Origin of the sequence: Sphingomonas melonis, assembly GCF_013409985.1 — a bacterium.
GTDB classification, from domain to species: Bacteria; Pseudomonadota; Alphaproteobacteria; order Sphingomonadales; family Sphingomonadaceae; genus Sphingomonas; species Sphingomonas melonis_A.
Genome location: NZ_JACCBY010000001.1, coordinates 840,765 through 956,107 on the forward strand (window position 1 = coordinate 840,765; position 115,343 = coordinate 956,107).

Consider the following 115,343-nt stretch of genomic DNA (forward strand, 5'->3'; position numbering starts at 1 on the left):
CCATCTCCGGTGGGCATTCGTGTTTCAGCGGCCCCAGCACCTGATGACGCGCTTCGCCGCGACGCATGACGTGCTGTTTTGGGAGGAGCCGGAGTACCGTCCTGGAGCCTCCACGCTAAGCCGACATATATGCCCCAACAGCGGCGTGGTCGTGCTCACGCCGCAGCTCGATGACAGCCTGCGCGGGCGTGAGGATGCGGCGCTCACGGCGCTCCTCGATGCCGAGCTCAGCTACGACCGTAGCGACATCATTCGGTGGTACTACACTCCGATGATGTTGCCGTTTTCGGACCACGTAGAATCTGCCTGCATCGTGTACGATTGCATGGACGAGCTGTCCGCTTTCAAGGGCGCACCGCCAGAGCTTCTGTCGCGTGAGCAGTTGCTGATCGAACGCGCCGACCTTGTCTTTACGGGTGGGACCAGCCTGTACGAATCGAAACGAGGGCGGCATGGCAACGTGCACGCTTTCCCCTCCAGCATCGACTTCATGCACTTCGCCCGGGCTAGGGCATCGGGCATGGCTGAGCCGGAAGACCAATCGTTCCTACCCTCACCGCGACTCGGTTTTGCGGGCGTCGTTGATGAGCGAATGAATATGGACCTGCTTGCAGCACTTGCGGATGCGCATCCGGAGTGGGCACTGGTCGTGATCGGGCCGGTAGTGAAGATCGACGAGGCAGATCTGCCGCGCCGCAACAACATCCATTATCTCGGCGGCCGACCGTACACGGCGTTGCCCGACTATATGGCGGGTTGGGACGTTGCCCTGATGCCGTTTGCGATCAACGAGGCAACCCGCTTCATCAGTCCGACCAAGACGCCCGAATACCTTGCGGCCGGATGCCCGGTCGTATCTACGCCGATAGTCGACGTCGTACGCCATTACGGCAGCCTCACTGGTGTCAGCATCGCCGATACGTCAAAGGAGTTCGTCGCTGCCTGCGAAACGGCTATGAAGATCCGCTCGGCGGGCAACGCGTGGCGCGATGAGGCCGATGCGCAACTTGCACGGGGATCCTGGCGCAGCACGGCGTTAGAGATGACGGCGTTGATCGATGCCGAAATTGCCAGCCGTAACCGGCACGAACCCGTAGTTTCGCCGGTGACATGGCCGGCGGATCGCAAACACTATGATGTCATGATCGTTGGAGCGGGCTTTGCCGGCGCAGTGATGGCCGAACGGCTCGCAGCAGACGGCGACAAGCGCGTGCTGGTGGTGGATCGCCGCCCCCACATCGCTGGCAATGCCTATGATCATCACGATGCCGCCGGCATACTGATCCACCAGTACGGCCCACATATCTTCCACACTAACTCAACCGAGATCTTTGACTATCTCTCCCGCTTCACTGAGTGGCGCCCCTATGAGCATCGTGTCCTCGCAGACGTCGATGGTCAGCGCGTGCCGATGCCGATCAACCGCACAACACTGAACTTGCTCTATGACCTGAACCTGTCGAGCGACGAGGAGGTTGAGGCTTTTCTGGCGGCGCGCGCTGAGCCGGTCGATCCGATCCTCACCTCGGCCGACGTCGTTGTGTCGAAGGTCGGACGAAAGCTTTATGAGACCTTCTTCCGTGGCTACACCCGCAAGCAATGGGGCATGGACCCGTCGGAGCTGGACAAGTCGGTCACGGCGCGGGTTCCAACCCGCACTAACACCGATGATCGCTATTTCGGTGATGCGCATCAGGCAATGCCGCGCGAGGGCTTTACCAAGATGTTCGAAGCGATGCTCGATCATCCAAATATCGACGTCCTGCTCGGCGTCGATTACGCGGACGTACGAGAGGCGTATCCGCACGACCACCTTGTCTTCACCGGGCCGATCGACGAATACTTCGGTCATCGCTATGGCCCGCTGCCTTACCGGTCCTTGCGCTTTGAACACCGGACGCTCGAAGAAGAGCAGCATCAACCGGTTGCGGTCGTTAATTACCCAAACGAGAACGTGGCCCATACTCGTGTGACCGAGTACAAGCACCTGACTGGACAGGTCTCGGATCGAACCAGCGTTACCTACGAGTATCCAAACGCGACGGGCGACCCCTATTACCCGATTCCGCGAGAGGAAAATCAAGCCTTGTTCAAGCGGTACGAGGCACTGGCTCTTGCAGAGCCTGACGTCAGCTTCGTCGGACGGCTCGCCACCTATCGCTACTACAACATGGACCAGGTTGTTGGTCAGGCGCTCGCGACCTATCGGCGGCTGAAGGTAAAGCTAAGCGCACGGATGCCATCAGGAGGGTCTGTCGTTCCCGCAGATGCGCCGGCAGAGTGAGCAGCGATGAACACGCAGCAAGTGGCCGGGTCATCCTGGTAGCCAAGCAGGCGTCTTTCGAAGCGGGGTACGTCTCTGCCGTCTTGCAGGACCGCGGGATCGAGGTGCTGGCACCGGCCCCTGAGGTACAAGGCGTCGTTCAAGCCATAATGGCTGGCGAGAGATGCGCGGTAATCGTGTGCCATCCTCTCAGTGCACCGGATCGAGCTGACCTATTGAAAGCGCTGACGGATCACGGCCTACCCTGTTTGACCTTGATCGGTGCCACAGTGACACGATCTGCCAACGACGAGCCCGTTTTGGTGAAACCGTTTGCTGCCTACCAGGTCGCCGATTGGGTCGCGCAGCAGCAGGTGCAACCATAAGTCATGGGTAGCATCCAGCCAGCGTGATCCGCATAGGTGCTTCGAAAACACCTGCGCAAGCAGGAGCTGTCCAACCACGCGGGGGCACTATTCGAACGCAAAATCAAGCACTTACCGACCGAATTGCATGCGTTGTTCATCTCCTGTTCCAGATCGGCAAGCTATTAAAATCTTGTCGCCGCGTCTTGCCGCGACGGAGATCCCCAATGACTTTGTCCTTCGGCCGTACAGCCGTGGTCGCAGCTCTTGCTGCATCAACTTTGATGGTCGCTGGGTGTGCGACCGAAACGCGCTATCGACCGGCGACTGGGCAGGGTTTCAATCGCACCGGCTATAGCGAGCGACAGATTGAACCTAATCGTTTTCTGGTGAACTTCGCGGGCAATAGCGACACCTCCCGTGATACCGTGGAGCGTTACCTCCTCTTCCATGCAGCCGAGCTGACCCTGCAGCATGGCTATGACTACTTCATTGCGGTTGATCGCAATACAGACCGCCAATCGCGAACCTATACGACTGGTAGTTTTGGCGGGCCTGGTTTTGGCTATGCCGGCTTCAGGAACACGTGGGGACCCTCATGGCGCTATTACGGCCGGTTTGGCGGCCGCAGCCTAGGCTGGGGACCCTGGGGCGCATGGGGAGGGGGTTTCAACACTCCGAATGTGCGCACGATTGACCGTTATGAGGCAACGGCTGAAATTGCGATGATCAAAGGCCCACCAAGCACTGAGAATGTGCAGGCCTTCGACGCACGTAAGGTGATCGACACCATTGGTCCGAGTGTTCAACTACCAAAGCAGCCAACTTGATCGTCAGCACCCAGCGGCAGCGTAGAGCGCCATGCTTCAGGTTGCAAGCTGGGCGCAAGGCGTATCTTCGGGTAATTCGGGCTGCTGTATGTCCATCGGAACAGCAATGTGTCACATCCTCATCATCGAAGACGAGCCCTTTGTAGCAATGAATATACAGCTGTTGTTTGAAGATGAAGGTGTCACCTCATTTGAGATTGCCTCGACGGAGGCGGAAGCTGTAGCCGCAGCCATGGATCGACGTCCGGATCTCATCACCTCGGACGTGCGCTTGCTGGAGGGTACGGGGCCGCGGGCAGTGGCAGAGATCTTTGCCCGACTTGGTCATGTCCCTGTAATCTTCATAACCGGTACACCGAGCGAGTGCGTGCCTGCTCCTGCGTCGGCGCTGATACTAAGCAAACCGCTGCAGCGCGGTGCTCTCGAGGCTGCGTTCCGCCAGCTCAGGTAAACTGGAGAGATCAGGCTTGGGCATCAGCCTTGGTAACAGACCTGATTAGTTATCAAGCTGATTTCGTACCCTCATATCCGGACGCAGAACCACGACAAAGTTGACCAAAAAACCCGTGCGATGCTGCTCTAGATCAACATCGTTTTCAGTAACTTAGATCGATGCAGTTCGTTGGGTGAGCTGTCGCGGATAAGCTGCGACGGGAGATCCGCATGTATTATCACGACGCCCGCCTTCAGTACCCCGTCACCGTCGAAAAGCCCGATCCGGCTTTTGCGACGATGCTCCAGCAGGCCATTGGCGGTGTGGAAGGCGAAATCCGCGTGTGCATGCAATACTTCTTCCAAGCGTGGGGCAACCGCGCGCCAACCACCAAATATCGCGATATGCTGCTGCACACAGCAACCGAGGAAATCGGGCATATTGAAATGCTGGCAACTGCTGTCGCGCTCAACCTCGACAAGGCTCCGACGTCACTGCAGGAAGAGGGTGCGGCCGACGGGATTGTCGGTGCAGTCATGGGCGGCGGCAACGGTCGCCATGCCATTGAGGGTATGATCCATAAGAACCTTCTGTCGGCGGGGCTTGCAGCCATGCCAGTCGATTCCGACGGCGTACCCTTTAACATGAGCCACATCTATGCGAGCGGCAACGTCGCGGCTGACATGTATTGCAACGTCGCGGCGGAGAGCACAGGGCGCGTTCTGGCGGTACGCCTGTTCAACGCTGCTCATGACGAGGGCATGAAGAAGATGCTCCACTACATGATTGCGCGCGACACGATGCATCAGCAGCAGTGGCTTGCCGTGATCGAGGAGCTGGGTGCAGAAGCCAATCTGCCGATCCCCAACAGCTTCCCACAGGACATGGAAGACCAGCAGAACAACTATAACTTCTACGCTACCTCTGTCGACGGTAGCTATCCCGAAGGCCGCTGGACGCAGGGTCCCTCCATCGACGGGAAAGGCGAATTCACCGTCTTCAAAAATGAACCGCTCGGACAGGAACCGGTGCTCGGTGCCGCACGCCCCGATAGCGGCGCACAGACCGATCAGATCGGCTGATACGAAAAAGAGCCAGCGTTGCATGTGCCTAGCTGGCTCTACTTTTTCAGGGCTGACTGGTCCGCTTTGACGGCCAATTAAGTTCAGTCAGCATCATCCTGAGCCAACAGCTGATCGACAGCTTCGCCGGTCAGTGTTCTTTGTAAAGCATTCCTTGGCATAATGACAAAGGGGATCGGGCTTGCGTGATCCCCGGTCCTAGCCTTACGTCAAGTCCACGCTCGTTGTAAAGTAAACGGGCTAATGCTTGCCAGAAACTAGACTGGCATTTTTATGTAATCAGCTTCAGCCATATTCCGTGCCGCATCAGATAGTATCGAAATCCTTCACGATCTTCTGCATGATCGTCACAGAGGCAGCAGTGTAGGTGTTGCAAACTTTGATGAAGTAGGTTTACTCCTTACTGTCACCAAGATGGCCTTAGCCGCTGCCTTAGCGCTGCTGGCCTTCGGCACTTTAGGCTTTCCTTCTCCCTTAGCCGCATTGGTCTGCCCCGGCTTACGACCTAATCCGATCGTCTTGGCCATCGCACTACGACTTTCCGAGTATGCGGGAGCGACCATCGGGTAGTCAGCCTTGAGCCCATAGCGGCTGCGATATTCATCCGGGGTCATGCCGTTAGTCGCAAGGTGGCGGCGCAGGGTCTTATAAGGCTTGCCATCGATCATAGAAATAATGTGGTCGCGCGATGCCAGCGACTTACGGGCTGTCGTGGCGGGCGTGTATTCTTGCGCTGGCTCGACTTCACCGCTCGTGACAGCACCCGCCGCCAACGCATTGACCGTCTCATGCATCTTGGTCAAAAAAGCCGGAACGTCATCGGCACTGACCCGGTTATTTGAGTTGCTGAGCCACGCAACGGTCAGTTCCGTTGCAAATTCTACGGGGCTAATACCTAACTCGACCTGATCCTGATCAGCCAATTTCTTGCTCCTTAGGTTTGCTGGTAATGCATCATTACTGCATCTACACCATAGGACAAGAGGCTCGCGTCGCTACTGCTTCCGCCTTCAATTAAGCACAAATGATTGGCCATCGCTGTGGCACGCTCGCGATCATGTCGGCTGCACACTATTACACGTGCTTCGTTCCAGCTAGAGCTACCGCTGCACGCCGGCGGGGCTCGTGAAGAACGAATGGCGAAAGTCGGGAACAAGAAAAGCGACGTCAAATGCCCACTTTTGGTCTTCGTTGCGCCAGAGTAGATACCCACTCCCCTGGACGACCTTTCATACTCCCTATTGCGTGAGGTTCGTCATTCGTGAGCTTTGTCTCTCCGCGAGGATCTCCGCTTCTTGACTGGCATCTCCGCCGCCAGCCGTATCCATGTCGGCGCATGATCGCTGGTCTTCTCCCAGCCGCGCACCTGCCGGTCCACCTGCGCGTCCTCAAGCCTACCGGCGAGCGACGGGCTGAGCAAAAGATGATCGATGCGGAGACCGGCGTTCCGACCGTAGGCGTCCCGGAAGTAGTCCCAGAAGGTGTAGATTGTCTCGTCCGGGTGAAGACTGCGGAGCGAGTCCGTCCAGCCCTGGTCGATGAGCCGCGCGTAGAGCGCCCGAACCTCTGGTGCAAAAAGTGCATCTTTGGTCCAGCGTTCTGGTTTGTAGACGTCGGCTTCCGTCGGCATGACGTTGAAGTCGCCGGCAAGCACCACCGGTAGGCCGCTTTCCAGGAGCGTCGCCGCGTGGGCGATGAGCTTCTCGAACCAGGCGAGCTTGTAGTCGAACTTGGGACCGGGCCGGGGGTTGCCGTTCGGCAGGTAGAGCCCGCCGATGATTATGCCGTTCACCGCGGCCTCGATGTAGCGGCTCTGCGTCGGATCGGGATCGTCCGGCAGCCGGCGCCGCGTCTCGTGGATCTCTCCGACACGGCTGAGGATGGCGACGCCGTTCCAGCTCTTCTGGCCGTGCCAGATCGCGTCGTAGCCGAGATCGCGGATCGCGGTCGCCGGGAACTTCTCCTGCGGCGCCTTCAGCTCCTGCAGGCAGACGACGTCCGGCTGCTCCTTCTCCAGCCAGCGCAGCAGCACGGGCAGGCGACCGTTGACGCCGTTCACGTTGTAGGTGGCAATCTTCATGGGCGATCGGAGATCCGGCAGGACCTGGTCGGCGCGCAGACCAAGATAGCTCGGGTGGCGCAGCGTGCCGTCGTTCGTCATCTCGGTGTAGGCGATCTCGGCCACCAACGTGGGCTTGATCCAGTGGGCACCTTTCACCGCCGCGCGCGGCGCCTTAACGGGGACCTCTTCGCTGGCGAGCGGTTGCATCAACTCGCCGAGCCTCAGGATCTCGTCGGCGTTGAAGCCGGTGCCGACCTTCCCTGCATAGCGGAGCTTGCCGTCCTCGTGAACGCCAAGCAGCAGCGAGCGGGAGCCACGGCCCTTGTCCGACGATGTCCAGCCGACGATCACGAATTCCTGCCGCTTGATGCACTTGGTCTTGAGCCAGGTGCCCGCTCGCGATCCGACGTAGGGCGCATCAACACGCTTGGAGATAACGCACTCCAGGCTGGGCGCGAACCTTGGTCACTTGCCCTTCTTGAGCTTTGCGGCAGCCTCTTCGAGATTATCGCGATCGTTACCCACCTCCTTGATGAGGTCTTGCGCCTGCTGTCTGGTGATGTCGTGCTTTTGGGCGAAGTAGCTCACTTCGTAGCCTTCTCCTCCGGCAACCCGGGCGCGGTCGCCCGCGCCGCGCTTGCTCTTGTCGTCAGCCATGGATCTTCTCCTTGACGGTAAAAGGAACGGCCGTTCGAACTGGTTCCGCAACGACGCGTTCAGCGCAGGAAGAAATCCCGATGATGGAACGGTTTAGGTCGTGCGGGGTAGGTGGCCCATGTCGTCGCTGATCGGAACTGCTGGCTGGGCGATCCCGGCAAATGACAGGCCCTCGTTTCCAGCGGAAGGAACGGCACTGGAGCGTTACGCGGCGGTGATGCCCTGCCTTGAGGTCAACTCCTCGTTCCACAGGTCGCATAGACGGGGCACCTGGGAGCGCTGGGCGGCGTCGGTGCCTGACGGCTTCCGCTTCTCAGCCAAGATCCCAAAGGAGATCAGCCATGTCCGGCGGCTGGTGGATGCGACCGACGCTCTCGATAGGTTTCTTAGCGAGGCTGGCGGTCTCGGTGGCAAGCTCTTGGTCATCCTCCTGCAGTTGCCCCCGAGCTTCGCCTTCGATGTCTCCCTGATCTCCTCTTTCCTTAGGGCGGCTTCGTTGCGCACCGATGCCCGGATCGTCTGCGAGCCCCGCCATGCGAGCTGGTTCACGCAGGAGGCCGATACGCTGCTCGTCGACCATGAGGTCGCACGTGCCGCGGCGGATCCAGCCAAGGTGCCCGAAGCCGCGCAATCTGGCGGGTGGCGTGGCATCTCCTACCACAGACTGCATGGCTCACCTGTCATGTATCGATCGGCCTATGGGGAGGAGAGACTGCGTTCCTACGCGAGCGAGATCGCAGCGGATCTTGCCGCCGGACGGCAGACCTGGTGCATATTCGACAACACCGCCTCGTCGGCCGCGCTCGGCGATGCGCTGATCCTGATGCGGCTGCTCGGTTGCGCTTCATCGGCAACTCACCCCGTTCGAAGAGCGTCGACGCGCACTGAACGGGCGCAAGGGTCGGGTGTTCACAGACATGATCCGTAGAGCAGCCGGATGGAGAACAGCATGGTAGCGACCGATCTCCTTCCGATGGAGGCGAAGCTGGTACCCGACCTCCCGGAGGATGAAGGCTGGCAGTTCGAGCCCAAGTGGGATGGCTTCCGTGCCCTGATCTTCCGGCAGGGTGACGAAGTCGAGATCATGTCGAAGTCGGGAAAGCCTCTCAGCCGCTACTTTCCCGAGGTGGTCGAGGTGTTCCGGGAAGTCGACTGCAGCGCGTTCGTGCTGGACGGCGAGCTCATTCTGCCGCTCGGTGACGTGTTGTCGTTCGACGCGCTGCAGGCCCGTCTGCACCCGGCGGCCAGCCGCATCGAGCGTCTTTCGCGAGAGACGCCTGCTCAGGTCATGCTGTTCGACTGCCTGATGGTCGATGGACGGGATCTCCTCGGCCGAACTCTTTCCGAGCGCCGCTCGCATCTGGAAGGCTTCCACAGCTCCCATGGTGGGCCATCCATGCTGCTGTCGGACCGAACCTCCGACCTGTCCGTCGCGCAGTCGTGGCTCGCTCAAGGCGGAGGCGCTTTGGACGGCGTGGTCGCGAAGCGGATCGACGAGCCGTACCGTTCCGGCGAGCGCGCCATGCTGAAGGTGAAGCAGCATCGCACTGCCGATTGCGTCGTCGGCGGCTTTCGCCGCGTCAAGGATGGCGAGGGCGTCGCATCGCTGCTGCTGGGCCTCTACGATGACGCGGGTCTTCTCAACCATGTAGGCTTCACGTCCGGCATAGCTGCCGGCGAGCGCCTTGAGATGCTTGGCCGGTTGGAGGCGCTCATCGAGGCGCCGGGCTTTACGGGCAAGGCGCCCGGTGGACCGAGCCGGTGGAACAACGGCAAGGAAAGCGAGTGGGAGCCGCTCAGGAGCGAATTGGTCGTCGAGGTGGTGTATGATCAGGTCACCGGCGATCGGTTCAGGCACGGCACCAAGCTGCTGAGATGGAGGCCCGACAAGGCTCCGGACCAGTGCCTCATGGAACAGATGGTTTACGAGGTTCGTCCCGCGGAGCTCGCGACGATGAACCATGCGCCTGGTTCAGAACGGAAGTGAGGGGTACGTACGCTGACGGCCGTCTCACGATAGGAACGCCTGGCGCGAACGGCGGCTTCCACGTTGGGTTAGACGAGTGACAACCCGACTGCGTCGATCTTCAACGCTCCGTGATCCAATTTCTCGATCACGCCCATCCCTGCAGCGTAGCCAGCCGCCCAACGGCGCTCGACCGTCGGCCCGGAGAAGTCCAGTGCCTTGCCAGCGACCTCGTCATCCTGTTGCGTGTATTCGAGCCTGATCAGCGAAACGGCTCGGTCCTCCCGCGTCTCGTACTGCGTTGCCATCGCGCTACCGAACGCTTCGATTGAGCAGCGAAAATCAGGTCCTGCATCCGCCCTGCCGCTTCACCGAGCGTCGTGGGCAGCCGTCCATCGAGCGGCAGAAGGTCGACCGCGATGCAGAGCGTCGGACGCGATGGTGGATCGGACAGCACAGGGTCAAGAGGCAGGTTGGCCGAAAGGCCGCCATCGACGAACCAGCTCCCGTCGATCTCGACTGGAGGGAACAGGACCGGGAGGGGGCGGCGCTGGCACGTATGTGGTGAGCTCCGATTTTGTGAGTATCGGTATCGAAGATGGCGTCTTCACCCGTTTGCAGGTCGAGGGCCGTCGCCGTGAACCGGCAGGAGCCGTCGTTAAGCCTGGTGAAGTCGATGGCATCGTTGAGGGTGGCGGCAAGCTGCTCGGTCTCGAAGATGGAAGGACGGTCGATCGACCACGGCATCAGCGCCGATAGGAGCGGACCGAAGATGCCCGCTCGCCCGGCGATAGCCGTCCACGCCGCAGCCGCTGATCGACGGCTGGTCTCGAGGCCCGAAGAGAGCCACGGATGCGCCATGTCCATCGGTCCGATCACGTGCGGCCGCCAGAACGAGCGCAGCGCATCGATCCTGGCCTCGGGCCGCGAGCCTGCGATGAGCGCCCCGTTGATGGCGCCGATCGATGCGCCGACGATCCAGTCCGGCTCGAGGCCGTGGTTATGGAGCGCCTCGTAGACCCCGGCCTGGAAGGCACCCAGTGCGTTGCCGCCGCTGAGGACCAGCACGACCTCGAAGTCTCGGTCCGGATGCTCCGCACAGGCCATTCGAGTCACCTGCGCCTCGTCGACCATAGTCTGTGGGCCGCGGTCGCACCGGCCCCGAGGATCGCGAGCGCGAGCAGCGGCGAAGGTGCCTTCTGGATCTGCAAAGCGATGCTGGATCGTCGTGCACGGACCCTCTGGCTGCCGCGCAGCGCGTCGGTGCGGGGATGGTGCAGATTGTCCTGACGCGTCGCGTCGCCGGGATCATCAGGCTTCTGCTGCAGCGTGGTGCCCGTCATCTCCATAATGACATCAGTCAGCCGCGGCGCCATCTGCCCGAGCATCGACGAGAGCAGTCCGCCGCCACCTGCATACAAGGTGCGCCGGGGGTTGGCGCAGGCGAACAGGATCGCATCGGCGACCACGCTAGGCGCGTAGAGCGGCGGCGGCAGGCGCGCAGGTTCGTCCATGAAGTTGCGCGCATGTTCCGGGAAGGGCGTATCGATCGCGCCCGGCTTGATGAGCGTGACGGAGATGCCGGTCTTCTCCCGTTCGAGCTCCATCCGCAGCGTGTCCGTCAGCGCCTGCGCTGCATGCTTGGTCGCGCAGTACGGCCCCTGCTGCACGATCGAGCGATCGCCGAGGATGGAGCCGACGTTGACTATCGCGCCACCGCCGCGCGCGCGCAGATGGCGCGCGGCTGCAAGCGAGCCGTGAAGCATGCCGAAGTAGTTGACGTCGAAGACTCGTCGGTGGTCCTCCAGCGGCACCTGCTCGAGCGTACCGTAGGTGCCGACACCAGCATTGTTGACCCAGCTGTCAAAGCCCCCGAACGCCTCGATGGCGGTATCGACGACCCGGTCGATAGCAGAGGCATCGCTGACGTCGGCGACGCATGTCGCAACACGACCCCCGCTGCTCGCGAGACGGAGCCGCAGATCTTCCAGCGCGATCGCGTTGCGGGCGACGGCTACGACTGCCGCTCCCTGCGCGAATGCCTCCTCGACCGTCGCCAAGCCGTTGCCGCTTGTCGCACCCGTCACGACGATGACCTGCTCGCGCAGTGGTTTCAGTCTCATCGTCATCATCCATCCTATTGGCGCAGCCCGGACGGCCCGGTTGAGTTGACGCTCCAACGCACGCGGACGGTGATCGACGCCACGACGATGCTAATTGCGTACTGCTACTTCGCTATGCTCCTGACTTACTTATAAGCGTGGCTCAAGGCGTCGTACGTGGTTCCGGTAGCCCGACCACGATGAACGAGCGTCCGCTTTCGGAAAGGGGAAAGATGCTGCTGAATGACCGCAATTGGGTCTCAACAGCATCTGAGTGCGCCGTGCTCCTGAGGCAGGCTTAAGTGGACCTGCCAAGTCTGCTGTCGCTACAGAGCGTCCGATCGAATGGGCGGCCGCCGGTTCAACTTTCAGGTGCCCTGGCGTCGAACATCGCCTGTGCCGCAGCGATCCGTCCGAGATGCTCGAAGGCCCAATCCCCGAGTATCTTGACCGGCCCTGCAAGGGACTGGCCAATGTCCGTCAACTCATAATCGACCCGCGGCGGGATTGATGGTGTCACCGTGCGGGTCACCAAGCCGTCGCGTTCCATGTTCCGCAGTGTCAGGGTGAGCATCCGCTGCGAGATGCCGTCGATGCCCCGCTTGAGCTCGTTGAACCGGTAACCGCGCTCGCGAAGCAAGATGATGATCAAGACTGTCCACTTGTCACCAATACGACTGAGCACCTGAGTGATCTTCAGGCAGGAGCGCGTATCACGCCGCTCCGCAGGGATATGCGCGGCAGGTTCGGTCACATCCATGTGCCTCCGGTTACAAAATTGTGCGTTCTTGTGGGGCGGCTTGGGTGGGCACATACCATAACCGAGGCAATAATCGGAACTGGTCCCATGAAAATCCTTCACATCGACAGCAGCATCACCGGCGCACAGTCCGTATCGCGCCAACTCTCCGCGGCTGTCGTCGAACGGCTGGGCGGGGACGGCAAGCATGAGGTGACCTACCGCGACGTGGCTGCCGACGAACTGCCGCACTTCACCGCCGTGACTGCGCCCTCGGCTCACCCTTTGTCGCAGGCGGTGCCCGTGCTGGACGCCGCCCAGCAGGCACAACGAGCGACCAGTGACGCGATCCTTGTCGAGTTCCTGGATGCCGACGTCGTCGTCATCGGCGTCCCGATGTACAACTTCACCGTTCCGTCCGAGCTGAAGGCCTGGATCGACCGGGTGATCGTGCCCGGAACGACCTTCCGGAAAGGCGAGACCGGACCCGAAGGCCTCGCAGGCAATAAGCGGGTCATCCTCGCGGTCGCTCGTGGTGGCGTCTATGCGGCCGGGTCGCCCTTCGCACCCGCCGAACATGCCGAATCGCTCCTGCGTTCGCTGCTGGGCTTCATCGGGGTGACCGAGATTGAGACGGTTGTGGCCGAGGGGCTTAACTTTCCCGAAGCCCGGAACTCCGCGATTGCCTCCGCGCGCGACGCAGCCCGGCAGCTCGCTGCTTGATCCCCGGACGACACTCTCGCATCAGGCGGACAGCGGTGGCATCTCAGCGACTCCCAACCTATTTTCTATCGCACGGGGGCGGTCCTTGGCCCTGGATCAAGGACCTACGCCTGGGTGCGTACGATCAGCTCGAACAGTCTCTTCATGATGTTCGCGCGGAGCTTGGCGAGCTGCCCCGCGCGGTGCTGATGGTTTCTGGCCATTGGGAAGCCGACCGGTTCCTGCTGTCCTCAGCAGACCGGCCGCCGATGGTGTACGACTATTCCGGCTTTCCCGAGCACACCTACCGAATCCGCTACGATGCGCCGGGCGACCCTGCGCTGGCCGAGACTGTCCGCGCCATTCTCGACCGTGGCGGCGTGCCAGCCGGGCTCGATCCGCAGCGTGGTTACGATCATGGTACCTTCAGTCTGATGCACACGCTGTACCCCGAGGCTCAGCTGCCGGTGGTGCAACTCGCGCTCAAGGCCGACTTCGTTCCTGCTGAGCATCTGCGGGTGGGCGAGTTGCTGGCGCCGTTGCGCGACCAGGGCGTGCTGATCATCGGCAGCGGCTTCAGCTACCATGACGTGCGCGGGATCATGAGCGGCAGAGGCAAGCTCGCGTCAGCGACATTCGACGCCTGGCTGAAGGACACGCTGATCCACTCGGCGCCTGAAGACCGCACAAGAAGGCTGATGGATTGGTCAAGCGCTCCGGCTGCTCGTGCCGCGCATCCCCGTGAGGACCACCTCATTCCACTGATCGTCGCCGTTGGTGCTGCAGGCCGGGATGCGGGTGCACGTGTCTATTACGAGCAGGCCTTCATGGGCGCGATCACCGCATCAAGTTATCGATTCGGTGAACCGGTGGTGTCTGCGACAGCGCACGAACTGGTAGCGTGACCTGATCGTCCAGCGCCCCCATCGCTCCCGCGCGGCCCGCAGGTCGGCGCTGCGAGGACGTGTCCCACTTGGTGCCTGAATGTACGGCTGGTTCCGGGAACACGCAAATACCGCCCAAATGACCGCAATTGGGTCTATCGCAACCATAGGGCAGGGGCCGTCGCTGACGCCCAAGAGTGGACATTCCAACACTGATGCTGGGAGGCTCGTTAAAGCGTCAACGCGTGCTGGTGCCTCAAGGGGTAAGCGGTCGCGACCGACGGTTGCGTGCCAGAAAGAAGCCCGCGAACATCACCTCAATCCCTCCAACCGCAAATCCTGGAGACAAGGGCAGCGGGGCTCCAACGAAGATAACGAGCAAGCCAATTCCCGTCATCAAGCCTGCCAACAACCAAAACAGAGGGTCGCCGTAGATAGTCTTGAACACGGCGTAGCGGGTTCCAGCGGCGATTGCCGCAACCGGAAAGACGTATTCCGCGCGGAGGGGGATCAATAGCCAGGCGGCAACAAGACCGCCGATCATGGCAATGGTGCTCTCCAGCGCAGCGCCCACCAGCGGGTTGCCAGTGGCTTCCTTCGTACGACCGAACAAGGTGCGACACAGGACAGTGCTGACCGGATGGATAAGCATCCCGCCTATGAAAAGCACCGTGAAACCGCGCTCGACCCCTTGGCTCTGCGCTGTACTCGCCGCTGTCAACCACACCAGTCCTGAAACCAACAAACCTGGCCCCCCGTCGACGTAGGCGCGGCGGAAATCCTGCTGAGCGTCATTTATATGCATTCTACCCCCTGAGTAGCCGCAAGCATGGCGGAATCGATTTCAGCTATCCACACAGTACGAGACACTCAGCCCGTCAACATTGCTTTAAGTGATCCGCCATTGCGAGATGAACGAACGGCAGAAAACGGGAAGCGGCCTGACAGCCTCGAACGGCCGGTTCTGCGTCTTCGCAACAGCTGAGCGGCTGGCCGCCGTAGGGCCGATCTTGGCCGCTTACTGTGCGTGTCACGTCGTCGAAACGTGCTGTCTCGGGAAGCCCGCGGCTTTTCCGTTTCTCCGTCTCCACGTGTCCGTTCTCGGAAAGTGCATTCGGGACGGGTTTCGGAAAAGCGGACTTTAGGAACGACCGGCCACGCGATCAGCGAGCATGCCTTTCTCGTTCCGGGTTCCCTCTCGGGAAGGCTGGGTAGCGGATGGTCATGTAAACTGCTTGCCCGCGACAGGCTGGGTCGGTGGGGCGTGGCGCCGGTGAGCAGCGATACAGGTCAGGACGCTTGCTACGACCAGGACGAAGGCCGCAACCTCAAGCAGCACCGGCGGGCGTCGTTCCCACAAGAAGCCGTACAGCAAAGCGAACAGCGTCTCGAACAAGATCATCTGGCCAATCAGGGTCAACGGCAGCAGGCGGCTCATGCGATTCCACAACGCGTTGCCGAGGATCGAAGCTGCGACCGCGACGATGATCGACACGGCGCCGAATTGCATCCAGGCCCCGGCTGCGTGCCGGATCGGCTCAACGGCTGCACTGACCGGGAGCAGTGCCAGGGCCTGCGCGCCAGTGACAATGCCAGTCAGCAGGTTCCAATCGTGAACAGATACACGATCAAGGCGATTTAGCGCGCGGGTGTTTCCGACCGCATAGGCTGTCCAGGCGACAAGCGCTCCGATCGCGCAAGCGAAGCCGATCAACTCGCGGCCGGCATCACCAGTGGCGGGGCGGCCGAGCGCCTGCCACCCTATGCACACCGCACCGGCCGCGCAGAGCAGCAGCGAGGGCACAAGGCGGGTGAGCGGCCGGGCGTCGCGGTCGCGGCTGCCGATGATCGTCACGGCGACGGGAAGGAAGCCGATGACAAGCGAGGTCGGGGCGATGCCTGCGTTCTGCACCGCGGTCGATAATAGGATGTAGTAAAGCGTATTGCCGGCAAGCGACAGCCAAACGAGCGCCAGCCAGTCACGCCTTGCCAGCGTGCCGACGAGCGCGCGCCAGCGAGGCGCGATCAGCAAGGCCGAGATGATGCCGTAGGCAAGATAGCGACCAATCGCGAGCTGGAGCGGGGTGAAGTCACGGACCAGCTCCGGGGCGAGGAACACAAGGCCCCACAACGCGCCGGCCCCCATGCCGCAGGCGATCCCGAGAGTGGTTCGATTGGTGCCGGCGTGGCCGGGGGGCGATATGATCACGTCTAAACCTCGGTGCTGATGCAGGATCGTATCATCACCGTTGCGAGCGGTGCGCGCTTGCTTGGCCGCCCAAATGCAACAATTATGCACCCATGCCACGCACGCTGTCAGCCCGCCGTCCTTCCCTGGACGCCTTCGATCGCGCAATCCTGCGCATAGTCCAGCGCGACAACAAGACGCCGCAGAGGACGATTGCAGAGTCGGTGAACCTCTCCGCCGCAGCGGTCCAACGTCGGATCGCGGCTATGGAGGACGCAGGCGTTATCATGTGCAACGTCGCAATCGTTGATACGGTAGCCGTGGGGTTGGCAATTACCTCCATCGTTGAGGTTCATCTAATCGACGAGCGATCAGCCACTGTGGACGCTGCGAAAACGCTGTTTCGTAACGCGCCAGAGGTCCAGCAGTGCTACTACGTCACCGGCGGGATCAGTTTTGTGCTTGTGATCGTCACGTCCGACATGGCTGCCTACGAAGCAACCACCCGACGCTTGTTCGCGCAGAACGATGCGGTGGCAAGCTTTCGCAGCCTCATAGCACTCGATCGCATCAAGGCTGGCGGCGAACTCGTGATCCCGACTGATTGTAACCGGGCTTGAGCGAGCTTTCCCGTTATACCATGCCGATCGGGAACGCTCGGGCCGTCTTGATCACCGTTGGTTTGCAGGACCCCGGCGGATTAGTGCATCGTCGGGCTATCGAACCCCGTCTGCATCTCAAGCCTCCGCTCGCCAGCGCGGGTTTGTGCGCCCGCGTTGAATTGCTTGGCCATGAGCTGGCCGGTCACCGGCTTGAACACCAATCTCATCCCGCCTTGCTCTCGCGCTTGAAGCCGTCGGCAAGGTCGACGTGCGGCACTGCCAGCTTCGCGGCAGCGATCACACCGTCCGGGAAGCAGCGATTCGCGGCCAGCGTGGCGACGAACGCGTCCGGTTCGCCCGCCGGCAGGGTGCGGTTGATCCAGCCGTAGCCCGGCCATTCCGGCATCGAACAGTTCGGAGCCGAGGATCACCTCCAGGGTCGTGCGCGGGACATGCGCTGTTCGAGATACTGGGTCGCGCCTCCGCCAGGGATGATGCCCATCAGCGCTTCGCATTAGGCGAGGCCGGCCATGCCGTCCGCGGCGAAGGCCATGTGGATAGCGGTGATAGCCGTCGGCTTCCGTTGGCATGACGTTGAAGTCGCCGGCGAGCACTACCGGTAGGCCGCTCTTCAACAGCGTCGCCGCGTGTGCGATGAGCTTCTCGAACCAGGCGAGCTTGTAGTCGAACTTGGGACCGGGCCGGGGGTTGCCGTTCGGCAGGTAGAGCCCGCCGATGATTATGCCGTTCACCGCGGCCTCGATGTAGCGGCTCTGCGTCGGATCGGGATCGTCCGGCAGCCCGCGCCGCGTCTCGTGGATCTCTCCAGCCCGGCTGAGGATTGCGACGCCGTTCCAGCTCTTCTGGCCGTGCCAGATCGCGTCGTAGCCGAGGTCGCGGATCGCGGTCGCCGGAAACTTCTCCTGCGGCGCCTTCAGCTCCTGCAGGCAGACGATGTCCGGCTGCTCTTCCTCCAGCCAGCGCAGCAGCACAGGCAGGCGGCCGTTGACGCCGTTTACGTTGTAGGTGGCGATCTTCATGGGCTTGTCAGAGATCCGGCAGGACCTGGTCGGCGCGTCCCCAGCCGGCGAGCGCCTTCGAGCCTGCACGCTTCACCAGTTCGGCGGCATCGCCGACATGCCAGTGCGCCGGCTTGTCGATCGTCTCCATCTCCTCCCAGGTGACCGGCACGGCGACGGGGGCGCCGGCTCGGGCGCGAACGGCGTAGGGCATGACCGCCGTCGCACCACGCTGATTGCGGAGGTAGTCGACGAAGATGCGGCCCTTTCGCTGCGCCTTCGGCAATGCCGCCGTGAAGTTGTCCGGGTCGCTCTGCGCTACGGCCATTGCCAGGCGGTGGGCGAAGTCCTTCACTTCCGGCCACTCGGCTTGCGGGGTCAGCGGAGCGATCACGTGCACGCCCTTGCCGCCGGTGACCATCAGAAAGGTCTCCAGGCCGATCTGCTTCAGGATGTCACGAAACTGGAACGCGGCCCGTCGCACCGCCTCGAAGTCGAGCCCTTCGTCCGGGTCGAGGTCGAAAACGAGCCGGTCCGCCTTTTCGACATCCTCGATGCGGGCGCCCCAGCCATGGAATTCGATCGTCCCCATTTGCACGCAGGTGAGCAGGCCATCGGGCGTGTCGACGTAGAGGTACGGCTCCTCATGACCGTCCTTTTCCAGGATCGCGACATGATGCACGTTAGTGCCGAAGGTGCCGGCGTCGTGCTTCTGGAAGAAGCACTTCTTCGCCCGCCCTTGTGGGCAGCGGATGAGACTGATCGGTCTGCTGCCGACCCAAGGCAGCATGATCGGAGCGACGGCCGCATAATGGCCCGCGAGCTGACCTTTGGTGATGCCGCCCTCCGGATCGATGACGCGGTCGCGGTTGGTGATGACGACGCTGGATGCGACGTCGTCAGCTACGGCTGCGACCGGCAACTCCGTCTCGAGCACCACGGCTTCCGCCTTCTTGTCGGCGCGCAAGCCGAGATAGCTCGGGTGGCGCAGCGTGCCGCCGTTCGTCATCTCGGTGTAGGCGATCTCAGCCACCAGCGTCGGTCTAATCCAGTGCGCGCCCTTCACCGCCGCGCGCGGCGCCTTAACGGGGACCTCTTCGCTGGCGAGCGGTTGCATCAACTCGCCGAGCCTCAGGATCTCGTCGGCGTCGAAGCCGGTGCCGACCTTCCCTGCATAGCGGAGCTTGCCGTCCTCGTGGACGCCAAGCAGCAGCGAGCGGAAGCCACGGCCCTTGTCCGACGATGTCCAGCCGACGATCACGAATTCCTGCCGCTTGATGCACTTGGTCTTGAGCCAGGTGCCGGCTCGCGATCCGACGTAGGGCGCATCGGCACGCTTGGAGATGACGCCCTCCAGACCGGCTGCGCAGAACTTCTCGAACAGCGCCTCGCCCTTGCCGACGATGTGATCCGAATAGTGGATCGGGCCGGAGTTCCCTCCAAGGAGCTTCGCCAAACGTTCCTTGCGCTCGATCAGCGGCAGGCCGGTCATGTCCTCGCCGTCAAGACTGAGGAGATCGAAGGCGTAGAACTCGAGCCGGCTCGGCTCGGCCTTGATCGCGGATTGCAAAGCCTGAAAGTTCGTGCGGCCGTCGGTGCCGATGACGACGACCTCGCCGTCGATCAGTGCCGAGCTCGACGGGAGGCGTCCGGCCGACGTGACGATCGGCTTGAACTTGTCCGTCCAATCCAGCCCGGATCGCGTGAAGGCGTGGGATGAGCCGCCACCGACACTGAGTAGACAGCGGTAGCCGTCGTACTTCATCTCGTGAAGCCAGCGGTTTCCCTCAGGCACCTGGTCAACCAGTGCGGCGAGCTGCACGGGTTGGAACGGAGGCGCTGAAGCGCCAGCTCTTGAACCTCCCGAAGCGCCTGCCTCATCAGAGCTGCTGTGCCTTCGTGCCATGTGATTAGCGCCCCGGATGCACTACGAGCAGGGTGCGGCCGAACGGGCCGGGAGGTTCGGGACGAACCTTGGTCACTTGCCCTTCTTGAGCTTTGCGGCAGCCTCGTCGAGCTTATCGCGATCGTTACCCAGCTCCTTGATGAGGTCTTGCGCCTGCTGTCTGGTGATGTCGTGCTTTTGGGCGAAGTAGCTCACTTCGTAACCTTCTCCTCCGGCAACCCGGGCGCGGTCGCCCGCGCCGCGCTTGCTCTTGTCGTCAGCCATGGATCTTCTCCTTGACGGTAAAAGGAACGGCCGTTCGAACTGGTTCCGAAACGACGCGTTCAGCGCAGCAAGAAATCCCGATGATGGAACGGTTTAGGTCGTGCGGGGTAGGTGGCCCATGTCGTCGCTGATCGGAACCGCTGGCTGGGCGATCCCGGCAAATGACAGGCCCTCGTTTCCAGCGGAAGGAACGGCACTGGAGCGTTACGCGGCGGTGATGCCCTGCCTCGAGGTCAACTCCTCGTTCCACAGGCCGCATAGACGGGGCACCTGGGAGCGCTGGGCGGCGTCGGTGCCTGACGACTTCCGCTTCTCAGCCAAGATCCCAAAGGAGATCAGCCATGTCCGGCGGCTGGTGGATGCGACCGATCCGCTCGACCGCTTCCTCGACGAGGTAGGAGGTCTCGGTGGCAAGCTCTCGGTCATCCTCCTGCAGTTGCCCCCGAGCTTCGCCTTCGATGCCTCCCTGATCTCCTCTTTCCTTAGGGCGGCTTCGTTGCGCACCGATGCCCGGATCGTCTGCGAGCCCCGCCATGCGAGCTGGCTCACGCAGGAGGCCGATACGCTGCTCGTCGACCATGAGGTCGCACGTGTCGCAGCGGATCCAGCCAAGGTGCCCGAAGCCGCGCAACCTGGCGGGTGGCGCGGCATCTCCTACCGCAGACTGCATGGCTCACCTGTCATGTATCGATCGGCCTATGGGGAGGAGAGACTGCGTTCCTACGCGAGCGAGATCGCCGCGGATCTTGCCGCCGGACGGCAGACCTGGTGCATATTCGACAACACCGCCTCGTCGGCCGCGCTCGGCGATGCGCTGATCTTGATGCGGCTGTTCGATTGCGCTTCATCGGCAACTCACCCCGTTCAAAGAGAGTCGACGCTCACTGAACGGGCGCAAGGGTCGGGCGTTCACAGACATGATCCGTAGAGCAGCCGGATGGAGAACAGCATGGTGTCGACCGATCTCCTTCCGATGGAGGCGAAGCTGGTATCCGACCTTCCGGGTGAGCAAGGCTGGCAGTTCGAGCCCGAGTGGGACGGCTTCCGTGCCCTGATCTTCCGCCAGGGTGACGATGTCGAGATCATGTCGAAGTCCGGCAAGCCGCTCAGCCGCTACTTTCCCGAGGTGGTTGAGGTTTTCCGGGAAGTGGACTGCAGCGCGTTCGTACTGGACGGCGAGCTAATCCTGCCCGTCGGTGACGTGTTGTCGTTCGACGCGCTGCAGGCCCGTCTGCACCCGGCCGCCAGCCGCATCGAGCGCCTTTCGCGCGAGACGCCGGCCCAGATCATGCTGTTCGACTGCCTGATGGTCGGTGGACGGGAGTTGCTTGCGCTACCTCTTTCCGAGCGCCGCTCGCATTTGGAAGGCTTTCACCACTCCCATGGTGGGCCATCCATGCTGCTGTCGGATCGAACATCCGAATTGTCCGTCGCGCGGTCTTGGCTTGCCCAAGGCGGAGGTGCTTTGGACGGCGTCGTCGCGAAGCGTATTGACGAGCCGTACCGATCCGGCGAGCGGCTCATGCTGAAGGTGAAGCAGCATCGCACTGCCGACTGCGTCGTCGGCGGCTTCCGCCGCGTCAAAGATGGGGAGGGCGTCGCATCGCTCCTGCTGGGCCTCTACGATGACGCCGGTCTCCTGAACCATGTCGGCTTCACCTCCGGCATAGCCGCCGGCGAGCGCCTCGAGATGCTTGGCCGGCTGGAGCCTCTCATCGAGGCACCCGGCTTCACCGGCAAGGCGCCCGGTGGCCCCAGCAGGTGGAACAACGGCAAGGAGAAGGATTGGGAGCCGCTCAGGAGCGAGCTGGTCGTCGAGGTGCTCTACGATCAGGTAACCGGCGACCGGTTCAGACATGGTACCAAGCTGCTGAGATGGAGGCCCGACAAGGCTCCGGGTCAGTGCCTCATGGAACAGATGGTTCACGAGGTTCGGCCCGCGGAACTTACGACGATAAAGCGCTCTGAGGCATGACAGGCGAAGGCTAGCAGCTGGATGAGATCGCTTGTGGACAGCCGTTAGAGGCTGTCACCATTGGAAGCCGGAGTCAGTTGTCGATGTGTGTCTGAGTTACAGACTGCCGCGGCATCATCGCCCTCGATCAATTGAAGAAGGCCGTTCGCGCTGCGCCGGCAAGCGTCCGTTGCGGTTCAGGTCCCGCAGAAGGTTGCCGCTACACGTTCATGCGGCAAGGGAGGTTCGGCGAACGTTTTAGCGTCGAGCTGATCGTCGAACGGACGCGAGAGTATGTCCAGCAATCGGTGGAACGGCGAGAAGTCGTTTCGCTGAACCGCGGTTTCGATCATCGCTTCGACCTGATGGTTGCGCGGAATGAAGGCGGGATTGACCCGATCCATCGACGCACGACGACTTTCGGCATCCCGCGTTTCCCGGGATAGCCGCAGGCGCCATGCCGCAGCCCAGCCGTCGAAGGCCGTCGGATCGATGAACAGCGCGCGTACCGGTTCATCCTGCCCGATCGCCGCCGAGCCAAGATTGCGGAAGAAGAGGGTGAAGTCGACGGTGTTGTCCTTGAGACGGGTCAGGACGTCGTCGATGAGGTTGATGTCGCCGGGCTCGTCGGACGCCAGGCCGATCTTGCGACGTAGCCCGTCGAAGTAGGCCGTCTCGAACGCCGGGCCGAAGCCGGCCAAGGCATCCTGCGCGTCCTCGATCGCCGTATCCTGCTGGTCGGCAAGGAGCGGCAGTAGCGTCTCGGCGAAGCGCGTCAGGTTCCAATGCGCGATCCGCGGTTGATTGCCGTAGGCGTACCGCCCCGTCCGATCGATCGAGCTGAAGACGGTGGCGGGATCATAGGCATCCATGAACGCGCAGGGGCCAAAGTCGATCGTCTCGCCCGCAACCGACATGTTGTCGGTGTTCATCACGCCATGGATGAAGCCGACCAGTAGCCATCGAGCCACCAGATCGACTTGGGCGGCGATCACGGCGTCGAGAAGCGCACGATAGGGTGACGTGGTTGCTGCAGCCGCCGGATGGTGGCGCGCGATGACGTGGTCGGCGAGCAGCCGGAGCGCCTCCACGTCCTGGCGTGCCGCGAAGTACTGGAAGGTGCCGACACGGATATGGCTCGACGCGACACGCGTCAGCATCGCTCCCGGCAGACGGGTCTCGCGCTCCACCAAATCGCCGGTACTGACCGCAGCGAGGGCGCGCGTCGTCGGGATGTTCAAAGCCGCCATGGCCTCGCTGACAAGATACTCCCGAAGCACCGGACCGAGCGCCGCGCGCCCGTCGCCACCGCGGGAGAAACGGGTACGGCCGGCACCCTTCAGCTGGATGTCACGACGACGGCCTTGTCGATCCACCACTTCGCCAAGGAGGATGGCGCGTCCATCCCCAAGCTGTGGCACGAAGTTGCCGAACTGGTGTCCGGCATAGGCTTGCGCGATGGGCTCTGTTCCCTCCGGCAACACACGGCCCGAGAGCATATCGAGGCCGCCGGTGCTCTTCAGCCATGCCGGATCGATGCCAAGCTCAGCTGCGAGTTGATCGTTGATGCGGATCAGCTTGGGAGAGGGACTTTGCAGCGGCCGAGTGGCTGCGAAGAACCGCACCGGCAACTGGGCGTAGCTATTATCGAAGGCGATGTTCATCGTGCTGATAACATCCTGCAAATCTTGAAGTTTCCTGCCGCTGACCCATATCCGGTGTCCTGTTCAACAACGGAAAAGGAGGTGGTCGAATGTCTCATTGTCACATGCCGCTGAATGCGGATCGTCAGAGCTCGACCGGCCTCATGGTAGGTCGCAGCTTCTAGCGGATCTGGCCGTCAGCGGCCGGCAATGGAAGGGCCGTTCCAGCGAGGGAGCGGCCCTTCGTGCGTCTGAGCGCGGGGGAGGGACATCCGTTTTGCTGCCCGCGCAACGATGCAGGCCCGCCAAGAACGTGATCGTGGTCAACGTGATAGCGGCGCGTCGAATGAAATTCGCCAGAAGCAGGTCTCCGCTCCCTCTACGCCGAAGTCATTGTCGTTGACCAACAGCAATGAATCGGACCCAAGCATGACCATACCTTCGAGGTCTGCCGAGATCTGTGGGTGGTTGTCCGTACTCATGACCAACGACTTCGGTAATGTCGGCATCAGCCACTCGCTTGGAGCTGCGCTGAGCTGCTCCAGGGTGGGCCGGTGCGACACGTCGAGATGCTCGGCTGAAAGTTCGCATGCGGCATCGATCTGGCACCGGTAGATCTTGCTGGTCGCGGAACCACGTTCTAGCACGAAAAGACTGCCGTCTGTCAGCCAGAGGATCTCGCTGACCTTGATGTCGCCGCGCTCGAACGGCCCCGCCTGCACGTCCCGACGAAACGTTGAGGGGGCATCGAGCGGATAGGCATATTGCGCCACGACGCGGCCTTCCGGCAGCGCCAGCCGCCATATGCGGACGTGACGACCGTTGCGGTGCGCTTCCTCGTCGGGATGCGCCAGGGGGCTTTGGAACGCGAGCATCAGCCAGCGCTCGTCCGGAGATACGGCCAGCGCTTCGAAGCCACGATTGAGCTGCCGTCGGGTTGCGATCCGGGGAAGATCGGCCAATTCGACACCAGCATCGTCGAGCGCTGAACTGGCCGGCAGGAGGCGCCTGGTCATCCTGCCGCTGGCATCGAAGTGCACGAGGGCTGGGCCGAACTCGTCTCCGACCCAGAAGCTGCCGTCGGACAGGACCGCCAGTCCTTCGCTATCCATGCCGTAGGGATCCGGTGGCAGGGGCTCTCCCGAAAGGTCAAAGACGGGCTCGGACAGCAGGGCATCACTCCCCGGATGGGCGAGGCCGCTCAGCGGCGTGCCGTCGGATGTTGCGAGCCTCAACTCGCGAATAAGCCGGACTTCGTTTCCGACGATTTCGAATTGCGCAGTCGCCGGACCGATCGCGGGCTGCGGCATGATCTTCGCGCCAGGCAAGTCGCGGAGCGGCGCAAGCTGATGCAGTCCGTATCGCTCGACTGCCGCCTCGACTTTCAGGTTGGGGCCGCGATCGCCCGCCGCCCAGAAGACGGTGGGCGCATCGCCGCTCCGGCGGGCAAGTCCGGAGCCATAGCCTATCCGCAGGATCATCTGCCCCGCTGGGACATCGATCGTCTCTATGATGGGATCCGTCCAGATGAGGCGTTCCACGCTCGTGACGTTCATGAGGCAAAGTCCTTTGCAAGGCGCACGATCTTCACGCGCGTTCCGGCCTTCGGCGATTGCCCCGCAGCAAGTCCGTTCAGCATGAGGAAGAGATCGCGTGGTGCGGGATCCGCCATCAGACCGGCCACGCGTTCCGACGTATTCCCAGGCGGCACGGAGATCGTCTGAATAACACGCGGGCGCAGCCGCGCGACTTCATCGACCGACAGCAGTCGGAAGGAGCCGAACAGGCGGTCGAGGCCAGCTTCACCCTCGCTCCCCGCCGGCGCCAGTGCGATGAAATGGTAGGCCGCGCCACCTCCTGCATCGTACGCCGCGATGACGAGCGGCACCGCGCCATTCTGCGCCTGGATCGTGATGTGCACTATTGCAGCGGGCAGGCCGTTGATAACGTCCTGACCTGAGCGTACCACCGTGGCCGCCGCCTGACCGACGATGTGCGCTGCCAGAGCCTCTGCATAGGCTTCAACACCGGCCTCCGACAGGCGCCCACCGCCGAACTCGCCGACCACGCCGCCCGGACCCGACAGTCTGATGGCCTGCGGGCTGTTGGTGAGGGTGAAGCCGGGTGGTGCCTCGAAGCCGATGCGCATGACCGGATGCGCGAACTGCCGGCCGCTGACGAAGCCCTGCTCCGGATCGTCGCCAAAGAGCATGCCATCGACGGCGCCGAGATACGCTGCCTCGTTTTCCGGCAACGCGTTGTCGGCGAGTCCTGTTTCGACTGCGATCTGCTCTGCACGATCGATACGGTTGCGGGTCAGCGGATGGCTGAGCGTCCACTCTGGCAAACTGCGGGCATCGCTGCCGTCTTGAACCTTGGCCGTGTATGCCTCGTTCCGGCCAAGTGACTCCAGCATCTCGGCAGCGGCATGGACGTCATACCCTGCCTCCTGCAGATAGCCGACGCCGAGTGCATCCGCCTGATACTCCTGACCGCGCGAGTAGCGCTGCGTGAAATATTGTGCGGCTTGCCCCGCCAGCCGGGTGAGCCGTTCCGAACCGGTCAGCCCTGCGGCGAGCACCCCCAGACTGCGCCACAGCGAGCGTCGTTCTTGGCGTTGCGCATGGCGGGCGACGATATGGCCGACCTCGTGGCCGAGCACCGATGCCAGTTCCGCCTCGCTGTTCACGATCGCGAACAGCCCCCGCGTCACGTAGATGTAACAACCGGGTACCGCGAACGCGTTGGCCACGTCGCTGTTGACGAGGGTGAAGGTGCAGGCGCTCTCCAGTCCTGCGGCAGCAGCGACACGGGCGCCGACGGTCCGCACGTAAGTGGCCTCGTCATGCTCGTAGGCACCGCCAAATTCGGCAAGCAGCCGTGGATGTTGCTCGGCCCCGTAGGTGCGCTCTGCCTCGGTGACGCCAGGCGCCGTATCGTTTTGCGGTGCGCTGCAGGACGCCAGTAGCAGCGCGGCGGTCAGGATCATCTTCTTCATCAAATCAGAGCCAGCCGAGGAGGTAGAGCAGCAGCACTGTCAAGCTGGCTGAGATTAGCAGTGATCCGACGCAGCCGAGGCGCCGCGAGAAAAAGAAGAACATGATCTGGTCACTCCAGCTCGGCTTAACGGCCCGCCGACCGGGTGGTTCGATCACGGACGCAAACCATGCAACGATCGACGTCGCGATCTTGCGCATAAACACGGCGCTCGTTGATGCGTGCGATGTTCGCCTGTGGTGCAGGGGAGCGAGGTAGTGTCACCAGATCGGACGGGGGCGGTAGGCCAAAGGTTCGATCTCAGCTTGGCTCCTGATATAAATGGCGAAACGGCGTCACCTGAGGGCGCGGAATCACAGTGACATCGATGGTCGGTTCTTCCTCCGCTTTTTCCGGCGGAGCCAATGCGACTCTGCGAAGGTTTAAGGGCTTCCTATTGGGAGGCTGAGATGAACCTAAACGAGCTGCTGCCGAGCGGCGGGATCGAAGCACTAGCTAGCCAGCTAGGCATACCGCCCGAGCAGGCTCGCCGCGGAGCGGAAGCACTATTGCCCTCCGTTCTGGGCGGGATGGGTGACAACTCGGCGCAGCTGGACAATCATGTCAACGCGCTCGGCGGCCCTGACCTGGCCAAGAATGTCGTCGGTAGCGAGCCTACCCAGGTCGAGCGGGGCAATCAGTTTCTCGGCGGCATCTTTGGATCGAAAGAGGTCAGTCGCGAGGTGGCTGGACATGCAGCGCAAAACAGCGGCCTTGATCCAGCACTTCTGAAGCAGATGCTGCCAATCTTGGCGATGTTGGTTGCTGGACATCTCGCGGAACGTTCCGGCGGGCAGCAAGGTGGCTTAGGCGGGATCCTTGGATCTGTGCTTGGCGGACTTGCCGGCACGGGGGTTGGGAGTGGACAGCTTGGCGGAGGCGCTCTCGGAGGTGGCCTCGGGGGCATCCTCGGAACGATACTTGGCGGGCGTCGCTAACTCAAGGCAGGGCCTGCGCCCCGGAATTAACCAACAATCCAGGTTCTCAAATGAGACCCACCTACCATTGAGAATGTGGCACAGATCGCGTAGCCGCGTGCTCCTGAGCCGGCTGGTCCCACCTGGCCGGGTAATCGGGGCCACCTGATGTCGCTTTACGGCGGCGCTGCGCGGATCCATTAGATCCGCTGAGCTGAACGTCCACATGTGGGTCATCCGGAACAATGATAAATTGCTCCGGGTTCAGTCATTCTGATCGCCGTCGTACGGCGCTCCCTGGGCCGATCGTCGTTTCTGCCACGGCCAGCGCCCGTCTACCTCGACTTCGAGCGAGAAGCTTAGAAAGGTCCTGATCAGTACGATGCCAGCTAGGACGAGCAGGCTCTCGATCGTCGGCTCAACCGCCACCGTGTTTATGATGTCCGCCGCGACCAGGAACTCCAATCCGAGCAGGATCGATTGGCCAAGACCCGAGCGAAAGTCGGCGACCAACGTCGCCCGGCTTCTCGCGCCTTTGACCAACCCGATCAGGAAGGCCGCGAGCGTTCCGAATGCGCCCACAACAATGATCGCCGTGCCAACAATCTCAACGGAGCTTGTCGCCAGGTGAATCCAGCCGCTTTCGCTCGTGATCATGACGCTTCACGCCTCAATGGCAACGATCGCGAAAAATGCCGCGTGAGCTTAGTCATCGCAAGGGTCAACGAGGGTTCGAGATTGCCAGGGGGCGAGAGCTGCGATGTGACCGGGTCACGGCCCCTCGTCGCTGGCACGCGTCTCGACGCGTAGCGCCTTGCCGGCCTTGAAGCCTAGCGCCGCGCCGACGCGGTCGTCCCAGCCATAGGGATCGTTGCGCACGATCGGCTCGCCCGCGTCGTCGAACAGCACCGTTTGGTACAGCATCCTCACCGGGATCTGTCTCGGCAACTTGACGAACCTCTCCTTGCCGGTGCTGTGCGCCTGATGCCATTGATCGGTCACGCCCTCGTCGCGCGCCAGTATTTCGGCAAAGCCGAGCGCATCGTCGATGCGGACGCAACCGTGGCTGCGCTGCCGCTGGATCATCGCAAACAGCTGTTTGGCCGGCGTATCGTGTAGGTAGATCGCCTGATCGTTGAGCATGTCGAACTTGACGAGGCCGAGCGAATTCTTCGCTCCCGGCTGCTGCACCAGCCAGCCATCCTTGCGTGCGATGTTGTTGGCCCTGAGATAGGCAGCGCCCTTCGCCGCCGTCTCGCCCTCGATCGAGCGCGGGATCGTCCAGGTCGGGTTGGCAACCAGGCGGAAGATCGGAGAGCCGAGCTGCGGCGTCTCGCGGTCGGGTTCGCCCACCACGACCTTGCGGCTGTCGGCGATCTCGCCGTCGCGCCAGTAGGTCAATCGTGCCGCAGCGAGATTGACGTCGATCCGTGTCGCGGGCGGGGTCCGCTCGAGCCAGCGCAGCCGCTCCATCGCGATCGCAACCGCGCGCGCGCGATCGATATCGGACATGTTGAGGATCGCGAGTGCCGCGCTGCCGATAACGCCATCGGGCTTCATGCCATAATCGGCCTGCATCTCCTGCACCGCCTTAACTATAGCGGGCGTATAGCGACTGCCCTGTGCCACTCCCTGAACCAAATAGTCGAGGATCACGAGTTCACGCGCAACCGTCGCGATGCGCGGATCAGTGGCACCGGGCTTGATCGCCTCGCCGGTGAGGGGAATCGCAGGAGTCGGCGCGCCGGGCTGCTGACGTAGCGCAAGATAGGCCTTCGACAGACGATGGTAGTTCTGATCGGCAGGCGCGAGACTGGCGAGCCAATCCTTCACATTGTTTGCGCCCAAAGCGGTAGCCAGCCCGGCGCGCAGGTCTGGGTCAGGACGCGGTACGGTGTACACGTCGTACAACTTGGTCGGGTCGGTCGCGCCGTGCGCCAGGGCGGAAGCGTAGGCGAGCGCCTGCTTCGTAATGCCTGCCTCGTCACTTGCGTCGCTGAGAAATGGCATCTGGTCGAGCCCGTGCGCCGCCCGCGCATCGATCGCCTGGCGCAACTGCGCGCGGGTATCTTTGGTCCACTGCGCCGCTACGGCGGGTTCGCTCGCATTCGAACTTGTTGATTGATTGTCGGGCACCACACTGACGCTGCATCCCGCCAGGAGCAACGCAGCTGCCGATAGTTTGCCCCATTGTGCGTGCACGCTTGACCCCTGTCGTTACGATACCAGAGCGCGCGCGCTCGCCGTCTGCTTCCGCACAGAGCGCGCGGCCTCTGTCAACACCTGGCAGGTGTTATTGCAAGAATGTTAAGGAGTTCCCCATCTGTGAGCTCACAAGCTGGGAGGGACGGTTGATCCACCGCGGTCGAAGTTAAGGAACGGCAGAACGCGGCAAGCTGCAAGTGGGGAGGCCGCCTCGAATGTCGGCTCTTGGGTCGGTATAGATTCAATCCGCTTTAGGGCGTGTCTCGTGGCTCTAGGTGTGCTTGGAAATTCCGGCCGGAGTTCGCCGCTGACAGCGGCATGCCGGTCTTCAACGGGATGTATTACGCGCCTCGCTGTTTAAATTTAGAAGAGAAGAAGACCGCAACGCGCAAGCTAGTGTTGCCACCCATGAAACACAGCTAGGACGGGTCTAATTGATATTGCTATCAGTGCCCCCGAAGCGTGGGTCCAGCCGGCACGTATATGCTTGTCTTCACTGCTTGGGTCAGTACAGCGCGAAGATGATCAAGTACCTGATACGCTGCAAATGGCGTCACCAGCATTGCATGATTGCTGGATTGCGATTGAAAGACCCGACTGGATCGTGCCATCAAAAGCAGTGGAACGCGCAGATTTACAAGGATGTCGCCGGCTATGAAGCCAGCAGCTTCGAAGAGGTCAAGATCGATCACTGCCGCAGTAGGCGGCGTGCGCAGGCGTTTGACCACCTCATTGGCCTCATCGATCGAACGTGCGGGCCCAAGGATCTGCGCACCTGCCTGAACCAAAGCAGTCTCGATATATCCACTTCGGAAGGCGTCACCTTCAATGATGAGGATAAGGCGCCCTTGCAGTGGATCATGCATCTGGTTCATCCACCTGTATTAATTCGCCATTATCGTGACGCGACCAACCCACGTCAGTGATCCAGACTAAATCGAATAGCTTTAGATCAAGGCCGCTGCTGAGCGTCCCAGTCGGCTGGCGTGGGGTTGATCATCGATCGAAACCTAGGCTGCGTCGCTCTCGCTTGTCATGGCGCGTAAGCGGGATATCATTTCGTGGATAATGTACCGGACGGCGTCCACCTTATCCTCAGGGGGCTGGGGTGCCAGCTATACGATTTTGCCGGACGGGTCGCGGCGGATCACCGCAGTGCTGCTGCCCGGTAACTTCTGCGACCTGCACGTCACCACGCTTCAATCGATGGACCACAGCGTTACGGCACTGGCTGAATGCGAGGTCGCTTACATCGACAGCGGTCTCCTTGAAGAGGCGACGCGTTCCATTTCAATCCTGACGCGCGCCTTGTTGCGCTCGACGTTGGTGGATGAGGCAATTTTGCGACCGTGGCTGGTTAGTTGGGGACCTCGGGATGCCTTTGAAGGGCTTGGTCACCTGCAATGGGAGTTGCACTTGCGGGCGCAAGCGGTCGGGCTCGTGTCTGACAATCGTCTCAGCATACCCATGACGCAGGAGGGCCTTGGCGATGCCACCGGTCTTACCCTCGTTCACGCAACCGGGTCGTCCGGCGGTTGCGGCAAGAAGGTATGCTGACGATGAGTGGCGGTACGTTCGACGTCCTCGACATGGTAGCGCTGCAACGTGCCTGTGGTTTCGATCCTCGCTACCTGCACCTGCGTTCGGGGTTGCCCGAAGGATAAGGGCGTGTTCGCTGGGCGGTGCTTGGGTCAGGACTCATTGGTCATAGCCAGAAGGCGACGGTGGTCGCGAAAGCAATGGTGGAGAAGAAGAAGGCGTAGGTTCGAGAACTCATTGTGCAGTAATTAGGTTTCATGAACGTCTTGATGAGGAAGCGCGGATGAGCGCCAGAGGGGTAAAGCCCTATGTGGCGCGAAGATGAATTATCGTCTGAAGTTGGGGGCGAACAAGAGGCCGTGAATGTCCGCGGTTAGGTCGTTTCGGCGTGTCGGCTGCATGCAGCAACAATCTTTCAGTACCACGCAACACTTAGATTTAAAGCTCGGAATGATGGTCATCGCTAATGCGGTGCATTGATGCCGAGATCGAATGCAAGCACGTTGCTGAAAATAGGCGAATTTTCGATTCACGACAGGTTGTATTTAAATATAATTTCGGCGCTCGCGCCTGCTTTCAATGTGGTGCGGGTGGCCTTGATGGAGACTTGGCAGGTAAACGTTTGTTTTAGCATCGCCGCGCCATGCTCATCATCTACCTCGGCCCTGACCCTCGCGATGGCCCTTCTTACCCGCTTCCGCGCTTACCTATACGGAGCTCTCCGTCATGAGCCGTTTGCGTGACGGGCTAATCGTCCCCGGCACCTGTGACGCTCGGCGGTGTGATGTATGCCCAGCACTGAATAGGGCTAAGATGAACTCGGCTAGTCTTGTCAACCCAAGTGCCTTCCATAGCGTCCCAGTGCCCGACGAAGGGACTATGAATCCATAGGAGGAGTTCACGGTCGATTGGGAGAAGTTCCGACACCGGATGCCACATCAATGCATCGGGCGACACACCCTTAGAAAAGGGGGCGTCTACGGTCAGTCGATTGTCATTGACGCTGTCGGCCCACATCTGGCTACTGCGGACTAGTTGGGCCTTGCCGTCAACAACATGCATCTACTTTCAGCTGATGCTTCAAGGTCCTTGTCAGGGAGGTCCGTTCGCATACACGTCAGCCTTGGCCTGATCCCCGCGTTGATCAGCTTGCAAAGGCGAGCTCCGCCTCCAGATGAGTCCTTCGTTACGACGCGTCGCTAAATGCCACTACGTAGCAGCCCAGTCTGCGAAGCCGGTTGAAGGAGTTCGAATGACAGTGGTAAAGAAGTCGTTGTCTTCTAACGGCAGGGATGCCAGGTGGCGTCCCATGAGCCTTGCGCTTTGCAGGTGTTTAGTCCCGGCATATCGTGGAGCCGGTTGACGATGAACCGGTCGGGCTCTGACGTCCAGATCTTGGCGATGTATTCATGGGCAGTGAGTCCGCTGAGCGTTTTGAACCGGCCGGCAAAGTTATAGGCAGCCATGCTGTTGGAGAGGTGCGTCCTGAGCTGGTCATGGCTCTCGTGATGAACGCGGTTGACAGTTGCTTCCTTGATAACCCGGTTCACGCGCTCGACCTGGCCGATCGTCCAGTGCTGGTTCGACTTGGTGTGCGGTGCTCGATGCATTTGCTTCGCAGATCATGTTGGAAGGCATCTGACGCGACCAAGCTGTGTTGAGGTTGCGCGGCTGCTCGGCAAACTGGCTGCCACTGTTGATCAAAATCGTGTGGATGCGGCAAGGCACGGCTTTCAGCAGGGGTTTGGGGAACTTCACACCATGCGTCCGTCGGCTTTGTCGATCAGCTGGTAACAGCGAACTTGCTGGCGCGGTCGACACCGACGAACAGGTAGAGCTTGACTTCGGCGGTCTGCACCTCGGCAATTTGCATATGGAGGAAGCCAAGGGGAAAGCGTTTGAAGAGCCGACGCTTCGGCTTGTCACCTTCGATGTCGGGCGGGCGGGACGCCATGCCGCTGCAGGCATGGTGCAGCGCTGCCCGTATCAGGTGCGGGATCGATGGTTGCAGGGCGTAGAGGCGGTCGTCGAGCGGCAGCGGCGTGTGTCATCGGAACGCCACAACCATCCGCTCCTCCGCCTCAGTCAGGGTCGTTGAATGAGCGGCCTTGGGCAGGTCTTTAGATCCTCGACCGTCGCCCGTTTCCGCCACCTCGAGACTGTCTTCCGGTTGATCCCACCTCACGGCGCAGCGTCGCGAGCGAAGCTGGCGATCACTGTATTGTTGCTCAGACGGCATGCGCAGTCGTGGCGCACTCATGACGAACCCGTCCATAGGGTTTCCTTCCAATCTCAACCGAAGGATCCCACCATCAAACCATGGGATCCAACACCTAAGGTCGTCCGACATGATCGGCCGTGGCGTCGTGCTGACATGGTGTTTCAACCAATCTTATGACAGTATCGCTCTCGCGTTCGCTGGATGTCGGCCGTCAAGTGGCCGTCAGTCATAAGATACCCGGTGACCTGCTCCCCGTTTTCAGGCCGCTGATAAGTTAGCTTCGGTGTCGTCACGCCCTTGGCGAGGGCGGTTGATGAACTCGGCGGGTGCCATGCCGCCGAGGCTGCTGTGCGGATGCACCGTGTTGTAGTCCGTCCGCCATGCCTCGATGATCCGTCTCGCCGCAGCCAACGAGGGGAAGAGGTGCTCGTTCAGGCACTCATCGCGCAAGCGACCATTGAACGGTTCCACAAAGCCGTATTGCTGTGGTTTGCCAGGCGCGATGTAGTGCCACTCGACCCCGGTGTCCTGACGCCGGCGAGGACGGCATGACTGGTCAGCTCGGTGCCGTTGTCGCTGACCACCATGCACGGCAGCCCGCGACGCTCGGCGATGGCGCTCAGCTCGCGAACAACCCGCCAACCCGACAGCGAGGTGTCGACGATGCATCCCAGGCATTCCCGGCTGTAGTCGTCGATGACGTTGAGCAAGCGGAACCGCCGGCCGCAGGCCAATGCATCCGACACGAAGTCGAGCGACCAGCGTTGGTTGGGTTCCTGCGGGATCGCCATCGGTGCCCGCGTGCCCAGTGCGCGCTTGCGCCCGCCACGCTTGCGTACGGTCAGCCGCTCCTCGCGGTACAGCCGGTAGACCTTCTTCAGGTTCATGCCTTTCCCTTCACGCCTGAGCAGGATCGCCAACCGCCGGTAGCCGAACCGGCGTCGCTCGTTCGCGATCTCGCGCATCCGCTCGCGGACAGCATCGTCCTTTCCGCGAAGCGGCTCATATTGCCATGCCGAACGGTTGACCCCGATCAGCCTGCAGGCGCGACGCTCGGAGAAGCCGTGGTCGGCCATCAGCTTCTCCACCGCAGCATAGCGATCCACAGACCGGGTCAGTTTTTTCTCAGCAGATCCTTCAGCGCCGACACGTCGAGCATCGACTCGGCCAGCAGCTTCTTCAGCCGCCGGTTCTCGTCCTCCAGCGTCCGCAACAGCGCCGCTGCCGACACGGTCATCCCGACGTATTTCGCCTTCCAGTTGTAGAACGTCGCATCGCTGATGCCGTGCTTCCGGCACAGCTCGGCGGTCTTCACGCCAGCCTCGTGCTCTTGCAGCACGCCTATGGTCTGATCTTCGGTAAAACGGCCTCGCCGCATCGCTCGTCTCCATCTGACGAGCTAACTTACCAATGGCATGATTGCCGGGGAGCAGGTCGCCGGAGCTACAATCGGCGCGATCCGGCCAAGTGCCCTCCGTTTGTAGCATAATGGCGAAGATGGTTTATACCGGCCGAGCCGATCTAAGTACGGTCGCGCAAAAGAAAGGATGAGAGAACGGCATGACATCAGAAAGTGAAACGAACTTTGTCGAACTCGCGACGGAACTGACTGTTGCGTGGCTGAGCAACACGAATAATCGCGTCAACGCAGGCGACGTACCGGCATTTTTGCAGCGAATGCATGAGACCGTCAGCGGCTTGTCTGCAGGCGGCGCCGTCGATGGTGAAGCAGTGGAGCCAGCGCAGGAATATACTCCTGCGGTTTCGGTTCGGAAGTCGTTGGCTTCGCCTGATCACATTATCAGTATGATCGACGGCAAGCCGTACAAAACATTGCGTCGCCACTTGGCAACTAATGGGATGACGCCGGACCAATACCGCGAGCGTTATGGTTTGAAGAAAGACTATCCGATGGTGGCTCCGACCTACTCTGCTGCCCGCCAGGAGATGGCGAAGAAGATTGGCCTCGGTCGGAAGCCTGGGAAGATCAATGCCGTGAAGGCAGACGCCAAACCCTCGAAGGCGCGCGACGCGAAGGCCGCTGCTAAGGTGCACCTCGGCTCCGGGGACGAGTAAAGGCGTCGGACTAATGTTGGTAGCGTGGGTTGGTGGAAGGCACCAGCCCACGCTGCCTGGTGCGAGCGTTTAGACTACGCCGTCGTAATGGAATTAGCTCGTTCGCTACCTAGCTATGGCAGCTCTGGCCCAGGTCACGACAGTTCTTAAAGTCGGCCGGATGCGGGAGCCCGGAGACCGGTGATATCTGGGCTCTGAATGGACGTCCGAGGTCGGGGGTGCGCAGCGTGGGATGCGAATGTCTGTTGTGGGTCCATGCGGCAACAGGTAGGCGTCCGCTCTCGGCCAAATCTCGGACGTTCAGGCCGTTCGAGCCGCACTTGAGAGCGGTCGTTCGTTAACACGTCGAACGGACGACGGTGAACGCTCGGTATTCGTTCATTCAAGTAAGGGAATTCCGGAAGGGGCCGTTCGCTTGCCCGGTGGGTGAACGATAGCAATCGCCTACGGTCGCTATGGATCCGAGGACGCTTGCGTGGATCTGTCTCGGGTCTTTCTGCCATCCAGTAAGCATCCGGCGGGTGCCGCCTTGCTGTGTTGGGGCCGGGGATAGAGGACGTCCTTACAGCCGCACGTAAGGACGTCCGTACCGACCATGGCGCAGATGACGATATTGACGGGGCCGGAGCGTCGGCGTCGCTGGAGTGACGAGCAGCGCGAGCGCATCCTGGCGGAAGCGTTTCGTTCGGGTACCAGGGTCTGCGATGTTGCCCGGCGGCATGACGTGGCTCGCAGCCTGATCTACCAGTGGCGCCGTGCTGCGGTTCGTCAGGCGGAGCCGATGTTTGTGCCGGCGGTGGTCGTGGACGATGCGCCTCGGCCAGTGTCCGAGCCGGTTGTGGCAGCCGTGCTCGATCTGCCCGACGGCGGCTGCTTGAGGATATTCGCCTCGGCGTCACCGGCGCTGGCGGCTGCGGCGTTGAAGGCGCTGCGGTGATCCCACCGGGCGCCAGAGTGTGGATCGCGATGGGTCACACCGACATGAGGAAGGGCATGCAGGGCCTGGCGCTCATGGTGCAGCAGCAGCTCCACCGCGATCCGCACGGCGGCGACTTGTTCGTGTTCCGCGGTCGGATCGGCTCGCTGGTGAAGATCATCTGGCACGACGGCCTGGGCATGTCGCTGTACGCGAAGCGGTTGGAGAAGGGCCGGTTCGTCTGGCCTTCGGCGAAGGACGGGGTTGTATCGCTAACCGCCTCGCAGCTGGCCTGCCTGCTCGAGGGTGTCGACTGGCGCAATCCACAGTACAGCTGGCGTCCGGCAAGCGCCGGATAGGCCATTATCGCCTTGCGCGGTGGGGCCAAGGGTGATTCACTCTCCCTCGTGGTAGCGGTCGTTTCGCCTCTTCCGGACGATGTCGAAGCGCTCAAGGCGCTGCTCGCGGCTGCCCTTGAGCGCGCCGACGAAGCGGAAGCACGCGCCGCCAATGCGGTCGCCCGCGAGAGCGCTATTGAGGCGGTCATCGCGCACCTCAAATTGCAGATCGCCAGGCTCAGGCGCGAGCAGTACGGCGCGAGCGCGGAGCGCAGCCGCCGCCTGCTCGAGCAGATGGAGCTCCAGCTCGAGGATCTCGAGGCCGATGCTGCGCAAGACGATCTCGCTGCCGATATCGCTGCCGCCAACACTACCAGCGTCGCCCCGTTCGAGCGTAGACGGCCGGTCAGAAAGCCCTTCCCCGAGCACCTGCCGCGCGAGCGTGTCGTCATCCCGGCACCGTGCTCGTGCCCGGCCTGTGGCGGCTTGCGCCTGTCCAAGCTCGGCGAGGACGTGACGGAGACGCTCGAGGTGATCCCGCGGTCGTGGAAGGTCATCCAGACGGTCCGCGAGAAAGTCTCTTGCCGCGACTGCCAAACCATCAGCCAGCCGCCGGCGCCATTTCACGTCGTACCGCGCGGGTGGGCGGGGCCGAGCTTCCTGGCGATGCTACTGTTCGAGAAGTACGGTCAGCACCAGCCGCTCAACCGCCAGGCCGAGCGGTTCGCGCGCGAAGGCGTACCGCTCAGCGTCTCGACGCTCGCCGACCAGGTCGGCGCCGCGGCGTTCGCGCTTACCCCTCTCTACAAGCGCATCGAGGCGCATGTCCTCGCCGCCGAGCGGCTGCATGGCGACGACACGACCGTGCCAGTCATGGCGAAGGGCAAGACCGACGTGGCTCGCCTATGGGTGTACGTCCGCGACGATGTGCCTTTCGCCGGCACCGACCCGCCGGCGGCACTCTTCCACTATTCGCGCGACCGCCGCGGCGAGCATCCGCAGGCGCATCTCGCCAGCTGGTCGGGCATCTTCCAGGCCGACGCCTATGGCGGCTACGGCGCGTTGTACCGCGACGCTCGCAGCGCAGGCTCCGTGCTTGAGGCCGGGTGCTTCGCGCACGCCCGGCGCAAGTTCTTCGAGCTCGCCGACGTCGAGGGCACCGCCCGCAGGAAGAGCCGTGGCGAGCGAACCGGCACGGTCTACCCTATTGCGCTCGAGGCGGTGAAGCGGCTCGACGCGCTCTTCGACATCGAGCGCGCCATCAACGGCAAGCCCGCGGCCAACCGGCTCGTCGTGCGTCAGGAGCTCAGTGCGCCGCTGATGGCAGAGCGCCATACCTGGCTGACCGACCAGCGCGCCAGGCTGTCGCGCAACCACGACCTCGCCAAGGCTTGTCTCTACATGCTCCGCCGGTGGAACGCCTTCACGCGCTTCCTCGACGACGGCCGGGTCTGTCTCTCGAACAACGCCGCCGAGCGGGCGCTCCGCTGCGTGCCGCTCGGTCGCAAGGCCTGGCTGTTCTGCGGCTCGGACCGGGGCGGCCAGCGCGCCGCCATCCTCTACACCCTCATCCAGACCGCTCGGCTCAACAACGTCGACCCGCAGGCCTGGCTCGCCGACGTCCTCGCCCGCATTGCCGAACATCCAGCGACCCGGCTCGACGAGCTGCTGCCGTGGAGCTGGGTGCCTCGGATCCAGGTCGCGAAAGCCGCCTGATGGCCGCCCCCTCGATGGTGTTCACTGCGCGCTACGCCGCAAAGCACCTGGGCGTCGACCTCGCCGTCATTGAGGAACTCGCCGAGGACATGGCGCCTGAAGACGGCCGCCTCAGCGTCATCAACAGCCCGGACGACGACACCGAGGCCACCACCGCCTTCACCCGCCGCGGTCTCGACTACCTCGACGAACTCCTCGACCACAGGCGGTCAGACTTCATGGGCGAAAGCTGACCCGCCCCGCGGCCTTCAGCGCATGGATACGCCATCCACTTCGCCTTTGTCCTTTCGCCGTGGCGGACGTACTTACACGGCCAAGACGGGCGCATTGGGGAAATGAGGCGCACATGCTGAGGAAGTTGAACGAGGTTGGTAGCCGTATTGCCGGCCGCACCGCGGATTTGGCAGGGGCACCGCTCGCCATCATACTGGTCGCCATGTTTTGCGCAGGCTGGTTCCTGCGGGCAGGCGTGGCCGGCGAGAACACCTTGACCCTCATCCTGTCCGTTGCGTCGATTACCCTGACGCAGATGGTGCTCAATGGTCAGCGGCGGAGCGAGCAGGCTCTCCATCTCAAAATGGACGAGCTGGTTTACGCCATTGAGGGCGCCCGCAACGCAGTGGCCGGGATCGAGACGAAATCGACGGATGAACTGGACGCATTGCGCAGGACCGGCGAAGCAGCCGAGAACGAGCTGGAGAAGCGAGACGTATAGGGACGGCGGCTCGATCTGCTTACTTACTGCCGCGCGGTACCTGACGGTCGGTATCGAATTGCAGTTATCCGGCTTCCGCACGGCCAGTCATTGGGGCTGGCGCAGTGCGAGTATCGATCCCCCGAGCCTTACATTCCGCAGCCAACGCCACATGCCAAGGATCGTCGGGTTGTGACACGTTGGCGAGGTAGGCAGAGCGGACGCCAGCGTCGGTCATGGATGGAAGCTGCTCCATCAGGTCAAGAACGCGGTCCTCGTATTCCTCGTCGGTCATCATGCCAGGATGGCCGACTGGCCAGATGATTGCAATGCTGTAGGTCAATCAGCTGAGCGACCCTGCTCGATTGCTCATCGATGGAGACATCAAGGAAATGCCGCGATCGATGTCAAACGTTATGCCGGTTCCATGGCGAGCTGATCAGGTCTTCAGGGTCAGAGACTCTGATCGTCATGCAGATGGGTGTCGTCACCAGTCTTCTCGCTGCTGCTGTCGTCTTCACCGCGCCAGTGTCGCGGTCGTCCTCAGACGGGATGGGGTTACCCTGGTCACCCGTGGTCATCGCTTTAATCCTTTCCCCGGACTTGGCATCGCTGCGTCAGGATTTACATGGTGTCGCGCACCTGCTCACTCAGATAGTCCTGGTCGATCGGTTCGGGCGGCTCGGCCAGGATGTCGATTGCTCTAAGGAATCAATGTGGACGGCCGCTATCAGCGGAAGAGCGGATCGGGGATGCAACCGGGCTCACGTCTGTTCATGTCAATCGCACCCTCCTGGCGTTGCGAAGTGACGGCCTCATCAACACGGGAAGCCGAATGGTAAGAATCGAGGATTGGGCTGGGCTGAAGCGAGCAGCCGACTTCGACGGCGGGTATCTTCATCCGGTCGCGCTGGCTGCGTAGGTCCCGACGCTTGGAGCTGATGTCATCGACGATCCAAGATTGATCCGGGCCACAGGATTAGACCACCTCAGGGGTGGCGCATCCGCAGATGCAGATAGGTATCGTCGAAGCCTGCAATCCTGACCAGCTTGGCGGGATCGCTGACTTCCAGACTGCCCCGGTTCAGCGTCATTGCGCCAGCGATCCGCAACTCTTTAAGTAACCGGTTGATGTGTGGCGCGATCAAGTGCCCGTATCCTATAGCTGCTTCCGCGCGTCGGCGGTGACGGCTGGAACAGCGTGACGCGCCGTGCGCTCTTCAACGACGAGGAGAAGCGTGGATGGCCGTTGGACGTACGATAGGAAAACCGTGGCAAGCTCGTCTTGATCTAGCGTCGGGTGGTGTGACAGCATGAGTTCGCTGCGCTGGCCGGACAGGCTCTGGATCGTTCGTCACGGGGAAAGCGCGGGCAATGTCGCCCGCGATGCCGCGCATGCAAATGGGGCAGACCGCATCGAGTTGTCAGCACGGGACGTTGACATTGTCCTGTCCCCCCGCGGCGAGGAGCAGGCGCAGGCGTTGGGTAAATGGTTCGCGCAGGCCCAGCCAAGCGACCGTCCCGATGTGTTGCTTGCCTCCCCTTATGCGCGTGCCCGTGCCACCGCGACCTTGTTCCGGGAAGCTGGCGGCGCAACCGAAGATGAGCCGATCTGCGTGGATGAGCGACTACGGGAAAAGGAGTTCGGCATCCTCGACGGTCTGACGGTGAGTGGTGTGGCGTCGGTCTATCCCGATCAAGCCGAATTTCGCCGGTTGCTCGGCAAATTCTACCATCGGCCACCTGGCGGGGAGAGCTGGTGCGACGTTATCTTCCGGTTGCGGTCACTGATGGACACGATCGCGTTGCACTATGCGGGCAGACGCGTGATGATCGTTGCGCATCAGGTGGTTGTCCTCTGCCTGCGTTATGTCATCGAGAACATGTCCGAGGAGCAGATCTTAGCGATCGACCAGGAGGGTGATGTCGCAAATTGCTCAGTCACCGAATACCGGTTCGATCCCGACGCCGGTCGTGAAGGCGGCATGACCTTGGTCCGTTACAATGCCGTGCAGCATCTTGACCGGGCAGGGGCGAGCGAAGTCACCGTCGAACCCGACCGCACCGCGGGGGTACGCGGATGAGCGGCGAACCAACTGCCCTCGACAGCACGTGGATCGCGGCCAATCCGGTGCCGGTCCACGTTCAGGGCACGACCAAGAACAGCCGCGGCCGCGTACTGGCGATCGGTGGGTCGCGAATGGTGCCGGGAGCGCTGCGACTGACGGGCGAGGCGGTGCTGCGCGTCGGCGCCGGCAAGCTCCAGATGGCAACGGTCGCGTCGGCGGCACTGCCGCTCGGGCTACTCGTTCCGGAAGCGGCGTCGATTGCGCTTCCCGAAGGGGATAATGGCGAAATCGGCGAGGCCGCGGAAGTATTGAAGACCGCGCTAGACGCTTGCGATGCGCTGGTCCTTGGTCCTGGGATCGGCGCTCCGGAGGTCGCGTCCCGTCTGCTACAACTCGTCCTGGGCATCACCCGCGACGATGTCATGCTGGTGATCGACGCGATGGCAATCGGCTGCTTGAAGGATTTGCAGCAGGAGGCCGCAGCATTCAGTGGGCGCCTGATCCTGACGCCGCACCATGGCGAAATGGCCGTCTTCACCGGCAAGGACGAAGAAGAGATCGGTGCCGATCCCCAGCGGATCGCCTGTGATGTCGCGCATGAACTGGGGGCAATCGTCGTGCTCAAAGGCAGCGACACGGTGATCGCCGCGCCTGACGGCACCAGCTTGCATTATGGTGGCGGCGGGACCGGCTTGGCGACGGGAGGCTCGGGTGACGTGCTGGCAGGTGCCATTGGCGGTTTGCTGTCGCGCGGCACACCGCCGCTCGTTGCGGCTGGCTGGGGTGTATGGCTTCACGGCCAGAGCGGTCGCCGCGTGGCGACGACAAGCGGGCCGATCGGCTTCCTGGCACGAGAGATTTCGCCCGAGTTCCCCCGGCTCCTCCCGCAGTGATGAGCCGATGAGCGTTCAAGCCGTACCGTCACGACTCAACGAGAGACCTTCTGGCTGGTTGATGCCCCTGCCTGAACGACTTCGCTTCACTGCTGGGGGCGGCCTCCGCTCGATATTCGCGGGCGTCGTTCATACGGCGCACGGCATCACGCCTGTAACTGGCGAGACTAGTTCTCAGATGAGACTCATCTACCGTCTAGAATAAAAGAGCTAACCGAATGGGCGTGCGTTCCTACGGTGTAACGACATCATGGCGAGACTTGTGAGCATCTTCAGCAAGATCAAGACGGCTATTTTCTACGAAAATGGAGTGCTTGGCAGCGGTCACTTCGTGACTCCCAAACCCGCCTCCTAGATTTCTTCGGCCACACCGCAGCCTCATGTTGATCCCATGCCTACCGCTGCAGATGCGCCTTCGGTGCAAGCATCGTCCGGAGCGTCGATGCCGGATGTCGCAACGCCTGAAGCTGTCGACGTAGAAGCCGTATTGAGGCGCCTCGCGGCACGGAAGGGGGTAACTTTCAACTGGCAGTCTTCGATCATCGATTTGATGAAGTTGCTCGATCTTGATTCGAGCCTCGCTAATCGTAAGGAGCTGTCAAATGAACTCGGCTATTCAGATGCCAAGGACGGAAGTGCCGAAATTAACATTTGGCTCTATAAGGCAGTTCTGCGTGAGTTGGAAAGGAATGCCGGTTACGTTTCCGGCTTAGTTAAGGACTGATGGGATGGCCTGGAAGGTTCCGCCGTGTGTAGTGAGGGCGCCAGCCAAATACGCGTAGGTGCCAGGCCATTCGGCTGGCTTGGCTATATCGCAACGGTGGTCGAACTAGCACTGGCGAACGACTAATCATCCCTAATTGCATACTGCGGAACTTGCTTCGGTATCGCCTGATCGAGATCCCGGTTGTAGGACCGCTCCTTCACAAGAGGAGACTGACGATGAACAATGCCGATCTGGCCGAACGGCTGGCTACGAACCACTCCTTGAGCAAGCCGGATGCGCGCCGAATCGTCGATGACCTGACCGCAGCGATCGTCGCGGCGGCAGCGAGCGGCGAGGAGGTTTTGCTAGCGGGCTTCGGCAGGTTTAAGGTGAAGGACAGCCCGGCGCGGGAGGGGCGTAATCCGTCCAGTGGAGATAAAATCCAGATCGCTGCGTCGAAGAAGCTGACCTTCGTTCCAGCCAAGGCCGTGAAGGATGCGCTGAACGCCTGAACCGCTGCGGTAGCAATTGATCCAGCGATGCGATCCCCTGGGTTCTGATCTGCGGGTCAGGGGATCAGCGCCGACGGAGTCGCGGTTCGACGGTCTGGCGTGGCCGCCTGAATAAACCTACTCGAAAGCACGAAGTCGAAGCGGCCAATTGCATCCGCGAGCAGGCGATTGGTAGCCGAGCGGGACATGCGCTCGACGCGGCTTGGTCATCTCGCCTGAACCACCCACGGGCGAGCATGGTGCCAGCCGCACGGTAGTCGCCGACAACGTCGGGAATGCGAGAGGCGGCGTGTGATTTGCTGGAACGGTTGAGGATTGATGAAGGGCCCGGCGGATATGGGGCGGTACTTTGAAGCGGTGGTGGAAGTCGTCTTTCCAAGCCACAGCGTGAGCGACATTCGTACACACGCTCGCCTGGGCTCGTCGTCCGCCGGGCATGTGGCGATCCGGCTAATTGGGTGCCGGTGGAACGCCGAGCGATAGACGTCAGCCGCCTCGGCCCTGAGCCGGCGCGTGGCTCGATCGTCGAAGAGTGGCATGTGCCTATTTCATTCCTCACCCGATAGCGGCGGTCACCTCGAGCCGGGGGGGGGGGGGCTCCCGACGCAAGGGTAGCCGATTTCATCGAGAGGGGGCCTCGAAGCGATCACCGCGATCCAACGCCACCGCCGCCATCGATAGCATCGCCCTCCCGAAGCAGCCAGCCAGAGCGTCGGCATCGCCGACTTGGCGGATGCCGCGGCTACCGCGACCGCACCTGCGATCAGGCCACAGGAGGGCGTACGGTATCCATCGTGTCGCGGACCCGGTTAGGGCCGCTTCCGGGCTAACCCACTTCCAAAGAGGGTGCCCGTCATGGAGGTGACGCCAAGGCGCACCTCTCGGTCTCGTTGGGGAGCCGCGTCCACGGCCCTCATCGCAAGGGCTGCAAATAGCGCCGGCCCGGTTGCATCAACCAGCAACGTGGCTGCGAGCGCTGCATCCGTTAGCATGGTGGTCACGGCCATCGGAACGGCCTGACTGCGACGCCTACCGACCAGGTTGCCGATCGGGGTGCCCAGCACCACACCGATCACGACTACCGTGCTGAGGAATGCGGCTTTGGCGTCATCGGGGGGGGGGGCGGGTCGCGCTAACTGCCATTCGCGTCAAGTTTCCGCTTACGCTGGAGACGAAGTGACCATGAAGATCGAGGAACCCCAAGGCATCGACGAAGCCGGTTAGCGCTGCCTTACCTATCGCCAAGTTGCGGTGCCGCCATCCTTCTCATCGCATGTGCGTCCAGTAGCATCTGGATACACGATGGGGGGGGCGAGCGGCGTTCGCGTAGTTTGCCCGTGTCGAGCTGGGCACGATCTGCTTAGGCAATCCACAACCTGTATTGGATAAGGTGGCGCATGCTCAGACGCATCGCAGACGAACCGCCTGGCGTCCGGATCCAGCTTGTCGCCGCTCTCTTCACTGCGGCGCTGCCGCTCGGCATGATGATCGTGACGTTCTCGCTCGTAGGATGCTACGTGGTATTTGCTCAGGCGGATAAGCCCGCCGCGCTGGCCACTGGGTCGGGTCTGTTGGCTGGCCTCTGGAAGGCGTCGCTTCATTGTCTGTTCCGCCGGGGCGTCAGGCGCGCTCCTGTCGACGAGGTTGGTGCGGCGGCATGGGAGCGCCGTTTCGGCGTCGCCAACTACGCCTTCGCTTTTTGCATCGGCATGCTGGCGGCTCGGACGTTCATGCTGCAGGATCCGGGAGGACAGCTTCTGGCGATCGGTATGCTCTTCGGCTTCTGTTCGGGGCAGGTCGCGCGTGTCGCGGTCCGTCCAAGGATATGCTCGGTTTCGATCCTGCTGGCCGTCAGCCCGGCCGCCGTGGCCTCCGCGACGCATGGCGGCGTTCCCCACGTGGGCTTGGCAGCCATGTTCGTGCTGTTCAGCGTCGGCGGGCTGGAGAGTGTGCGCTACGCCTATGGACAGATCCGCCAACGCATCGCGGCAAATCTGGAACTCGTGACAATCGCCCAGGTCGATCCGCTCACGGGTCTGCGAAATCGACTAGGTCTCCGTCGCTTCATCGATGATCAGGTTGGGCGATGCGGAAGCAGGACGATGATGGTCGCGGTCCACTGCTTCGATCTCGATGGCTTCAAACCCGTCAATGATCGCCTAGGGCATTCCGCCGGGGACGCGCTCCTCGTCGAGCTTTCGCGTAGGGTCGGATCCATGCTCCACGACTCCGACGTCGCGGTGAGGCTTGGCGGGGATGAGTTCCTGGTCGTCCAATGTGACATAGACCACGTGGAAAAAGCGGAGATCTTCGGGCGGAGGCTCTTCCGTACCGTCACGGCGCCTTACTCCCTAGAGGATCGCTCCGTCACGATCGGCATGAGCCTGGGTACGTGCACCGGCCAGCTTCCCAACGAATTGCTGGAGGATCTGATCGGCGTAGCGGACGGTCGGATGTACGATGTGAAGCGTACAGGCGGGGGAGGCGCCGCCGCCGCACGGTCAGGCATCGACTGCAGCTGACCGGTGGCCTTGCTCCCGATCGGCTCGCAGATCGTTCCGCAGCCGCTCCGCTTGAATGTCCCGACCCAAAGAGCGGCTCATGTCCTCGAAGAGCGAGGCTGGGGGTATTCGATGCTCTTTCCGTCTGCATCCGGCGAGATATGGCTGCAAGGTGCCGCGTCGGAAGAGTTGTGCAGCCAGCCTTGGGCGGCGCGCCTGGTATGAGTAACACGGCCCGACTGACGGCCAGGGTGATCGCAGCTGGCGGACAAGTGGCACGAGCGACATGCGACACGCACGTCTTCTTCTATCAGAAGCGGACCTTCAAGCGGCGGTTCAATCGATAGGGTGTGGCTCGTTCGGAGACCGCTTTTCCGTCTGGGGATTCGCCATCGCCTGTCGCAATGCGCTCGCCAGCCTTTCGGCCGAGTACGGCTTCTGCAGGATTGGAAAGCCGCTTGAACCGCTTCTTGCGAGCACGTCACTGTAACCGCTGGTCAGCACCACCGGTAGCCCAGGCTGTTCGTCACGCAGCTTCGATGCCAGTTCGATGCCATTCATCCCCGGCATGACTATGTCGCTGAATACCACGTCGAACATCCCGGGGTTCTCGCTGAGGCACACAAGCGCCGCCTTTGCGTTCTCCGCCCATCGCGTCTCAAAGCCGAGCTCGCTCAGGAGTTGTGCCGCGAACTCGCCGATGAGGCGGTTGTCCTCGACGAGCAGAACCATTCCGGGTGCACCATTCAGTTCAGGCTCCGGCTGCGGAATTGCTTCGGAACGCGCCTCCGGCAGCTCCTCGCAATGGGGCAGATACAGCGTGAACGTAGTGCCGCGATCCGGCTCACTTACTACCCCAATGTCGCCGTCCGACTGCTTCGCGAAGCCATGCACCTGGCTGAGGCCTAGTCCTGTGCCTCTGCCAACATCCTTTGTGGTGAAGAACGGCTCGAAGATATGGGTGACGGTTTCGGCGGACATGCCCTGTCCGGTATCCTGAACCGATATCGCGACGAACCGCCCCCTCAGCGGAGGATGGCCCCGAATGGCTGGTACCGCATCGACGTTGCGGGCCGTCAGGACCAGCTGCCCCCCTCTTGGCATCGCATCGCGTGCGTTCACCGCCATGTTGACGACCGCCGTCTCGAACTGGTTCGGGTCAGCGCAGATGGTTCGAAGGTCGGGGTCGACATGCGTAGTTACCTCGATGGGTGCTCCGACGATGGTCTTCAGCATGGTGCTGATCGACTGCAGGCGTTGACCGGCGTTGAATTGTTCAGGCTTCAGAGGCTGACGGCGGGCGAAGGCGAGGAGCTGCTGAGTGAGTTTGGCGGCGCGCTCGGCCGTTTCGGCGATCGCATCGAGGTAGCGGCGTTGCCGATCCTCGCTCAGCCCACCACGGCGCAGCAGGCTGACGCTCGACGTGATCACGGTCAGCAGGTTGTTGAAGTCGTGGGCGACGCCCCCCGTGAGCTGCCCGATGGCTTCCATCTTCTGGGCCTGGTTAAGGGCTTGTTCCGTTCGCCTGCGCTCCGCCATCTCGCTCTCCAGCTGCGCCACGGCGCTGTTGAGATCGGACTCGCTTTCTGTGGCCTTGTGTTCCAGCGCTAGGTTCAGCCGTTCCAATGCCTCCTGGGCCTGGACCTGGTTCTCCACGTTGATGCATGTACCGATCCAGCGAAGTATGCGGCCCTCGTGGTCGCGTTCGGGCACGGCTCGGCAGGAGAAGGCTCGATAGGCACCATCATCCCGCCGAAACCGGTACGTTGCCTCGTACGGGTCCCCTTCTGAAACGGCCCGGCTCCAGACCTCGCCAGCTCGTGCCCGATCCTCGGGATGGATGACTTCCAGCCACCGGTCGCCCAGCAGTTCTCCATCCTCGCGTCCCGTATACTTCTGGAAGAAGCCGTTGACCTGAACGTTGTGACCGTCAGTGTCGGTAACGAAGACCAACCCCGGCAGTGTGTCGGTCAGGGTGGTGAAGCGGCGGTCGGCATCGTGCTCCGCCGTCCTGTCACGGACCATCTTCACGAACCCGTGTTCCCCGTCAGAGCCGTCGCGTAGCGGCATCATCAAACCGGAGCCCCAGTACCGTGAGCCGTCTGCCCGCATGTGCGGACGTTCATCGACGGCTCGCCCATCCCGGCTCGCGCGGCTCATCTCGTCCTCGGGGGAGCCTGCGGCCTGATCTTCCGCCGTGAAGATCATCTTCCCATGCTGGCCGATGGCCTCTTCGGCCGTCCACCCCATGATGTTCCGTGCGCCGGAGTTCCAGCTCGTGATGATTCCTTCCCGATCAAGCGTCACGATCGCGAACTCGGACGCGCTCTCGATGATGAGGTTGGCGAGTCCCGCCGGCAGCTGGTTGGACGATCGTTCGGTCACTTGGATCTAGTTCCTCAAGGGACGGGCGGGGGGAGGGGAGCGGAGTCCGAGCTGTGGTCGACCATCATCCTCAGCGATGCGCGGATCACCTCGCTCGCGGTTGCGTATCGCCCGGATACTACGTCGGCGCGTACAAAGCGCGCCAGCTCCGGGGGCGACGCTCACGTTCATAGGATGGCGATGTGGCATCATAGAATATTGGTACGGCGATGATCCTGTGTCCAGTTGTGACACAGCTGAAGGTCGTGGTACGTACGAAAGGTGTTTGGGCGCCGAGGGGCGGGCTCATGCAGCGCACTGGGGCTAATAGGCCACATCCCGAATGAAGGGTCACCTCAGCGGCGTCTAAGTCATTACGCGGTATCTGAAATTTTTGCTAAAGTAATTACGCCCATTGCCTCTTTAGATGCATTAACGCGACATGATATTCGAGCTCGGACCGCCTGTCCTCGTGGGTAGGACGAAATATTCATGCGCATGATCGCCGCCGATGTATTGGAGGAACGAGGGTTTGTCATCTTCGAGGCGGGTGACGCGCTCGAGGGACTGGAGGTGTCGGAACGCGTACCGGACATCGCATTGATCTTCACGGACATCGACAGGCCCGGCGGTTTCGATGTCCAGCAACGCGCCGCCGAAGTCTCAAAACGGTGGCCCCGCATCGAGATCATCGTGACATCCGGTGCCGTGCGCCTCGACATCGGAGATATGCCCGATACGGGCATGGTCCTGCCAAAACCGTACGCATCTGCCGATCTTGCACGGCTGGTGTAGAACGACTGGCTCGCTCGAACAACTAAATGCGACCGCACGATCGCTTACGCCCAGCCGTATGCAGTCAGAACCTTGCCTCCAGACGCCATGTTTAAAAGGACTCGGTACCGAACAGGATCGTGTCACTGCGTTTAGCGGCTCCTTCGCACTGGCATCTCCTTGTCCCAAAGAATCGGAAATGACGGTGCGCAGGTCATTGGAGGGTGTGGCCGAACTTCGGAGCAGCATCGTGTGGTCCGCCGCATCCATAGGAACCGTGGCGCATCCAAGGCTAGCGGCCTCTGTCCGACAAGGAAGGCCGGCTTCAACGCCGTGCTCAGCTCGTAGGTGCCTAGGGCTTCCATGAACGCTATGGGTGCCGCTATATCCCGATCCGCCACTTCACCGTTTGACGTCTTTCGAGTCGTCCACGAATGCTGCCAGATGTCGGCTCGTGATCCGCGAGGCATCCCCTTCCATGCTGTGCGCGAGAGCCGCGAGCGCCTGGCCGCTTTCGGCGATCTTACCCACCGTCGATCCCATCCGATGGGCATGCAGCACGCCTGCGGCGAACGCGTCGCCCGATCCGATGCGGTCGATGACGCCGGGAATGATAAGCGGTGCCGTCTCGACGCCTCCTTGGGGCGTGTCGACGCGGGCCGACAGGACGTGCTCGCCGACATGGGGCGTCAATCTGACGGTCGATGCGACCAGCCGTAGCCTCGGGAACGCATTGAACGCGGCTTCGCTGGCGGATCGTCGCGCGTCCGGCGAGTCTCCGGAGAACATGCGGCCGAGCAGCAGGCCGATGTCGCGATGGTCGCCGAAGAGTATGTCGGCGCTGCGAACCAGTTCCCGCAAGGGCTCCACATCAACCGACGCCCGTTCAGCCCAGAGTTGAGCGCGATAGTTGCCATCGAACGAGATGGGTACGCCGGCGCGTCGAGCCGCGCGAGCCGCATCGAGCGCGATCTGCGTAGTGTTCGAACCCAATGCAACCGTGATGCCCGAGAGATGAAGGCGCTCGGTCGCGGTGAGGAGGGCCGACCAGTCCCACATCGCGCCATCGGCTACCGCGAAGCTCGAGCCCTTTCGGTCGTAGATGACCTGACCCGCCCGTAGACTCGCACCCGTCTCGACCCAGTAGACGCCCATTCTGCCGGGCGCGCGACGCATGGCTCCCACGTCGAGACCTGCGCCTGCTAACGCGGTGACCGCCGCGTCACCCAGTGCGTTATCGGGTACTGCCGTCGCCACGCCGGCGCGATGGCCGAGACCGGCCAGCGCCGCCGCGACGTTCGCTTCCGATCCTCCGACATGCATGGCTAGTCGAGGCCTGTCGGCAAGCAGCTCGCCAGACCGGGGGGAAAGGCGGAGCAGGACTTCGCCAAGAGCAAGGAAGTGTTGGTAGACCGTCATCGTGTCCCGGGCGGCAGGAAGCGGGCGGGGACGCTTGCCGTCCCCGCCGCAGGAAGCAGGCTCAGAAGCTGTAGTCGAGGCGGACGCCAATCGTACGCCGACCTTCGCCGGCGACCGTCTGGAGGTAGCTGCCGGTCGGCCCGAACGGAAGCGGCCGCAGGCGCGCGATGAACAGCTTGTCCGTGAGATTGCGTCCGTACACGCTCAAGCGAAGCTTACCATCCAGACCACCGACGCCGATCGTCGCGTTCAGCAGACCATAGCCGGGGATGCGCGTGCCCGGATCACCGGCGACGCTGAGCGTGCTGGAGCGGTGGGCGAAGCTTGCGCTGCTGAACAGCTTCAGCGTTTCGGTAAGCTGTGGCTCGTAGTTGATCCCGACGTTGTAGGTGAACCGCGGTGCGAGGATGACGTCGGTGTCGCTGGCATCGTTCACGAGCGTCGCACCTTGCCGGTAGCAGCCGGGACCTGCGGCGGCATTTACGGGCTGGTTGGCGTAGCAGCCGACCAGGAAGCCTTCGTACTGCGAGTGGTTGTAGCTCGCGTTGGCGCTCAGCGTGAGGTCGGGAGCGGCTCGGAAAGCGCTGCTGATCTCCACACCCTTGGCTTCGACCTTGGGCGCGTTCGTCAGGAGGCTGAGATAGTCTCCGCTCGGCTGGAGGGTGAGAGCGGTCGCCTGGAAGTTCCGGAAGGTCTGGATGTAACCTGTCAGGTTCAGGGTCAGGCGACGGTCCAGGAATTGGGTCTTCAGTCCGACCTCGTACGAGTCCACGTTCTCCTGGCTGACTGGGCGTAGCACGCCCCGGCTCGTGCCGATGGCCGGGGCCTTGTAGCCGCGCGAGTAGGTCGCGTATCCCATGATGTCGTCCGTCGGCTTGTACTGCAGCGTCGCCTTGCCGGTGACGTCGGTCGCCTTCGCCCGCCCGGCGATCGCCGGGGGGATCGTGCCGATGTAGCTGTAGGGAAAATCGGTTGTCGGAGCGTAGTCGCCGCTCACGCGGTCGTGCGTCAGGCGGAGTCCCCCGACGAACGTCAGCTGCGACGTCAGGTGCAGGTTTCCTTCGCCGAAAAGCGCGTAGCTGCGCTGGTGCGAGCCGTAGGCGGACGCGGATCCGACCGGATTGACGTAGGTGAGGCTTGGCAGGTCGGTGCGGTTGCGCTTGCCTGCCTGAGCTTCGAATGCGTGCGCGTCCTGGCGGTACAGGAAGGCGCCAATAATGTAGTCGAAGGTGCCGCCCTTCGGTGAATTTAAACGCACTTCCTGCGAGAACTGCGAGGCGCGCAGGCGATTGCGATTGAGCGTGTAGAAGTCCGTTCCGGTATAGTCGGGATCGTTGAAGTTTCCGCTGCGCTGGTGCTTGTACGCAGTTATCGACGTCACCGTGTACTCGCCGAGCGACGCGGTGAGGACTTCGGAGATCCCCTTCTGTCGCACGGAGCCGTACCAGTCGGTGTTGGCGAGGTACGTCTGGTTGTTCGGCCCGGCGGCGAAGCCGTATTGCGCGAAGATGGTCGCGTAGTCGAGATTAGTCTGCGAGGTCGCCGACGGCGGTGTCGCGTAAGCGGTCAGACCGCGCACGTTCTCGATAATGTTGTAGCCCTCGTCCCGATGGTCGAGGAACTCCGCCGTGGTCAGCGCCTCGATATCGGGAGTGGGCTTCCAGAGCAGCTTTGCGCGGACGGAGACGTCGCGGTAGGATCCACCCTCGTTGCGGTAGAAGGCGTTGTAGAGGTAGCCGTCACGCTGCTGGTATGTCCCCGAGATGCGGGCGGCGAGCGTCTCGCTAATCGGGAGATTGACCGTGTTCTCGATCTGAGTCTCGTTATCCGTGCCGTATCGGGCGGAACCTTGCACGCTCGCGATGCCGATCTCGGGCTTGCGTGTCACGACGAACACGACGCCCGCCGAGGCGTTCTTGCCGAAAAGGGTGCCCTGCGGCCCCTCCAGCACCTCGACGCGCTCCACGTCGGCGAAGGTGTTGAAGCCGATCGAACGCGGGAGGCCCTGGACCACATCGTCGAGGACGACAGATACGGCCTTCTCAAGATTGTAGTCGAAGCTTTGGCTGCCGAACCCTCGGATGGAGAAGCCGGCGCCCTGCGAGTTGTTGAAGGTCAGTGACGGAACGAGGTATTGGAGATCCGTCGCGGTGGTGTAGCCCGCCTTGGCGATGGCGGCGCCGCTAACTGCGGTGATCGCGACCGGCACATCCTGCAGACGCTGTGCACGGCGTGTGCCCGTGACGACGATGTCGGCTCCCGTGGCGGTTCCGGAGGGATCGGTTGCGACCTCCGGGGAGGCCGTGGATCCGGTGCTCTGCGCGGTCGGAGTCGTCGTGGCCTGGTCACCTGCGACCGGCGGGGTGGCGGCCTCGTCCTGCGTGCCTGAGGGTATGGTCGGCGTACCCGTGGGTGACGGCGTCAGCGTCTGTGCATGCGCCGCCGAAAGCGAAGTCGTCGCAAGGAGCGCGCCGAGCACCCACCTGGACGTCGAGGTCGAAGCCTTCATCATGTTCCTCTCCTTTATTTTCTTTGTTGTTGTACTTCTGGGGCCGCGGGATGGCTGGACCGCGATCACTCGCCGGCTCCGGTTCGAGCAGGCGTGACGACAGGGCATCGTGAAGATCGATGTCCTTACTTGAGCAGAATGGTAGTTACTCGACGGAAAACTTGCGATTCACTAATCGTGTGGCTTAAGATTTTTTGGAGAACGCTTTTATAATTTAGATAGCGAATCGCAAGTCGATGTCAATCTGAAATTTCAGCCGGACTACCAGTTCCAGAGCGTTCCGTCGGAAAGGCGTGCGACGTCGAGGTAGGCGCGATCGTACGGGAAGCGCGCGGCCGCCGCTTCGTCGAATTCGACGCCGTGGCCCGGTTTCTCGCCGCTGAAGAGCTGCCCATCCTTGAGGTGCCAATCGTGTGGAAAGACCTCCTGCGCCTGCGGCGGGTGGAAGGCGTACTCCTGGATGCCGAAGTTGGGTACCCAACGGTCGAGATGCAGTGCCGCGCCCATGGTGATCGGTGACATGTCGGCGGCACCGTGGCTGCCGAGGCGCACGTGGTGCAGTCCGGCGAGATCGGCGATGCGGCGGACATGCGTGATGCCGCCGGCATGGACCGGCGTGGTGCGGATGAAGTCGATCAGCCCCTCCTGGATCAAGGTGCGGCAGTCGTGGATGCTGTTGAAAACCTCTCCGACGGCTAACGGTGTTGTGCTGTGCTGCCGTATAAGACGGAAGGCTTCCTGGTTTTCGGCCGGAATGGCATCTTCAAGCCAGAAGAGATCGTACGGCTCGACCGATCTGGCTAGTCTCGCTGCCTCTTGTGGCGTGAGGCGATGATGGACGTCGTGCAGGAGGTTGAGCTCCGGGCCGAAGCGCGAGCGTACGTGGTCGAGCAGGATCGGCATGTAGCGCAGGTAGCTGCGGGTGTCCCACAGTGTCTCGCGTGGCCGGTCGTGCGCCTGGGCCGCCACGCCGGGCTTGTCGACGCCATAGTTGACAGGCATGCCGGGTACGGCACCTTGGATCCTGATGGCCTTGAAGCCGCGCTCCGAAAGCTCCGCGACCTTATCGGCGACCTCCTCCTTGTCGTCTCCGCTAGCATGGCTGTAGCTGAGCATGTGGTTCCGGCTTGCCCCGCCCAGCAGCTGATACAGCGGCATGTTCGCGACCTTGGCCTTGATGTCCCACAGGGCCACGTCGATCGCGGCGATGGCGGCCATGCCGATCGGGCCGCGCCGCCAGTATGCGCCACGATAGAAGTATTGCCAGGTGTCCTCGATCGCGCTTGCATCGCGGCCGATGAGCGCCGGGCAAAGATGGTCGCTCAGGTAGGAGGCAACCGACAACTCGCGCCCGTTCACGGTCGCATCACCGATACCGGTGATGCCGGCGTCGGTCTCAATTTTCAACGTAACGAAGTTGCGGCCTGGGGAGCAGACGAACACCTGCGCATTCGTGATCTTCATGTGGATGTCCTGGTCAGATGTTGTTCGGAGTCGGCTCGGGGATCGGCGATACGTCCCCCATGACGACGGTGAAGAAGAGGATGCCGATGGCCAGGATGGCTCCGGCGAGCAGGAACGCGCCGCTGAAAGTTCCGGTCGTCGCGACGATGAAGCCGGTCGCGGCGGGCGCCGCGATGCCCGTTATGCTGTTGACGAAGTTCATGATCCCTCCGATCGTACCCGCGCCACCCTTCGGCGCGATGAGCGACGGGAGGGACCAACTCGCAGGTGCCGCTGCGGCCAGTCCGCTCAGCGACAGCGTTATCCAAGTGACGGCCCAGTACGGATCACGCGTGATGCCGGCGCCAATCACGGAAAGTCCGGTGACCATGCCCGCCACGATGATGGACTTGCGCACCTTCGTCTCGTTCCAGCCCCGACCGACCAGGTGGTCGATCAACCACCCACCGACCAGCAGATCCGAAACCGTGGCGAAAAGCCACGGGATCATAGTGAAGGTCGCCGAGGTGAGGAGGTTCATTTTCATCTCCTGCACGAGGTATCCAGGCAGCCAGAAGATGAAGAATGCGAAGGCGTATCCGTAGCAAGCGAAGCCGATCGAAAGGCCCCACACCTTGCGACGCTTGACAAGATACCGGAGCAGCGATGTCCCGTTCGTACTGGCCACGCCCTCCTCGGTGGCGCCGCCCGAGGCTATATATGAACGCTCCTCGTCCGTTAGGCGAGCATCCTCGGTGGGCTGCCGGTACACCTGTCTGAACACGAAGAAGTAGGCGAGTGACAGAAAGCCGGTCGCGATGAATGCGCCCCGCCACCCGAACGTCACCACCAGCAGTGCCACCGTGGGGATGGCGACGACGTTTGAAAACTTGGCGGCGGCGTCGAAGATCGCGGTGGCGAAGCTGCGTTCGGCGCGCGGAAACCAGTACCCGATCGCCTTGGCGTTGGCCGGGAATGCGGGCGCCTCCGCGATTCCGAGCAGAAGACGGGCGACGAACAGTGTACCGAAGCCGATCGCCGCGCTCGTGACGAACGACGCCGCCGCCCAGAGGACGATGCTGATCGTCATTACGCGGCGTACGCCGTACCGGTCGAGCAGCATGCCCACCGGTATCTGTAGGGAGCCGTAGGTCCAGCCGAAGGCCCCGAGCAGCAAACCGATCGTTAGCGCGTCGATTCCGAAGTCATGCTGGATGGCCGGCGCGGCGACGGTCAGGATCACGCGATCGAAGTAGTTGACGATGACGCCGATGCCGAGAAGGCCGGCGATCGTCCACCGTCGTCTTCCGACCGGCTTCGGCGGCTTCAGCGCGGCCCCACTCGTCACCATCCGTCTCCCCTCCACGGTATTTTCTAACTGAAATTTCAGTACCGATAGGTTCTCATCGCTTGGCTGTAAAGCTTCTATGCGCCACACCGCCTGATCGCCGGCACGTGCCGGTGGCGGAGGGGGCAGGAAGCAGGGTGCAGAGCAGAAGTTTGTCGCAGCAGGCCTACGACCGGCTCGAGGCATCCATAGTCACGACCGAGCTGCAACCCGGATCCCGGACGACCTTGGGGGAACTGGAGCGACTGTCCGGCTTTGGCCGTACCCCCGTGCATGACGCGGTGAAGCGCCTTTCGACGGCACGCCTCATCCACGTCCTACCACGATCGGGCCTCAGGATCGCGCCCCTCGACCTGGAGGAGGAGCGACTGCTCCTGCCGGTCCGCATCGAGATGGAGGCCATAGCGTGCAAGCTTGCCGCTCAGCGCGCCGATGAAGAGCATGTGGCGCAGTTGGTGGCGGCTGCGGAGGCATTGCGTCAAGGTGGCGAGACGATGACGTTGGCAGAATTCAACGTTGTCGATAGCGAACTCAACAGGGTCATCCTGTCGGCCTCGGGAGAGATGATGCTCGGCAACACCCTGCTACCGCTGCAGACGCTGTATCGTCGGTCCGGTTGGCTGTTCCACAAGCACGTTGCGGGTGGAGGGGCGCTGGAAGACCTTGTGACCGCGCATCTCGATCTGCTCGACACCATCCTCAGCCGGGACCCGGTCGCGGCTGAACATATGGTGCGTGCGATGCTTTCCGAGGTCTACTCGGTGCTGCAGAAGCTGCAGAAGTTCGGGATGCTGGAGAAGCCCGCCTAGGAGCCGTCGTCGCCGAGGGACCGCCATCACGACCCGCCGTTCTGCGACATAGTGCAGATGTCCGGTTTTCGTAGCTCCCGGTGTTCGGCGATAGCCCGGATCTGCCATTGCAGACGGCGCGGATTACGCCGGTCCTCTTGCCATATGGAAAGTCCGCCTTAATGTACGGTTAGTACGAATACGGTGGCGCTTTCTGACCGTAGCGAATAGGTCTGCAAGCGGTGGCGTACGGCGAGGTATTTCGCGGGGCGGTTCCGTGAAACGGTGGCTCGGGCGGGTGCCTTATCATGGCCGCTCGCCGGCGCTCGGCGCAATGATCATCATGATGCCCCGTCATGATTCGCGAACCTCCGCATCAAGGGATCGACGGCAATGACGGATGAAATTCAAGCGGGCTCCAAGGCGTCATATCCTTCGTTGCGCGGGAAGCGCGTCATCATCACCGGTGGCGGGTCGGGAATCGGTGCCGGACTAGTCGAGGCGTTCGTCGCCCAAGGCGCTCATGTGGGATTCGTCGATATTGGGCGGGCAGACGGACAGGCCTTGGCAGCGCGGCTGTCGGGAGGAGCCGTACGCCCGCCGATCTTTCGGCAGCTCGACCTGACGGATCTCGATGCGCTGGCGTCCGTGTTCTCCGAGTTGATCGATGAGCAGGGCGGTTGTGATATTCTCGTGAACAACGCGGCCAACGATGATCGTCATGCCATTGAGGACGTCACCGCCGCGTACTGGGATGAGCGCATGAACGTCAATCTGCGCCACCTCTTCTTCGCCGCTCAGGCCGTGGCGCCGTCTATGAAGGCGGCTGGCGGAGGCGCGATCCTGAACTTCGGCTCGATCAGCTGGCATCTTGCACTCGATCACCTCGCTTTGTACCAGACTGCGAAGGCCGCGATTGAAGGGCTGACGCGCAGCTTGGCGCGTGATCTTGGTCGCAGCGGGATCAGGTGCAACGTGATCGTGCCTGGCAACGTCCAGACGCCACGGCAGCAGAAGTGGTATACCCCAGAGGGTGAGGCGGAGATCGTCCGGGCGCAATGCCTCGATGGTCGCATCCAACCGTCCGACGTCGCGGCGCTGGCGCTGTTCCTGGCTTCCGACGACGCTCGGCTGTGTACCGGGCATGCCTATTGGATCGATGCAGGCTGGCGATGACCCGTGACCGCGGCGCGCCGCCGGAGCTATCCGGGCGGCAGGTCACATGCGCCGACATCGCAGGTGCTACGTCAGAGCTGCAACATGGCCGGAGCTCGACCTTTCTTGAGCACCGCCGCCGAAGCTAGCTGAAAGGCTTGATCAGCAGGGATCAAGCAGCGGCGGATCCAGCCTTGATGTGGGTGCCGACGGGGCCGAGCGCCGCCATCAGACTGCGGTTCGCGAACGGGAACCATCCCTTGTCTCGACGGCGCATCAAGAAGGTGCGGAGACAAACTACGCCATTGACCGTTAATCGTTCAGTGCGTACGATTAAATTGAGAATCGTATGGAGGGGCGTTCCGTCAGCACGGCTGCATTTAGGTCGGCCTGATCGTCGGTGTCCTTCCTCTCCGAAGGAAGTGATGATGTTCAAGATTCCGCGCCTTCTCGCGCTCCTGCTGAGCGGCACGGTCATGGCATGCCCAGCCGTCGCGTCGGACATCCCGTTCCTACGAACTGCGAATGGCAGGCACGCCCTCGTCGTCGACGGCAAGCCGTACCTCATGCTTGGCGCGCAGGTGCACAATTCGAGCAACTATCCAGATGTGCTGCCGCAGGTATGGCCGGTCGTACACGCCCTGGAGGCGAACACGCTTGAGGTTCCAGTCGCCTGGGAGCAGTTGGAGCCAAGCGAGGGCAGGTTCGACTTTGGGTGGGTGGACACGCTGATACAGCAGGCGCGTCAGCATGACACACGGCTGGTCCTCCTATGGTTCGGCAGCTGGAAGAACGGCGAGTCGACGTACGCCCCGGAATGGGTGAAAGGCGATACGAAGCGTTTTCCCCGTCTGCAGCGACAGGATGGACGACCGACGCTGACGCTTTCGCCATTGGGAGAGGCGACACTTGCTGCCGACCGTAAGGCCTTCGTGGCGCTGATGCGCCATCTGCGAGAGACGGACGCGCAGCATACCGTGATAATGGTGCAGGTCGAGAACGAGATAGGGACCCACGGCGTGGCACGCGACTACTCGCCAGCCGCAGAGAAGCTCTTCGCTCAACCCGTTCCCGAAGCCGTCGTCCGTGACTCGGGAAAGACCGCTGGAACATGGACCTCTGCGTTCGGCAAGGAGGCCGACCAGGCATTCGCCGCGTGGACCTACGCGCGCTTCGTCGAGAAGGTGGCGGCGGCGGGCAAGGCTGAGAAGCGGCTGCCCATGTACACCAACGCCGCTGTGTTCGATGCGACCGGAACCGCGATGGCCGCGCAGATCGCGAGCGGGGGACCAAACTGGAACGTACTGCCGATCTGGAAGACGGTTGCACCTTCTCTCGACCTCATTGGCCCGGACCTCTATCTCCCACTCGAAAAGACGTATGCGGGTCTCCTCGACCGCTACACGCGCCCCGACAACGCGCTGTTCGTGCCCGAGACCAGCAACGCGCCGTGGGCCGCCCGCTTCTTCTGGTCGGCGCTGGGCCGCGGCGCGATCGGGTGGGCGCCCTTCGGAATGGATGCCACGAACTACTCGAACTACCCTCTTGGAGCCCGAACGCTGGACGCCGCCACGATCGAGGCGTTCGCGGCACCCTACCGGCTGTTCAGGCCTATCGCCAGTGACTGGGCGGCGATCGCAAGCACCCGCCCGACCTGGGGTACGTCGAAGGTGAAGTCGGGTGAGGATTCAACCGTTATGGGACGATGGAGGGTTTCGGTCGTCTACGGTCAGAACAACTTCGACATTCCGACGTGGCCCGGCATGGAGCCTCCGCCCTGGGCCAAGGAGCCGGTCGGGGGCGGCGTCGTCGCGCAACTCGGTCCCGACGAATTCCTGGTGGCGGGGCAGTACAGCAGGTTCAAGTTCGCCACGAGCGATGCGACCCTGAATGGTCAGATCGTGAGCGCTGAAGAGGGTACGTTCGTGGACGGTCGCTGGAAGCGGACGCGCCGTTGGAACGGCGACCAGATCTCCTACGGCTTCAACTTCAACGAAAAGCCGGCACTGCTGCGAGTAAGACTCTCGACGTACTGAAATCCAGGATGGTCGGTCGAGCGGATATATCCGGCTATCGGCGTGACAATCGTACTAGCCGTACGTTTAACGGCGACGAGGGGGGGATCCGATGTTCAGCAATGCGCTATGCAAAACTGCTGCCGCCGTACTGGCATTGACCGTGGCTGCGTGTGCGCCATCTGTCCATCTCCCGTCCGCCAAAACCGCACTCCCAGTCGCCTTCGAACAGTCGCTGCTTGCAGAGGCGAACGTGCCGTTGGACCAATGGTGGACCGTATTCGACGATGCGCAGCTCTCAGGGCTGATCGAAAGCGCGCTTGCCGACGGATTTGATTCGCGGCTTGCGTTCGCGCGGCTCCTCGAAGCGCGTGCGGTACGGTCCAGATCGATCCGGGACACCGGGCCGACAGGCAATCTCGGCGCAACCTACACGCGACCCTACACGAGCCAGCTCTCGACCAATCTCCCAGCCATCGATTTCGGCACGCCGTCCGCCGGGGGAACGGATCTCAGCCAACTGTTCAACCCGACGGGCCCGATAAACAACTACGGATTGTCGCTGAACGCGAGTTGGGAGATAGACCTCTTCGGGCGTTTGGCGGCCGTCCGGCGGCAGGCCCGCGAGACGTTCGCCGCCGAGACCCTCGACTATCAGGCGACCCGCGTCAGCGTGGCGGCGGACATCGCAAGCTATCTCTTCCAGGCTCGCGGAGAAGCCGCACAGCTAGCCAATGCGCGCGACACCCTCAGGATAAGCGGCGAACTCGCTGCCGCCGCTCGCCTCGGCGTCGAGCGCGGGCTGACTGCCGGCGGCGATGCGGCGCGGATCGAAACCGACGAGGCCAACGCGCGCGCCGAAGTGGCACGCTTCTCGAACGCTCTCGACACGAGCCGGCGGCAGATCCTCATCCTGACCGGTCGCGGCACCGACCCGCTGGCTTCATTGGTGATCACTCCGGATCTGAGCCCCGCGCCTGCGCCGCCTGCGACAATACCTGCTCAGCTCCTCGCGAGGCGCCCGGACGTACGTGTCGCCGAGCTGAGGCTTGCGGCCGCGGCGACGCAGGTCCGTGTCGATCGGCTTGCCTTGTTTCCCCGCATCGACCTCCGGCCAGGTGCCGCGTTCTCCAGTACCAACGCGCCACTCGGGGCGACTTCCATCGTCTGGACGCTCGGCGCCGGGCTTGCGCTCCCGGTCCTCGACCGACCCCGTCTGCTTGCCTCGCTCCGCATCACGGAGGCGCGCGGTCTTCAGGCGGTCGTCAGCTACGAGCGTGCGGTTCAGACCGCCTATCAGGAGGCGGATCGCGCCCTGGCATCGATCATAGCGGATCGCGAACGCTCAGCGGCGCTCGACCGTGCGGAGGAAAGGGCCAGGTTCGCGTTCGATGCCGCGCGCACCGGCTACCGGATCGGCGTCACCGATCTTACGGCGCTGCTGCAGGCCGAGCAGGCGTGGCGGACTGCGCGCACGGCGGCGATCAACCAGCGCTCCCTCTCCCTCCGCGACACCGTCGCTGCCTACCGGTCGCTCGGGGGAGGCTGGACGCCAGTCCCGGATGCGGATGCCGCCGGCCTCGTTCTCACTTCAACATCGCATCGAACGGGTACACGATGATCCGGTACATTCCCCTTCTCGTACTCGTTGGCGGATCCCTGGCGGGCTGCCAGGAGGGACAGCCTGCTCGATCCAAGCCTGACCTCGCGACGGTCAGTGTCGGCACCGTGGCATCGCGGCCCCTGTCCGGCGCGGCCACCGCCTCCGGGCAGCTGCTGTCGCGAGAGGAGGCCGCCGTTTCGCCGGAGCTTCCCGGATACCGCGTGGCGAGCGTGCTGGTCGATGAAGATGCCATGGTGCGCGCGGGGCAGCCGTTAGCCGTGCTCGACGATACGCTGCTGCGCCCACAGATCCTGCAGGCCGAAGCGACCCTCGCGCAGCAGCAGGTCGCGGCCGAACGCAGCCGGGCCGAGGCGGATCGCGTCCGTGGGCTGGATGACAAGGGCGTTCTTTCCAACGAGGCGATCTCGGAGCGACGGCTTGCCGCGCGTACCGGGAGCGCTCAGGTCGCCGTGGCGCGTGCCCAGTTGCAGGACCTCCAGGTCCGCCGCAGCCGCCTCGTCGTACGCGCGCCGGTTGCCGGGCGCGTGCTCGAGCGGACGGTCCGACCAGGAGACACCTCGCAGGTGGGGACGGCGATGTTCCGCATTGGCCGGGGTGATCTGGTCGAGCTCTATGCCGAGCTTCCCGAAGCTCAGGCGGGGAATGTCAGGATGGGCGATGCGGCTACGGTTCGGCTCGCGTCCGGTGCCGAGGTCGTGGGCCATGTCCGCCTGATCGGTGCGCGAGTTGATCCACAGACAGGGCTGGTCCGCGTACGGCTTGCGCTACCGGTAAGGCCCGACATCCGGCCGGGCGGGTTCGCCCAGGCCGACTTCGCCTCCAACAGCAGAGCCGTCTTGACCGTACCGGAAGCCGCGGTCCGCTACGGAGCTTCGGGTGCGACGGTGCAGACGCTCGATCGGAGGAACGCGGTCCGATCCCGGCCGGTGCGTGTCGGTCGCCGGGGTGGCGGGTATGTCGAACTCACAAGCGGCCCCCCCCCGGGGACCCGCGTCGTGTTGGGGGGCGGCGCCTTCGTCCTCGATGGTGACGTGGTCCGGCCGACGTTGGGATCCGGTCGATGAGCCTGCAAATCTCGGCCTGGGCGGTCCGCCGACCGATCCCCGTCGTGACCCTCTTCATCGCGCTGACGCTGGCGGGCATCGTCGCCTACCTCCAGCTCCCGGTGAAGCGTTTTCCCAACGTCGCGCTGCCGATCGTATCGGTCGGCGTCACGCAGAGCGGAGCGGCGCCGCAGGAACTGGAGACGCAGGTGACCCGGCCGGTGGAGAACGCGCTTGCCGGCGTCGCCGGCGTAAAGCATGTCAGCTCCAACGTTTCACTCGGATCGTCCACGACGACGATCGAGTTCGTGCTGCACACCGACATGCAGAAGGCGATCGACGAAGTCCGCACCGCGGTCGAACGCGTGCGGGTGCAACTGCCGCAGGGTATCGATCCCCCCACCGTTCAGCGGGTGGACATCGAGAGCGCGCCGATCGTCACCTATGCGGTTCAGGCACCCGGGATGAGCGAGGCTGATCTTTCCTGGTTCATCGACGACACCGTCTCCCGCGCGCTGCAGGCCCAACCGGGCGTCGCGCAGGTGTCGCGCGTGGGCGGCGTGGACAGAGAGGTCAACGTCATCCTCGATCCCGCACGAATGGCCGCCAGGGGGGTGACCGCACCGCAGATCAGTCAGGCGCTCGCACGCTTCAACACCGACGAGGCGGGCGGGCGTGCGGACGTGGGTAACCGTGAGCAGACGATCAGGGTGGTCGGTTCCGCCCGCACGGTCGAAGCGCTCGGCGAGTTGACGATCCCTGTCCAGACGGGCTTCCTTCGCCTGTCCGACGTCGCGACGGTGGGCGACGGCGCGGCCGAGGTCCGCAGCTTCGCGAGGCTCGATGGGCGTCCGGTGATCGGCTTCCAGGTCAACAAGACCAGCGCCGCCAGCGACGTTTCCGCAGAGGATAACGTTCGCCGCGCCGTGGCGAAGCTTGGTGCCGATCATCCGAACCTACGGTTTACCCCAATCGTTTCGACGGTGGACTCGACGAGGCAGAGCTTCGCCTCGACCAAGCACGTCCTCATCGAAGGAACGATCCTGGCGGCTTTCGTGGTTTTTCTGTTCCTCCGCGACTGGCGCGCGACCACGATCGCGGCGATCGCGATGCCGCTTTCGCTCATCCCCACCTTCGCGGTCATGTCCGCGGTGGGGTTCAGCCTGAACAGCATCACGCTACTGGCACTCACGTTGGTCATCGGGATCCTCGTCGACGACGCGATCGTCGAGATCGAGAACATCCAGAAGCGTGTGGAGGCGGGCCTGTCGCCGTACCGCGCGTCGATCATCGGCGCCGATGCGATCGGACTGGCAGTCGTCGCCACCACCGCCACGATCGTGGCCGTCTTCCTCCCGGTGTCGCTCATTCCTGGCACGGCGGGCCAATTCTTCCGCGAGTTCGGCATGACCGTCGCGATCGCCGTCATATTTTCCCTCGTCGTTGCCCGGTTGCTCACACCATTGCTCGCGGCATACTTCCTCAAGCCTAGTGTGCATACCGTGGTGGAGCGGCCGTTCGAGGGACGCTACCGCCGCATCCTCGACTGGATGTTGGATCACCGCTGGTGGGCGACCGCGCTGGGCGCGCTGGTCTTCGTCTCCTCGCTGTTCATCGCAGGGTCCCTCCAGACCGGCTTCCAACCCGTTGGCGATCCCGGCTTCCTGTATCTCCAGGTTCAGGGCCCTCCGGGGGCCACACGCGATGACATGGATGCCGCCGTGACCCGTGCGACGCGCATCCTGCTGGCGCAGCCGGACGTCGAGCGCGTCTTCGCGCAGATCGGCTCCTCTGCGGGCGGGGCGATCGGGGCATCGGCGGCGGGAAGCGACGTGAGGGAGGGGACGATGACCGTCATCCTTCGTCATGACCGCACGCACACCACCGACCAGTTCCGTCAGCTGAGCCGCCCGCTGCTCGCCTCGGTAGCCGACGTTCGCTTCCTCAATCAAAGCGACATGGGTTCCGCAGGCGTCGAAATCGTGCTCGCTGGCGACGATGGCGAGGAGCTAGAGGCCGTGCAGGATCGTCTGTTACGGGAGATGCGCACGGTGCCGATGATCGCGAATCCGCGCGCCGTTCCCGCGCCGGCGGGACCCGAGCTTGTCGTGACGCCGAGGCCGATCGAGGCCGCGCGCCTCAACGTCGACAGCCGCTCGCTCGCGCAGGTTCTGCGGATCGCGACGATCGGCGACATCGATGCCAACGTCGCGAAGTTCTCGGAAGGCTCCCGTCGTGTCCCGATTCGGGTGCGGCTCGCCGAGCCGGTCCGAGCGGACCTCGCCCAGCTGGGACAGCTGCGAGTACCGACACTTGACGGACGAACGACGCCGCTGGCCACGGTGGCGGATCTTCAGTTTGCGGCGGGGCCGGGCCGCATCGTGCGCTACGATCGTGAGCGGAGGGTGTCCGTCCAGGCCGATCTTGCGTCTGGTGCGACGATCGGCGACGCTCTGAAGGCGGTCCATGCGCTTCCGGCAATGAAGCGGCTTCCGGCCGGGGTCCGGGAGGCCGCGGTCGGCGACGCCGAGGCCATGGCCGACCTGTTCGGCGGGTTCATCCTCGCGATCTTCGCCGGCATCGGGCTGACCTATGCAGTTCTGGTGCTGCTGTTCGGAGGTTTCTTCAAGCCGGCCATCATCCTCGCGGCTCTTCCGATGTCCCTCTATGGTGCCTTCCTGGCGCTCAAGATCTTTGGAATGGCTATCGATCTCCCGGCGCTCATCGGCCTTCTGATGTTGCTCGGCCTCTGTGCGAAAAACTCGATCCTTCTCGTTGAATTCGCGATCGAGGATCAAAGGGCGGGGCAGGGGATGAAGGAGGCGCTGCGGAACGCCTGCCATCAGCGGGCGCGCCCGATCGTGATGACGACCGTCGCCATGGCCGCCGGAATGCTGCCGACGGCAATCGGGTTCGGCGAGGGCGCCGAATTCCGACAGCCGATGGCACTTGCCGTCATCGGGGGACTCATCAGCTCGACGCTGCTCTCGCTGATCCTCGTCCCTGTCGTCTACGAGATGGTGAGTGACTTCGAAGGTTGGCTGTCCCCCCGCCTCAGGCGTCTCGTCAACGCGCGCCAACCGAGCGATGATGCGCCGGTGAGGCCGGAAGACGAAACGCTGGCGACGACCGGCGCATAGACGTGGCTCGCTAATCGTCCTGCTCGTACGTTTTCGAGTGCGCCTGCGTCTTCGGGTGCTAACGTTCATCCAACACAATTCGGGAGAGAGGCAATGATTACCCGCAGAAGCCTGGTCGAGCTTGCCGCCGTCGGGGCGCTCGCCGCATCGGCCGGACCGCTCGCAGCGGCGGCACCGAGGAAGCCGGCATTCCGCTTTCCGAAGCGTTTCCGCTGGGGCTGCTCGACCGCGGCCTATCAGATTGAAGGCGCGGTGGCGGAGGACGGTCGCGGGCAGTCCGTCTGGGACGTGTTCTCGCACACGGCGGGTAAGATCAAAAATGGTGATACCGGAGATGTCGCCTGCGACAGCTATCACCGCTATCAAGAGGACACGCAACTGATTAAGGCTCTCGGGGTCGGCTCATACCGCTTCTCGATCGCCTGGCCGCGCATCTTCCCGGAAGGACGGGGCGCCGTGAACCAGAAGGGTCTGGATCACTACAGTCGCGTCATAGACGACCTGCTCGCCAACGGCATCGAACCGCACGTCACACTGTTCCATTGGGACACGCCGACGGCTCTGCCGGGCGGATGGCAGAACCGTGATACCGCCAAGGCATTCGCCGACTATGCGGGACTGATCGCGGAACGGTTCTCCGATCGTGTCGGTCACTTCATGACGACCAACGAGATCCGCGCCTTTATCGACGGAGGGTACGGTTTCGGCGTCCACGCCCCAGGAATCCGCAGCAATCTCGCGACGTTGAACCAGACGCGGCATCATGCCTTGCTGGGGCATGGTCTGGCCGTGCAGGCGATCCGTGCCGGCAGCCGTCGCCGCGTCCAGGTCGGCATCGCCGAAAATCCGATGATCCCGGTTCCCGTCATCGAGACGCCGGAGCATGTGGCGGCCGCGCAGAAGGCCATGCGCAAGATGAACGGCGCGTTCCTGGAAACCATCATGACCGGCCGATACCCCGCCGAGCTTCTGGAAGCGAAGGCGAAGCCGCCGGTCATTGCGGCGGGCGACATGGCGGCCATCGGGAGCGCTCTCGATTTCGTAGCGCTCAACGTCTATGCTCCCTTGTACGTCCGAAGCGCACCGGATCGGGCCGACGGCTACGCGGTCGTGCCGCGACCTCGGGCCTTTCCCACGATGGACCTGGACTGGTTGATGGTTGGGCCCGAGGTGGCCTACTGGGCCGTCAGGCTCGTGAACGACGTATGGAAGCCGCGGAGCATCTACATCTCGGAGAACGGCTGTGCTGCCGGGGATACCTTGCGTGACGGCCGCGTGGAGGACACCGACCGCATCATGTTCCTGCGCAACTACGTGGCCAACGTGCAACGAGCGGTCCAGGAGGGCTATCCGCTCGACGGATACTTTGTGTGGAGCCTCCTCGACAACTTCGAGTGGACCGAGGGTTACGCCAAGCGTTTCGGTCTGCACTATGTCGACTTCGAGACGCAGAAGCGCACGCCGAAGCTGAGCGCCGAGTGGTACCGCGAGCTGATCAGGCGCGGGCAGATGGTTTGAGGATCAGTTCGCGGTGGCCGAGATATGGAAGTGGCTGGGCGTAACGCGTGGAGCCGGAACATCCCGCTTCCGACCTTTTCATCCGAAGCCGCCGGCGGCCGGACGAGCCGAAACGAGGAGTGTGAATGTCGGATTCGAATGACGCTGTGTTCTCGTCGGTCGTTCTGAACCGCACGCTCGATCGTTCTGACGTACTCGGCTTGACGCTCGCTGGGCCGGCCCATCTGATCGACTGCGATCTGGCCGGAGCTGCTCTCGAGGGGATGGACCTCGTCGGGTGGAAGTTCGAACGCTGCGACCTGCGGAGGGCCGGGCTTGCGGGAGCGACACTCGAGGGCACCACGTGGCGGTCCTGTCGCGCCGGCTTCTGCGATATGGTTGGAGTTGATCTGACCGAAGCGGTTTTCGTCGCCAGCGATCTCAGCAACGGGGTCCTGCGTCGATCCAAACTGATCGACGCCAGCTTCAGCGGCTGTCGGCTGACTGGTGCCGATCTCAGCGAGAGCCGCACCAGTGGCATTACCTTTGAGGAAACCTTACTGATCGGAGCTACGATGCCGGGCCTGTCCTTCCACAAGGGACACCTGAACCGGCTCGACCTTTCTCAGGCCGATGTACGTGGTTGCGACTTCCGGGAGACGACCTTTCAGCAATCCAGCCTTCGGGAAGCGGACGTGCGCGGTGCACGTTTTGCCGGTGCCGACCTCCGGGAGGTTGATCTAGGCGGACTAAGTATTGACGACGCACGGCTCTTCCGCGGCGCGAGGATCTCGATCGGGCAAGCGGGCGATCTCCTCCGCGAGCTTGGTCTGATCATCGGCTGACTGATTGGTCGCTAGACCAGCATGCTGGTCACGCGTGCGACTGACAACTTCGAGAGCCTTTGTCGTGCATGCGGTACCTGGACACGGGTTCGGAGCTGCCGTCGCCCTCCGAGCTTGGCGGCGGATCATCTCGAAACCGTGTTGCTCGGTGGCAGCGGAAGGGTGACTTATAGCTCGGGTGATAGGGATCTCGCATCGGCGCCTGGGAGACTAGCCAGGGTGTTCTTGGGCGAACGCTGCCGCGGCGCCGAACAGGCCCGGTTGTGGATGAGTGATAATCTTCACGGGGATGGTGGCCATGAGTGATTGGAATCTCCCCTTTGCCACGAATCGTTGCGAGAAACCGGACTGGACGAGCCTGTCCTTCAGGCGAAGACCCAATCCTCCGGCGATCACGACGCCGGTCGGGCCATGCGCGAGCGCGAGATCGCCCGCCACCCCGCCGAGGCTCAGGCAGAACCGTTCGAGAGCTGCGGTGGCCAATGGGTCGGAACCGGAAAGGGCGAGCTCCCACAGAGGTTTGTCGTCGAGATGCGCGAATGGACGTCCCTCGATCTGCGCCAAGGTCTCGTAGATGTGGACGAGTCCAGGACCAGCGCAGACGCGCTCCGTCGAGACCCGCGTGTAGGTCGGGCGCAGCCGTCGGATCAACGCATCGTCGATCTCGTCGAGCGCTGCGTAATCCTGATGTCCGCCTTCGGTGGCTATCACCCGGTACGTGCCATCACCGCGCACGACCTGCGCGACGCCGAGACCGGTTCCTGGTCCGCATACCGTGATCGCGCCCGTATCGGGAAGATCGCCCGGCGGGCCGCAGAGGTGGACATAGCTGCTTCCCTCCAACTGGCCGATTGCGTGCCCTATTGCGCCGAAGTCGTTGATGAGGGTGTAGCGATCGACCCCGAGCCGGTCCTGGATGAAGGGTGGCCGGATGATCCAGGGATTGTTGGTGAGCTTGATGATCTCACCATTTATCGGCGAGGCGAGCGCGATCGCGGCAGCACGAGGTAGGGGACGACCGAGCCATTCGGCGAAGGCGTTCCACGCGAGAGGAAGGGTCGCGTGCTCCGCGACCCGCTGGGTCATCGGTTCCTCAAGGTGGACGACGCGTCCCGCGTCGATCCTGGCGACGGCGAAACGTGCGTGGGTTCCCCCGATGTCGACCGCAACCACTTCCATCGGCGTCTAGCCCCCTGCGTAATGGATTGACGCCACTATCGTCCCGAACGACACCCGGTCGCACGGCTTGCCAGCGCGACCGGGCGTCGATTCACCTTGCGTCCCGATGACTCAGATCTCGATCAGCACGACGCCCTCGGGCGGCAGATCGATCTGCAGCTCGCCGTTTCGATCGAGGCGGCGGGTTTCGGGGGAGGGAAGCTCTGCCGTTCGCCTAATATCCTCGATCTGGGCCCGGGTGGGGTACTGCGGCGATCCCAACGCCCGCCACTTCGGCAGTGGTGAGCCGCGTTCCTGATCGACGAACGTCAGCTTCGCGCTAGCACCGGCCTTGGCGCCTCGCAGAGCTATCTTCAGGCGTCGTGGACCGCCGGTGACCTTGCGCTCGGTACTGGCACCGGGGATCCCGGAGGGTTGCTGGACCTCGGCAAGGTTCCAGGCAAGGACTGCCGCGCCCTTGGGCGTACGGCTAGCAAGCGCCGGTCCGGTTGACTGAAGCCGCTGTTGCCCAAGCCGATGGAGGAGCTTGTACGTGTTGAAGGAGGGCCGCGCGATGTTCCGTTGCGCCAGCATTCCCCAACCGCCATCGCCCTCCTTCAGAATGAAGTTGGGGATGTTGATCTCCTCGAAGACATTGCTGAGAGCCCACTGCGACATCGCGTGGCAATAGGGCAGGCACTGGGTGATGATGTGCGCGATCATCGCGGGACTATCTGAAGACCACTCACTGAGCCACAGTTCGGCGCCCTTGAACTTCGTGGCGTCGATCTGAGCTCGCACCTGAGCCATCGCCGCCGGAATCACCTGCGTCTGGCTGTATCGTCCGGCCTGTCCGAACATCTCCTTCTGATCGTCACCGGCGTAGATGTGCGTCGAGACGAAGTCGACGGCAGCGCCTTCGCGCTCGCAGTAGGCAAGGAACTCGGGCATCCACTGGACCGCCGCGGTCGATGGTCCCCCGACCCGCAGAGCAGGATCGACAGCCTTTATGGCTGCTGAAGTGGCCTTGTACATCTCGAAGTATTGGGCCTGCGTACCGGACCAGAAGAACCGCAGATTTGGCTCGTTCCAGACCTCAAAGTACCATTGCCTTACCTCACGCGCGCCGTAGCGGTCGATGAGGTGCCGAACGAAGACCTGGACGAAGGATGCCCATTCCGCTGCAGATGTCGGAGGTGTGATGTTCGCGTTGTAGGTGAACGAGAGCTTCGTCGTGCCGCTCGCCAGCTTTTTGGGCATGTAGCTCAATTCGACGAAAGGCTGGACGCCGCGCTCGAGTAAGCCGTCGTAGACCGCGTCGACGTTTTGCCAGTTCGGCTCGCGCCCGCCGAGGCCGCCGGGCCAGACGCCGAGATCATCATTGAAGATGCCGTGGAAGCGGACCCGCTGCAGGCCAGTCTCGTTCCGGAAGCGGTCGAGATCGTGCCGCCACGATTCACGCAACGTGATGGAGGCTCGGTCCGAACCGGCGCAGCGGGACCAGATGTGATCGAGCGGTCCGGTCTCATGCCTCAGGTCAACCTCAACGACCTCCTCCGTCGCCTGGGCCCAGAGCGGGCTCCCGGCTACCGCCATCGTCGCCATGGCGGCACCGCCACCAACGATCTGTCGCCGGTTCCACATCTGATTTCATCCCCTCTTTCATATAGTCTCAATGTTATTGCAGCCCGCCATTTCGCTCGGCGGACCCCTGGGGAGGATCAGATCCGGATAAACGAAACGCGGGCTGCTGAAACCACTCCGCCGCTGGCTAGATGGTCCGTGTGTGAGATTGGAATCGATCCGGGCGAACCTCGCCCGCTGATCGCGCATCTCGACACTATTGGCAGACTACGCGCAGATGACGGAGGCATGATCGTGATCGGACGCGTCGGGCGAGTCCGACCACGATGCCTGGTTACTTCGCCGGAATCTTCTGGAAGTCGGCGTCGATCGCGGCCAGTACCTTGTCCGTGATCTGATCGGGCGAATATTGCTGGATGCCCTTCAGTGTCATGGCGCGCCCCATGTCGACCTGCTCGTTGGTCGTCATCCCAGGGATGTGCTTGTCGAGCACGACGCGGGCGGCTGGATCGTCCAGCAACGTGCCGATCTCGGTGTCCTCGGTTGTATAGTGCTTGACCGCTGCGGTGGTTGCGGCCGCCGGAGCAGGAGCCTTCGCGGCCGGCGCTGCCTGCGCCGAGACGACGGCCGGCGCGGCGACGAGACACAGGGCGATGATCGTGCGGTGCATTGTCTATCCTCTCAACAGGCAGTTCAAGCTGCCCATCCCCTATATCGCACGGTCCGTACGTTTGGCAAGGGCAATATCGCACTTCTTGTCGAGGCACGAAACTTGGAAGAGTTTAAACCGTGCCGTCCGTACGATAATGAATACCTGAGAAACGAGGAGGGTGATGGCGCGCCATGGAATGAGGAGGAACGGCCGGCGGGTGGGTGTGCCCTGCGCAGCAGCGGTCAGGCTCGTTGCAGGTTCCGCCGCGACCGCGTCAACGGATCCCGTCGCTATGATCAAAGAGCACGCTGTCTCCAATGCCGTGGGGGACGACGAAGTCGCACAGCGAGTGGCCGAGCCGTTTGCCCGAATGGCCGTTCAGGAGAAGGCGGGTCAGCTGAGCGACGTCTTAGTCTTTGACAATACCACTGCGCGCAGTCAGCCGGAAGCGTCTGTCGCTGCGGTCAAGGTGGGGGCGATCCTCTTCGTCAGCGATCCCGTCGAAATTAACCGGCCGTAGCGGATTGCAATTTAGAAGAGCCGGCTCGGCATTCCGCTGCTGGTCGTCTTCGACGTCATCCAAGGTCTGCGGACCATCTTTCCGGCGCCTATCGCGAACACAGCATCTTAGGATCCGGAGGGCGCCGCGCGGGCTCGAGAGGCGGCGAAGGAAAGCCGGGCAGTCGGCAGCCATTGGACGTTCGCCCCGATGGTCGACGTCTCGCGTGACGGGCGATGGGGCCGGATGGTTGACGGTGCCGGCGAGGATTCGTTCCTCGGCAGCGCGATGGCGGCGGCGCAGGTCCGGGGCGTCCAAGGCAGCCGCATCGTCGCCCCCGGGGCGCGTCATGGCGGAGGCGAAGCACTTCGCAGGATACGGGGGGCACCGGGCGGTCGCAAGTACGAGGAGGCCGGGATGCCGGACGAGACCCTGTGGAACGTCTATTTGCCGCCATGCAAGGCCGCCATCGACGCCGGTGCGGCCAACATCATGAGCGCCTACCCGCCGCTGAACGGCGTTCCTGCGACGGGTAACCGGTGGCTGCTCACCGACGTGCTGCGCAAGACGTGGGGCTTCAAGGGCTTCGTTGTCAGCGACGCCGAGGCGGTGGAGAGCCTGCGGATGCACGGCATCGCCGAGAATTGGCAGCAGGTGGCCGCGAAGGCGCTGGATGCCGGCGTGAACATGGAGATGAACGCGAGCCTTCCGAGGTACCGTATCCTTCGTGAAGCGATTGCGTCCGGACGGGTCAGCTTGGAGAGACTCGACCAAACCGTCCGACGTATCTTGGAAGCCAAGATCCGCTTGGTCTCTTCGAGCATCCCTACGTCGACGAACGGCGTGTGGACAGGGTGCTGTCCAGTCGGAGCAGTCTCCTGGTGGCGCGGTTCGCCGCGGAGGGTGATGCCGTGCTGCTGCGCAACGAGGGCGGTCTGCCCGCTCGACAGGTCCCGCGTTCGACGGCTCGCCATGATCGGAGATCTCGCTGCTTCCGGTGCTGACGCCCTCGGTCCCTGGGTTTCCAAGCAGAACAAGCCGGTGCAGGGCAGTATCGTCGACGCGATCAAGGCGACGGGGGGGCGGGATCAGCGTGATCTACTCGCAGGGTGTGTCCATCCGGCTTAGACGCTTCTCCTCCCCTTCCAGAGTCTAGCTGTGGCCAATCCCGTGCGGATGCCGCGCTGGACGACGGGACGGCCATAGCGGCGGCCGTCCAGGCGGCGCGAGATGCCGACGTGGCGGGGGTCCTCGTCGGAGAGAGGCAGGAGATGGACGGCGAAGCCGCGTCGAAGGCGAGCTTCGATCTCCCAGGACGCCAGCAGGCGATGCTCGATGCCGTGGTCGCGACCGGTAAGCCCGTCGTCGTGGTTCTATTGAACGGGCGCCCGGTGGATCTGAAGGACTTACGGGCGGCGGCGATCCTCGAGATGATGTATCATGGATCGGCGGGCAGTGCCGCTACCGCGAGTCTGATCTTTGGTGACGGGTTCCAGGCGGGAAGCTCCTGTTCACCTGGCCTAGGGGGGCCGCGCAATCACCGATGTACTACTCCCACCTGACATACGCACGAACCATCGAACGCGGGACGGCGGTACTGGGGCCAGTAGAGCAAGCCGGCCTACGTCTTCGGTTATGGCCTCAGCTACTCGAGCTTCGAATACTCGGGTCTCGAAGTGGAGAAGCCTGCCGTACGATTGGGCGCGGATGTCGTGATGAGCGTCGAACTAACGAACACGGGAACGCGGGTCGTGGACGAGCTGGCGCAGCTCTGTGTGCATCAGCGTGTGGGATCATCCGCGCGACCTGTCCACGAGTTGAAGGGTTTCAGCGAGTGAGCCCGAGGCCGGGCGAGCGCCGTCGGCTCACGTTCCCATCGGTCCCCGGGATTTGAGTTATGGAGCGCCGCGACGAAGGGCTGGGTGCTGGAGCCGGGCAAGTACGACGTCGCGATTGGTTGTGACTCGTCGGGGAAGTTCGAGGAAGGCTTCGAGCTGCTTGGCGCATGAACTCCATCGTTCGGCCGTCACCCATCGAGCGCGCCGAGCCTCATTTCGCAGTTCCGTGATCTGTACCGCCGTTGCGGATCGGGCCTAAGCTCCGATATGGACGAGGCATGAGTACAAGCTTGAATTTTGCACCTCGGCGCGGCCGTCCGAGCGCCAAGCAGGTCGCCGCCATCGACGAGGCCATCCTGGTCACGGCGCGGCGGATGTTTCTCGAGGAAGGTTTCGACGCGCTCGCGATGGATGCCGTCATAGCGGAGCTCGGCATATCGAAGGGGACGCTGTACTCTCGACATCCGTCGAAGGAAGCGCTGCTATCCGCCGTCATCAAGGACAGCATAGAGGACTGGTCTTCCACCTCGAGCAAGTCGGACCATCTTCTACCTACGGAGTTGGGTGATCGGCTGCGCGAGCGGCTGCGGAGCATCGGCCGCGGGCTGACCAATCCCGAGGTTGAATGCTACTATCGTCTTCTGGCGAGCGTACGCCATCGCATTCCCGAGGTTTCCCTAATCTTCTACGATCTGGGATACCAGCGCGGTGTGGAGGTCATCGCGGAAGACATACGGGCGGCCGCCGGGCGTGACGGCATACCAGCGTCCGATCCCGACGGCATCGCAGGTCTCCTACTGTCGGCTGTATGCGGGTGGCATCAGCAGGAGAGCGGCATCCGCTCACCAAGCCCGACGGAGATGGAGCAGGTCGCCGATCGGGCGGTTGCGGTTTTCATGATGTCACGTGAGATCTGGTAGAGGGTCCGGTGACGGTCTCTTCGAAGACGGTTCGCGATGACGGCGGCCGGTCCGGAAAGCCCTTTCGAAATGCTGCAATGAGAACTCCAGCCTCGCCGGTGCGTCGTAGCCGAAGGCATGGAATGCGGGTGTGGCTATTCTCTGAGGGATGTCACCACGTCGTTAAGGAATTTGGCAGTTCCGCCCCGTCTGGGTGGACCTGAGACCCATGACGGGCTCCACTCGGAAGCGGAGGGTGTCAGAAGCGTCATCATAAATCGCAGCCTCGTGTCGGCACGTCTCAGTGGCCGCGGACTTGCCGACGCCACGCGCGCCTTGGCCGTAGTGAGCCAGCTTTAGCCCCTAGACGCGAACGACGGCCCGTCCGGTGAGCCGTTACCGTTGGACACATGTCGTTCTGCGTTCGCGCGCCGCTTTGGCTCTTGAGCGTTGTGTGTCCCTCGATTGGAAGTCATGATGATCGGTTAGGGAATTCGGAACCAACGGTCTCGTCTAGCATCCCCGCCGGAGACTGTCGCGCATGATGCTGTGCCGACCGCGAGCCGCAGCCGCAGGCTCCAGTCGCTAATTCAGTCCGTACGTGAGACCGATCAGGCAGCCATCAGGTCAGCGCCTTCGTTCCGGATCAAAGAGTCATGGCACCCACAACTTTTCATTAACTTGCACGGCTCGGAAGAAGTTTCGCACATCATGTAGACGAGCAGTCTGCTGACGCATCGGTGGCGTGGGGGGCATTCGGAGAGTCGGTGCGCCTTCATGAGCACCCTATGTCACGGCGGCTGATTTTAACGAACGGATAGTACTATTTCGCTTGCCGCGGGCCGAACATTGGAATAGTGAACCCGTCAGTTTCTAGGAGGACCGGGTCGAAGAACGGCTTGGCCTCAACAAGGAGGGGGGCTCATGAAGGCATCTGCTATAATCAAGCTGGGCGTTTCGGCGATGGCACTGGCCTGCGCGCATGTCGCGGACGCGCAGACCGCCAATCAAGGCACGCAGCCGTTGCAGTCTCAGGACGAGACGCCGATCGCTCCTCCTCAGCAGCAGCCGGATGTCGCCGGTACAGTTCCGGATAGCGCTGACATCGTGGTTACGGCTACGCGTCGGTCCCAGACGCTTCAGGATGTTCCAATCAGCATCAACGTCGCGACCGGGGAGCAGCTTGAGAAGCTTAACATCCTCGATGCCCGTGACATCGGGCGTCTCGCACCGGGGCTGGAGGTCACCAATCCTTCCGGCCGCAGCAACGCGATCACCCTTCGTGGTATCGCCTTTGATCCGGACCAGGGCACGTCGCCGGCGGTGCAGACTTATTTAAACGAGGTGCCGACGAGCGCCCAGACCTTGTTCACCGCGCTGTACGACATCGGCCAGATCGAGGTGCTGCGCGGTGCTCAGGGGCTTCTGCGCGGACTTTCGGCGCCTGCAGGCGCCATCACAATCACGACCCGCCGTCCGGATTTCGACAAGGTGACCGGCTACGGGCAGATCACCGGCACGAACCGGCACGGCTACAACGCCCAGATGGGCGTCGGCCTTCCGTTTTCGGACACGTTCGCCATCCGCGTGGCGGCCCTGGTTGATGGGAACAGGCTGAACCAGCTTCGCAACTTCGTGAATGGTGACCATTCCAACAGCGAGACGCAGAGCGGCCGCATCACCTTGGGCTGGCGGCCGTCAGATCGGCTGACGGCGTACCTGACCTACCAGTACCTCGAGTCCGACAACCGCCAGTACAGCCAGGTGTTTGGTCCGGGCAACGCGCCGGCGCTTGGTGATCCCACCCGTAGCGGTCCGCCGCTGGCGCTGGACGATTACGGCGCGGTCCAGGAAGGGCCGGCGCGTATCCAGACCAGGACGCATACCGTCAATCTGAACGCCAACCTCGATCTGGGCGGAGCGACTCTGACGGCGGTCACTGGTTATCAGTCATCCAAGTTCTTCGCGCTGCGCGACGTCGATACCGGCAATGCCATTCCCGGGTTCATCAACCTCGTTCGTCAGAACTCGCCCAGCTACGTGCTGACGGGTGATCTCCGCCTCGCATCCAAGGACAGCGGCTTCTTCGGCTGGAGCGTCGGCGCGTTCTACCAGCAGCAGCGCGGCACGACCCGCCTGTCGCAGCCGGTCGACAGCTTCTTCGCACCCGTATCGTACTCGCTCGGACTCAATCTGCCGATCCTGACGCAGATCCGCGCGCCGGCGAAGGCGGACACCTATTCCTTCAATGCCAATGCGCGCTTCCACGTCAGCGACTTTACGCTGGAAGGGGGACTTCGCTACACGATCAACAACAACGACCGGGTTGTCGACATTCTCGTCAGCTCGCCGGGTTTTGCCGGCGCGCCGGCCTTCGGAATTCCTGCGATCCCCGGCTTTAGCTTCGCGAATCAGGGCATTCCCGACGAACTGCGCAACGGGCGTTCGCGGCCGCTGACCGGCGGTGCGACGCTAACGTGGGAACCCAGCAACCGCTTCACGGCGTATGCATCGTACGGTCGGGCCTTCCGGCAAGGCAGCGTCGCGATCGGCGCTCCCGCCGGGGTGACGAGCGATCTCCTCGTCAGCGGGAATGAGACGACCGACAACTTCGAGATCGGCATCAAGGGGGCTCTGCTCGACCGACGCGTCAGCTACTCGGTCGCGACGTTCTATCAGAAGTTCGACGGCTTCCTTTCGCGTTTCGCCGGCATTCCGTACAATTGCCGCGACATCAACGGCGCGTGCAGCAACGCCGGGCCGCCAGTCAACAACGTCACCGACCGTCCCGTCATAAACGGCATCTTCGATGTTAACTACAACGGCGACGCTACCATCAAGGGCGTCGAGGCGACGTTGGACCTGAGGCCCACGACGTTCTGGGATGTGGGGATCAACGCGGCGTACTCGCATGCGCGTTACGACAAGGGCACGGTCCTCCCATGCGTCGATAACGACGGGAACGGTATACCTGGTGGACCCGGCCAAAATCGCGTGGTCGGCACCAGAAACGTCAGCTATTGCAGCTACAGCCGTCTGACTGACTCCCCGGACTTCAGTCTGACTGCTACGACCGAGCTGCGTTTGCCGACGGGCGGCAATCTCCAGCCCTTCACCCGCGGGCTGCTCAGCTACCGTCCAGGCGTCTTCTCCGACCGGACGAACTACGATTATCCAAGCCGCACGCTCATCGACGTCTTCCTCGGCGTGCGCACCGCCGATGGTCGCTGGGAGGTCAGCGCCTTCGCCAAGAACGTGCTGAACCAATCTCGGGTCACCTTCATCTACAGCTCCAACTCCACCGCGACGACTTCCGCGGGGATCGACTACGACTCCGGCTACCGGAACGTGAGCGTGACCAATCCTCGCGAGTTCGGCCTGACGAGCGCCTTCCGCTTCTGATACCAGTGACCAGGCGATCGATCCGCAAAGGTCGGTCGCCCGTTTCGAGCTGCGAATTCCGAGGGCGACGACATGGACATCCGTCCGAAGATAGAGACCAGCTGCCGCCCCCGGATTTGGAGGGTGCTGGTTTCAGGTTGCATTTGGTCATTAGCCGGTCTCGCCATTGTTCTCAGCCCGGTCGGGGCCGCCGCCCGCCGGCAAGCTGTCACACGCGAGGCCGCCCATGCCGAGCGGACGCGCCTCATAGTGCTGAGCGACATAGGCAACGAACCCGACGACCAGATGTCGATGGTCAGGCTCATGCTCTACACGAATGAAATCGACGTGGAGGGTTTGGTCGCCGTCACTTCCACCTGGCTGCGCACGACGGTCAATCCGCAAACAATCCGTTCTATCATCGATGCCTATGCGACCGTCCGTCCGAACCTTCTCCGCAACGCGGATGGGTGGCCGACGGCGGATAGCCTTTCCGCTTCGGTTGTCGCTGGGCAGAGTGGCTTTGGCATGGCGGCGGTGGGTGAGGGGAGAACGTCACCCGGCGCCAAGCTGATCATCGACGCCGCCGACAGACCTGATTCGCGCCCGCTGTGGATCAGCGTCTGGGGGGGAGCCAACACGCTGGCGCAGGCGCTCGAGACCGTCCGCGCCACCCGAACCGCAGCGGAGCTCGACAGCTTCATCGGCAAGTTGCGCGTGTACTCGATCTCGGACCAGGATGACGCGGGACCTTGGATCCGGCGGGAATTTCCGGGCCTCTTTTATGTCGTCAGCCCGTCACGTCCCGACAATGGAAACTACGCGAGTGCAACTTGGACCGGCATCAGCGGTGATCGCTTCTATAAGAATGGCGAGGGTGCGGAAGAGAAGTATGTCACCAACGAGTGGCTTGACGCCCACATCCGCAAGGGCCCCCTGGGCGCGCACTATCCCCGTTTTGCATTCATCATGGAAGGGGACACCCCTGCATTTCTCGGCCTCACGGACAATGGCCTGGCCAGTATGCGCGATCCGAGCTGGGGAGGATGGGGTGGGCGCTACGTGCGACGCCAGCCATATGGTGAGGATCGTGCCATATGGACGCAGGGCGGGGACCCGTTCGGCCGAGTGACATCCTCCGATACTGTCACCGGGGTCGATGGGCGCATCCATACGTCGGATCAAGCCACGGTCTGGCGGTGGCGCGCCGCGTTCCAGAACGATTTCGCCGCGCGTATCCTCTGGACAATGCAGCCGCCCGAACAGGCGAATCATCATCCGGTCGTAGCCATCGACGGTTCCAAAGGCACGGCGCCACTGATGATCGATGCGCGGGTCGGGGAGCCGGTGACGTTGGATGCCAGTGGTTCACGAGATCCTGATCTTCGGCAGCGTCTGACGTATCGCTGGTACCACTATGCCGAGGCGGGTTTCTCTCCCGGCCGCTCGATGGCGGCCGTCAGGATCGATGGTGTTAACCGATCGAGCGCCACGGTCACACCGACGGCGGCGTGTCGACCGCAGTGGATCCCCACGGCGCTGAAGTGCTCATCCGGCGTCGCGCATCTTATCCTGGCGGTAACCGATACGGGCCGCCCCGCGCTCACGTCGTATCGGCGCGTGATCCTCAACGTGCGGAGCGCCTCGGGCACAGGACCGTCGCGGTCGAGATGAGGCGCACGTGAAGAATTTGAAAGAAAAGAAGATGCCCTTCGCACCGAACCGTCGGGAAATTAGTGCCGGTCTCGTCGCCTTGGCGGCAGCCTCCGGATTCGCCGAATCTCGCGCGTCAGCAAAGACGTCCGAGCATCGCTTTCCGAAGGGATTCCGTTGGGGCTGTGCCACCGCCGCGTATCAAATTGAAGGCGCGGTGCGGGAGGATGGGCGTGGCCCATCGATATGGGACGACTTCGTCCAACTGCCCGGCAGGGTTGCCGACGGCAGCAACGGCGTCGTCGCCTGCGACAGCTATCACCGCTATCGCGAAGACACCGGGCTGTTGAAGAGCATCGGCGCCAATTCCTACAGGTTCTCGACATCCTGGTCGCGGATATTCCCCGAAGGACGCGGTACGCCCAATCAGAAGGGGCTGGATCACTACAAGCGTGTCGTGGACAACCTCCTCGAAAACGGCATCGAACCGTACGTCACGCTTTATCACTGGGACCTACCCAGCGCATTACCCGGCGGTTGGCAGTCCCGCGACACGGCAGCAGCCTTCGCGGACTATGCAGGCTACATGGCGGAGCAGCTCTCCGACCGTGTTCGGCACTTCATGACGACTAACGAGTTCGGCTCCTTCGTCGATAACGGTCACCGCTACGGCAATCAGGCGCCTGGACTGCGCCTTCCCGCCGGCGTGTTCAGCCAGGTGCGCCACCATGCACTTCTCGCCCACGGGTTGGGCGTGCAGTCGATCCGAGCCGGTGCCCGGACCGGAACGCGCGTCGGTCTGGCCGAGAACCCGACGGTCACCGTGCCCGTGATCGAGTCGCCCGAGCACGTCTCAGCCGCTCGCAAGGCGATGATCGGGGAAAACCTTGCCTACCTTCCCGCGATCTTCCACGGTGCCTATCCGGACGCCTATCTGGCTTCGTTGAAGGGGAACATGCCCAGTGTCGCCCCCGGCGACATGAGGACCATCGGCAGCCCGATCGACTTCCTGGGCATCAACGTCTACGGCCCGGCCTATGTCCGGTCGGACCCGGGCAGCGCGAAGGGGTACGCCGTCATCCCGGCGCCGCGGTCGTTCCCCCGCATGACCCTGCCTTGGCTCAACGTCGGTCCGGAGGCCGCATACTGGGGGGTGCGGCTTGTCAGCGAGACCTGGAAGCCCAAGTCGATCTACATATCCGAGAACGGCTGCGTCGCCGACGACAGGCTGGTCGACGGACGGATTCAGGATACGGATCGCATCATGTTCCTGCGCAACTACCTGACCCATCTCCACCGCGCCTCCGCCGAGGGGTATCCCGTCGACGGCTACTTCCTCTGGAGCCTGATGGACAATTTCGAATGGGCGGAAGGCAAGTCGAAGCGGTTCGGCATCTTCTACACGGACTTCGAGACCCAACGTCGCATGCCCAAGCTCAGCGCCAGCTGGTACCGGGAGGTCATCCGACGCAACGCGCTGGCCTGATCCTCGCTGCCAGCCGCGTCGGCAGGATCACACACCTCGATGCTGATCCTGCCGCTGGTCATCTCGACACGATCAGGCGGGTCCTTGCCGACTTCAGGGGATACGCGCGGCCGCGCCAGACGAATTCGCCCGGCAAGGATGCGGGCCGGTCGATCTCCACGGATAGTCGTTCGCCGGAAACGCGATAGCGCACCTTCACCGGGCCCGCTGGGGTCGCCGCGGTGGCGTCCACCTCCGTAAGCGTGCCGATGCTGGGCGCGACGCGCAGCGTGCGGTAGCCCGCCGATCCCGGTCCGATCCCGGCGACGATGCCGAGGAGGTCGGCCGTCGGGTGGGCACTCCATGCATGGGTGTCCGAGCGGGGATGGCCACGTTCCTCCGGCCAGGTCGTGTAGTTGAGCTTCAGGAGGTCGCGCCACGTGTCAAGCAGCTGCAGGTAGCGGTCGCCCTGACCGGCATGGGCGAAGGCCTGCGCGAGATACCATGCGAAGTAGTAGCTGGTGGTGAACATGCCCTCGGGAGCATCGATGCCCTTTGCGGGCACGACGATCCTGTTGAGGATGCCGGGCGCTTCCGCGGGGGATGCAACGTCGTAGAGGATGGCCAGCGCGTTCATGTGCTGGCTGTAGAGATCCCCCGACGGGTTGTCCGCGAATAGGCCTCGAGCGGGCTTCCAGCAACGTTCGCGGATGGCCGCCGCGAGCCGCTCCGCACGCGATGCATCTTCCGAGGCGACGGTCTGGTCGCCCGCCGTCGCCTCGACCCGCGCGCCCTGCTGGAGAGCGCCGAGGTACGCGACGCTCACGAGGCAGCTCTCGTTGGTCGTCCCGTACGAGGGGAAACGCGTGCGGTCGTTTACCGACTGGCCGGCCCAGTCGATGAAGTTCCATTGCGGCGTCAGGCCGAGAAGCCCGCTCGGCTGCTGGAACCGGGCGAACCAGTCCAGCACCTTGCGCATGCGCGCGACGTTGCGGACCAGCGGAGCCGTATCGGGTTGACGTGCGCGCCAGTCGTCCAGCATGCCGACCCAGAGGAGCGAGAACGGCGCGATGACGTTCGTGAAGCGCTGCGGATAGGCTCCGTCCATCAATCCCCCGTCGATGTCGGATGCGGCGAAGATGTCGATCGCCTGTTCCGCAAGCCGCGGATCTCCGGAGACGGAGTAGGAGATGAGCATCTGCAGCCGGGCGTCGCCTGCGTACTGCAGCTGTTCCCAGTACGACGAGTCCATGTAGGTCTCGTGCGCATCGACCCTCGCGGTACGCCAACCTATGTCGAAGATGCGCTTCAATGACGGATCGCTGCTCGTGAAGTCAGCCACCTTCGCGAAGGGGTATCCCGTCTCGTTGACGCGCATCCCGCGCAGCGTCAGCGGCTGGCCTTTCGTCTGCACGTTGATCTCGGCATATCGCCACGTCCGCCACCACAACGTCTCGAAGCTGCGCGGCTGGCCGTCGGGCATGAAGGTGTCGAAGATGCCCTGCGGCTTCAGGTTTCCGATGACGTTGCGGTCACCCTTGTGCAGCTTCTCGTCGTAGAGCGCTTCGGCCCATTTCACCGTCACGGTGGCGCCCGCGCCGCCGGACACGTCCAGCCCGGGATACGCCGAGATCATCGCGTCGCGCTGGATCAGCAGGGTCGCCTTGGAGTTCGCCGGGATCGTGACGGGCTTCGAGGGGAAGTTCGTGCCTCCGGGCAGGTCGGTCCTCACGACTCTGCCGACGGACGCTGGCGAGTATGACTGGGGCGGGAGACGGTCCAGGACCATCCCGCGCTTCGCGGCGGCGGGCGCCGGCACCGCGGCCTGCCAGCCGGCACCGGTCTCCATCGGCCCGGTCCAGGTGAAATCGCTCTTCGCCGCGTCGATGAACTCGGGAGGCGCGGCGAGATAGTAGAGCTGATCGCTGAGCTGCTTCTGGCTTGGGGTGAATCCTCGGCCGTTCTCGATCTTCACACGCCAGCCCGGTCCGTCGGTCGAGATGCTCGCGCCGACGTGCTCGTCGATCAGCCGGAAGCCGGTGGCTACACTCTGCTGAAAGCTCGGTGAGGTCTGCTTGAGTCTGGCGGCGTAACGTAGCCCATCCATGCCGAGGGGCGAGATGTTGGGCGGGATCCGCACAGGCTGCACACCGTTCCACACCACCGCCGCCACGACATTGGGTCCACGCCGCAGATGGGAAGCTATGTCGATGGTCTGGTCACGCCAATGGTTCACGTCGCCCGTGGACGGCCCTGACGCGACCCGTGCCCCGTTGACGAACAGGATGAAGCGGTTGTCCGCGGTCACCCGGATCGGGAAGCGGACGGGAACGGTGGACTGCTCGAACGCCCTGCGGAAGTGCAGCACGACCGGGACGGTGTCCGCCGCCGCGGCAGGATGGCTGATCCAGCCTTCCGCGCTCGGACCATCCGCGAAGGCGGGTGGACCGAACGCACCGGCTAGCAGGGTCGCTATCGAGATCTTCAGCAGCATTCGCATCGTAGTCTCCCAGTCTGGGCAGATCGATCTGCCATGCGGTTCAGCGGCAAGCGCGCGATCCGCCCTGATCTGCGGGCCGGTATTGCGTCTCGACTGGGCGCGTCGGCTTCGTTTGAACCTTGGAGCGGAAACGGACGCGCCCCACGACCCGCCTCCTAGCGTACCGTCAAGGTGGCGTAGTCGAGCGACGCGGAGCTGTTCCCGGAATAGATGCGGAACGCGCCGGGTTCGACCGTCCACTTCATGTCGGCGTCCCAGAAGGCGAGCTCGTCGGGGCCGAGGTCGAACGACACCGTTCGGCGCTCCCCTGGCTTCAAAGTGACGCGGCGGAACGCCTTCAACTCGAGAGTGGGGCGGGGGACCGACGACACCATGTCGCGGATATAGACCTGCACGACCTCGTCTCCCGCTCTGCTACCGCTGTTCGTCACGTCGACATCGACGCGGAAACGGCCGTTCCGATCGATCTCCGTCGCATTCAGGCGCGGAGCGGCGAGCACGAAGGTCGTGTAGCTCAGGCCGTGGCCGAACGGGTATAGAGGCCGTCGCTTGCCCTCGACGTAGGGCGACTTGTCCGAAGAGGGGTGACGGTTGTAGAACGACGGCAGATCACCGACGGAACGTGGGATCGAGACGGCCATCTTGCCGCCCGGACTGATCTTCCCGAAGATCATGTCGGCGACGGCGTTTCCACCCTGCTCGCCGAGATACCAACCCTCCACCAGGGCGTTCGCCTTGTCCGCCAGCGTGTTGACGGCGAGGGGGCGCCCGTTGAGCAGCAGCGCGACGACCGGCTTGCCGGTGGCGAGCACCGCCTCGACGAGCGCATCCTGATCGCCGTAGAGGTTGAGGGTGTCGCGGTCGCCGGGTGCGGCGGCGCTGATCGTCTCCCGCGTGACCTGCTCGTTGTCACCGACCACAAGGAGAACGACGTCCGACCGCGCGGCGAGCGCGGCAGCCTCCTTGATACGGGCTGCATTGTCCGCAGGCGGTACGGACTTGGCTGGACGCGTGGGCAGGCGCTGCCCGCGGGCGTCAGGCTGAGTGATCCAGACTCCGTCCGCATGCTCGACGCGCATGGCGCCCCCAGCTGCGGCCGTTATGCCCTCGAGCACGCCGACGGCGTGCTCAGGGAGCCCGGAGTAACCGCCGAGGACGGCCTCCTTCGCGTTGGGGCCGATCACGGCCAGCGTCATCTTGCGAGAAGGATCGAGAGGGAGGATGCCGTCGTTCTTGAGCAGCACGAGAGCCTTCTGCGCCGCGGTGCGCGCGAGCGCGGCGCCGGCCGGGTCCGTCAGGACCTTCGCCGCTCGGCGGACGTCGACATAGGGCTGCTCGAAGAGCCCCGCCTCGAACTTCAAGGATAGGACCCTCGCGACGGCGGCATCGACGCTCGCCACCGGAACCCGGCCGCTGCGGACCAGGGCGGGCAGCGTTTTATAGGCGACGCTGTCCGGAAGATCCACGTCGACGCCGGCATGCATCGCCAGGGCGGCGGCGTCCTCGGGACCATCGCCCATCTTATGGAGACCGACGAGTTCGTCGATGCCGCCATAGTCGCTAAGATAGAGCCCCTCGAACCCGAGAAGCTCGCGGCCGACCTCCTGCAGCAGGTGACGGTTCGCGTGGGCCGGGACACCTCCGACCTCGTTGTACGACGGCATCACGATCGCTGCCTTGCCCTTCCGGATCGCCTTGGCGAAGGGCGGAAGGTAGGTCTCGCGCAGCATGCGCTCCGACATGTCCGACGGTCCGACGTTTATCCCGTTCTGGGGGGCGCCGTGGATGAAGTGCTTGAGGGTCGCGAACAGGCGGTCGGGACCGACCGGCCGCGTCGGGCCCTGCAGGCCGCGTACCGCCGCGAGTCCCATCTCGCCGACCAGATGCGGGTCTTCGCCGAAGAATTCCTCGTTGCGCCCCCAGCGGGGGTCGCGGACGAGGTCGAGCACGGGGCTCAACGCCACGGTCACGCCGCGGGTACGGGCCTGACGTGCGGTGTACGTGAAGATCCTTTCGATCAGCTCCGGGTCCCAGGTGCTTCCGAGGGCAGGGGGCACCGGGAAGCTGGTGGCCCCCTTGACCGCGAGGCCGTGGGCCGTCTCCTCGTGGAAGATCAGAGGAATACCCAGACGCGTGCCTTCGACGGCGTGCCGCTGCGCCGCGTTCATGAAGGTCACGGTCTCTTCGGGCTCGCGGAAGGCGGTGATCGCGTACCTGGCGAGCCCCGCCGTATCCGACGGTCGACCGATCTGACCGATGCCATCGGGCATCACCTTGGCAGCCTTTTCCGGAGAGTATTCACCGGTCTTGAGATCGAGGATCTTGTCCTTGCGGAACCAGATGCAGCATAGCTGCGCCGCCTTCTCCTCCAGCGTCATTCGCCCCAGAAGATCGCGGACGCGGTCGGCGATCGGCGCCCGGCGGTCGCGATAGATCGTCGTCGTCTGGGACCATGCGGGAGTCGCCATGACGATGGCACTGGTGGCCAGCAGACTGCGGCGAGTCAGGTTCATCAAAATCCTCCCCTTTTGTGATTAGCCCCCCAATCGTACGATCTAGGCGATTTGTAAAGATGTTCGGCTTCGCCGCGCCGGCCGCCCGTCTCCTTGTGGATGGCGGTTCCGGACGTTTGGACGAGCGCGCTGCGTCTTTGTTGCGACATGGACTGGACGCCGTGATCAGGTGGTAAACTGCCAAGGTTGCAGACCTTCGCGGAACAGCCTGATCACGAAATTCAGATGTCGCATGCCGTCGTCCGCATCGGGTGCCGAGGTGCCAGCGGCGGCGGCGCGCTGGATGCCGGAAAGGAGCATGACGATGAACGCTTCCGCCAAACGGCCAGCATCGTCGGCCGCGATCCCTCTCTGCGCGAGAAGATCTGCGACCGGAGCGGTGATGAGGCCGCTACCCACTTCCAGGGCGTGCCTCACCGCCTCGAATTCCGGTCCTTCCCGGAACAGGAGCCTCGTCATCTTCAGCGAATAGTCGCTGGAGAGGGCGGGCAGCAGGGCCGCACCATATTCGTGCAGCGAAGCCTCGAGGTCGGTTCCGGGATCGAGCGGTGGCAGATCTAGCTCCGCCGTGCCATCGACGATGCAGGCTTCGAACAGGGCGGCCTTGTCCCGGTGCCAGAGATACAGCGTGCGCTTCGACACACCTGCGCTTCGGGCAATGCGCTCCATGGTTGCGGCGCGATACCCATGCAAAAGGAATTCTTCGCGAGCGGCGTCGATCACGATGGCGCGGCGAGCCAAGATGGCGGCGGGCGACGGTCTCCCCTTTGGCGCGCGCTTCGGTACTCCGTCGGACGCGGACGCGGACCTGGACGATTTACCGGCCGCGGGATCACCTATCGTCCCGACGCCCACGTCGCCATTGCCAATGGGGACCTTGGTTTTCCCCTCGTCGTCACATCCGTTCGTTATGCTTGCTGGCCGGGTCAGATCGTCGTCTCCTGGAGGCGAACTTGGTTGGTCCGCTCGCGACGACCCTAGTGAACCGATCGGTTTCAAGGAAGAGGGCTAACCCGAGAGGTTGATCTTTCGTGACATTGGAAGCCCGTCCACTGAACCTCGACACGATCACAGCTTTCGCTCCGACCCAATGTTGCAGCCTCTCACATGATCAGCCATTTCTATCCGCCCTCGAACGTGTCTCCTGCATTGGAGGCGTTCCTGCCGCCGATGCAGGATTGGCGTCGATGATGATGAGCCGCTTGTCGACGCTAGGCCCGACATGCGCCCCAGCGCATACGTATGTCCGTCCCGCGGACAACAGGCTCGTCGGCTCAGCGGGTGCCGCACCGGCAAGAGACGTCCACCACGCCGGCCGTGGCCCTGTCGGCGTAGGCGGGAGCATTATCCATTTCGATCAGGAGGCCAACCGCGATCCCCGCCGGCCGTGATTTCAGATGGAACGATGCGATGCGGCGACGCCTTCCGCCTTCGCACCGCATGGTTCGAGCGCGGCGCTGCGCGTGTCCTACACCTTCTCGATCGTTATCTGCGGCGACGAATCGGCGGCGATCCTTTCCAGGGCCTCGCTGGCGAGATCGGCTATCGAGATCGACTGTCCCCGATCGTGCAGGACCACGCGATACCTCTTCTTCTTCTGCGATTGCCAGAAGTTTAATACGGTGATGGTCGTGCTGATCGAGCTCATGGTGAGGCTTGCGATCGACAGCCCGATCATGATGGCGGACTTCGATCCTTCCACACCCACCGTGGCAGGCGTCGCGTGGACACCTTCCGCACGTAGCAGGTCGGCCAGCTCCCGCAGGTCCGGCGAGACGCTGGCATCGAAGCTACCATTGAGCGATATCTGCAGACCCACATGCAACTCCTTTTCCATAAGCTCGGGGCCGAATGACACAGCGAGCACTCTTTGTCTGTAGCGCGAAGGCGGATCCTCCACTTCTGTACGGCGCGGACGACTGCACCAAGATCCGGGAAACGCTGATGGATCCGCGTTTCGGCGGGGCCGAGATGTTCATGCCGATCGAGCCCCTGATCGATTGCGCGACGACTGGCGAATTCATGAAGGCGCTGTGTGATTTCGTCGAGCTGACGAAGGAAGTCAGCCAGCGCGTCCTCTATTTCACCGGCCACGGGCGCTCGGAACGAAACCAGTTCGCCTTCGAGTTCGACGGCACCCAATCCGCCGCGTTCGACGTGGTGGCAAGCCTCCTCGCGCCCACTAGCGGTAGACGCAACCTGTTCATCGTCGACAGCTGTTACTCCGGGGGAGCTGCAGCGGCCGGTCTGAAGTCCGGCGCCACCTTCCCCGTCAGCGCGGGCTCATGCGTTTTGTCCTCATGCCGGGAGACGGAGCTTAGCAGGGAGGTTCCGGGCCATGGCAGCCTCTTCACCCATTACCTGTGCGAAGGGATCAGGACCGGCCTCGATGGAATCCGGACGCCGGAGGGCATGATATCCGTGACGGATGTGGTGACGCATGTCCGTCGCAAGCTCGGCGAGCGGGGCGATGGCATTCTGACGCGGCAGACGCCTACGTACAGCGTCATCCAGGGGGAGGGGGCGTTCTGGATCGCGACCAACGTCTCGGGAGCTCTCGTGGACGGATTGGACGAGAGGAAGCCGCGCCTCGACGGCGATCCGCTTGCGCTCCCGCCCGCCGGCGCGACCTTCGCCGATCTGGACGAGGCCGCCATTCAGGCATTCGCCGGTCGCCACCCCAGTGCGCCCGCCGACCCTCTGCAGGCCGCTCAGCAGCTCGGAATGCTGTCCGCGGTGGGTGACGATCGTCCGAGCGCCGCGGCGATACTCTGCTTCGGGAAGGCGCCTCATCGATTCTTCCCCGACGTGGCGTCGATCTTCTCGGTCGGCGACAAGGCGAGCGGCTCCCTGGTCGCCCAGCAGGTGGAAGGCACACTCGTCCAGCAGTACGATCGTTTCATCGAACTGCTCCTGCGGCATCTCGATACACATTCGACGTTCGATGCATCGGGCTCCCGCAGCGACCGGTTCGAGATCGAACCGGCCGTTCTGCGCGAGGTCGTCGCCAACGCGTTGACCCATCGTGACTTCGTCGGACGCGGTCGTGTCCAGGTGCACATCGACGAGAGGCAGATCGAGATCGTCAACCCCGGCGCCTTCCCCGACGGGCATGGTTGGGAGGCTCTATTGGAGAGACCGGGAAAGTCCCTTACCGGCAACCGCCGCGTCGCCAACTTCCTCAACAAGCTCGGCACGGTCGAGGGTCTCGGTCGCGGCTTCCATGTTCTGAAGGCGTTCCGCGAGACCATGGGGAATGACGCCCTGCGTTTCGAGCAGGCCGGCGGCGTGGTGGCGTGTTATCTCAGGCGGGCGGTCCGGACCGATCACGCAGGGGCGTCGGCGGCCGCGGGAGACATGCTGGAACGCGAAACCGAGAAGCAGCTCGGGCAGGCGCTCGCGTTGCAGGCCAGGTCGCTGCCCCACGTCCAGATGTTCGGACAGCGGTTCGCGCTCGAGAAGTTCTTCGTCGAACCCATGATGCGCAGGGCGGATGGACACTCTATCGCATACCACATGCTGCTGGAGCAGGTCCGGAAGACCACGGGCTACAAGGCTGTGATCATCGGTGCCGCCGGCATGGGCAAGACGATGCTGTTCAGGAAGCTCGCGTTCGACCTCCAGAAGTCGTCGGAGGTTCATACGCCGCAGCATGGTTCCGGCACTCCTGGTGAAGAAGGAGCTGCCGCAGCCCTAGACGAGCCGCTGATCCTCAGCGCCTCGTTCAGGAACCTCAACGCTGACCTGCCACTCGTCTCGGCGATAGCTCAGGGGCTGGGCGCCTTTCCGACGGCGCTTGACCATGCACTGCATCGCCGTCGGACCATCCTGCTGTTGGATGGATATGACGAGATCGCGTCGGAGCAACGGTCGCTGTTCGATCAGCGGATCGCGGGCTTGGTCGAGGACCACCCGGATCTCTCCATTCTTCTCTGCTCACGCCCGGCGGCGAGCCTGGCGCGACCTCCGTTCGACGCGGAGATGCTGACCATCATGCCATTCACACGTGGTCAGGCGTTGCGGATGACCGATCTGGGGGAACCGGGCACGCTGGCGAAGATGATTGCCCAGTTGCCCGAGGACAGTCCGCTCCTCGCCAATCCACTCCTCGGTCAGATCGCGGGCCTGACCTTCAGCGGATATGGGAGGGTGCCGGACATGGGTCACCGGGTCGGACCGGTGTTCGTCGAGTACATGCTGAAGCGGCACGACACGACGAAGGGGCAGTACAGGCGTGCGCTCACGCTCGATCCCGCGCTGATGGGGGATGTGGTCCGGACGACGGCGCTCATGATGCTGATGCATGGCGAGAGCCATATGGAGGAGCAGGCGGGGGAGAGGCTGATCGGTGCGGCCTTGCGGCTAACGGGACGAGGTGCCGAGCGGGCGGACCCGCGTCGGGTCCTGGATGAGATGATAGAGTACGGTTTCTTCCTTCAGCGAGACGGAGACCATATCGTCGCCTTCCACCGCTCCATCATGGAGCAACTCGCCGTGGAGGGCGCGAGGGTGATCAGCGATCCCGAGATCTTCACGCGGCTGGTCATGCTGCTCCTGCAGCGTCATCGATCTGTGCAGCTGTCGACCGACCTGCTTGAGGGTTGGATATCGGACCGCGCTCAGGGCGAGGCGGTGCTCGAGCGGCTACGGGAGAACGTGGAGCACGCTCCGGAGGAGGTCGCGATGCTTCTCGAGCAGGTCATCGCGAAATCCACCGGGAAGCTGCCTGAACGTCACGGTGCGACCGAGGGACTCTTCGACCTGCCTCTTTAGCTGCAGTGGAACCACTGAACTTCAATTGCGGATCGTCGCTTGTTTCGATCGCTTGCAATGCGAGCAGGCTGTCGGCGAGGTCGGCTGCCACGAGCCGCGGTTCGGAACGGCTCGCTCGCATGCCTGCGGAGCGTCGCCTTGAGGTTTGTCGATGCGCCACGTGATAGCGCCCGGCGGCTTGCCTGATCGCCACTGTCGTGGGAAATGGGGCCCGTCGCGGTTGAGGAGGCGTGATCCGGTAGGAAGACCATGCCTTCGCTTGTCAGCGCTGTACGACCGCCGTCCAATCCGTCTCTAGATACTCGGCCATCTGCTCCGTCACTACCAGAAATGCCAGTGTTGACGAAAGTGCGTTACGGTTGCGGGTCGCTCGCTTGTCTAACGAAGATGCATGAGGCGACTGGCATAGATCAGAACCTCCCGGAGAAGTGGACCAGTCTTCTATGGTTGACGATGATGCCCTGGAAGCCTGGTTCTGCGAGGAGGTTCTGCCGCTGGAGCGTCGTCTCGAGCAGTTCATCCGGCGAAACTGGCGTGTTGCCGAGGATGTACGCGACCTGACCCATGACGTTTACGAACTCGCGATCGCCGGAGCACGGAAGGCGCTGCCCTACAACACGCAGGCGTTCATGCTCATGATCGCGCGCAACCACCTGATCAATCGCGCGAAGCGGCAGAAGATCGTGTCCTTCGAGATGGTCGCGGATCTCGAAACGATGGAGAGGGAGGTCGACGTGTCGGCCACCGAAAGACATCTCGTCGCGCGCGACGCCCTGCGTCGGACGAAGGACGGCATCGAGCAGCTCTCGCCTCGCGTCCGCGAGATCGTACTGCTCCGAAAGGTCGATGGGCTGAATACGCGCGAGACGGCGGCGCGGCTGGGCATCGGCATCGATGCCGTCGAACGTCAGCTCTCCATGGGGATGAAGGCGCTTGCCGACTTCATGCTGGGCGGCTCGGGCAGGATCGTCCGTCAGAAGGCGGCGGTTCGGCGCCGCAAGGAGGGGCGAATATGAGTCCGACGCAGGAGGCGCAGGACGCCGCCGCGAAATGGATCATCCGTCGCGACAACGGCGTATGGTCCGAGAGCGATCAGATCGAGCTTGAGGGCTGGCTAGCCGCGTCGGACAGGAACAAGGCGGCATACTGGCGGCTATCCCATAGCTGGCGGGAAGCCGATCGCATCGGTGCTCTGGGGGTGTCCAGCGCGCGTCGTGGCGTGGATGTCCGTCCACGTCGTGCCCTGCGCCCGATGGCGTTGGCGGCATCGCTGGCGCTGGCGATCGGATTTGGAGCTTCGTCGTATCTCGTCGGGCGACCGGACGCCCAGGCGGAAACCCGTCGTTTCGTCACACCGGTGGGGGTGCAGAGGGCGGTCACGCTCGCCGACGGGACGAACGTCGAGCTTAACACGAGCACGACCGTCCGTACCGCGGTCTCACACGATAGCCGCACCGTATGGTTGGATGATGGCGAGGCGTTCTTCTCGGTGGCGCGTGATGCGGAACACCCCTTCGTGATCTTCGCTGGTGCGAAGCGGATAACGGTGCTGGGTACCAAGTTCTCCGTGCGGCGGGCCGGGGGACGCATGACCGTGTCGGTTCTTGAAGGTCGGGTTAGGATCGACGACGCGGACGTCCCGGCGTCGGCAGGTGCGAACTCCTCCACGATAACGGGCGGCGTGCTGGCCGTTACCGACGGAGCCTCGACGCTGGTCACCCAGAAGTCCGAAGCGCGCGTCGCCGACGCTCTCGCCTGGCGGAACGGATTGCTCAAGTTCGATCACGTGCGGCTGGCCGACGTTGCGAAGGAATTCAATCGCTACAACCGTCGACAGATGGTCATCGACATGTCCGCGGCGGGGATCCCGATCGGTGGATCCTTCCGGGCCACCAACATGGAGGCTTTCACGCGGCTGCTCGGCGAAGCGTACCATCTCCAGATCGCGGAAGATGGTGATCGCATCATTATTTCGAGCTGAGCGCGTTACGGTTTTCCCCGAGCCGGCTGTCTACCCTTTCACAGACCGCAGTTTGATGCGGCAAAGGGGAGAGGCATGATGAAGAGGACTTTGTTCGCGGCGCTATCGTCGAGCGTCTGCATCGTGGCCATGGCGACGCCGGCGCACGCACAGGCGCAACTGCAGCGGTTCGAAGTTCCCGCAGGATCCTTGAAGTCCGCCATCGACGCTTATTCGAAGGTGACCGCGCGCCAGGTGATCTACCGGGCGGATCAGATCGAAGGCGCCCGGAGTCCCGGCGTGATCGGTCAGATGAGCGCCGATGCGGCTCTGGCGAGGATCCTCGAGGGCAGCGGCTTCGGCTATCGCGCGGAAAGCACGGGGGCGATCGCGCTAGTCGCCCAAGAGGTCGGCGCCGGTGGCGCGGTCGCTGGCGAGGCGACGGCTCAGGCTGACGCCGGCGGGTCGGACCCCAGCGACGACATCGTCGTCACCGGTGTTCGGGCATCCCTCGAACGTTCGATCTCGATCAAGCGCAACTCGTTCGGCGTCGTCGACGCGATCTCCGCGGAGGACATCGGCAAGTTCCCCGATACGAACCTCGCGGAATCCCTTCAGCGGATCACGGGCGTCTCCATCGACCGCACGAACGGCGAAGGCTCGCTGGTCACGGTTCGCGGCTTCGGCCCGGCCTATAACCTCGTGACCCTGAACGGCCGCACCCTCGCGACATCGCTCGTGCAGGTCGTCGGTTCAGACGGCCTCGGCGATGACGCCGTCGGCACGAGCCGGTCCTTCGACTTCTCCAATCTCGCATCGGAGGGCGTGCGCACTTTGGAGGTCTACAAGACCGGCCGCGGTGCGGTTCCCTCGGGTGGCATCGGCGCGACGATCAACGTCGTCACCCGCCACCCCCTGGACAACAAGACCGGCGGCGTGACGGGTAGCATCGGCGTCAAGGGCGTCTACGACACGAGCGTGGATGGCTGCCTCGACTGCGGCGCGAAGGTCACACCCGAGTTCTCCGGAGTGCTTAGCTGGAAGGATCCCAGCGACCGGTTCGGCGTGTCGCTGTTCGGCAGCTATCAGAAGCGGAACTTCACGTCTGTGGCCGCCCAGTCGAACAACTGGAACATCATCCCCTACAGCGACTTTGCGGTGCCCGGTAACTACGTCCGGGCCGGCGGCATCTGCCCTGCGGGCACGACGACGCTGCAGCCGAACTGCACCATCCTGCAGAATGCGCCGACGGACGGGAGCCAGCTGGTCGCGATACCGGACGACAGCAGCTACCAGTATGCCGAAGGCAGCCGCACGCGTATGAATGGACAGGCCGTCGTCCAGTTCCGGCCGACGGAGGCTCTGACCCTGACGGCCGATGCCCTGTACGCCGAGAACAAGCAGCAGGAGGTGCGATCGGGCCAGCAGATCTGGTTCGCGCGGCCCTTCGACGAGGTGCGTTTCGTGCCGAATGGCCCGGTTCGCACGGCGAGGTATCTGCACGAGACGACGCCGAACCTGAAGGATGTCGGCTTCGAGGAGCAGAACCGCGCGCAGAAGAGCCGCCTCACCGATTTCGGCCTCAACGCGAAGTGGGATCTGGCTGAAAACTTCTCCGTCAGCGTGGATGGTCACGTCAGCAATTCGGCCAGTCGTCCGAACAATCCGAACGGCTACAGTTCCACCCGCGTGGGCGTCGGCGCGATCGTCGTGGCGGAGCACTCCGTCGACTACAGCGGTCCCATCCCGGTCACGCAGTTCTCCCTCGGCAATCGACCACTCGATCTCACGACCGTCGGGTCGACGATCGCTCGCCTCTCCGCCTCCACGCAGACGCAGAAGGTCAAGGAGCTGCGGGCCGATTTCGGTTGGGACCTCGGGGAGGGCAGCCGGTTCGACTTCGGCGCGAACTATCGGACGTCGGACACCCGTCAGCTTCTCCGCGGCCAGAACCAGACCCTGGGTGACTGGGGGCTGAGCAATCCGGGCGATATCGAACGGGTGGTCCCTGGTGCGCTTCAGGCTTTCTGCCTCGTGTGCAAGTTCGACCACTACGATCCGGGTCGGGATCCCGAGACGCTCGTCGCATACCGGGGGGATGCCGCCAAGGTGTTCGCCGGCCTTTCGCCATACTACGCGGGTCTGGGAAAGAATCTCAGTGACACGGCAAGGGTCAACAACGCCGTCAGGGAGGACATCTGGGCGGGCTATGGCCAGCTGACGTGGAAGGGTGAGATTGCGGGGCGTACGGCCTCCCTGGTGACCGGAGTCCGATTCGAGCGCACCACCACCAAGTCGACTTCGGTCCAGGCGATTCCCTCGGCCGTCCTGTGGCGGGGGGGAGACTTCAACATCACCATCGGCGACGAGAGCAGTGCTCTGGTCGACAGGGGGCACTACACCAGTCTTCTTCCATCCATGGACTTCCAGGTCGAACTGGCAAGAAATCTCATCGGCCGTTTCTCCGCAAGCCGCACGATCGCCCGACCGAACTACGGCTCTCTCTTCAGCGCCACGCAGATCGTCAGCCCGGCCGTCACGGCGCTCGGACAGATCCCGACCGCGTCGACGGGCAATGCGGGATTGAAGCCGCTGACTTCGGACAATGTCGATCTTTCGCTTGAGTACTACTACAAGTCCGACAGCTACGTTTCCATCGGCTTCTTCGACAAGCGGGTGCGCAACTTCATCGGAAACGGCCAGTACAACGCTCCTCTGTTCGGACTTCGCAATGCGACCTCGGGCAATGCCGGAACGACGTCCGGTGCGGCGGTGGCGGCATTGCGGGCGCAGGGCTACGATCTCAATGAAACCAACCTGTTCACGATGAGCGCTCTGATCCAACAGCGCGGCTCGGTCGCGGCGGCCACCGCCGAATTCGCTTCCAACTACAATCTGGCCGCGCGCGCGCTGAACTCCGACTACGCCAACGCCATATCGTCGCTTTACGACGTGCCCGCCGGCGCGGGTGATCCCCTCTACCAGTTCCAGATCACCCGTCCCATCAACAACCGCGATGCCGAACTGTACGGGCTCGAGGTGGCCGCGCAGCACTTCTTCGGTCGCACGGGGTTCGGCGTTTCAGCCTCGTACACCCTGGTGCGCGGTGACGTCGGCTACGACAACGGCGCGGATCCCACGGCCGACCAGTTCGCCCTGCTGGGCCTCAGCGACACCGCGAACGCCACGTTGATATACGACAAGTACGGCGTGTCGGCTCGATTGGCGTACAATTGGCGGGGTACCTTCCTCTCGGACACGAACCGGGTTCCCTACCACAGCCCTGTCTACAACAAGCCTTTCGGACAGCTGGACATCAACGTGAGCTACGACGTCACGCCGGACATCGCCGTTTCTCTCGAGGGCATCAACCTCACACGAGAGAGCGTCAGGACCTATGGCCGCGACACGAACGAGCTCTGGTACGCTCAGGAGCTCAACCGTCGCTTCATGGTAGGCGCCAGATACAAGTTCTGACCCGTTTCAACCCCTCCCCCGCTGAGGCCGCTGCACCTTGCAGCGGCCTCCTTTTTATCTGGGTTGCGTTCGCTCTAAGTACTCGGAGGATGGTCGATTGCTCGAGGACTCAAGTCGCCTTCCAGCGTCCGCGCGAATAGTCTCCAGGACGAAAGTCCTGGAAGGGGTGTCGGCGCATGCCGTTCCGATCGGGGAACTCGTGGCGGAAGGGCGTCCCGTGATCCTGAAGGGCGTTCTGCTCCACTGGCCGCTGGTTCGTCACGGATTGCGTTCCCCCAAGGACGCGATGAGGTATCTCGAGGGGTTCTACCGGGGCGAGCCGATCACCGCGTCCATCGCACCGCCGCAGGTCAAGGGGCGCTTCCACTACACGCGGGAGGTGGATGGGCTCAACTTCCGGATCGAGCGAATGGCGCTTGGCGCCGTTCTGGATCGACTTCTGGCCCAAATCGATGACGGCGATCCGCCTGGCCTCTACGTGGGATCGACTGACGTGGATCGCTACCTTCCGGGCCTCCGCGGGGAGAACGATCTCGGCATCGCCCTCGAGCGGCGGGCCACGAACCCACCGTTGGTGAGCCTATGGCTGGGCAATCGGACGATCGCATCGGCGCATTGGGACGTATTGAACAACATGGCGTGCTGTGTGGTGGGTCGCCGGCGATTCACCCTGTTTCCACCGGATCAGATAGAGAATCTCTATCCCGGTCCGCTCGAGCTCACCCCCGGTGGGCAGGCGGTCTCGATGGTGGACTTTTCCGCTCCGGATCCCGAGCGTTTCCCGCGCTTTAGCGAGGCGTTGGGCAAAGCGGAGATAGCCGAACTCGACGCCGGCGACGTACTGTTCTTTCCTCCTCTCTGGTGGCATCAGGTCGAGGGCCTTGGCGCGATCAACGCAATGATCAACTATTGGTGGAGCGAAGTTCCAGGCTTCATGGATTCGCCCATGGACACGCTGCTCCATGCCATGCTCAGCCTGAGGGATCGGCCTTCGGACGAGAAGCGGGCGTGGCGCGCCATGTTCGACTACTACATCTTCGGGCCGCCTGAACGAGCGGCGGCTCACCTGCCCGTGGCTGCCCGCGGTGCGCTTGGACCGCTAGACGAGCGGCAGGCGCGTCAGCTCCGTGCCTTGTTGCTTCGTCGGCTGAACAGATAGAAGACGGTCCCGCGGACTTAACTCCGCAACCCGCTCGAGGGCATCGGTGGGGCGTTGTGGCAGGGCATCAATGGAGACGGAATGACGATGATTACGATCCTCCGCAGTCGGCGTTGGAAGGCAAGCACAACGGCGGCCTTCCTTCTTCTTACGGGAGCGTCGGATCCCGCGCCAATGAACGTCGCGGTGTCTCAGAGCGATGACGCCGCGGTGAATCGTGCCGTCGAGAAGTTGATCTCGCAGATGACGCCGGAGGAGAAGGTGGGGCAGCTCACCAATCTCTTTCTGCTGGATTACGGTACGATCAGGAAGGACCTGGAGGCGGGGATCGCGAAGGGCGATGTCGGCAACGTCCTTTTCGTGACTGATCCGGTTGTCGCCAATCGACTGCAGAACATAGCGCTTACCAAGACCCGGCTCAGAATTCCGCTTCTATTCGGGTTTGACGTGATCCACGGGCTGACCACGATCTTCCCGGTGCCGATCGGGGCGGCCGCATCCTGGGATCCCTCGCTGGTGGAGCGAAGCCAGGCGGTGGCGGCCGCGGAGGCACGTAGCGTCGGGATCGGCTGGACCTTCGCCCCCAACGTGGACATCTCGCGCGACCCCCGCTGGGGCCGGATCGTCGAGGGAGCAGGAGAGGATCCGTATCTGGGGAGCGTTATGGCGGCTGCGCAGGTGCGTGGCTTCCAGGGAGCCGCCATTGGCAATCCGAACCATGTGATTGCGGGTGCCAAGCACTTCGCCGGTTATGGTGCCTCGCTCGGCGGCCGTGACTACGATGAGGCCAACATCTCCGACGCGGACCTATGGAACGTCTACTTGCCCCCATTCAAAGCGACGGTCGACGCGGGTGTAGGATCGATCATGAGCGCCTACATGCCGGTGAATGGCGTGCCGAGTACAGGTAGCCGTTGGCTGTTGACCGACGTTCTGAGGAAAGAATGGGGTTTCAACGGTTTCGTCGTTAGCGACAACAACGCCGTGAAGGACCTGCAGAAGCATGGCTTCGCATCCGATCTCTCCGACGCGGCCGGACGCGCACTTGGTGCAGGCGTCGACATGGAGATGGCGACGAGCGATCCTGCTTCGCCGCGCCTCGTCGAACTGCTGGCCGCCGGCAGGATCTCAGCGCAGCGGTTGGACGACGCCGTTCGGCTCGTGCTCACCGCGAAATTTCGCATGGGTCTCTTCAAGCATCCGTACGTCGATACCGCGAAGGCGACCCGAGCGCTGGCGCGACCGGAATACCTCGTCGCTGCGCGGGTTGCGGCCGAGCGATCTGCCGTCCTCCTTCGCAACGAGGGCTCCGTGCTGCCGTTGAACGCTAAGCGCCTGAACTCAGTCGCAGTCATCGGTCCACTCGCCGGTTCCGCTGCCGATGCCCTTGGGCCTTGGGTCTTCAAGCAGAACCATCCGCGTTCGAGCAGCATACTCGACGGCATTCGGAACAAGGTCGGCTCGCGTGTTGACGTCGTCGTCGCGCAAGGAGTCAACCTTCCGAAACGAATGCGTCCCTCTCCCTTCGTAGGTGTCGTTGGGGATCCTCACACGTCCGTCCCGAACATCGACGAGACTGCAGGAATCGCTCGCGCGGTCGAAGCGGCCCGCGCTGCCGACGTGTCCGTGCTGGTGGTTGGGGAGGGGCAGGACATGGTCGGCGAGGTTGCATCCAAGTCGTCGCTCGATCTGCCAGGCCGTCAGCAGGAACTGCTGGAAGCGGTGGTCGGCACAGGAAAGCCGGTGGTCGTCGTGCTGATGAACGGGAGGCCGCTAGATCTTCATGGGGCTAAGCCAGCGGCGATTCTTGAAGTCTGGTATCCCGGATCTGCCGCTGGCGCATCCACCGCCAATCTGCTGTTTGGAGACGCGGTACCCGGAGGAAAGCTGCCGTTCACTTGGCCTAGGAACGCCAGCCAGCTGCCATTGTACTACTCGCATCTCACCACCATGGACCCGGTCAATGCCGATCGCCGCTATTGGAACGACGCCGGAGGAGCCGTCTACCCGTTCGGGCATGGTCTAAGCTATACGACCTTCACCTTCTCGAAGACCAGAGTGGAGCCAGCCGTCATATCGCCCTCGGGGACGGTGACGGTGTCCGTCGATGTGACCAACACGGGCGAACGGATGGCCGATCAGGTTGCGCAGCTATACATCCATCAGCGATCGGGCACGTCGGCGCGCCCGGTGCGCGAACTCAAGGGCTTCGAGAGGGTGGCGCTGAGACCTGGCGAGACCCGGACCCTGAGCTTCACTCTCGGCACCGCCGAGCTACGATACTGGAACGCCGAGAGCCATGCCTGGGTCGTCGACGAGAGCATCTTCGACGTGACGGTTGGTGGCGACTCGACGGCTTCCTTCGCCACGAGCTTCAAAGTCGGGAGCCACGGACCGTAGCATCCAAGGCACAACGTGCCTCAGTCTCGTCTCGCATGCACATGCCTGCGGGATTCCATCGCGAAAACCATGGTTCGGCGAAGAGGCAGTTACTGCTTTTCGATCTTGGATTGTCTTGCTGGGTAGAATGGCTGCGGAAACACGTGGCGGGGGAGGGACGAATGCACGAGCAGCGACGTGGCGCATCACCCTCCGCTTGCCGAACTGCAGGCCCTCCGAACACTGTCGTCACGTTGTGCACGACCGGTCCATCGGTTTGCTCTCGCACCGCTTACTCTCGTCGTTTCGCCACCGTCGCGGCCGAGCGATTAGGGGTGCTTCCCACTCTCGGTGGCTTCAGGCGGCTGCACGAAGACGTCCGGCATCCCAGCGTATTGTCATATCCGATCTAGGGGCGAACTCCTAATGTCACACATGTCCCGGCGCACCCTGCTCAAGGGTGTCTCCGCCTCCGCAATCTCGATGTGCATGTCGCCAGCTATCGCCAAGCGCAACTACGTTGCGAGCCGTCGCATCGAAGGCCTGATCGCGAAGATGAGCATCGAGCAGAAGGCTGGTCAGCTCAGCCTCTTCACGGATCCGGTGAGGTTCGCCGGGAAGCCCGCGAACCCGGGATTGGTGTCCGAACCGCTCGATGTGTTGAAGCGGCGCATCGCTAGTGGCGAACTGACCGGTCTCTTCAACGGCCTCGGGGTCGCCGTGGGTCGCGAGCTGCAGCGCGAGGCGCTGAACGCCCCACACGGCATCCCGCTGATCTTCGGCATGGACGTCATACACGGTCTCGACACCGTCTTCCCCATACCGCTCGGAGAGGCCGCGAGTTTCGATCCGGAGCTCGCCAGGCGAACGGCCGAGGCCGCTGCGCTGGAATCGTCCGCGCGCGGCCTGCACTGGACGTTCGCCCCGATGGTGGACGTGGCGCGGGACCAGCGCTGGGGGCGCGTCGCCGAGGGAGCGGGCGAGGACACGTGGCTCGGTAGCCGTTTCGCCGTGGCCCGCGTTCGCGGTTTCCAGGGCGACGATCTCCGGGATCCAACGCGGGTCCTCGCTTGTCCGAAGCATTTCGCGGGCTACGGCGCGGTGCAGGGCGGCATGGACTACAATACCGCGGAGCTTACCGAACGGACGCTTCGCGAGGTGCATCTTCCACCATTCAAGGCCGCATTCGACGCGGGCGCCTTGTCGACGATGTCCAGTTTCAACGACATCGACGGCGTCCCCTCCACGGGGAACAGGCATCTGTTGACGACCATCCTTCGCGACGAATGGAAGTACACCGGCTTCGTCGTGTCCGATTGGACGGCCGACGAGGAGATGATCCTTCACGGGTATGCGGCGGACGAGGCGGACGCGGTGGTCAAGGCGATCACGGCGGGCTGCGACATCTCCATGCAGAGCAATCTGTACAACAAGCATCTCCCCCGGCTCGTACGGGAGGGGCGTGTGCCGCTGTCCGTCGTGGACGAGGCCGTCCGGCGCGTTCTCCGCGTCAAGGACGCGCTCGGCCTCTTCGACAATCCGTACAGGTCGCTCGATCCACGCCGCGAGAAGTCCGACGTCGGGCGCCGTGAGACGCTGGCGTTGGCACGCGAGGCGGCGCGGAGGTCGATCGTCCTTCTCAGGAACGAGGGCGGGTTGCTTCCCCTGGCGAAGACCGCCTCCATCGCGCTGATCGGCCCCAGCATCTCCGATAAGGCCGATCTGCCCGGTCCTTGGGCAAACGCCCCGGACCTGAAGACCCACGTGACGATCGAGGAGGGCTTCCGGGCCGCGCTGGGTCCGTCCGGCCGCCTGAAGGTGGTCGCCGGATCGGGCTACGACGAACCGCTGGCCGGTGGCATCGAAGCCGCCGTGGCGGCGGCGCGGGCCTCGGACGTGGTCGTGCTGGTTGTGGGCGAAACGTCCCAGATGTCGGGCGAGGCGCAATCCCGTGCCTACATCGGCATACCCGCGCCGCAGCAGGCTCTGGCGGAGGCGGTGGCGGCGACGGGAAAGCCGATCCTCGTCCTCCTCCGCCACGGCCGGGCCCTCGCCCTCGAAGGAGCGGTGCGCGATGCCGCGGGCGTCATGGCGACCTGGTTCCTCGGATCCCAGACCGGGCCCGCGATCGCCGACGTGGTCTTCGGCGACCACGAGCCGCAGGGCCGCCTGCCGGTGAGCTTCCCTTTGATGACCGGCCAGGAGCCCTTCTACTACAACCGCCGTACCACCGGTCGACCGCAGTTGACGGACGATGCCAGCTACAAGGCGCGGTATCGTGAGGTCGGGAACGTTCCGCTCTATCCCTTCGGACATGGCCTCGGATACTCCAAGGCCGTCTACGGTCCGACCCAGGTCGACCCGGCGACCCTCGGCTCGGGACGCATTCGCGTCTCCGCCAAGGTCACGAACGGCGGCGGCCGTCGCCTCCACGAAGTCGTCCAGCTCTACGTGCACGACAAGGCGGCGTCGAACACCCGCCCGATACGTGAACTGCGTGGCGTCAGGCATCTCGACCTCGCGCCGGGCGAATCCGCGGTCGTCGACTTCGAACTGCTGCCGGACGATCTGGCCTTCGTCCACGCGGATCTGCGACGCTTCGCGGAAGGCGGGTCGTTCGACGTATGGATCGCGCCCTCGTCGGAGGCCGGGACCGCGGCGACCTTCGCGCTGGCCCGCGATACCGTGCCCGCTGCGATCTGAGCCTGCTGCGGACCGTCCGCGGTCGGGAACGGGCTGTGGAACGTCGGTCGATCCAATTTGGAAGCGATGCTGGAGAGAACGAGATGAAGTTGACCCGTCGTTCGATGATGGCGTCGTCGGCCGTGGTGCTTGCGAGGCCGGCCCTTGGACAGGAGCGACCTGCCTACCGCGATCCCCGAGCGCCCGTAGCGCTTCGTGTACGTGATGTTCTGAGCCGGATGACACTCGAGGAGAAGGCGGCGCAGCTGCGCTGCATCTGGTTCGAGAAGGGCAAGATCCTGGACGCCAGGACCAGTGCGTTCTCGCCGGAGAAGGCCGCCGTGGAGATGCCCCACGGCATCGGCCAGATCGGCCGGCCGTCCGATACGGCGGGAACTCCGAGATTCACCGCCTCCGCCTTCCGCGAGCCCGCCGACGCGATCAGGTTCATCAACGATGCGCAGCGCTATGCGATCGAGCGGACCCGTCTGGGCATTCCGCTCCTGTTCCACGAGGAGGCCGCACACGGTTTGGCGGTCAAGGGAGCGACGAGCTTCCCGATCCCGCCCGCTCTCGGCAGCACGTGGGACCCGGCGCTGATGGAACACGTCTTCACGTACGTGTCGCGACAGGCTCGCGCCCGTGGCGCGACCGTCGTGCTTGCGCCGGTTCTCGATCTGCTGCGCGACCCGCGGTGGGGCCGGTCGGAGGAGTTCTACGGGGAGGATCCGTACCTCGTCGGTCAGTTCGGCACCGCCGCGGTGCGTGGACTGCAAGGGCCCACCCGCCCGATCGCCGCGGACCGCGTATTCGCGACGCTGAAGCACTTCATCCACGGCACCCCTTTGAACGGCGTCAACATCGGTCCTTCCGACATGTCGGAGCGGATGCTGCGCGCGAGCTTCCTTCCTCCCTTCGCCAAGGCGATCAGGGAGGGGCATGCCGCGATCATCATGCCGTCCTACAACGAGGTCGGCGGCGTGCCGTCACATGCGAACGAGCATCTTCTGCAGGAGATCGGGCGAAAGCTGCTCGGCTTCGAGGGGGCCTACTTCAGCGACTACGGAGGCGTCGAGGAGATCTCCGGTCTTCATCACATGGGACGGGACAAGGACGACGCCGCCGTGCTGGCGATGCGTGCGGGCGTGGACGCGAATCTTCCGGAAGGCGACGCCTACCGTAACCTCCCCGCGCTGGTCCAGGCCGGACGCATCCCCATCGAGGCGGTCGATGCGGCGGTCGGCCGCATACTGGCGCTGAAGTTCGAGGCCGGCCTTTTCGAGCACCCCTACGTCGACGAACGACGCGCCGCCCGCGTCCTTGCGGATCCCGCCGGACCGGCGCTCGCTCGGGCGGTGGCGCAGAGGGCCATCGTCCTTCTCAAGAATGACGGCGTTCTGCCGCTGGATCCGAACCGCGCGATGAAGCTGGCGGTAATAGGCCCCAACTCCGTCGACGCCCACCTGGGGGGATATGCGGGTCTGCCCGACAGGGCGGTGGGCGTCCTCGAGGGGATCAAGGCCGCCACAGGCGGACGCATCACGATCGAGCAGGCTGACGGGACTTGGATCACGCAGCGCGACGACCGCGGAAGGCCGCTTGCCGGTCAGCAGGTCCACAGGGTGCCTGAGGGCGGCAACGATGCGCGCATCGGCGAGGCGGCGGCCTTGGCCGCCCGATCGGACGTGGTGCTCCTCGTCGTCGGCGACAACGAGGAGGTCACCCGGGAGACGACGAGCGCCTTTGCGCCTGGCGATCGCAACTCCATCTCGCTGTTCGGTGATCAGGACAAGCTGGTGGATGCGGTGCTCGCCGCCGGAAAGCCGGTCGTCGCTCTGCTGCTGAACGGCAGACCGCTGGCCGTGACGAAACTGGCGGACAAGGCGAACGCCCTTCTCGAGGGATGGTACCTCGGCGAACAGGGCGGCAACGCCGTGGCGGACGTCTTGTTCGGCAAGATCAATCCCGGCGGCAAGCTGACGGTCTCGATGCCACGAACGGTCGGGGACTTTCCCGTCTACTACGATCGTCAGCCCTCCTCGTTCAAGAACCCGTACATTGAGGGCAAGATCGAGCCTCTGTTTCCTTTCGGCTACGGACTGAGCTACACGACCTTCGAGGTGTCGGCCCCCCGCCTGGCAGCGTCCTCCATCGCGGTCGGGGAGACCGCGAGAGTTGAAGTCGACGTGGCGAACACGGGCAGGATCGCGGGCGACGAGGTCGTCCAACTGTACATCAGGGATGACGTGAGCTCGGTTCCGCGACCGGTGCTCGAACTTCGCGGCTTCCAACGGGTCGGTCTGAAGCCAGGCGAGAGAAAGACGGTGGCGTTCGAACTCGCGCCGGACGATCTCGCCTTCTGGGACATAGCGATGAGGTTCGTCGTCGAGCCGGGTACATTCACGATCTCGGCGGGATCGAGTTCGGCGTCCCTGAAGTCGATCAGCCTTACGGTTGCGTGATGCGCGACGCGTTCCACCATTCCGCCACGGTCCGGCGCTCCAGGGAGATTGAGGATGATCACGCGACGCAAGCTGGTGGGGGCGGCCGGTGCCGGAGCCGCCCTCGGTCTGGCAGGACCGGTGCTTTCTGCACCGACGAGGTTCGACTTTCCCAAGGCGTTCCGCTGGGGGTGTTCGACCGCGGCGTATCAGATCGAGGGCGCGGCTAGGGAGGATGGCCGCGGCGAATCGATCTGGGACGTGTATGCCCGGACTCCGGGCAAGGTGAAGAACGGCGACACCGGAGACGTCTCCTGCGACGGCTACCATCGGTATCGGGAGGATGCGCAGCTCATCCGCGACCTAGGTGCCGGGGCCTACCGGCTCTCCATCGCCTGGCCGCGGATATTTCCCGAAGGCAAGGGGACGATCAATCAGAAGGGGCTGGATCACTACAGCCGCGTGATCGACGATCTGCTCGAGAAGGGCATCGAGCCACATGTGACCCTGTTCCACTGGGACCTTCCAACGGCGCTCCGGAATGGATGGCGGGCTCGGGACACCGCGATGGCGTTCGCAGATTACGCGGCGGTGGTTGCCCGCACGTATTCGGATCGCGTCGGCCACTTCATGACGGTCAACGAGATCCAGTCCTTCATAGACAACGGCTACGGCGCCGGCACCCATGCGCCAGGCATGCAGCTCGGCACCGCGGAACTCAATCAGGCCCGCCACCATGCGTTGCTGGCGCATGGGCTGGGCGTCCGTGCGATCCGTGCGAACGCCCGTCGCCCGGTTCAGGTCGGCTGGGCGGAGAACGTCGTCACTCCGGTGCCCGTGGTCGAGACGCCCGAACATGTCGTCGCGGCGCAGAAGGCACTCCGCAGACTGAATGCGACCATCACTGGTGCCATCCTCACCGGGCGATACGCGGCGGATATGAACATGCCACCCGTCGTTGCCGCGGGCGACATGGCGATCATCTCCAGCCCGATCGATTTCGTCGCTCTCAACGTCTATTCGCCGATCTACGTGAGATCCGCGCCCGAGGTCGCGGAGGGCTACGCCATCGTTCCACGGCCGCTAGGCTTTCCCACCATGGGATTGGATTGGCTGACCGTGGGGCCCGAGGCCGCCTACTGGGCCGCTCGTCACGTCAGCGAGGTCTGGAAGCCCAGGAGCCTCTTCATCTCGGAGAATGGATGCCCGGGCGCCGACACCCTCGTCGACGGACGGGTGGAGGACACCGACCGCATCATGTTCCTGCGGGCGTATCTTTCAAACGTACAGCGCGCCGTCGCGGAGGGGTATCCGCTGCACGGCTACTTCGTCTGGAGCCTTCTGGACAACTTCGAGTGGTCGGAGGGCTACACGAAGCGCTTCGGGATCCACTACGTGGACTATGCGACGCAGCGACGGATACCGAAGCGCAGCGCGCAGTGGTATCGAGAACTTATCCGACGCGGAACGCTGGTCTGATCGGCGAGGCTGCGAAGGAGCAGCCGTTCGGCAGGAAGATAGAAGACGTGGTCAATCAGGTGTTGCTGAACAACCTCGATCACGCGGAGTTGCGGGTCGCCCTCGAGCACGGTCGCGCGTTCGGCGACTTTTCGAACCAGATGGAGATCTATCCCACGGAGATCGAGGAGGCCGCACGCGAGTTTCCGATCGTGATCCGGAAATCGCCGGACGATGGTAGCTACGCCACCGTCGTACTGCTCGGCTTCGACGAGTCCGAGAACCTGTTCTTCGAAGGGGATCGCTGGATCTCCCGCTACGTCCCCGCGGTACAGCAACGAGGACCATTCTCGATCGGAATGTCTCGCGGTCCCGATGGCGAGGATGCGGAACCCATGATCCACATCGATCTCGATGATCGGCGCGTGCGAAGCGATTGCGGCAAGGAGATCTTCCGCTCGCACGGGGGCAACTCGACCTATCTCGAGGGGATCGCCGATCTCCTAAGGACCCTTTACGTCGGCATGAGATCCGCGCCCGCATTGTTCGAAGCCTGGGATAGGGAGGGACTGATCGAGCCCGTGACCTTGGACGTCGAGGTGGAGGAGGGGCGGCGCTTCCAGGTTCCGGACTGCCACGCGGTCCGGGCCGAGCGGCTTGCTCAACTCGACGGCCAGGCCCTCGAGCGGCTTAATCGATCCGGGCATCTCGCACCCGCCTTCTTCGCGGCATCGTCGTTGCGGAACGTCGCCCGTCTGATCGATCTCAAGCTTCGGCGGGATGCGTGAGCGGGGCACCGGTGCGCCGCGTCGTCATCGCGGGCGGCGGAACGGCTGGATGGACGGTCGCGGCGGCCCTGGTGAAGGAGCTTGGTCCGCTTCTGACGATCACGCTGGTCGAATCCGACGAGATCGGTTCGGTGGGTGTCGGCGAATCTACAATTCCGACCGCCCGCGGGTTCCACGATCTGCTGGGGATCAGCGAGCAGGCGTTCATGGCGGCGACCGGCGCCAGCATCAAGCTCGGCATCAGCTTCGAGAACTGGTCCCGTATCGGCGATCGCTACTTCCATCCTTTCGGCATCACGGGTCGCGGCACATGGATGGCCGGTTTCCAGCATTACTGGCTGGAGGCTCGACGTGCCGGTTTGGCGGGCGCATACGCGGAGTACTCGGCCGAAAGCTACGCTGCGGCGTCGGGAAGGTTCGCCAAGGGGCAACCAGGCGATCTGGCCTACGCCTACCATCTGGACGCGGTCGCATACGCGCGTTTCCTGCGGACGCTCGCTGAACCCGCCGGCGTGCTCCGCGTCGAGGGGAAGATCGTTTCGGTCGAGCTCGACGGGGAAACCGGCGACGTCACGGCGCTCCGGCTGGATCGCGGCGAGCGGGTGGAGGGCGATCTGTTCCTGGATTGCACCGGCTTCCGCGCGCTCCTGATGAATGCCGTTGGAGCGCGGTTCGACGACTGGTCGCATTGGCTGATGACGGACAGCGCCCTCGCCGTGCAGTCGGAGGGCGGCGGAAAGGTGGTGCCGTACACGCGGGCCATCGCCCACCCGAGCGGCTGGCGCTGGCGCATCCCACTTCAGCATCGCGTCGGCAACGGCATCGTCTACGCGTCGGCGTTCCTGGACGTGGACGGCGCGCGCAACCAGCTTCTCGCGGGGCTCGACGGGGTTCCGCTTACGGAACCGCGGCTCGTGCGTTATGTCACCGGGCACCGGCCGGAGCCCTGGACGGGTAACTGCATCGCGCTCGGCTTGGCGGCCGGCTTCATCGAACCACTGGAGTCGACCAGCATCCACCTGATCCAGACGGCCGTGACGCGGCTGCTTCAGAGCTTTCCTCTTGCCGGTGTAGCTCCTGCGATCCGCGCTCGCTTCAACGCCGTCTCGTCCGACGAGTGGGCCCATGTCCGCGACTTCGTGATCCTCCACTACCATGCGACGGAACGCGACGACTCCCCATTTTGGAAGGCGTGCCGCACCATGGTCATACCCGACAGTCTGGGGACGCGGCTCGATGCTTGGAGGGAAGGCGCCCATGCATGGCAGACGGGTGAAGATCTGTTCAGGACGGACAGCTGGGCGCACGTCGCGCTCGGTCAACGGATCATGCCTCATGCCTGGCATGAACTCGCCCGCGCGATTCCTGAAACCGAACTCGGACGTGTTTTCGAGAGCCTCGCCGCGGGTGCGCGGCGACGGGTCGCCGATCTGCCGGATCTCGGAGAATTCCTAAGACGGTATGCTCCAGCGGAGATGACAAACTACACGTTCAATGACATCCGACGATCAGGTCTGTCATCCAGTAGCGATCCCGGTTGACCGCTGCCATGGCAGCGATGGACGCCAGATAGTGATTGGACGTACGGCAAGGTGCAGCGCACGACAATGCGGCCTTGGCTTCTTCCGTTTGGCCGGCTCTTCACGTGCTTGCCCATGACCACCTACGACACGATCCGCTGGCTGCGTGCGCGGTCGGGTCGTCGCATCTGTGAGCGGCGCGAACGAAGCTGGCCGGCAACACGGTTCGGCGTTCTTAAGGTTCGGCGATCTGATGCCGCATCGCGCACCCTCTGACCTAATGGACGCCGTAGTGCTCGTTGCCATGATGAACTCGAACGACATCGCAGTGAACGCAAGCAGCGCGTCGGCAAAAAAACATTAGAGCGATCAGCCGTCAGGCTGCCAACCACGCGCTTTCCGCGTCTCGATAGCAGAGAACACCTTACCATCGGCCTGCTGCTTACGAAGATGGGCGCGAACGGCTTCGGGGTCGCTCTCGTGCGGGAGGTTTCGGTCGGCGCGGGCGGCTTCGGCGATTTCGTCCACCCGATCCCCGCGGCCTCGTTGCGTCAGCAGCCATCGACCGAACGGGACTTCCGGCCCAGCCTCGTGATCCTGGTCGATCATGTGCGTACCTCATCGTGGCGCGAGGTGTACCAACGTAAAACAAGGATGGACGCCACGAGCATCGCAGCGAACAGCAGGAAGACGGTCAGCTGACTATGCACTTGATCGTCATCTGTCGAGGTGCGGCGGGTAGGACGGGCCCAGTGGGGTGAGCTGCCACTTCCCGTCACGGAACCGCATCAAACCCTTCGTCTCGATGCCCTTGGTCGACGCATCGGCAATGTCCACCGGCATGGCCCAACACTCATCATCAGCCGATGCTCGATCCGATTGCGCCTCTTCGGTGATGGTGGGGCCGCTGGCGAACTCAGCGTTCACGCGCCTGTCCCATCACTGCCCCTTTGCACGGGTCACTTCCTATTCAGGGTCTCCGGCGACGGCATCTTTACCGAATGCCTCCGCTGCATCGATTATAGAGGTCAGGTCGTCCGCGTTCAGCCTGCTGTCTTCATCCACCAAGTCGCCTTGATTGAACGTGGCGCGGAACAGGCGCAGACGGACGAGCGAGGTTTGAAAGTCGGCCATCAACGATCCTTTCGGCGCTGGTTGTACCGGCTGCTGGAACACGGTTGCTCATGATGTGATGCTCTGGCCTGCGGCGGATGCCTGTCCATCAAGAACAATCTCCCAGAGGATCAGTCCCCTCGCGTCTGTCACGGTCACGCTCCAAGGGCGCGAATCCCAGAAGGTTTCCGGTGCATCCTCCATCATCTGGCCGCAGGTGCGGATCGCATCCTTCCGCGCCTCCATATAGCTAGGGTATTCCACCCCCTCGGTATCGGTCGTGCGGATGTCGGTCTGAGTGTGGAAGTAAAAGCGCATCATTGACTGCCCGCATGGAGGTTCGCGATCAGGTTATCTGGAATGATCAATTCGGCGTCGCCGGTGTGACCGGCTGCGCCTTCGGCCGCGCGCCTGCTCGCTGCGCTGCTTGCCCCGGCAGAGCTTGGCTCCCGACGGGCGGGCCGTTCGGCTCTTTTTCGAACGCGCGAACCGCAAACCAGATGGTCAGGATGCTGACGACGAAAATCAATCCCAGGAGGATTTTGGCCGTGGTGCCAGGGCTCTTATGGCCGCGCACTGTCATGGTCTCTCGCCTTGGCTATCGATCAGCGGAAGCCGAGCGTCGCAAACACAACGACCTGAGTCTGCGATAGGACCCCGACTAAGTAGTTGATCTAAGGCAGCTTCTGCGGCGCTGGTATTATTTCTGCGATGGCCGGCCTATCGCCAATGTGCCGGTACGAACGCTGCCATGTCGCTCAGACGCCCCCTTGGCGCTGACAAGTCAGACTTACGCCTCGATCAATGCGTCGTGACGGCCCTGCGATTCGATGAGCGTTGATATCCGTTTCGACGCTGCTCGCTTCGACGCCTGTCGACTGCTGCAACCGCTCGGCCAGGATCAACTGCGATGCGGCGGGTCAGCCACCGTTCAGCAGGGCAGCCTTAGAGGATGATCATGCTTAGATCCCTGCTCATAGCGACGGTTGCCCTTGCCACGCCGGCCGTTGCTGCTCATCCCGACACCCCAGAGATCCAGCTGGAGACGGCGTTGGCCGGACGTGTGGCTGGAAAGGCGACGAACTGCATCACGCTGTCCGGCGTCAATTCGACTCAGATCATCAACGGCAAGGCGATCATCTACCGGGCTGGTAGTCGGCTGTACCTCAACGAACCCCGTTCGGGCGCCGAGTCGCTGCGGGACGACGACATTCTGTTCACTCGGACGTTCGGTTCGCATCTGTGCAGCATCGACACGGTCCGACTGATCGACCGCGGCTCGCGCGTCCCGCGCGGTTTCGTGTCGCTGGGCCGGTTCGTCCCGTACACAAAGGCGAAGAACCCGGCCTGATCGCTGACGTGCCAAGGCGGGATTCGGCGGCGGAGTCGCCATGCGATGCCCCGTTGCGTACCACCGTCGATACCGCCACGGCTGAACATCGCTCTGCCCGGTTGCTTGTCACTCCCGCCGGCAGAGCGCCCATTGGCGGCTGCTAGCCGTCCTTGACGAAGCACCCGTCCTCGCACCGTCATCTCGTTGGCGTGGCACGGCTGCTGAAGCGCCACCACATCGTCTTAGCTGCCGCGTAGCAGGCGGATACAGTCTGCTTCATGTGGAATGGTCATCATCGCTTTCGGGCGGGCAGCTGCAACCAGCCCGTTCGGGTCGCAGGTGAACATCGTGAAGCCCACGGCCTTCGCCGCCCGCTGCCGGAATACTGCAACGGCGAATCCCGGCTGGCCCGAAACGTCGAACCACATCTCACCTTTGATCGGCGCACGCTCGCCGACCTCGTGCTTGTCCGGCGTCCAGTCGCGGAACTCGGTCAGCGAGACGACGCAACGGTTGTGCGGTTCCACTGCCGATCGCCGCCATTGTGGAAGCCCGAGATCCCGAACGTTCGCCCTCGGCCAGGCGGTGCCACCGCCAGGCACCTACAACATCAGTCCGACGGACCGACGGCTATTCTTCTCCCGGACGATGAACGCCCTGCTCTTGGGGAAAAGCTAAGCCGGGTCCTTGTCCGGCCGCGCCACATCCGACGCCCGGTCGCGCAGACGCGTTCGCACAGCGTCTCGGGTTCGCTCGACACGCAGGCTCGATTGCACATTGGATGGGTCTCTACCGTTCATGCTTCGAGACCATCATCGTCGTTGGCGCAGATCGGGCCGGTGCCACGAGCAGCGAGGATCGCGCTCAACTGCTTCTTGATGCTCATGCCCGCCGTATGACTCAAGACGTTTGGGTAGCCTTCGTGCAACAACCTCTCCCTGATGTCGCTGACCGAACGGCAGCCTCGCGCACTCGGCCGTGTCGTCCTCGAACAGCGTCCGGCGGCGCGGTCTGGCGGCGACGAGGTCGTCGAGCATGATGCCGGCCTTGGTGTACTCATGACCATCCCGCCAAGCCCGTTCAGCGCCACGACGCTATGTCGATCAACTCCAGGCTGTCGTTCGTCATCGGGTGCAGGGTGACCGCGCGCGATCCGACGTATTACGGACGATCGGCTTGTGCAGGTTGGTGGGGATAGGCGGTGAGCTTCGCGGCGACGAAGCCATGCTGCCGCACCTTCTCACCGGCCTGCGGAGCATATTGGCTGAGCGCCCCATCAGTCGGTCGAACGTGGTCACCTGTGTCCCGAATGATCGCGTCACGGCCGTACCCTCCCGCTGCAGTGCCACCATCTCGGTGACGGCTGAAGAGACTCCGCGTAGGTCGCCACGAGTGGGCACGCCGAATGCCCCAGAGGTCCTGGTGGATCGCGACGATGGATAAACAGTGATTAATCTTTCCGGGTTAGCCCGTCACGGTCTTTCGGAAAGTGCCACATGCCCCGTCGCATCCGTTCATTGTTGGAGTCGCTCAGCCGAGAGGTCACGGCCCACGCGACCAAGGCGGAGACCATCGCGGGACAGACCAACCTGCTGGCGCTCAACGCCACGATCGAGGCGGCCCGCGCGGGCGAAGCCGGCCGCGGCTTCTCCGTCGTCGCGCAGGAGGTGAAGACATTGGCCGGGCTGGCGAAGACGTCGGCTTCAAGCTTCCGGGACGAGGTGCTCGGCCATCTCCGCCACGGTTCGATCATCGCGGAGGAGCTCGCCCGCGACATCGAGGGGGGGCGGCTCGCGGATCTCGCACAGTCGATCGCCGACACTCTGGCCCGCACGCTCTATGACCGCTCGATAGACATCAGGATGCTGGCGACCGACCAGTCGATCTCGGAAGCCCTGATGCTGGACCACGCATCCGAGCGGGCCGAGGCACGGGCCTTGAGCAGGTTGCGCACGCTGCTGGAGTGCTCACCCTACTTCCTCAACGCGTTCGTGGTCGATGCGGAAGGAGACGTCGCGGTATGCGCCCATGACAACGCCGCCGTACGGAACGTGAACTTCAAGGGCTACGTTCAGTTCGAGCGGGTGATGTCCGCTCCGCTTGGGACCGGCTGGATGACCGATGAGGTCTGGAGAAATCCATGGTCTGACGACCGTTGCGTGCTGGTCTACGTTGCGCCGGTCCGCGTGGATGGTGCCACCATCGGCGTGTGCTACCTCGAATACGATTTCGAGGGGCAGGTCGCCGGGATCATGAAGGTCATCAGCCGCGCCACCGGCAACGCGATCGCATCCATCTTGGATTCCACGGGCCGGGTCATCGCGACGACGGGGGAATACCTCTATCACGAGCGCTACCCACACATGGTCGGCGACGGCACGGACGTCAGATCGATGGACGGGTTGAACCTCGCCCAGGCGCACGTACGGGCCGAACAAGGCATAAGCGGCCTCGATCTACGCTGCGTCATCGAAGAGCATGTAGCCACGGAGCAGGAAATCGCGCGGGCTCTTCTGGACCGGGCGCACGCCATCTGAGGCCAATTCCCGGGTGAGCTTGCGGCATCCCGCCGCGGTGGTCAAAGAACGGGCGGGATGCCGGCCGCCGGAATGGCGACGCCGCACCCAATGCCTACGGACCACGCAAGCCACAAATTGGTAATTTTCGTGAGCGCCATCGGACCGGTCACTCATGGACGGGATCATGCATGCACCGCTAAATCGGCGCCGTTCAGCTTACCGCCTCGTGAAATATCGTTTCGGTGCGCGTCGGATCGTCGACTCAGCTCCGATTCCGGATCGCTTGCGTGACCCCGGCGGCGATGTCGGCCAGCAACGCGGCCCGGCCTGGATCGAGCAGGCGCAGGGCGGGATCGGAGTCGAGCATGTCCAGCAGTTCGTATGCCAGTTCGACCTTGGGCAGCTTCTGGCTGGTGACGCGTTGGTATCCCGCCTCCAGCCATTCCATCCGCATTGCGCCAGGCATCGCCTCGGCACCCAACTTGGCGGAGCCTGGATGGTGACGGTCGATGAGCGCGTCGACCGCTCGGAGCAGGATCGTAGGCTCGACGAGATCCTCGAGTTCCAGCCCCTGCCCATCGGGGGTTTCCAGAACGATGACCCGCGTGTCGGGCACGCCACTGCGTAGAAGCGCGGCCTTGATCTTCCTTCCGCCGGGATCCCCATCGACCAGGAACGCGATCGCGGATGCTTCGGCCGGAACGAGCGGGGCGAGTTCGCGCGCCGCCGATGAGAGGTTGGGAACGATCTGGTATCCCAGCGTCTGGGTGCCGAGCGCCTCCCGGATCAGCTGCGGCAGGAGCAGCATGTCGGCCGGTCCCTCGACGCAGAGGGCGTGGCGGGTCGGGAAGAAGGCCATCGTCGTCGCACCGAGGCCGAAGAGGAGCGGGGAGAAGCCGCCACCCTGGATCGCCCAGAACTTGTTCGTGATTACGCTCGTGGTAGCATCGGCGCCTTGCGGGTGGACTAGGCGTACGCCGTGTCCGAGATCCTCTGGCAGGCATCCTGCCGAGTGGGTCGTGTAGATCACCTTGGACGCGACCCGCTGGTTGGTGAGCATCTGCACGAGATCCGCCTGCGCGTCGTAGTGCAGCCGCTGCTCCGCCTCGTCGATTAGGAGGATCGGTCGCTCCGATCGATTGGTCGAGACGAACGCGAACAGCGCGACGAACTGCCTCAATCCGTCGCTGCGCTCCGCCAGGGAGGTGAAGTCCGCGTTCTCGTTCCTTATCTGCACGTCGACGCTGGCGGCGGACAGGCGCAGTGCTACCCGTATGCCCGACTGACGCCAGGCTTCCCCGAAGCTCCCCTTCAGCGCTACGTTGGCCCGGTGCTCGAGCGTCGTCAGCCGTGCCGAGCTTCCGGAGTCGATGGCGTCGATCAGCTGACCCGTGTTCATTCCGGCGAGTTCGAGGAGCGATGCAAGCGCACGTGGTACGGCTCCGCGCAATGCGCCGACGGAATACGACGATGCAAGCTCGCGCGCCTCTTCGTCGAAGAGCAGGATGTCCGGCACGCGGCGCCACAGCGTGTCGATGGCGTGTCGTTCCGGCGAGGAAGCCTCCTCGAGCGTGACCAGCTCGGTCCAGAGGTCCGTCACCGCTACGGTGGAGGCGACCTGCTCGAATTCGTCAC

General features: G+C 63.3%; 95 protein-coding genes and 5 pseudogenes (2 of these 100 cut by a window edge). 56 read left to right on the forward strand and 44 right to left on the reverse strand.

Going from position 1 to position 115,343, the window contains the following annotated elements:
- From glf to HD841_RS04145, 4 genes are all read left to right on the forward strand, one after another.
- Window positions 1-2,284, forward strand: partial view of a UDP-galactopyranose mutase gene (glf, locus tag HD841_RS04130; RefSeq protein WP_373562922.1) — the 3' portion only. The gene continues 83 nt to the left of window position 1, outside the view; 2,284 of the gene's 2,367 nt are visible here — the last part of the coding sequence; the start codon falls outside the window, past its left edge; its stop codon occupies window positions 2,282-2,284.
- A gap of 571 nt (window positions 2,285-2,855) precedes the next feature.
- Window positions 2,856-3,458, forward strand: coding sequence for a CC0125/CC1285 family lipoprotein (locus tag HD841_RS04135; RefSeq protein ID WP_179507589.1), 603 nt, complete (start codon window positions 2,856-2,858; stop codon window positions 3,456-3,458).
- Between the two features lie 31 nt (window positions 3,459-3,489).
- Window positions 3,490-3,909, forward strand: coding sequence for a response regulator (locus HD841_RS04140; RefSeq protein ID WP_257015210.1), 420 nt, complete (start codon window positions 3,490-3,492; stop codon window positions 3,907-3,909).
- Between the two features lie 212 nt (window positions 3,910-4,121).
- Window positions 4,122-4,973, forward strand: coding sequence for a manganese catalase family protein (locus tag HD841_RS04145; protein ID WP_179507590.1), 852 nt, complete (start codon window positions 4,122-4,124; stop codon window positions 4,971-4,973).
- 347 nt (window positions 4,974-5,320) lie between these two features.
- On the opposite strand, the gene HD841_RS04150 is transcribed toward HD841_RS04145, so the two are convergent.
- From HD841_RS04150 to HD841_RS04160, 4 genes and pseudogenes are all read right to left on the reverse strand, one after another.
- Window positions 5,321-5,896: a MucR family transcriptional regulator gene (locus HD841_RS04150; RefSeq protein ID WP_218845358.1), complete on the reverse strand. Its 576-nt coding sequence runs from the start codon at window positions 5,894-5,896 to the stop codon at window positions 5,321-5,323.
- Window positions 5,897-6,228: 332 nt separating this feature from the next.
- A complete protein-coding gene (gene xth / locus HD841_RS04155) occupies window positions 6,229-7,053 on the reverse strand; it encodes an exodeoxyribonuclease III (protein WP_218845418.1) in 825 nt (274 codons plus the stop codon).
- A 36-nt stretch (window positions 7,054-7,089) separates the two neighbouring features.
- Window positions 7,090-7,386, reverse strand: a pseudogene (locus HD841_RS20575) (ATP dependent DNA ligase); the annotation flags it as partial.
- A 114-nt stretch (window positions 7,387-7,500) separates the two neighbouring features.
- Entirely contained in the window at window positions 7,501-7,692 is a 192-nt protein-coding gene (locus HD841_RS04160) for a DUF3606 domain-containing protein (RefSeq protein ID WP_179507592.1), read from the reverse strand.
- A 118-nt stretch (window positions 7,693-7,810) separates the two neighbouring features.
- On the opposite strand from HD841_RS04160, the gene HD841_RS04165 reads away from it, so the two are divergent.
- Both HD841_RS04165 and HD841_RS04170 read left to right on the forward strand, forming a co-directional pair.
- A complete protein-coding gene (locus tag HD841_RS04165; protein WP_179507593.1) occupies window positions 7,811-8,620 on the forward strand; it encodes a DUF72 domain-containing protein in 810 nt (269 codons plus the stop codon).
- 21 nt (window positions 8,621-8,641) lie between these two features.
- On the forward strand, window positions 8,642-9,679 hold the full coding sequence (locus tag HD841_RS04170) for an ATP-dependent DNA ligase (RefSeq protein ID WP_257015212.1): 1,038 nt from the start codon (window positions 8,642-8,644) through the stop codon (window positions 9,677-9,679).
- 68 nt (window positions 9,680-9,747) lie between these two features.
- Here the strand turns inward: HD841_RS04170 and HD841_RS04175 are convergent, their stop codons facing one another.
- The 5 genes and pseudogenes from HD841_RS04175 to HD841_RS04190 form a co-directional block, all read right to left on the reverse strand.
- On the reverse strand, window positions 9,748-9,966 hold the full coding sequence (locus tag HD841_RS04175) for a DUF3734 domain-containing protein (RefSeq protein WP_179507595.1): 219 nt from the start codon (window positions 9,964-9,966) through the stop codon (window positions 9,748-9,750).
- Window positions 9,921-10,190 (reverse strand): patatin-like phospholipase family protein, encoded by a 270-nt coding sequence (locus HD841_RS20950; RefSeq protein WP_373562949.1) that lies wholly within the window; start codon window positions 10,188-10,190, stop codon window positions 9,921-9,923. The genes HD841_RS04175 and HD841_RS20950 overlap by 46 nt, the downstream gene beginning before the upstream one ends.
- Window positions 10,191-10,213: 23 nt before the next feature.
- Window positions 10,214-10,792 (reverse strand): annotated as a pseudogene (locus tag HD841_RS04180) (patatin-like phospholipase family protein); the annotation flags it as partial.
- On the reverse strand, window positions 10,771-11,787 hold the full coding sequence (locus HD841_RS04185) for an SDR family oxidoreductase (protein WP_179507597.1): 1,017 nt from the start codon (window positions 11,785-11,787) through the stop codon (window positions 10,771-10,773). The gene HD841_RS04185 and the pseudogene HD841_RS04180, both read right to left, overlap by 22 nt.
- A 334-nt stretch (window positions 11,788-12,121) precedes the next feature.
- Entirely contained in the window at window positions 12,122-12,520 is a 399-nt protein-coding gene (locus HD841_RS04190; RefSeq protein ID WP_179507598.1) for a winged helix-turn-helix transcriptional regulator, read from the reverse strand.
- A gap of 87 nt (window positions 12,521-12,607) precedes the next feature.
- Here HD841_RS04190 and HD841_RS04195 point away from each other — a divergent pair, with 87 nt between their 5' ends.
- On the forward strand, window positions 12,608-13,222 hold the full coding sequence (locus tag HD841_RS04195) for an FMN-dependent NADH-azoreductase (RefSeq protein ID WP_179507599.1): 615 nt from the start codon (window positions 12,608-12,610) through the stop codon (window positions 13,220-13,222).
- A 110-nt stretch (window positions 13,223-13,332) separates the two neighbouring features.
- Window positions 13,333-14,106 (forward strand): dioxygenase family protein, encoded by a 774-nt coding sequence (locus tag HD841_RS04200; RefSeq protein ID WP_218845419.1) that lies wholly within the window; start codon window positions 13,333-13,335, stop codon window positions 14,104-14,106.
- 235 nt (window positions 14,107-14,341) lie between these two features.
- Here the strand turns inward: HD841_RS04200 and HD841_RS04205 are convergent, their stop codons facing one another.
- Both HD841_RS04205 and HD841_RS04210 read right to left on the reverse strand, forming a co-directional pair.
- Complete coding sequence (locus tag HD841_RS04205) at window positions 14,342-14,890, reverse strand: DUF7010 family protein (RefSeq protein WP_179507601.1); 549 nt, start codon at window positions 14,888-14,890, stop codon at window positions 14,342-14,344.
- Window positions 14,891-15,307: 417 nt separating this feature from the next.
- A complete protein-coding gene (locus HD841_RS04210) occupies window positions 15,308-16,294 on the reverse strand; it encodes a DMT family transporter (RefSeq protein WP_373562923.1) in 987 nt (328 codons plus the stop codon).
- A 92-nt stretch (window positions 16,295-16,386) separates the two neighbouring features.
- Here HD841_RS04210 and HD841_RS04215 point away from each other — a divergent pair, with 92 nt between their 5' ends.
- Entirely contained in the window at window positions 16,387-16,893 is a 507-nt protein-coding gene (locus HD841_RS04215) for an Lrp/AsnC family transcriptional regulator (protein WP_179507602.1), read from the forward strand.
- Between the two features lie 80 nt (window positions 16,894-16,973).
- Here HD841_RS04215 and HD841_RS20665 read toward each other — a convergent pair whose 3' ends face one another.
- From HD841_RS20665 to HD841_RS04230, 3 genes and pseudogenes are all read right to left on the reverse strand, one after another.
- Window positions 16,974-17,915 (reverse strand): exodeoxyribonuclease III, encoded by a 942-nt coding sequence (locus tag HD841_RS20665; RefSeq protein WP_257015215.1) that lies wholly within the window; start codon window positions 17,913-17,915, stop codon window positions 16,974-16,976.
- Window positions 17,916-17,922: 7 nt separating this feature from the next.
- Window positions 17,923-19,740 (reverse strand): annotated as a pseudogene (gene ligD / locus HD841_RS04225) (DNA ligase D); the annotation flags it as partial.
- 132 nt (window positions 19,741-19,872) lie between these two features.
- Entirely contained in the window at window positions 19,873-20,064 is a 192-nt protein-coding gene (locus HD841_RS04230) for a DUF3606 domain-containing protein (protein WP_179507604.1), read from the reverse strand.
- A 118-nt stretch (window positions 20,065-20,182) separates the two neighbouring features.
- Between HD841_RS04230 and HD841_RS04235 the strand changes: the two genes are divergently transcribed.
- Entirely contained in the window at window positions 20,183-20,992 is an 810-nt protein-coding gene (locus tag HD841_RS04235; RefSeq protein WP_179507605.1) for a DUF72 domain-containing protein, read from the forward strand.
- 21 nt (window positions 20,993-21,013) lie between these two features.
- On the forward strand, window positions 21,014-22,039 hold the full coding sequence (locus tag HD841_RS04240) for an ATP-dependent DNA ligase (RefSeq protein ID WP_257015216.1): 1,026 nt from the start codon (window positions 21,014-21,016) through the stop codon (window positions 22,037-22,039).
- Window positions 22,040-22,215: 176 nt separating this feature from the next.
- On the opposite strand, the gene HD841_RS04245 is transcribed toward HD841_RS04240, so the two are convergent.
- The 4 genes from HD841_RS04245 to HD841_RS04260 form a co-directional block, all read right to left on the reverse strand.
- The gene (locus HD841_RS04245) at window positions 22,216-23,682 is read right to left on the reverse strand and encodes a protein adenylyltransferase SelO (protein WP_179507607.1); all 1,467 of its coding nucleotides are present in this window, start codon (window positions 23,680-23,682) and stop codon (window positions 22,216-22,218) included.
- Window positions 23,683-23,984: 302 nt separating this feature from the next.
- Window positions 23,985-25,217 (reverse strand): esterase-like activity of phytase family protein, encoded by a 1,233-nt coding sequence (locus HD841_RS04250; protein WP_179507608.1) that lies wholly within the window; start codon window positions 25,215-25,217, stop codon window positions 23,985-23,987.
- On the reverse strand, window positions 25,214-26,659 hold the full coding sequence (locus HD841_RS04255) for a M48 family metalloprotease (RefSeq protein ID WP_179507609.1): 1,446 nt from the start codon (window positions 26,657-26,659) through the stop codon (window positions 25,214-25,216). Before HD841_RS04255 ends, HD841_RS04250 begins: the two co-directional genes overlap by 4 nt.
- 4 nt (window positions 26,660-26,663) lie before the next feature.
- Entirely contained in the window at window positions 26,664-26,858 is a 195-nt protein-coding gene (locus HD841_RS04260) for a hypothetical protein (RefSeq protein ID WP_179506858.1), read from the reverse strand.
- Window positions 26,859-27,107: 249 nt separating this feature from the next.
- Between HD841_RS04260 and HD841_RS04265 the strand changes: the two genes are divergently transcribed.
- Complete coding sequence (locus HD841_RS04265; protein WP_179507610.1) at window positions 27,108-27,635, forward strand: DUF937 domain-containing protein; 528 nt, start codon at window positions 27,108-27,110, stop codon at window positions 27,633-27,635.
- A gap of 243 nt (window positions 27,636-27,878) precedes the next feature.
- Here the strand turns inward: HD841_RS04265 and HD841_RS04270 are convergent, their stop codons facing one another.
- Both HD841_RS04270 and HD841_RS04275 read right to left on the reverse strand, forming a co-directional pair.
- Window positions 27,879-28,271, reverse strand: a complete 393-nt coding sequence (locus HD841_RS04270) for a DUF1622 domain-containing protein (RefSeq protein ID WP_179507611.1) — start codon at window positions 28,269-28,271, stop codon at window positions 27,879-27,881.
- Between the two features lie 114 nt (window positions 28,272-28,385).
- On the reverse strand, window positions 28,386-29,816 hold the full coding sequence (locus HD841_RS04275; protein WP_179507612.1) for a L,D-transpeptidase family protein: 1,431 nt from the start codon (window positions 29,814-29,816) through the stop codon (window positions 28,386-28,388).
- A gap of 524 nt (window positions 29,817-30,340) precedes the next feature.
- Between HD841_RS04275 and HD841_RS04280 the strand changes: the two genes are divergently transcribed.
- Both HD841_RS04280 and HD841_RS04285 read left to right on the forward strand, forming a co-directional pair.
- A complete protein-coding gene (locus HD841_RS04280) occupies window positions 30,341-30,745 on the forward strand; it encodes a hypothetical protein (RefSeq protein ID WP_179507613.1) in 405 nt (134 codons plus the stop codon).
- 142 nt (window positions 30,746-30,887) lie between these two features.
- A complete protein-coding gene (locus HD841_RS04285; protein ID WP_179507614.1) occupies window positions 30,888-31,376 on the forward strand; it encodes a Crp/Fnr family transcriptional regulator in 489 nt (162 codons plus the stop codon).
- A gap of 1,262 nt (window positions 31,377-32,638) precedes the next feature.
- Here HD841_RS04285 and HD841_RS20670 read toward each other — a convergent pair.
- Window positions 32,639-32,968: a hypothetical protein gene (locus tag HD841_RS20670; RefSeq protein WP_373562924.1), complete on the reverse strand. Its 330-nt coding sequence runs from the start codon at window positions 32,966-32,968 to the stop codon at window positions 32,639-32,641.
- An 86-nt stretch (window positions 32,969-33,054) separates the two neighbouring features.
- Between HD841_RS20670 and HD841_RS20675 the strand changes: the two genes are divergently transcribed.
- On the forward strand, window positions 33,055-33,456 hold the full coding sequence (locus tag HD841_RS20675; RefSeq protein ID WP_257015335.1) for a hypothetical protein: 402 nt from the start codon (window positions 33,055-33,057) through the stop codon (window positions 33,454-33,456).
- A 381-nt stretch (window positions 33,457-33,837) separates the two neighbouring features.
- Here HD841_RS20675 and HD841_RS04295 read toward each other — a convergent pair.
- A pseudogene (locus HD841_RS04295) lies at window positions 33,838-34,957 on the reverse strand (IS3 family transposase).
- Between the two features lie 182 nt (window positions 34,958-35,139).
- On the opposite strand from HD841_RS04295, the gene HD841_RS04300 reads away from it, so the two are divergent.
- The 7 genes from HD841_RS04300 to HD841_RS20955 all read left to right on the forward strand — a co-directional run bounded on the left by HD841_RS04300 (window position 35,140) and on the right by HD841_RS20955 (window position 40,241).
- Window positions 35,140-35,655 (forward strand): MucR family transcriptional regulator, encoded by a 516-nt coding sequence (locus HD841_RS04300; protein ID WP_179507615.1) that lies wholly within the window; start codon window positions 35,140-35,142, stop codon window positions 35,653-35,655.
- A gap of 595 nt (window positions 35,656-36,250) precedes the next feature.
- Window positions 36,251-36,592 carry an IS66-like element accessory protein TnpA gene (gene tnpA, locus HD841_RS04305; RefSeq protein ID WP_179507616.1) on the forward strand — a complete coding sequence of 114 codons (342 nt, stop codon included), beginning with the start codon at window positions 36,251-36,253 and terminating at the stop codon, window positions 36,590-36,592.
- Between the two features lie 17 nt (window positions 36,593-36,609).
- Entirely contained in the window at window positions 36,610-36,930 is a 321-nt protein-coding gene (gene tnpB / locus HD841_RS04310) for an IS66 family insertion sequence element accessory protein TnpB (RefSeq protein WP_373562950.1), read from the forward strand.
- A 48-nt stretch (window positions 36,931-36,978) separates the two neighbouring features.
- Complete coding sequence (gene tnpC, locus HD841_RS04315) at window positions 36,979-38,625, forward strand: IS66 family transposase (RefSeq protein ID WP_179507618.1); 1,647 nt, start codon at window positions 36,979-36,981, stop codon at window positions 38,623-38,625.
- Window positions 38,625-38,858, forward strand: a complete 234-nt coding sequence (locus HD841_RS04320) for a hypothetical protein (RefSeq protein WP_179507619.1) — start codon at window positions 38,625-38,627, stop codon at window positions 38,856-38,858. Before tnpC ends, HD841_RS04320 begins: the two co-directional genes overlap by 1 nt.
- Window positions 38,859-38,971: 113 nt before the next feature.
- On the forward strand, window positions 38,972-39,340 hold the full coding sequence (locus HD841_RS04325; protein WP_179507620.1) for a low affinity iron permease family protein: 369 nt from the start codon (window positions 38,972-38,974) through the stop codon (window positions 39,338-39,340).
- A 670-nt stretch (window positions 39,341-40,010) separates the two neighbouring features.
- Entirely contained in the window at window positions 40,011-40,241 is a 231-nt protein-coding gene (locus tag HD841_RS20955) for a helix-turn-helix domain-containing protein (protein ID WP_179507621.1), read from the forward strand.
- Window positions 40,242-40,308: 67 nt separating this feature from the next.
- On the opposite strand, the gene HD841_RS04335 is transcribed toward HD841_RS20955, so the two are convergent.
- Complete coding sequence (locus tag HD841_RS04335) at window positions 40,309-40,467, reverse strand: hypothetical protein (RefSeq protein WP_179507622.1); 159 nt, start codon at window positions 40,465-40,467, stop codon at window positions 40,309-40,311.
- A 165-nt stretch (window positions 40,468-40,632) separates the two neighbouring features.
- Between HD841_RS04335 and HD841_RS04340 the strand changes: the two genes are divergently transcribed.
- The 4 genes from HD841_RS04340 to HD841_RS04355 all read left to right on the forward strand — a co-directional run bounded on the left by HD841_RS04340 (window position 40,633) and on the right by HD841_RS04355 (window position 43,499).
- Window positions 40,633-41,403, forward strand: coding sequence for a histidine phosphatase family protein (locus HD841_RS04340; protein WP_179507623.1), 771 nt, complete (start codon window positions 40,633-40,635; stop codon window positions 41,401-41,403).
- Window positions 41,400-42,281, forward strand: coding sequence for an NAD(P)H-hydrate dehydratase (locus HD841_RS04345; RefSeq protein WP_179507624.1), 882 nt, complete (start codon window positions 41,400-41,402; stop codon window positions 42,279-42,281). Before HD841_RS04340 ends, HD841_RS04345 begins: the two co-directional genes overlap by 4 nt.
- A 355-nt stretch (window positions 42,282-42,636) precedes the next feature.
- Window positions 42,637-43,005, forward strand: coding sequence for a DUF3597 domain-containing protein (locus tag HD841_RS04350; RefSeq protein WP_373562951.1), 369 nt, complete (start codon window positions 42,637-42,639; stop codon window positions 43,003-43,005).
- A 218-nt stretch (window positions 43,006-43,223) separates the two neighbouring features.
- Window positions 43,224-43,499, forward strand: a complete 276-nt coding sequence (locus HD841_RS04355; protein ID WP_179507626.1) for an HU family DNA-binding protein — start codon at window positions 43,224-43,226, stop codon at window positions 43,497-43,499.
- 1,107 nt (window positions 43,500-44,606) lie between these two features.
- Here the strand turns inward: HD841_RS04355 and HD841_RS20960 are convergent.
- Window positions 44,607-44,744, reverse strand: a complete 138-nt coding sequence (locus tag HD841_RS20960; protein WP_179507627.1) for a DUF1275 family protein — start codon at window positions 44,742-44,744, stop codon at window positions 44,607-44,609.
- A gap of 152 nt (window positions 44,745-44,896) precedes the next feature.
- On the opposite strand from HD841_RS20960, the gene HD841_RS04365 reads away from it, so the two are divergent.
- A complete protein-coding gene (locus HD841_RS04365; protein ID WP_179507628.1) occupies window positions 44,897-46,021 on the forward strand; it encodes a GGDEF domain-containing protein in 1,125 nt (374 codons plus the stop codon).
- Window positions 46,022-46,336: 315 nt separating this feature from the next.
- Here the strand turns inward: HD841_RS04365 and HD841_RS04370 are convergent, their stop codons facing one another.
- Both HD841_RS04370 and HD841_RS20965 read right to left on the reverse strand, forming a co-directional pair.
- Window positions 46,337-48,385, reverse strand: coding sequence for a PAS domain S-box protein (locus tag HD841_RS04370; RefSeq protein WP_179507629.1), 2,049 nt, complete (start codon window positions 48,383-48,385; stop codon window positions 46,337-46,339).
- Window positions 48,386-48,399: 14 nt separating this feature from the next.
- The gene (locus tag HD841_RS20965; protein WP_179508095.1) at window positions 48,400-48,531 is read right to left on the reverse strand and encodes a ribbon-helix-helix domain-containing protein; all 132 of its coding nucleotides are present in this window, start codon (window positions 48,529-48,531) and stop codon (window positions 48,400-48,402) included.
- A 325-nt stretch (window positions 48,532-48,856) separates the two neighbouring features.
- Here HD841_RS20965 and HD841_RS04380 point away from each other — a divergent pair, with 325 nt between their 5' ends.
- Window positions 48,857-49,159 (forward strand): response regulator, encoded by a 303-nt coding sequence (locus tag HD841_RS04380; RefSeq protein WP_179507630.1) that lies wholly within the window; start codon window positions 48,857-48,859, stop codon window positions 49,157-49,159.
- Between the two features lie 381 nt (window positions 49,160-49,540).
- Here the strand turns inward: HD841_RS04380 and HD841_RS04385 are convergent, their stop codons facing one another.
- From HD841_RS04385 to HD841_RS04400, 4 genes are all read right to left on the reverse strand, one after another.
- Window positions 49,541-50,557 carry a sugar kinase gene (locus HD841_RS04385; RefSeq protein ID WP_179507631.1) on the reverse strand — a complete coding sequence of 339 codons (1,017 nt, stop codon included), beginning with the start codon at window positions 50,555-50,557 and terminating at the stop codon, window positions 49,541-49,543.
- Window positions 50,558-50,618: 61 nt separating this feature from the next.
- A complete protein-coding gene (locus tag HD841_RS04390) occupies window positions 50,619-53,069 on the reverse strand; it encodes a TonB-dependent receptor domain-containing protein (RefSeq protein ID WP_179507632.1) in 2,451 nt (816 codons plus the stop codon).
- 258 nt (window positions 53,070-53,327) lie between these two features.
- The gene (gene manD / locus HD841_RS04395; protein ID WP_179507633.1) at window positions 53,328-54,530 is read right to left on the reverse strand and encodes a D-mannonate dehydratase ManD; all 1,203 of its coding nucleotides are present in this window, start codon (window positions 54,528-54,530) and stop codon (window positions 53,328-53,330) included.
- Window positions 54,531-54,543: 13 nt separating this feature from the next.
- Window positions 54,544-55,860, reverse strand: a complete 1,317-nt coding sequence (locus HD841_RS04400; RefSeq protein ID WP_179507634.1) for an MFS transporter — start codon at window positions 55,858-55,860, stop codon at window positions 54,544-54,546.
- Between the two features lie 149 nt (window positions 55,861-56,009).
- Between HD841_RS04400 and HD841_RS04405 the strand changes: the two genes are divergently transcribed.
- The 8 genes from HD841_RS04405 (at window position 56,010) to HD841_RS04440 (ending at window position 67,964) form a co-directional block, all read left to right on the forward strand.
- Complete coding sequence (locus tag HD841_RS04405) at window positions 56,010-56,666, forward strand: GntR family transcriptional regulator (protein WP_179507635.1); 657 nt, start codon at window positions 56,010-56,012, stop codon at window positions 56,664-56,666.
- Between the two features lie 372 nt (window positions 56,667-57,038).
- On the forward strand, window positions 57,039-57,821 hold the full coding sequence (locus tag HD841_RS04410; protein ID WP_179507636.1) for an SDR family NAD(P)-dependent oxidoreductase: 783 nt from the start codon (window positions 57,039-57,041) through the stop codon (window positions 57,819-57,821).
- A 404-nt stretch (window positions 57,822-58,225) separates the two neighbouring features.
- Complete coding sequence (locus HD841_RS04415) at window positions 58,226-59,836, forward strand: DUF5597 domain-containing protein (RefSeq protein WP_257015218.1); 1,611 nt, start codon at window positions 58,226-58,228, stop codon at window positions 59,834-59,836.
- Window positions 59,837-59,927: 91 nt separating this feature from the next.
- Complete coding sequence (locus tag HD841_RS04420) at window positions 59,928-61,436, forward strand: efflux transporter outer membrane subunit (protein ID WP_179507637.1); 1,509 nt, start codon at window positions 59,928-59,930, stop codon at window positions 61,434-61,436.
- A complete protein-coding gene (locus tag HD841_RS04425) occupies window positions 61,433-62,503 on the forward strand; it encodes an efflux RND transporter periplasmic adaptor subunit (RefSeq protein WP_179507638.1) in 1,071 nt (356 codons plus the stop codon). The genes HD841_RS04420 and HD841_RS04425 overlap by 4 nt, the downstream gene beginning before the upstream one ends.
- A complete protein-coding gene (locus tag HD841_RS04430; protein WP_179507639.1) occupies window positions 62,500-65,622 on the forward strand; it encodes an efflux RND transporter permease subunit in 3,123 nt (1,040 codons plus the stop codon). Before HD841_RS04425 ends, HD841_RS04430 begins: the two co-directional genes overlap by 4 nt.
- Window positions 65,623-65,715: 93 nt before the next feature.
- On the forward strand, window positions 65,716-67,140 hold the full coding sequence (locus HD841_RS04435; RefSeq protein ID WP_179507640.1) for a GH1 family beta-glucosidase: 1,425 nt from the start codon (window positions 65,716-65,718) through the stop codon (window positions 67,138-67,140).
- A gap of 125 nt (window positions 67,141-67,265) precedes the next feature.
- Window positions 67,266-67,964 carry a pentapeptide repeat-containing protein gene (locus HD841_RS04440; protein WP_179507641.1) on the forward strand — a complete coding sequence of 233 codons (699 nt, stop codon included), beginning with the start codon at window positions 67,266-67,268 and terminating at the stop codon, window positions 67,962-67,964.
- Window positions 67,965-68,174: 210 nt separating this feature from the next.
- Here the strand turns inward: HD841_RS04440 and glk are convergent, their stop codons facing one another.
- From glk to HD841_RS04455, 3 genes are all read right to left on the reverse strand, one after another.
- Entirely contained in the window at window positions 68,175-69,143 is a 969-nt protein-coding gene (gene glk, locus HD841_RS04445; protein ID WP_179507642.1) for a glucokinase, read from the reverse strand.
- Between the two features lie 111 nt (window positions 69,144-69,254).
- Entirely contained in the window at window positions 69,255-70,727 is a 1,473-nt protein-coding gene (locus tag HD841_RS04450) for a GH39 family glycosyl hydrolase (protein ID WP_179507643.1), read from the reverse strand.
- 313 nt (window positions 70,728-71,040) lie between these two features.
- Window positions 71,041-71,376, reverse strand: coding sequence for a hypothetical protein (locus HD841_RS04455; RefSeq protein WP_218845359.1), 336 nt, complete (start codon window positions 71,374-71,376; stop codon window positions 71,041-71,043).
- 274 nt (window positions 71,377-71,650) lie between these two features.
- Between HD841_RS04455 and HD841_RS04460 the strand changes: the two genes are divergently transcribed.
- The 7 genes and pseudogenes from HD841_RS04460 to HD841_RS04490 all read left to right on the forward strand — a co-directional run bounded on the left by HD841_RS04460 (window position 71,651) and on the right by HD841_RS04490 (window position 81,114).
- Entirely contained in the window at window positions 71,651-71,878 is a 228-nt protein-coding gene (locus tag HD841_RS04460) for a hypothetical protein (protein WP_179507644.1), read from the forward strand.
- 147 nt (window positions 71,879-72,025) lie between these two features.
- Window positions 72,026-72,985, forward strand: a pseudogene (locus tag HD841_RS04465) (glycoside hydrolase family 3 protein); the annotation flags it as partial.
- Complete coding sequence (locus HD841_RS04470; protein WP_179507645.1) at window positions 72,967-73,419, forward strand: glycoside hydrolase family 3 protein; 453 nt, start codon at window positions 72,967-72,969, stop codon at window positions 73,417-73,419. The pseudogene HD841_RS04465 and the gene HD841_RS04470, both read left to right, overlap by 19 nt.
- 566 nt (window positions 73,420-73,985) lie before the next feature.
- Window positions 73,986-74,615: a TetR/AcrR family transcriptional regulator gene (locus HD841_RS04475; protein ID WP_179507646.1), complete on the forward strand. Its 630-nt coding sequence runs from the start codon at window positions 73,986-73,988 to the stop codon at window positions 74,613-74,615.
- A gap of 903 nt (window positions 74,616-75,518) precedes the next feature.
- Complete coding sequence (locus tag HD841_RS04480; protein ID WP_179507647.1) at window positions 75,519-77,996, forward strand: TonB-dependent receptor; 2,478 nt, start codon at window positions 75,519-75,521, stop codon at window positions 77,994-77,996.
- Window positions 77,997-78,068: 72 nt separating this feature from the next.
- The gene (locus HD841_RS04485; RefSeq protein WP_179507648.1) at window positions 78,069-79,649 is read left to right on the forward strand and encodes a DUF1593 domain-containing protein; all 1,581 of its coding nucleotides are present in this window, start codon (window positions 78,069-78,071) and stop codon (window positions 79,647-79,649) included.
- 31 nt (window positions 79,650-79,680) lie between these two features.
- The gene (locus tag HD841_RS04490; protein WP_179508098.1) at window positions 79,681-81,114 is read left to right on the forward strand and encodes a GH1 family beta-glucosidase; all 1,434 of its coding nucleotides are present in this window, start codon (window positions 79,681-79,683) and stop codon (window positions 81,112-81,114) included.
- 58 nt (window positions 81,115-81,172) lie between these two features.
- On the opposite strand, the gene HD841_RS04495 is transcribed toward HD841_RS04490, so the two are convergent.
- From HD841_RS04495 to HD841_RS04510, 4 genes are all read right to left on the reverse strand, one after another.
- On the reverse strand, window positions 81,173-83,593 hold the full coding sequence (locus HD841_RS04495; RefSeq protein ID WP_179507649.1) for an alpha-L-rhamnosidase-related protein: 2,421 nt from the start codon (window positions 83,591-83,593) through the stop codon (window positions 81,173-81,175).
- A 155-nt stretch (window positions 83,594-83,748) separates the two neighbouring features.
- Complete coding sequence (locus HD841_RS04500; RefSeq protein ID WP_179507650.1) at window positions 83,749-86,106, reverse strand: glycoside hydrolase family 3 N-terminal domain-containing protein; 2,358 nt, start codon at window positions 86,104-86,106, stop codon at window positions 83,749-83,751.
- A gap of 165 nt (window positions 86,107-86,271) precedes the next feature.
- Window positions 86,272-86,829, reverse strand: coding sequence for a TetR/AcrR family transcriptional regulator (locus HD841_RS04505; protein WP_179507651.1), 558 nt, complete (start codon window positions 86,827-86,829; stop codon window positions 86,272-86,274).
- Between the two features lie 745 nt (window positions 86,830-87,574).
- Window positions 87,575-87,964, reverse strand: coding sequence for a hypothetical protein (locus HD841_RS04510; RefSeq protein WP_179507652.1), 390 nt, complete (start codon window positions 87,962-87,964; stop codon window positions 87,575-87,577).
- On the opposite strand from HD841_RS04510, the gene HD841_RS04515 reads away from it, so the two are divergent.
- From HD841_RS04515 to HD841_RS04565, 11 genes are all read left to right on the forward strand, one after another.
- A complete protein-coding gene (locus HD841_RS04515) occupies window positions 87,958-90,879 on the forward strand; it encodes a caspase family protein (protein WP_179507653.1) in 2,922 nt (973 codons plus the stop codon). The two genes, HD841_RS04510 and HD841_RS04515, sit on opposite strands and share 7 nt — an antisense overlap.
- Window positions 90,880-91,322: 443 nt before the next feature.
- Window positions 91,323-91,895 (forward strand): RNA polymerase sigma factor, encoded by a 573-nt coding sequence (locus HD841_RS04520; RefSeq protein WP_179507654.1) that lies wholly within the window; start codon window positions 91,323-91,325, stop codon window positions 91,893-91,895.
- The gene (locus HD841_RS04525) at window positions 91,892-92,860 is read left to right on the forward strand and encodes a FecR family protein (protein WP_179507655.1); all 969 of its coding nucleotides are present in this window, start codon (window positions 91,892-91,894) and stop codon (window positions 92,858-92,860) included. Before HD841_RS04520 ends, HD841_RS04525 begins: the two co-directional genes overlap by 4 nt.
- Window positions 92,861-92,935: 75 nt before the next feature.
- Entirely contained in the window at window positions 92,936-96,316 is a 3,381-nt protein-coding gene (locus tag HD841_RS04530) for a TonB-dependent receptor (RefSeq protein ID WP_257015220.1), read from the forward strand.
- A 199-nt stretch (window positions 96,317-96,515) separates the two neighbouring features.
- A complete protein-coding gene (locus tag HD841_RS04535; protein ID WP_373562953.1) occupies window positions 96,516-97,475 on the forward strand; it encodes a cupin-like domain-containing protein in 960 nt (319 codons plus the stop codon).
- A gap of 174 nt (window positions 97,476-97,649) precedes the next feature.
- Window positions 97,650-99,875 (forward strand): beta-glucosidase BglX, encoded by a 2,226-nt coding sequence (bglX, locus tag HD841_RS04540; protein ID WP_179507656.1) that lies wholly within the window; start codon window positions 97,650-97,652, stop codon window positions 99,873-99,875.
- 414 nt (window positions 99,876-100,289) lie between these two features.
- Complete coding sequence (locus HD841_RS04545) at window positions 100,290-102,557, forward strand: glycoside hydrolase family 3 N-terminal domain-containing protein (RefSeq protein WP_179507657.1); 2,268 nt, start codon at window positions 100,290-100,292, stop codon at window positions 102,555-102,557.
- Window positions 102,558-102,640: 83 nt separating this feature from the next.
- The gene (locus HD841_RS04550) at window positions 102,641-104,998 is read left to right on the forward strand and encodes a glycoside hydrolase family 3 N-terminal domain-containing protein (RefSeq protein WP_179507658.1); all 2,358 of its coding nucleotides are present in this window, start codon (window positions 102,641-102,643) and stop codon (window positions 104,996-104,998) included.
- Window positions 104,999-105,052: 54 nt separating this feature from the next.
- Window positions 105,053-106,456 carry a GH1 family beta-glucosidase gene (locus HD841_RS04555; RefSeq protein WP_179507659.1) on the forward strand — a complete coding sequence of 468 codons (1,404 nt, stop codon included), beginning with the start codon at window positions 105,053-105,055 and terminating at the stop codon, window positions 106,454-106,456.
- A 47-nt stretch (window positions 106,457-106,503) separates the two neighbouring features.
- Window positions 106,504-107,223, forward strand: coding sequence for a SapC family protein (locus HD841_RS04560; protein WP_218845361.1), 720 nt, complete (start codon window positions 106,504-106,506; stop codon window positions 107,221-107,223).
- Between the two features lie 11 nt (window positions 107,224-107,234).
- Complete coding sequence (locus HD841_RS04565) at window positions 107,235-108,764, forward strand: tryptophan halogenase family protein (protein WP_373562927.1); 1,530 nt, start codon at window positions 107,235-107,237, stop codon at window positions 108,762-108,764.
- 348 nt (window positions 108,765-109,112) lie between these two features.
- Here HD841_RS04565 and HD841_RS04570 read toward each other — a convergent pair whose 3' ends face one another.
- The 5 genes from HD841_RS04570 to HD841_RS04590 form a co-directional block, all read right to left on the reverse strand.
- Window positions 109,113-109,352, reverse strand: a complete 240-nt coding sequence (locus HD841_RS04570) for a hypothetical protein (protein ID WP_179507661.1) — start codon at window positions 109,350-109,352, stop codon at window positions 109,113-109,115.
- A gap of 108 nt (window positions 109,353-109,460) precedes the next feature.
- Window positions 109,461-109,670 carry a hypothetical protein gene (locus HD841_RS04575; RefSeq protein WP_179507662.1) on the reverse strand — a complete coding sequence of 70 codons (210 nt, stop codon included), beginning with the start codon at window positions 109,668-109,670 and terminating at the stop codon, window positions 109,461-109,463.
- Window positions 109,671-109,709: 39 nt separating this feature from the next.
- Window positions 109,710-109,877, reverse strand: a complete 168-nt coding sequence (locus HD841_RS04580; protein WP_179507663.1) for a hypothetical protein — start codon at window positions 109,875-109,877, stop codon at window positions 109,710-109,712.
- A 48-nt stretch (window positions 109,878-109,925) separates the two neighbouring features.
- Entirely contained in the window at window positions 109,926-110,177 is a 252-nt protein-coding gene (locus HD841_RS04585; RefSeq protein WP_179507664.1) for a DUF6894 family protein, read from the reverse strand.
- Between the two features lie 43 nt (window positions 110,178-110,220).
- Window positions 110,221-110,439, reverse strand: a complete 219-nt coding sequence (locus HD841_RS04590) for a hypothetical protein (protein ID WP_179507665.1) — start codon at window positions 110,437-110,439, stop codon at window positions 110,221-110,223.
- Window positions 110,440-110,814: 375 nt separating this feature from the next.
- On the opposite strand from HD841_RS04590, the gene HD841_RS04595 reads away from it, so the two are divergent.
- Entirely contained in the window at window positions 110,815-111,207 is a 393-nt protein-coding gene (locus tag HD841_RS04595; RefSeq protein ID WP_179507666.1) for a hypothetical protein, read from the forward strand.
- 224 nt (window positions 111,208-111,431) lie between these two features.
- Here the strand turns inward: HD841_RS04595 and HD841_RS04600 are convergent, their stop codons facing one another.
- Window positions 111,432-111,716, reverse strand: a complete 285-nt coding sequence (locus tag HD841_RS04600; protein ID WP_179507667.1) for a hypothetical protein — start codon at window positions 111,714-111,716, stop codon at window positions 111,432-111,434.
- A 969-nt stretch (window positions 111,717-112,685) separates the two neighbouring features.
- Between HD841_RS04600 and HD841_RS20850 the strand changes: the two genes are divergently transcribed.
- On the forward strand, window positions 112,686-113,726 hold the full coding sequence (locus tag HD841_RS20850) for a cache domain-containing protein (RefSeq protein ID WP_179507668.1): 1,041 nt from the start codon (window positions 112,686-112,688) through the stop codon (window positions 113,724-113,726).
- A gap of 244 nt (window positions 113,727-113,970) precedes the next feature.
- Here HD841_RS20850 and HD841_RS04610 read toward each other — a convergent pair whose 3' ends face one another.
- Window positions 113,971-115,343, reverse strand: the 3' portion of a protein-coding gene (locus HD841_RS04610) for an AAA family ATPase (RefSeq protein ID WP_179507669.1). It continues 541 nt past the right edge of the window; the window shows 1,373 of its 1,914 coding nt (coding positions 542-1,914); the start codon falls outside the window, past its right edge — the gene reads right to left on this strand; its stop codon occupies window positions 113,971-113,973.

Coding starts and splice junctions, on each gene's coding strand:
- HD841_RS04495 (WP_179507649.1), bottom strand. CDS start 83,593: ATGCGAATGCTGCTGAAGATCTCGATAGCGACCCTGCTAGCCGGTGCG.
- HD841_RS04530 (WP_257015220.1), top strand. CDS start 92,936: ATGATGAAGAGGACTTTGTTCGCGGCGCTATCGTCGAGCGTCTGCATC.
- HD841_RS04430 (WP_179507639.1), top strand. CDS start 62,500: ATGAGCCTGCAAATCTCGGCCTGGGCGGTCCGCCGACCGATCCCCGTC.
- HD841_RS04135 (WP_179507589.1), top strand. CDS start 2,856: ATGACTTTGTCCTTCGGCCGTACAGCCGTGGTCGCAGCTCTTGCTGCA.
- HD841_RS04215 (WP_179507602.1), top strand. CDS start 16,387: ATGCCACGCACGCTGTCAGCCCGCCGTCCTTCCCTGGACGCCTTCGAT.
- HD841_RS04170 (WP_257015212.1), top strand. CDS start 8,642: ATGGTAGCGACCGATCTCCTTCCGATGGAGGCGAAGCTGGTACCCGAC.
- HD841_RS04450 (WP_179507643.1), bottom strand. CDS start 70,727: ATGGCGACGATGGCGGTAGCCGGGAGCCCGCTCTGGGCCCAGGCGACG.
- HD841_RS04245 (WP_179507607.1), bottom strand. CDS start 23,682: ATGAACATCGCCTTCGATAATAGCTACGCCCAGTTGCCGGTGCGGTTC.
- HD841_RS04260 (WP_179506858.1), bottom strand. CDS start 26,858: ATGCGCAAGATCGCGACGTCGATCGTTGCATGGTTTGCGTCCGTGATC.
- HD841_RS04325 (WP_179507620.1), top strand. CDS start 38,972: ATGCTGAGGAAGTTGAACGAGGTTGGTAGCCGTATTGCCGGCCGCACC.
- HD841_RS04235 (WP_179507605.1), top strand. CDS start 20,183: ATGTCGTCGCTGATCGGAACCGCTGGCTGGGCGATCCCGGCAAATGAC.
- HD841_RS04140 (WP_257015210.1), top strand. CDS start 3,490: ATGCTTCAGGTTGCAAGCTGGGCGCAAGGCGTATCTTCGGGTAATTCG.
- HD841_RS04490 (WP_179508098.1), top strand. CDS start 79,681: ATGCCCTTCGCACCGAACCGTCGGGAAATTAGTGCCGGTCTCGTCGCC.
- glk (WP_179507642.1), bottom strand. CDS start 69,143: ATGGAAGTGGTTGCGGTCGACATCGGGGGAACCCACGCACGTTTCGCC.
- HD841_RS04415 (WP_257015218.1), top strand. CDS start 58,226: ATGATGTTCAAGATTCCGCGCCTTCTCGCGCTCCTGCTGAGCGGCACG.
- HD841_RS04515 (WP_179507653.1), top strand. CDS start 87,958: ATGACACAGCGAGCACTCTTTGTCTGTAGCGCGAAGGCGGATCCTCCA.
- HD841_RS04550 (WP_179507658.1), top strand. CDS start 102,641: ATGAAGTTGACCCGTCGTTCGATGATGGCGTCGTCGGCCGTGGTGCTT.
- HD841_RS04205 (WP_179507601.1), bottom strand. CDS start 14,890: ATGCATATAAATGACGCTCAGCAGGATTTCCGCCGCGCCTACGTCGAC.
- HD841_RS04590 (WP_179507665.1), bottom strand. CDS start 110,439: ATGACAGTGCGCGGCCATAAGAGCCCTGGCACCACGGCCAAAATCCTC.
- HD841_RS04440 (WP_179507641.1), top strand. CDS start 67,266: ATGTCGGATTCGAATGACGCTGTGTTCTCGTCGGTCGTTCTGAACCGC.
- manD (WP_179507633.1), bottom strand. CDS start 54,530: ATGAAGATCACGAATGCGCAGGTGTTCGTCTGCTCCCCAGGCCGCAAC.
- HD841_RS04355 (WP_179507626.1), top strand. CDS start 43,224: ATGAACAATGCCGATCTGGCCGAACGGCTGGCTACGAACCACTCCTTG.
- HD841_RS04165 (WP_179507593.1), top strand. CDS start 7,811: ATGTCGTCGCTGATCGGAACTGCTGGCTGGGCGATCCCGGCAAATGAC.
- HD841_RS04195 (WP_179507599.1), top strand. CDS start 12,608: ATGAAAATCCTTCACATCGACAGCAGCATCACCGGCGCACAGTCCGTA.
- HD841_RS04555 (WP_179507659.1), top strand. CDS start 105,053: ATGATCACGCGACGCAAGCTGGTGGGGGCGGCCGGTGCCGGAGCCGCC.
- HD841_RS04400 (WP_179507634.1), bottom strand. CDS start 55,860: ATGGTGACGAGTGGGGCCGCGCTGAAGCCGCCGAAGCCGGTCGGAAGA.
- HD841_RS20670 (WP_373562924.1), bottom strand. CDS start 32,968: ATGCATCGAGCACCGCACACCAAGTCGAACCAGCACTGGACGATCGGC.
- HD841_RS04240 (WP_257015216.1), top strand. CDS start 21,014: ATGGTGTCGACCGATCTCCTTCCGATGGAGGCGAAGCTGGTATCCGAC.
- HD841_RS04250 (WP_179507608.1), bottom strand. CDS start 25,217: ATGAACGTCACGAGCGTGGAACGCCTCATCTGGACGGATCCCATCATA.
- HD841_RS04545 (WP_179507657.1), top strand. CDS start 100,290: ATGTCCCGGCGCACCCTGCTCAAGGGTGTCTCCGCCTCCGCAATCTCG.
- HD841_RS04160 (WP_179507592.1), bottom strand. CDS start 7,692: ATGGCTGACGACAAGAGCAAGCGCGGCGCGGGCGACCGCGCCCGGGTT.
- HD841_RS20850 (WP_179507668.1), top strand. CDS start 112,686: ATGCCCCGTCGCATCCGTTCATTGTTGGAGTCGCTCAGCCGAGAGGTC.
- HD841_RS04595 (WP_179507666.1), top strand. CDS start 110,815: ATGCTTAGATCCCTGCTCATAGCGACGGTTGCCCTTGCCACGCCGGCC.
- HD841_RS04435 (WP_179507640.1), top strand. CDS start 65,716: ATGATTACCCGCAGAAGCCTGGTCGAGCTTGCCGCCGTCGGGGCGCTC.
- HD841_RS04390 (WP_179507632.1), bottom strand. CDS start 53,069: ATGATGAAGGCTTCGACCTCGACGTCCAGGTGGGTGCTCGGCGCGCTC.
- HD841_RS20665 (WP_257015215.1), bottom strand. CDS start 17,915: ATGAAGATCGCCACCTACAACGTAAACGGCGTCAACGGCCGCCTGCCT.
- HD841_RS04380 (WP_179507630.1), top strand. CDS start 48,857: ATGCGCATGATCGCCGCCGATGTATTGGAGGAACGAGGGTTTGTCATC.
- HD841_RS04425 (WP_179507638.1), top strand. CDS start 61,433: ATGATCCGGTACATTCCCCTTCTCGTACTCGTTGGCGGATCCCTGGCG.
- HD841_RS04410 (WP_179507636.1), top strand. CDS start 57,039: ATGACGGATGAAATTCAAGCGGGCTCCAAGGCGTCATATCCTTCGTTG.
- HD841_RS04175 (WP_179507595.1), bottom strand. CDS start 9,966: ATGGCAACGCAGTACGAGACGCGGGAGGACCGAGCCGTTTCGCTGATC.
- HD841_RS04365 (WP_179507628.1), top strand. CDS start 44,897: ATGCTCAGACGCATCGCAGACGAACCGCCTGGCGTCCGGATCCAGCTT.
- HD841_RS04280 (WP_179507613.1), top strand. CDS start 30,341: ATGATCAAGTACCTGATACGCTGCAAATGGCGTCACCAGCATTGCATG.
- HD841_RS04525 (WP_179507655.1), top strand. CDS start 91,892: ATGAGTCCGACGCAGGAGGCGCAGGACGCCGCCGCGAAATGGATCATC.
- xth (WP_218845418.1), bottom strand. CDS start 7,053: ATGAAGATTGCCACCTACAACGTGAACGGCGTCAACGGTCGCCTGCCC.
- HD841_RS04190 (WP_179507598.1), bottom strand. CDS start 12,520: ATGGATGTGACCGAACCTGCCGCGCATATCCCTGCGGAGCGGCGTGAT.
- HD841_RS04340 (WP_179507623.1), top strand. CDS start 40,633: ATGAGTTCGCTGCGCTGGCCGGACAGGCTCTGGATCGTTCGTCACGGG.
- HD841_RS04255 (WP_179507609.1), bottom strand. CDS start 26,659: ATGAAGAAGATGATCCTGACCGCCGCGCTGCTACTGGCGTCCTGCAGC.
- HD841_RS20955 (WP_179507621.1), top strand. CDS start 40,011: ATGTCGATTGCTCTAAGGAATCAATGTGGACGGCCGCTATCAGCGGAA.
- HD841_RS04585 (WP_179507664.1), bottom strand. CDS start 110,177: ATGATGCGCTTTTACTTCCACACTCAGACCGACATCCGCACGACCGAT.
- HD841_RS04320 (WP_179507619.1), top strand. CDS start 38,625: ATGGCCGCCCCCTCGATGGTGTTCACTGCGCGCTACGCCGCAAAGCAC.
- HD841_RS04580 (WP_179507663.1), bottom strand. CDS start 109,877: ATGGCCGACTTTCAAACCTCGCTCGTCCGTCTGCGCCTGTTCCGCGCC.
- HD841_RS04270 (WP_179507611.1), bottom strand. CDS start 28,271: ATGATCACGAGCGAAAGCGGCTGGATTCACCTGGCGACAAGCTCCGTT.
- HD841_RS04520 (WP_179507654.1), top strand. CDS start 91,323: ATGGTTGACGATGATGCCCTGGAAGCCTGGTTCTGCGAGGAGGTTCTG.
- HD841_RS04345 (WP_179507624.1), top strand. CDS start 41,400: ATGAGCGGCGAACCAACTGCCCTCGACAGCACGTGGATCGCGGCCAAT.
- HD841_RS04300 (WP_179507615.1), top strand. CDS start 35,140: ATGACATCAGAAAGTGAAACGAACTTTGTCGAACTCGCGACGGAACTG.
- HD841_RS04185 (WP_179507597.1), bottom strand. CDS start 11,787: ATGACGATGAGACTGAAACCACTGCGCGAGCAGGTCATCGTCGTGACG.
- HD841_RS04265 (WP_179507610.1), top strand. CDS start 27,108: ATGAACCTAAACGAGCTGCTGCCGAGCGGCGGGATCGAAGCACTAGCT.
- HD841_RS04145 (WP_179507590.1), top strand. CDS start 4,122: ATGTATTATCACGACGCCCGCCTTCAGTACCCCGTCACCGTCGAAAAG.
- HD841_RS04230 (WP_179507604.1), bottom strand. CDS start 20,064: ATGGCTGACGACAAGAGCAAGCGCGGCGCGGGCGACCGCGCCCGGGTT.
- HD841_RS04485 (WP_179507648.1), top strand. CDS start 78,069: ATGGACATCCGTCCGAAGATAGAGACCAGCTGCCGCCCCCGGATTTGG.
- HD841_RS04285 (WP_179507614.1), top strand. CDS start 30,888: ATGTACCGGACGGCGTCCACCTTATCCTCAGGGGGCTGGGGTGCCAGC.
- HD841_RS04480 (WP_179507647.1), top strand. CDS start 75,519: ATGAAGGCATCTGCTATAATCAAGCTGGGCGTTTCGGCGATGGCACTG.
- HD841_RS04385 (WP_179507631.1), bottom strand. CDS start 50,557: ATGACGGTCTACCAACACTTCCTTGCTCTTGGCGAAGTCCTGCTCCGC.
- HD841_RS04460 (WP_179507644.1), top strand. CDS start 71,651: ATGATCAAAGAGCACGCTGTCTCCAATGCCGTGGGGGACGACGAAGTC.
- tnpA (WP_179507616.1), top strand. CDS start 36,251: ATGGCGCAGATGACGATATTGACGGGGCCGGAGCGTCGGCGTCGCTGG.
- HD841_RS04420 (WP_179507637.1), top strand. CDS start 59,928: ATGTTCAGCAATGCGCTATGCAAAACTGCTGCCGCCGTACTGGCATTG.
- HD841_RS04455 (WP_218845359.1), bottom strand. CDS start 71,376: ATGCACCGCACGATCATCGCCCTGTGTCTCGTCGCCGCGCCGGCCGTC.
- HD841_RS04500 (WP_179507650.1), bottom strand. CDS start 86,106: ATGAACCTGACTCGCCGCAGTCTGCTGGCCACCAGTGCCATCGTCATG.
- bglX (WP_179507656.1), top strand. CDS start 97,650: ATGAACGTCGCGGTGTCTCAGAGCGATGACGCCGCGGTGAATCGTGCC.
- HD841_RS04570 (WP_179507661.1), bottom strand. CDS start 109,352: ATGATCGACCAGGATCACGAGGCTGGGCCGGAAGTCCCGTTCGGTCGA.